This window comes from Paraliobacillus sp. X-1268, assembly GCF_003426095.1.
GTDB classification, from domain to species: domain Bacteria; phylum Bacillota; class Bacilli; order Bacillales; family Amphibacillaceae; genus Paraliobacillus_A; species Paraliobacillus_A zengyii.
Genome location: NZ_QJSK01000001.1, coordinates 749,730 through 865,072, shown reverse-complemented (window position 1 = coordinate 865,072; position 115,343 = coordinate 749,730). Strand labels below are relative to the sequence as shown.

The 115,343-nt window shown below is 35.6% G+C and carries 109 protein-coding genes and 2 riboswitches (1 of these 111 only partly in view); of the genes, 78 read left to right on the top strand and 31 right to left on the bottom strand.

The features are described 5' to 3' along the window. Nucleotides 1–416, top strand: partial view of a hypothetical protein gene (locus D2K62_RS04345; protein ID WP_117160958.1) — the 3' portion only. It extends 106 nt beyond the left edge of the window; only the last 416 of its 522 coding nucleotides appear in the window; its start codon lies beyond the left edge, outside the window; it ends in the stop codon at nucleotides 414–416. Between the two features lie 27 nt (nucleotides 417–443). Here D2K62_RS04345 and D2K62_RS04340 read toward each other — a convergent pair whose 3' ends face one another. Next, complete coding sequence (locus tag D2K62_RS04340; RefSeq protein WP_117160957.1) at nucleotides 444–1,145, bottom strand: class I SAM-dependent methyltransferase; 702 nt, start codon at nucleotides 1,143–1,145, stop codon at nucleotides 444–446. 294 nt (nucleotides 1,146–1,439) lie between these two features. Here D2K62_RS04340 and D2K62_RS04335 point away from each other — a divergent pair, with 294 nt between their 5' ends. Then, nucleotides 1,440–2,396: a tRNA dihydrouridine synthase gene (locus D2K62_RS04335; protein WP_117160956.1), complete on the top strand. Its 957-nt coding sequence runs from the start codon at nucleotides 1,440–1,442 to the stop codon at nucleotides 2,394–2,396. A 224-nt stretch (nucleotides 2,397–2,620) separates the two neighbouring features. After that, nucleotides 2,621–2,722: a putative holin-like toxin gene (locus tag D2K62_RS19035; RefSeq protein WP_369974623.1), complete on the top strand. Its 102-nt coding sequence runs from the start codon at nucleotides 2,621–2,623 to the stop codon at nucleotides 2,720–2,722. Between the two features lie 296 nt (nucleotides 2,723–3,018). On the opposite strand, the gene D2K62_RS04330 is transcribed toward D2K62_RS19035, so the two are convergent. The 3 genes from D2K62_RS04330 to D2K62_RS04320 all read right to left on the bottom strand — a co-directional run bounded on the left by D2K62_RS04330 (nucleotide 3,019) and on the right by D2K62_RS04320 (nucleotide 6,159). Beyond that, nucleotides 3,019–3,789 (bottom strand): class I SAM-dependent methyltransferase, encoded by a 771-nt coding sequence (locus D2K62_RS04330; RefSeq protein ID WP_117160955.1) that lies wholly within the window; start codon nucleotides 3,787–3,789, stop codon nucleotides 3,019–3,021. Nucleotides 3,790–3,861: 72 nt separating this feature from the next. Continuing rightward, nucleotides 3,862–4,362 (bottom strand): hypothetical protein, encoded by a 501-nt coding sequence (locus tag D2K62_RS04325; protein ID WP_117160954.1) that lies wholly within the window; start codon nucleotides 4,360–4,362, stop codon nucleotides 3,862–3,864. A 60-nt stretch (nucleotides 4,363–4,422) separates the two neighbouring features. Then, on the bottom strand, nucleotides 4,423–6,159 hold the full coding sequence (locus tag D2K62_RS04320) for an ABC transporter ATP-binding protein (protein WP_117160953.1): 1,737 nt from the start codon (nucleotides 6,157–6,159) through the stop codon (nucleotides 4,423–4,425). A gap of 272 nt (nucleotides 6,160–6,431) precedes the next feature. Between D2K62_RS04320 and D2K62_RS04315 the strand changes: the two genes are divergently transcribed. The 17 genes from D2K62_RS04315 to D2K62_RS04235 all read left to right on the top strand — a co-directional run bounded on the left by D2K62_RS04315 (nucleotide 6,432) and on the right by D2K62_RS04235 (nucleotide 26,422). Then, nucleotides 6,432–7,136 carry a response regulator transcription factor gene (locus D2K62_RS04315; protein ID WP_112180503.1) on the top strand — a complete coding sequence of 235 codons (705 nt, stop codon included), beginning with the start codon at nucleotides 6,432–6,434 and terminating at the stop codon, nucleotides 7,134–7,136. After that, nucleotides 7,133–8,134 (top strand): sensor histidine kinase, encoded by a 1,002-nt coding sequence (locus D2K62_RS04310; RefSeq protein WP_112180504.1) that lies wholly within the window; start codon nucleotides 7,133–7,135, stop codon nucleotides 8,132–8,134. Before D2K62_RS04315 ends, D2K62_RS04310 begins: the two co-directional genes overlap by 4 nt. Before the next feature lie 82 nt (nucleotides 8,135–8,216). Further along, nucleotides 8,217–8,981 carry an ABC transporter ATP-binding protein gene (locus D2K62_RS04305; protein WP_117149197.1) on the top strand — a complete coding sequence of 255 codons (765 nt, stop codon included), beginning with the start codon at nucleotides 8,217–8,219 and terminating at the stop codon, nucleotides 8,979–8,981. Next, on the top strand, nucleotides 8,956–10,860 hold the full coding sequence (locus D2K62_RS04300; protein WP_117149198.1) for an ABC transporter permease: 1,905 nt from the start codon (nucleotides 8,956–8,958) through the stop codon (nucleotides 10,858–10,860). Before D2K62_RS04305 ends, D2K62_RS04300 begins: the two co-directional genes overlap by 26 nt. Nucleotides 10,861–10,910: 50 nt before the next feature. Beyond that, the gene (locus D2K62_RS04295) at nucleotides 10,911–11,258 is read left to right on the top strand and encodes a YxeA family protein (RefSeq protein WP_117149199.1); all 348 of its coding nucleotides are present in this window, start codon (nucleotides 10,911–10,913) and stop codon (nucleotides 11,256–11,258) included. Between the two features lie 174 nt (nucleotides 11,259–11,432). Next, entirely contained in the window at nucleotides 11,433–12,641 is a 1,209-nt protein-coding gene (locus D2K62_RS04290) for an MFS transporter (protein ID WP_117149200.1), read from the top strand. 150 nt (nucleotides 12,642–12,791) lie between these two features. Then, nucleotides 12,792–14,738 carry a LysM peptidoglycan-binding domain-containing protein gene (locus D2K62_RS04285; protein ID WP_198671269.1) on the top strand — a complete coding sequence of 649 codons (1,947 nt, stop codon included), beginning with the start codon at nucleotides 12,792–12,794 and terminating at the stop codon, nucleotides 14,736–14,738. A 145-nt stretch (nucleotides 14,739–14,883) separates the two neighbouring features. After that, nucleotides 14,884–16,917 (top strand): BglG family transcription antiterminator, encoded by a 2,034-nt coding sequence (locus D2K62_RS04280; RefSeq protein ID WP_112180510.1) that lies wholly within the window; start codon nucleotides 14,884–14,886, stop codon nucleotides 16,915–16,917. Between the two features lie 299 nt (nucleotides 16,918–17,216). Next, complete coding sequence (locus tag D2K62_RS04275; protein WP_112180511.1) at nucleotides 17,217–17,678, top strand: PTS sugar transporter subunit IIA; 462 nt, start codon at nucleotides 17,217–17,219, stop codon at nucleotides 17,676–17,678. Then, nucleotides 17,675–18,739, top strand: coding sequence for a PTS fructose transporter subunit EIIC (locus D2K62_RS04270; protein ID WP_117160951.1), 1,065 nt, complete (start codon nucleotides 17,675–17,677; stop codon nucleotides 18,737–18,739). The genes D2K62_RS04275 and D2K62_RS04270 overlap by 4 nt, the downstream gene beginning before the upstream one ends. Nucleotides 18,740–18,759: 20 nt before the next feature. Then, on the top strand, nucleotides 18,760–19,068 hold the full coding sequence (locus D2K62_RS04265; protein ID WP_112180513.1) for a PTS fructose-like transporter subunit IIB: 309 nt from the start codon (nucleotides 18,760–18,762) through the stop codon (nucleotides 19,066–19,068). A gap of 33 nt (nucleotides 19,069–19,101) precedes the next feature. Beyond that, nucleotides 19,102–20,370, top strand: a complete 1,269-nt coding sequence (locus D2K62_RS04260; protein WP_112180514.1) for a class II D-tagatose-bisphosphate aldolase non-catalytic subunit — start codon at nucleotides 19,102–19,104, stop codon at nucleotides 20,368–20,370. A 111-nt stretch (nucleotides 20,371–20,481) separates the two neighbouring features. Beyond that, nucleotides 20,482–22,476, top strand: coding sequence for a transketolase (tkt, locus tag D2K62_RS04255; protein WP_112180515.1), 1,995 nt, complete (start codon nucleotides 20,482–20,484; stop codon nucleotides 22,474–22,476). A 78-nt stretch (nucleotides 22,477–22,554) separates the two neighbouring features. Then, entirely contained in the window at nucleotides 22,555–23,268 is a 714-nt protein-coding gene (locus D2K62_RS04250) for an HAD family hydrolase (RefSeq protein ID WP_232824195.1), read from the top strand. Nucleotides 23,269–23,302: 34 nt separating this feature from the next. Then, entirely contained in the window at nucleotides 23,303–23,833 is a 531-nt protein-coding gene (locus D2K62_RS04245; protein WP_112180516.1) for a 5' nucleotidase, NT5C type, read from the top strand. A 219-nt stretch (nucleotides 23,834–24,052) separates the two neighbouring features. Next, the gene (locus D2K62_RS04240; protein ID WP_112180517.1) at nucleotides 24,053–24,904 is read left to right on the top strand and encodes a DegV family protein; all 852 of its coding nucleotides are present in this window, start codon (nucleotides 24,053–24,055) and stop codon (nucleotides 24,902–24,904) included. Nucleotides 24,905–25,240: 336 nt separating this feature from the next. After that, entirely contained in the window at nucleotides 25,241–26,422 is a 1,182-nt protein-coding gene (locus D2K62_RS04235) for a DUF4317 domain-containing protein (protein WP_112180518.1), read from the top strand. Between the two features lie 48 nt (nucleotides 26,423–26,470). Here D2K62_RS04235 and D2K62_RS04230 read toward each other — a convergent pair whose 3' ends face one another. Beyond that, nucleotides 26,471–27,787 carry a methyl-accepting chemotaxis protein gene (locus D2K62_RS04230; RefSeq protein WP_112180519.1) on the bottom strand — a complete coding sequence of 439 codons (1,317 nt, stop codon included), beginning with the start codon at nucleotides 27,785–27,787 and terminating at the stop codon, nucleotides 26,471–26,473. Between the two features lie 55 nt (nucleotides 27,788–27,842). Next, nucleotides 27,843–28,805, bottom strand: a complete 963-nt coding sequence (locus D2K62_RS04225; protein WP_117160950.1) for an HD-GYP domain-containing protein — start codon at nucleotides 28,803–28,805, stop codon at nucleotides 27,843–27,845. A 335-nt stretch (nucleotides 28,806–29,140) separates the two neighbouring features. After that, nucleotides 29,141–29,245, top strand: a riboswitch (purine riboswitch). Between the two features lie 138 nt (nucleotides 29,246–29,383). Then, nucleotides 29,384–29,462, top strand: a riboswitch (ZMP/ZTP riboswitch). A gap of 107 nt (nucleotides 29,463–29,569) precedes the next feature. Between D2K62_RS04225 and D2K62_RS04220 the strand changes: the two genes are divergently transcribed. Together D2K62_RS04220 and D2K62_RS04215 are read left to right on the top strand one after the other, a co-directional pair. Beyond that, nucleotides 29,570–30,766: a phosphoglycerate dehydrogenase gene (locus D2K62_RS04220; protein ID WP_112180521.1), complete on the top strand. Its 1,197-nt coding sequence runs from the start codon at nucleotides 29,570–29,572 to the stop codon at nucleotides 30,764–30,766. 263 nt (nucleotides 30,767–31,029) lie between these two features. Continuing rightward, nucleotides 31,030–31,701 (top strand): serine/threonine protein kinase, encoded by a 672-nt coding sequence (locus D2K62_RS04215; protein ID WP_112180522.1) that lies wholly within the window; start codon nucleotides 31,030–31,032, stop codon nucleotides 31,699–31,701. A gap of 222 nt (nucleotides 31,702–31,923) precedes the next feature. On the opposite strand, the gene D2K62_RS04210 is transcribed toward D2K62_RS04215, so the two are convergent. Continuing rightward, nucleotides 31,924–32,202: a hypothetical protein gene (locus D2K62_RS04210; protein ID WP_112180523.1), complete on the bottom strand. Its 279-nt coding sequence runs from the start codon at nucleotides 32,200–32,202 to the stop codon at nucleotides 31,924–31,926. A gap of 194 nt (nucleotides 32,203–32,396) precedes the next feature. Between D2K62_RS04210 and D2K62_RS04205 the strand changes: the two genes are divergently transcribed. The 3 genes from D2K62_RS04205 (at nucleotide 32,397) to D2K62_RS04195 (ending at nucleotide 34,285) form a co-directional block, all read left to right on the top strand. Beyond that, nucleotides 32,397–32,948, top strand: coding sequence for a DNA-3-methyladenine glycosylase I (locus D2K62_RS04205; RefSeq protein WP_198663156.1), 552 nt, complete (start codon nucleotides 32,397–32,399; stop codon nucleotides 32,946–32,948). A 137-nt stretch (nucleotides 32,949–33,085) separates the two neighbouring features. Next, on the top strand, nucleotides 33,086–33,865 hold the full coding sequence (locus tag D2K62_RS04200; RefSeq protein WP_232824213.1) for a polysaccharide deacetylase family protein: 780 nt from the start codon (nucleotides 33,086–33,088) through the stop codon (nucleotides 33,863–33,865). A gap of 216 nt (nucleotides 33,866–34,081) precedes the next feature. Next, nucleotides 34,082–34,285, top strand: coding sequence for a hypothetical protein (locus tag D2K62_RS04195; RefSeq protein ID WP_112180526.1), 204 nt, complete (start codon nucleotides 34,082–34,084; stop codon nucleotides 34,283–34,285). A gap of 71 nt (nucleotides 34,286–34,356) precedes the next feature. On the opposite strand, the gene D2K62_RS04190 is transcribed toward D2K62_RS04195, so the two are convergent. Continuing rightward, a complete protein-coding gene (locus D2K62_RS04190; protein WP_112180527.1) occupies nucleotides 34,357–34,740 on the bottom strand; it encodes a hypothetical protein in 384 nt (127 codons plus the stop codon). Between the two features lie 210 nt (nucleotides 34,741–34,950). On the opposite strand from D2K62_RS04190, the gene D2K62_RS04185 reads away from it, so the two are divergent. Next, a complete protein-coding gene (locus D2K62_RS04185) occupies nucleotides 34,951–35,223 on the top strand; it encodes a DUF1292 domain-containing protein (RefSeq protein WP_112180528.1) in 273 nt (90 codons plus the stop codon). 94 nt (nucleotides 35,224–35,317) lie between these two features. Here the strand turns inward: D2K62_RS04185 and D2K62_RS04180 are convergent, their stop codons facing one another. Both D2K62_RS04180 and D2K62_RS04175 read right to left on the bottom strand, forming a co-directional pair. Continuing rightward, nucleotides 35,318–36,361, bottom strand: a complete 1,044-nt coding sequence (locus D2K62_RS04180) for a collagen-like domain-containing protein (protein ID WP_117160999.1) — start codon at nucleotides 36,359–36,361, stop codon at nucleotides 35,318–35,320. Nucleotides 36,362–36,770: 409 nt separating this feature from the next. Further along, nucleotides 36,771–37,607: a YheC/YheD family protein gene (locus D2K62_RS04175; RefSeq protein WP_112180529.1), complete on the bottom strand. Its 837-nt coding sequence runs from the start codon at nucleotides 37,605–37,607 to the stop codon at nucleotides 36,771–36,773. A gap of 231 nt (nucleotides 37,608–37,838) precedes the next feature. Here D2K62_RS04175 and D2K62_RS04170 point away from each other — a divergent pair, with 231 nt between their 5' ends. Genes D2K62_RS04170 through D2K62_RS04145 form a run of 6 tightly spaced genes read left to right on the top strand, consistent with a single transcriptional unit; the run spans nucleotide 37,839 to nucleotide 48,366 of the window. Continuing rightward, a complete protein-coding gene (locus D2K62_RS04170) occupies nucleotides 37,839–39,461 on the top strand; it encodes a diguanylate cyclase (protein WP_112180530.1) in 1,623 nt (540 codons plus the stop codon). Between the two features lie 2 nt (nucleotides 39,462–39,463). Next, complete coding sequence (locus tag D2K62_RS04165) at nucleotides 39,464–40,510, top strand: HEAT repeat domain-containing protein (protein ID WP_117160949.1); 1,047 nt, start codon at nucleotides 39,464–39,466, stop codon at nucleotides 40,508–40,510. Beyond that, nucleotides 40,511–41,914: a glycosyltransferase family 2 protein gene (locus D2K62_RS04160; protein WP_112180532.1), complete on the top strand. Its 1,404-nt coding sequence runs from the start codon at nucleotides 40,511–40,513 to the stop codon at nucleotides 41,912–41,914. Then, a complete protein-coding gene (locus D2K62_RS04155) occupies nucleotides 41,911–45,129 on the top strand; it encodes a hypothetical protein (protein WP_112180533.1) in 3,219 nt (1,072 codons plus the stop codon). The genes D2K62_RS04160 and D2K62_RS04155 overlap by 4 nt, the downstream gene beginning before the upstream one ends. Nucleotides 45,130–45,131: 2 nt before the next feature. After that, nucleotides 45,132–45,500 carry a response regulator transcription factor gene (locus tag D2K62_RS04150; protein ID WP_112180534.1) on the top strand — a complete coding sequence of 123 codons (369 nt, stop codon included), beginning with the start codon at nucleotides 45,132–45,134 and terminating at the stop codon, nucleotides 45,498–45,500. Next, nucleotides 45,490–48,366, top strand: a complete 2,877-nt coding sequence (locus D2K62_RS04145) for an ATP-binding protein (protein ID WP_117160948.1) — start codon at nucleotides 45,490–45,492, stop codon at nucleotides 48,364–48,366. Before D2K62_RS04150 ends, D2K62_RS04145 begins: the two co-directional genes overlap by 11 nt. A 129-nt stretch (nucleotides 48,367–48,495) precedes the next feature. On the opposite strand, the gene D2K62_RS04140 is transcribed toward D2K62_RS04145, so the two are convergent. Continuing rightward, on the bottom strand, nucleotides 48,496–49,203 hold the full coding sequence (locus D2K62_RS04140) for a lysophospholipid acyltransferase family protein (protein ID WP_112180536.1): 708 nt from the start codon (nucleotides 49,201–49,203) through the stop codon (nucleotides 48,496–48,498). Nucleotides 49,204–49,526: 323 nt separating this feature from the next. Here D2K62_RS04140 and D2K62_RS04135 point away from each other — a divergent pair, with 323 nt between their 5' ends. The 4 genes from D2K62_RS04135 to D2K62_RS04120 all read left to right on the top strand — a co-directional run bounded on the left by D2K62_RS04135 (nucleotide 49,527) and on the right by D2K62_RS04120 (nucleotide 54,405). Beyond that, entirely contained in the window at nucleotides 49,527–50,780 is a 1,254-nt protein-coding gene (locus tag D2K62_RS04135) for an ATP-binding protein (protein WP_112180537.1), read from the top strand. Between the two features lie 205 nt (nucleotides 50,781–50,985). Then, nucleotides 50,986–51,186, top strand: coding sequence for a cold-shock protein (locus D2K62_RS04130; RefSeq protein ID WP_112180538.1), 201 nt, complete (start codon nucleotides 50,986–50,988; stop codon nucleotides 51,184–51,186). 429 nt (nucleotides 51,187–51,615) lie between these two features. Further along, nucleotides 51,616–52,335 carry a TetR/AcrR family transcriptional regulator gene (locus D2K62_RS04125; protein ID WP_232824289.1) on the top strand — a complete coding sequence of 240 codons (720 nt, stop codon included), beginning with the start codon at nucleotides 51,616–51,618 and terminating at the stop codon, nucleotides 52,333–52,335. Between the two features lie 18 nt (nucleotides 52,336–52,353). Next, nucleotides 52,354–54,405, top strand: coding sequence for a CocE/NonD family hydrolase (locus tag D2K62_RS04120; protein WP_117149500.1), 2,052 nt, complete (start codon nucleotides 52,354–52,356; stop codon nucleotides 54,403–54,405). A gap of 58 nt (nucleotides 54,406–54,463) precedes the next feature. Here the strand turns inward: D2K62_RS04120 and D2K62_RS04115 are convergent, their stop codons facing one another. Continuing rightward, on the bottom strand, nucleotides 54,464–55,003 hold the full coding sequence (locus D2K62_RS04115) for a GbsR/MarR family transcriptional regulator (RefSeq protein WP_112180541.1): 540 nt from the start codon (nucleotides 55,001–55,003) through the stop codon (nucleotides 54,464–54,466). Between the two features lie 262 nt (nucleotides 55,004–55,265). On the opposite strand from D2K62_RS04115, the gene D2K62_RS04110 reads away from it, so the two are divergent. From D2K62_RS04110 to D2K62_RS04090, 5 genes are read left to right on the top strand one after another with little or no spacing between them, the layout of a single operon-like run. Further along, nucleotides 55,266–56,387 carry a betaine/proline/choline family ABC transporter ATP-binding protein gene (locus D2K62_RS04110; protein WP_117149499.1) on the top strand — a complete coding sequence of 374 codons (1,122 nt, stop codon included), beginning with the start codon at nucleotides 55,266–55,268 and terminating at the stop codon, nucleotides 56,385–56,387. Continuing rightward, nucleotides 56,388–57,029: an ABC transporter permease gene (locus tag D2K62_RS04105; protein WP_117160947.1), complete on the top strand. Its 642-nt coding sequence runs from the start codon at nucleotides 56,388–56,390 to the stop codon at nucleotides 57,027–57,029. 33 nt (nucleotides 57,030–57,062) lie between these two features. Then, the gene (locus D2K62_RS04100; RefSeq protein ID WP_117149497.1) at nucleotides 57,063–57,974 is read left to right on the top strand and encodes an ABC transporter substrate-binding protein; all 912 of its coding nucleotides are present in this window, start codon (nucleotides 57,063–57,065) and stop codon (nucleotides 57,972–57,974) included. A gap of 48 nt (nucleotides 57,975–58,022) precedes the next feature. Next, nucleotides 58,023–58,664 carry an ABC transporter permease gene (locus D2K62_RS04095; RefSeq protein WP_117149496.1) on the top strand — a complete coding sequence of 214 codons (642 nt, stop codon included), beginning with the start codon at nucleotides 58,023–58,025 and terminating at the stop codon, nucleotides 58,662–58,664. Nucleotides 58,665–58,683: 19 nt separating this feature from the next. Continuing rightward, nucleotides 58,684–59,865: a M20 family metallopeptidase gene (locus D2K62_RS04090; protein WP_112180546.1), complete on the top strand. Its 1,182-nt coding sequence runs from the start codon at nucleotides 58,684–58,686 to the stop codon at nucleotides 59,863–59,865. Nucleotides 59,866–60,160: 295 nt separating this feature from the next. Here the strand turns inward: D2K62_RS04090 and D2K62_RS04085 are convergent, their stop codons facing one another. After that, on the bottom strand, nucleotides 60,161–60,808 hold the full coding sequence (locus D2K62_RS04085; protein ID WP_117149495.1) for a glycoside hydrolase domain-containing protein: 648 nt from the start codon (nucleotides 60,806–60,808) through the stop codon (nucleotides 60,161–60,163). 435 nt (nucleotides 60,809–61,243) lie between these two features. On the opposite strand from D2K62_RS04085, the gene D2K62_RS04080 reads away from it, so the two are divergent. Together D2K62_RS04080 and D2K62_RS04075 are read left to right on the top strand one after the other, a co-directional pair. Next, nucleotides 61,244–61,930 (top strand): alpha/beta fold hydrolase, encoded by a 687-nt coding sequence (locus D2K62_RS04080; RefSeq protein WP_255421352.1) that lies wholly within the window; start codon nucleotides 61,244–61,246, stop codon nucleotides 61,928–61,930. A gap of 143 nt (nucleotides 61,931–62,073) precedes the next feature. After that, nucleotides 62,074–62,898 carry a metallophosphoesterase gene (locus D2K62_RS04075; RefSeq protein ID WP_117160946.1) on the top strand — a complete coding sequence of 275 codons (825 nt, stop codon included), beginning with the start codon at nucleotides 62,074–62,076 and terminating at the stop codon, nucleotides 62,896–62,898. Between the two features lie 32 nt (nucleotides 62,899–62,930). On the opposite strand, the gene D2K62_RS04070 is transcribed toward D2K62_RS04075, so the two are convergent. From D2K62_RS04070 to D2K62_RS18685, 3 genes are all read right to left on the bottom strand, one after another. Beyond that, nucleotides 62,931–63,446: a nucleotidyltransferase family protein gene (locus D2K62_RS04070; RefSeq protein WP_112180549.1), complete on the bottom strand. Its 516-nt coding sequence runs from the start codon at nucleotides 63,444–63,446 to the stop codon at nucleotides 62,931–62,933. 80 nt (nucleotides 63,447–63,526) lie between these two features. Beyond that, the gene (locus D2K62_RS04065) at nucleotides 63,527–63,823 is read right to left on the bottom strand and encodes an antibiotic biosynthesis monooxygenase family protein (protein WP_117149494.1); all 297 of its coding nucleotides are present in this window, start codon (nucleotides 63,821–63,823) and stop codon (nucleotides 63,527–63,529) included. Nucleotides 63,824–64,277: 454 nt separating this feature from the next. After that, nucleotides 64,278–64,442 (bottom strand): hypothetical protein, encoded by a 165-nt coding sequence (locus tag D2K62_RS18685; protein WP_157967393.1) that lies wholly within the window; start codon nucleotides 64,440–64,442, stop codon nucleotides 64,278–64,280. Between the two features lie 209 nt (nucleotides 64,443–64,651). Between D2K62_RS18685 and D2K62_RS04055 the strand changes: the two genes are divergently transcribed. From D2K62_RS04055 to D2K62_RS04010, 10 genes are all read left to right on the top strand, one after another. Continuing rightward, the gene (locus D2K62_RS04055) at nucleotides 64,652–65,518 is read left to right on the top strand and encodes a hypothetical protein (RefSeq protein ID WP_117160945.1); all 867 of its coding nucleotides are present in this window, start codon (nucleotides 64,652–64,654) and stop codon (nucleotides 65,516–65,518) included. A 112-nt stretch (nucleotides 65,519–65,630) separates the two neighbouring features. Continuing rightward, nucleotides 65,631–66,446, top strand: a complete 816-nt coding sequence (locus D2K62_RS04050) for a metallophosphoesterase (protein WP_112180553.1) — start codon at nucleotides 65,631–65,633, stop codon at nucleotides 66,444–66,446. A 155-nt stretch (nucleotides 66,447–66,601) separates the two neighbouring features. Continuing rightward, on the top strand, nucleotides 66,602–67,141 hold the full coding sequence (locus tag D2K62_RS04045; protein ID WP_112180554.1) for a CueP family metal-binding protein: 540 nt from the start codon (nucleotides 66,602–66,604) through the stop codon (nucleotides 67,139–67,141). Nucleotides 67,142–67,543: 402 nt separating this feature from the next. After that, complete coding sequence (locus tag D2K62_RS04040; protein ID WP_112180555.1) at nucleotides 67,544–67,870, top strand: PadR family transcriptional regulator; 327 nt, start codon at nucleotides 67,544–67,546, stop codon at nucleotides 67,868–67,870. 4 nt (nucleotides 67,871–67,874) lie between these two features. After that, the gene (locus D2K62_RS04035) at nucleotides 67,875–68,627 is read left to right on the top strand and encodes an HAAS domain-containing protein (RefSeq protein ID WP_112180556.1); all 753 of its coding nucleotides are present in this window, start codon (nucleotides 67,875–67,877) and stop codon (nucleotides 68,625–68,627) included. Nucleotides 68,628–69,094: 467 nt separating this feature from the next. Then, nucleotides 69,095–69,472: a hypothetical protein gene (locus D2K62_RS04030; RefSeq protein ID WP_112180557.1), complete on the top strand. Its 378-nt coding sequence runs from the start codon at nucleotides 69,095–69,097 to the stop codon at nucleotides 69,470–69,472. 78 nt (nucleotides 69,473–69,550) lie between these two features. Next, a complete protein-coding gene (gene fosM, locus D2K62_RS04025; RefSeq protein ID WP_112180558.1) occupies nucleotides 69,551–69,973 on the top strand; it encodes a FosM family fosfomycin resistance protein in 423 nt (140 codons plus the stop codon). A gap of 49 nt (nucleotides 69,974–70,022) precedes the next feature. Next, on the top strand, nucleotides 70,023–70,487 hold the full coding sequence (locus D2K62_RS04020; protein WP_112180559.1) for a hypothetical protein: 465 nt from the start codon (nucleotides 70,023–70,025) through the stop codon (nucleotides 70,485–70,487). Between the two features lie 105 nt (nucleotides 70,488–70,592). Beyond that, nucleotides 70,593–70,838 (top strand): alpha/beta-type small acid-soluble spore protein, encoded by a 246-nt coding sequence (locus tag D2K62_RS04015; protein WP_112180560.1) that lies wholly within the window; start codon nucleotides 70,593–70,595, stop codon nucleotides 70,836–70,838. A gap of 102 nt (nucleotides 70,839–70,940) precedes the next feature. Continuing rightward, the gene (locus tag D2K62_RS04010; RefSeq protein WP_117160944.1) at nucleotides 70,941–71,549 is read left to right on the top strand and encodes a flavin reductase family protein; all 609 of its coding nucleotides are present in this window, start codon (nucleotides 70,941–70,943) and stop codon (nucleotides 71,547–71,549) included. A gap of 91 nt (nucleotides 71,550–71,640) precedes the next feature. Here D2K62_RS04010 and D2K62_RS04005 read toward each other — a convergent pair whose 3' ends face one another. The 7 genes from D2K62_RS04005 to glgB form a co-directional block, all read right to left on the bottom strand. Next, a complete protein-coding gene (locus D2K62_RS04005; protein WP_112180562.1) occupies nucleotides 71,641–72,087 on the bottom strand; it encodes a hypothetical protein in 447 nt (148 codons plus the stop codon). A gap of 301 nt (nucleotides 72,088–72,388) precedes the next feature. Then, nucleotides 72,389–73,372 carry a GMP reductase gene (gene guaC, locus D2K62_RS04000; protein ID WP_117160943.1) on the bottom strand — a complete coding sequence of 328 codons (984 nt, stop codon included), beginning with the start codon at nucleotides 73,370–73,372 and terminating at the stop codon, nucleotides 72,389–72,391. Between the two features lie 151 nt (nucleotides 73,373–73,523). Then, nucleotides 73,524–75,953: a glycogen/starch/alpha-glucan phosphorylase gene (locus D2K62_RS03995; protein ID WP_117160942.1), complete on the bottom strand. Its 2,430-nt coding sequence runs from the start codon at nucleotides 75,951–75,953 to the stop codon at nucleotides 73,524–73,526. A 34-nt stretch (nucleotides 75,954–75,987) separates the two neighbouring features. Beyond that, nucleotides 75,988–77,412 carry a glycogen synthase gene (locus D2K62_RS03990; protein WP_117149487.1) on the bottom strand — a complete coding sequence of 475 codons (1,425 nt, stop codon included), beginning with the start codon at nucleotides 77,410–77,412 and terminating at the stop codon, nucleotides 75,988–75,990. A gap of 23 nt (nucleotides 77,413–77,435) precedes the next feature. Then, nucleotides 77,436–78,542: a glucose-1-phosphate adenylyltransferase subunit GlgD gene (gene glgD / locus D2K62_RS03985; protein WP_112180566.1), complete on the bottom strand. Its 1,107-nt coding sequence runs from the start codon at nucleotides 78,540–78,542 to the stop codon at nucleotides 77,436–77,438. A gap of 13 nt (nucleotides 78,543–78,555) precedes the next feature. Next, complete coding sequence (locus tag D2K62_RS03980; RefSeq protein WP_112180567.1) at nucleotides 78,556–79,689, bottom strand: glucose-1-phosphate adenylyltransferase; 1,134 nt, start codon at nucleotides 79,687–79,689, stop codon at nucleotides 78,556–78,558. 2 nt (nucleotides 79,690–79,691) lie between these two features. Then, nucleotides 79,692–81,605, bottom strand: a complete 1,914-nt coding sequence (gene glgB, locus D2K62_RS03975; RefSeq protein ID WP_117160941.1) for a 1,4-alpha-glucan branching protein GlgB — start codon at nucleotides 81,603–81,605, stop codon at nucleotides 79,692–79,694. 306 nt (nucleotides 81,606–81,911) lie between these two features. On the opposite strand from glgB, the gene pulA reads away from it, so the two are divergent. The 3 genes from pulA (at nucleotide 81,912) to D2K62_RS03955 (ending at nucleotide 87,924) form a co-directional block, all read left to right on the top strand. After that, the gene (pulA, locus tag D2K62_RS03970; protein WP_117160940.1) at nucleotides 81,912–84,017 is read left to right on the top strand and encodes a type I pullulanase; all 2,106 of its coding nucleotides are present in this window, start codon (nucleotides 81,912–81,914) and stop codon (nucleotides 84,015–84,017) included. Between the two features lie 1,124 nt (nucleotides 84,018–85,141). After that, entirely contained in the window at nucleotides 85,142–86,356 is a 1,215-nt protein-coding gene (locus D2K62_RS03960; protein ID WP_117160939.1) for an EAL domain-containing protein, read from the top strand. A gap of 77 nt (nucleotides 86,357–86,433) precedes the next feature. After that, nucleotides 86,434–87,924 carry an HD domain-containing phosphohydrolase gene (locus D2K62_RS03955; RefSeq protein WP_117160938.1) on the top strand — a complete coding sequence of 497 codons (1,491 nt, stop codon included), beginning with the start codon at nucleotides 86,434–86,436 and terminating at the stop codon, nucleotides 87,922–87,924. Between the two features lie 140 nt (nucleotides 87,925–88,064). On the opposite strand, the gene D2K62_RS03950 is transcribed toward D2K62_RS03955, so the two are convergent. The 5 genes from D2K62_RS03950 to D2K62_RS03930 all read right to left on the bottom strand — a co-directional run bounded on the left by D2K62_RS03950 (nucleotide 88,065) and on the right by D2K62_RS03930 (nucleotide 92,793). After that, nucleotides 88,065–89,528, bottom strand: a complete 1,464-nt coding sequence (locus D2K62_RS03950) for a PH domain-containing protein (RefSeq protein ID WP_232827955.1) — start codon at nucleotides 89,526–89,528, stop codon at nucleotides 88,065–88,067. Next, the gene (locus D2K62_RS03945; RefSeq protein WP_117160936.1) at nucleotides 89,521–90,000 is read right to left on the bottom strand and encodes a PH domain-containing protein; all 480 of its coding nucleotides are present in this window, start codon (nucleotides 89,998–90,000) and stop codon (nucleotides 89,521–89,523) included. The genes D2K62_RS03950 and D2K62_RS03945 overlap by 8 nt, the downstream gene beginning before the upstream one ends. A 79-nt stretch (nucleotides 90,001–90,079) precedes the next feature. Continuing rightward, a complete protein-coding gene (locus tag D2K62_RS03940) occupies nucleotides 90,080–90,751 on the bottom strand; it encodes a DUF1129 family protein (protein ID WP_117160935.1) in 672 nt (223 codons plus the stop codon). Continuing rightward, entirely contained in the window at nucleotides 90,751–91,080 is a 330-nt protein-coding gene (locus D2K62_RS03935) for a PadR family transcriptional regulator (protein ID WP_117160934.1), read from the bottom strand. The genes D2K62_RS03940 and D2K62_RS03935 overlap by 1 nt, the downstream gene beginning before the upstream one ends. Before the next feature lie 930 nt (nucleotides 91,081–92,010). Then, nucleotides 92,011–92,793: a formate/nitrite transporter family protein gene (locus tag D2K62_RS03930; RefSeq protein WP_112180578.1), complete on the bottom strand. Its 783-nt coding sequence runs from the start codon at nucleotides 92,791–92,793 to the stop codon at nucleotides 92,011–92,013. Between the two features lie 199 nt (nucleotides 92,794–92,992). Between D2K62_RS03930 and D2K62_RS03925 the strand changes: the two genes are divergently transcribed. Then, complete coding sequence (locus D2K62_RS03925; protein ID WP_112180579.1) at nucleotides 92,993–93,691, top strand: CBS domain-containing protein; 699 nt, start codon at nucleotides 92,993–92,995, stop codon at nucleotides 93,689–93,691. 52 nt (nucleotides 93,692–93,743) lie between these two features. Here D2K62_RS03925 and D2K62_RS03920 read toward each other — a convergent pair whose 3' ends face one another. Next, nucleotides 93,744–94,292 (bottom strand): CotY/CotZ family spore coat protein, encoded by a 549-nt coding sequence (locus D2K62_RS03920; RefSeq protein ID WP_232827954.1) that lies wholly within the window; start codon nucleotides 94,290–94,292, stop codon nucleotides 93,744–93,746. A 118-nt stretch (nucleotides 94,293–94,410) separates the two neighbouring features. Next, nucleotides 94,411–94,746, bottom strand: a complete 336-nt coding sequence (locus D2K62_RS03915; RefSeq protein ID WP_112180581.1) for a thioredoxin family protein — start codon at nucleotides 94,744–94,746, stop codon at nucleotides 94,411–94,413. Between the two features lie 228 nt (nucleotides 94,747–94,974). Here D2K62_RS03915 and D2K62_RS03910 point away from each other — a divergent pair, with 228 nt between their 5' ends. The 17 genes from D2K62_RS03910 to D2K62_RS03830 all read left to right on the top strand — a co-directional run bounded on the left by D2K62_RS03910 (nucleotide 94,975) and on the right by D2K62_RS03830 (nucleotide 111,444). Continuing rightward, on the top strand, nucleotides 94,975–96,672 hold the full coding sequence (locus tag D2K62_RS03910; RefSeq protein WP_112180582.1) for a methyl-accepting chemotaxis protein: 1,698 nt from the start codon (nucleotides 94,975–94,977) through the stop codon (nucleotides 96,670–96,672). Nucleotides 96,673–96,960: 288 nt separating this feature from the next. Further along, nucleotides 96,961–99,378, top strand: coding sequence for a Na+/H+ antiporter subunit A (locus D2K62_RS03905; RefSeq protein ID WP_112180583.1), 2,418 nt, complete (start codon nucleotides 96,961–96,963; stop codon nucleotides 99,376–99,378). Between the two features lies 1 nt (nucleotide 99,379). Then, nucleotides 99,380–99,802, top strand: coding sequence for a Na(+)/H(+) antiporter subunit B (locus D2K62_RS03900; protein WP_112180584.1), 423 nt, complete (start codon nucleotides 99,380–99,382; stop codon nucleotides 99,800–99,802). Further along, a complete protein-coding gene (locus tag D2K62_RS03895) occupies nucleotides 99,802–100,140 on the top strand; it encodes a Na(+)/H(+) antiporter subunit C (protein ID WP_112180585.1) in 339 nt (112 codons plus the stop codon). Before D2K62_RS03900 ends, D2K62_RS03895 begins: the two co-directional genes overlap by 1 nt. Next, nucleotides 100,133–101,626 carry a Na+/H+ antiporter subunit D gene (locus D2K62_RS03890; protein WP_112180586.1) on the top strand — a complete coding sequence of 498 codons (1,494 nt, stop codon included), beginning with the start codon at nucleotides 100,133–100,135 and terminating at the stop codon, nucleotides 101,624–101,626. The genes D2K62_RS03895 and D2K62_RS03890 overlap by 8 nt, the downstream gene beginning before the upstream one ends. A gap of 24 nt (nucleotides 101,627–101,650) precedes the next feature. After that, nucleotides 101,651–102,127: a Na+/H+ antiporter subunit E gene (locus D2K62_RS03885; protein WP_117160932.1), complete on the top strand. Its 477-nt coding sequence runs from the start codon at nucleotides 101,651–101,653 to the stop codon at nucleotides 102,125–102,127. After that, on the top strand, nucleotides 102,127–102,408 hold the full coding sequence (locus D2K62_RS03880; protein WP_112180588.1) for a Na(+)/H(+) antiporter subunit F1: 282 nt from the start codon (nucleotides 102,127–102,129) through the stop codon (nucleotides 102,406–102,408). The genes D2K62_RS03885 and D2K62_RS03880 overlap by 1 nt, the downstream gene beginning before the upstream one ends. Further along, nucleotides 102,389–102,730, top strand: coding sequence for a monovalent cation/H(+) antiporter subunit G (mnhG, locus tag D2K62_RS03875; RefSeq protein ID WP_112180589.1), 342 nt, complete (start codon nucleotides 102,389–102,391; stop codon nucleotides 102,728–102,730). Before D2K62_RS03880 ends, mnhG begins: the two co-directional genes overlap by 20 nt. A gap of 164 nt (nucleotides 102,731–102,894) precedes the next feature. Continuing rightward, nucleotides 102,895–105,675 (top strand): EAL domain-containing protein, encoded by a 2,781-nt coding sequence (locus tag D2K62_RS03870; protein ID WP_117160931.1) that lies wholly within the window; start codon nucleotides 102,895–102,897, stop codon nucleotides 105,673–105,675. A 292-nt stretch (nucleotides 105,676–105,967) separates the two neighbouring features. Next, a complete protein-coding gene (locus D2K62_RS03865) occupies nucleotides 105,968–106,273 on the top strand; it encodes a rhodanese-like domain-containing protein (RefSeq protein WP_117160998.1) in 306 nt (101 codons plus the stop codon). A gap of 12 nt (nucleotides 106,274–106,285) precedes the next feature. Continuing rightward, complete coding sequence (locus D2K62_RS03860; protein ID WP_112180591.1) at nucleotides 106,286–107,413, top strand: MBL fold metallo-hydrolase; 1,128 nt, start codon at nucleotides 106,286–106,288, stop codon at nucleotides 107,411–107,413. Nucleotides 107,414–107,451: 38 nt separating this feature from the next. Then, a complete protein-coding gene (locus D2K62_RS03855) occupies nucleotides 107,452–108,234 on the top strand; it encodes a sulfite exporter TauE/SafE family protein (RefSeq protein ID WP_112182687.1) in 783 nt (260 codons plus the stop codon). Between the two features lie 76 nt (nucleotides 108,235–108,310). Next, on the top strand, nucleotides 108,311–108,790 hold the full coding sequence (locus D2K62_RS03850; RefSeq protein WP_112180592.1) for a DsrE/DsrF/DrsH-like family protein: 480 nt from the start codon (nucleotides 108,311–108,313) through the stop codon (nucleotides 108,788–108,790). Between the two features lie 25 nt (nucleotides 108,791–108,815). Continuing rightward, nucleotides 108,816–109,112 carry a rhodanese-like domain-containing protein gene (locus D2K62_RS03845; RefSeq protein WP_112180593.1) on the top strand — a complete coding sequence of 99 codons (297 nt, stop codon included), beginning with the start codon at nucleotides 108,816–108,818 and terminating at the stop codon, nucleotides 109,110–109,112. Between the two features lie 39 nt (nucleotides 109,113–109,151). Then, on the top strand, nucleotides 109,152–109,382 hold the full coding sequence (locus D2K62_RS03840; protein WP_112180594.1) for a sulfurtransferase TusA family protein: 231 nt from the start codon (nucleotides 109,152–109,154) through the stop codon (nucleotides 109,380–109,382). A gap of 30 nt (nucleotides 109,383–109,412) precedes the next feature. Continuing rightward, nucleotides 109,413–109,796 carry a DUF302 domain-containing protein gene (locus tag D2K62_RS03835; protein WP_112180595.1) on the top strand — a complete coding sequence of 128 codons (384 nt, stop codon included), beginning with the start codon at nucleotides 109,413–109,415 and terminating at the stop codon, nucleotides 109,794–109,796. A gap of 250 nt (nucleotides 109,797–110,046) precedes the next feature. Continuing rightward, on the top strand, nucleotides 110,047–111,444 hold the full coding sequence (locus tag D2K62_RS03830) for a YfcC family protein (protein ID WP_232824252.1): 1,398 nt from the start codon (nucleotides 110,047–110,049) through the stop codon (nucleotides 111,442–111,444). A gap of 202 nt (nucleotides 111,445–111,646) precedes the next feature. Here D2K62_RS03830 and D2K62_RS03825 read toward each other — a convergent pair whose 3' ends face one another. Further along, on the bottom strand, nucleotides 111,647–111,826 hold the full coding sequence (locus D2K62_RS03825) for a hypothetical protein (protein WP_112180596.1): 180 nt from the start codon (nucleotides 111,824–111,826) through the stop codon (nucleotides 111,647–111,649). Between the two features lie 113 nt (nucleotides 111,827–111,939). On the opposite strand from D2K62_RS03825, the gene D2K62_RS03820 reads away from it, so the two are divergent. The 4 genes from D2K62_RS03820 to D2K62_RS03805 all read left to right on the top strand — a co-directional run bounded on the left by D2K62_RS03820 (nucleotide 111,940) and on the right by D2K62_RS03805 (nucleotide 115,340). Continuing rightward, a complete protein-coding gene (locus tag D2K62_RS03820; protein WP_112180597.1) occupies nucleotides 111,940–112,557 on the top strand; it encodes a class I SAM-dependent methyltransferase in 618 nt (205 codons plus the stop codon). A gap of 782 nt (nucleotides 112,558–113,339) precedes the next feature. Continuing rightward, on the top strand, nucleotides 113,340–114,083 hold the full coding sequence (locus D2K62_RS03815) for a cytochrome c biogenesis CcdA family protein (protein ID WP_112180598.1): 744 nt from the start codon (nucleotides 113,340–113,342) through the stop codon (nucleotides 114,081–114,083). Between the two features lie 11 nt (nucleotides 114,084–114,094). Then, the gene (locus D2K62_RS03810) at nucleotides 114,095–114,655 is read left to right on the top strand and encodes a peroxiredoxin family protein (RefSeq protein ID WP_232824253.1); all 561 of its coding nucleotides are present in this window, start codon (nucleotides 114,095–114,097) and stop codon (nucleotides 114,653–114,655) included. Between the two features lie 229 nt (nucleotides 114,656–114,884). Beyond that, entirely contained in the window at nucleotides 114,885–115,340 is a 456-nt protein-coding gene (locus tag D2K62_RS03805) for a Dps family protein (RefSeq protein WP_112180599.1), read from the top strand. Nucleotides 115,341–115,343: the final 3 nt, after the last annotated feature.

Below are 115,343 nucleotides of genomic sequence, written 5' to 3'. Positions count from 1 at the left end.
AAATAGAAGAAGTAATGAATCAACATGATTATCCACCGCAAACTATTGTCAATTATGAAATTAAAAATGATTTTATTTATGTATTCACAGATACGAACAATTCATTAAATGTTGCTGTTCTAGAATACTCGACTGATTCAATAGAGTGGATCATGGACACCACTTCAATCGAGACGATCTCTATATTTAATCCTGATTACGAAAACATGCCAGTCCTAACTGTAGTGGAAACAAAAGACGCTAATATAGTGCAGGTCAAAGTAATGGAAGAACCTGCGAAAGGACTTCAATATTCTAAAGAAGTTACCGATGACTACGCAATAGATACTAAATATTGGATACACTTCACAGAAATGAAGGAAGAGTATGCAGATTTTGAAGACCTTCCTGTTACTCATGTCGAATTGATTGAGTGAAAACTTAATAATGTACCGTCCCCTACTTCATTTTACGCCGCCAAAGACAGCAAGTTCAAACCACTTAAAATAACAATTTGGATGTTTAAAACCTATTTCTCTGAGCCAGTTAACCTGAATATCTACTCTTTCCAATTTGTTATCTTCTATATCAGGACGGTTGTAATAGTCAATTGCAACGTCGTGCTTTTCCCTATTATTATGAATAGCAAGATGATCTATAAACAGCCCATCATATAATTTTTCTACCTCTGGAGTGGCTGAAGCTGTATGCTCAATATTTATGAATATCCCGCCATCTGTTAAAAGATTATATATCTCCCTATAAAGTTCCTTTTTCTTTTCGTGCGGAAGGTGATGAATTGCAAAACCGGAAACAATACAATCAATTGAATTAGGTGTTGCAAATTTTTCAATAGAATTACTAAGGTCAGCGTGGATAATGTCACAACGATTACTGTATGCATGCATATGCTCAGTAGCGGCCTGGATCATGGGCTCTGAATGATCTAGTAATAGTGCGTGAGCATCTGGATACGTTTTAAGTAAAATTTCAGCTAAAAAGCCATTTCCGCATCCTAAATCGATCACTTTTTTCGGGTTAGGAGAGAAATGATTAATTACTTGTAGCATAATTTTCGCTTGATCAGCGCCATAAGGAACTGCACCTCTAATTTGTTCTAGATAATGTTCTGTCACATCTTGTCTTTGCCAATTAGTAGTTGCCATTGCCTCGCCTCCAGTATAAAATTTCTACTAGTTTATAATGAAAAGAGTAACGAGTCAACCATATTTTGTTAATTATAATTTATTAACCTGGGTACTGCTCGTTTTACTTTTAAATTTAGTCTATTGTTTGGTATTATTAAGGGATGTAATTATCGAAATTTTCTTTCGGTTGATAAAAAGTACTGAATCATGGTATAAGTGTTATTGAAGCAGAGATTCCTTTGCTTTTTATTTTTGTGGATTACATCAAGATTTATCATGATGAGTTAATAATGAGGGGATTTGAATTTAGATATGAAAGATAATTTTTGGCTTGATTTACCACGGCCATTTTTTATATTGGCACCAATGGAAGATGTGACAGATGTTGTTTTTCGCCATGTAGTGAGTAAAGCAGCTAGACCGGATGTGTTTTTTACAGAGTTTGCAAATACGGTAAGTTATTGTCATCCAAAGGGACACCAAAGTGTGCGTGGACGTTTAGCTTTTACAGAAGATGAACAACCAATGGTGGCTCATATATGGGGAGATGAACCCGAGTATTTTCGGCAAATGAGTATTGGAATGGCAGAAGAAGGTTTTCGCGGTGTGGATATTAATATGGGTTGTCCAGTTCAAAATGTAGCAGCAAATGGAAAGGGATGCGGTCTTATCCGTCGTCCAGAAGTTGCCGCAGAGATAATCCAAGCAGCAAAAGCAGGTGGATTGCCTGTTAGTGTGAAAACAAGACTTGGTTACACCGAAGTAGAGGAATGGCGCGAATGGCTTAAACACTTATTGGAACAAGATATCGTTAATCTATCGATCCATCTTCGTACAAAAAAAGAGATGAGTAAGGTGGATGCGCATTGGGAACTGATTCCCGAGATTAAAAAACTTCGTGATGAGGTGGCACCAAATACACTTTTGACAATCAATGGGGATATTCCAGATCGTCAAACGGGCTTGGAACTTGTTGATAAGTATGGTGTTGATGGGGTTATGATTGGACGTGGTATTTTCACAAATCCATTCGCCTTTGATGAGCATACGAAAGAGCCTACTAGTGAGGAATTACTAGATCTATTAAGGTTGCATCTTGATCTCCATGATCACTATTCGAACGAACTTGAACCGCGTCTATTTAAACCGCTTCGTCGCTTTTTTAAGATCTATGTTCGAGGATTTAGAGGTGCAGGTGAATTAAGAAATGAATTAATGGAAACAAAGACAACGGATGAAGTTCGTGCATTGCTCGATAACTTTGAGTGAAAAGGAAGCAGGGGAGAAAGGTTCTCTGCTTCCTTGTTTATATCCTTCATCAAATCTTTAGTAGTTTCAAGAGTAAAAACGGAGATATTTACTAAATGTTCTAACTTTAAGCAATTATATTTGAATAAAGAACAGACGTTCCTTCTCTTGGTTCATTATGGTACAATCTAGTAGGATAATGTTCTTTTAGGGAGCGGTCGGCTAACCCCACTTAAAAGGGGGTGATGCTTATGGGTATGTATGAGAGTTTCGTGGTGCTGATTAGCTTTGGCACTTTCTTGATTGCATTACTCGCATTGACCAATTCTATGATCAATAAAAAATAGACCTCCCTATTTACCCGTAAAGTGATTAGGTGAGGTCTGCTCCTAACAAGGATAGCCGATCCCTCTGGGGGAACTGATTATCTAGGGCCACAGTTGGTAGCTGTGGTCTTTTTATAGTTTTCTGCTAATCTTAATTAAATTATACCATATTGATATTGAAATATAAATTATGTAATGCTTCATGTTCTAAAGATTTACAGGCGATAGTTTTTCTCTCATTTATAATATATTTATTGCAACTGTTATTTCATTCTATTTCGATTAAAAAAAAAATAAAAAGCAACAAACTTAAGAGTCTAATCCTTCATTCCGACAACTCGAATCCTTTTATAATCCGCTAACCATCTACCATTCTTATATAAGACTTCTTTTAAGTTGTTTTCTGCCTTGGTGATTATAAATTGCTTTGTCTCGTTCGTCTCACTTCCAAACATATTACCTGCGAACATCTCAATCCAATTTCTTAATCCATTTTTCCCATCTAAAGGTGTTGGCCGCTCAAAATGTTGAGCAAATACCACTCTAAAACCTGCTTCTTCCATTAAAATTGAATATTCAGATATACTGGGAAAGTACCATGGGAAATTTTTACGCTCATATTCCATTCCTATTACGTTAAACTGATTGATAATCTCATTAGTTATTAACTGTACATTTCCTTTACCACCAAACTCCGCAACAAATCTCCCACCTGCCCTCAGACTATTGTAAATGCAACGCAAGGCGTGCTCGGGCGGTTTAACCCAATGAAGCGTAGCGTTGGAGAACACAGCATCAAATTGATCGTTGTATTTTAAGTTTGTTGCATCGTCAACTCTAAAGGTTAGATGAGGATATTTTGCCCTCGCTTGATTGATCATGTTAGCTGATTTATCTATTCCTACAACATTAACCTGATTATTAGCTAATTTATTTGCCAGGTCTCCAGTTCCACAACCAATGTCAAGGATGTGTTCATTTTTAACTGGTGCCAATAACTCTACTAACCCACTTCCAAATTGAGATACAAATACATGCTTCTCATCATATAAATTAGCATTCCAATTATCTGAATTACTTTTCATCATAATTGCTCTCTCCTTTTACTAAATTTAACAACTGAAAAGTAGTAGGACCCCTGCTTCTGTCTATAGAAAACTTTAGTGATTTTGTTCTAAGTAGTTGGAAATAGATTTTATATTGGATAAACTGTGTCCATAATCAACCAATGTAGTTGGTACGACAGGTGCACTTTTAACAATTACTTTAGAAACATCTTCATTAACTTCTTGAACACGATAGACTATTTTTTCTCCCCACGTCATAACATTGATCCTAGTCTTTGCATGGATAATTCCCTTTTCATAATCTTCATATTTGATTTTTGCACCTTTGAGATTATCAACAGATTTTTTACACAGTTCGAAGGAATCTTTGTAAGTTAAGTGTAAATCCATTTCATTTTCTTGCCTTACACCACTTTCCGTATCTGCTCCAATAGATTTAACTGAAAAGTAGTTGATAGCCCCTAAAATGATAGCCATAAAGAAACCAAAAAATAATCCTGATAGGATACCAATTGTAAAATCACGAAAGACAATAAACAAAAAAGATCCAAAAGCAATGGAAGAAGCAAGAAAGATTGTTAGCATTTTTTTCATAGTCTGATCACCTCTTTTAAAAGATTTGAGCAAGCAGAGAACCGTCCCCTGCATCCATTATTAAGTCAATTGCTGTTCGGAAAACTCTCTATAGAGCTGATGTGATTGAACGAGTTCTTGGTGCGTGCCAATTCCGGTTATTTGTCCTTTTTCAATAAAAATAATTTTATCAGCATTTACGATGGTTGATAACCGGTGAGCGATAACAAAGGTTGTTCTGCCCTCCATTAAACGAGCTAAAGCTTGTTGAACGATTCCTTCCGACTGGCTATCGAGACTTGCAGTTGCTTCATCCATCATTAAAATTTTTGGATCTCTCAGAAATGCACGAGCGATTGCAATTCGTTGTCTTTGACCGCCGGAAACTTTCACGCCACGTTCGCCAACCTCTGTGTCAAGATCTTTTGGAAACTCTTTGATAAAATCTGCAGCATAGGCCATTTTCGCAACTTCCCACAGGCGCTCGTCGGTAATATCTGTTCGATCTTCTAATCCATAACAAAGATTTTCACGGATCGTACCTGCTATCATAGGACTATCTTGAGAAACATACCCGATTTGACTTCTCCAGGAACGCATAGACAGCTCTTTAATAGGTGTGTTTCCAATTGTAATCTCACCTGATGTTGGGACGTAAAAGCGCTCAAGCAGTCCGAACATTGTTGTTTTCCCGCCACCGCTTGGACCTGCAAAAGCAACCATCATTCCTGGCTGCACGTTAAAGGAAATATCTTTTATGACAGTTTCCTCTTCACTGTATGAGAAAGATACGTTACTAACATTGATGGCTTGATTGGCGATATCTAGGTCTTTTCCTTTTTGACCTTCCTCTTCGTCAATTTTTAATATATCAATAATGCGTTCCGTGGCACCCATTGCTTTTTGTAATTGAGTAAAAAACATGGCGAAAGATGTAATCGGAAAGATGATTTGGAAAAGATAGAGTAAAAAGGCAACAAGCGAGCCAGTGGTCATCGTTCCATCTGCTACTCGAATTCCACCGTAACCAATAATAACGACTATAACGACCATGACGACAAGATACATCAGTGGAGCAATCAGTGAAAAAACGAGTCCTTCTCTTAATCCAAAGGAGAAAAGCTTATTAATTCTAGATAGACCTTTCTTTTCCTCTGTGTTTTCTGCATTGGAAGCTTTCATTAATCGGATTTCACTAAGTGTTTGCTGGACACTTCCTGTAAAACTTGCGGTTTCATCTTGCAAACCACGCGATATTTTCGACATTTTCCTTCCAAGTGGCACCATAAAAAGAACAGTGATTGGAACAGCAATTAACATTAATAACGTCATTTTCCAATCCATAAATAGCAAAATCGTAACAGCACCAATTATGGTAATAATGCCGCCAATAAATTGTGGAAAGTGTTGGGAAATTAAGTCTTTGACAATTCCAGTGTCATTAACAACACGACTAACCGTTTCCCCGCTTTTATTTTTGTCATAATAATTTACTGGTAAGCGTAAAAGCTTGAACCACATTTTTTCTCTAAGATTGGCGACTATTTTTTGCCCGACATATGCCAGGGCATACATGGATAATCCATCGGTGACTGCCTGTAAAATAAAAACGAGTATGATGATCCCAATTAGAAAAACATTTAATGATTCCATTGAAAAGCCATCGACCATTTCTCTTGTCAGGAGTGGAATGGAAAGCCCTACTAGTGTGGTAACGAGACTTCCAACTAATCCTAGAGTTAGTGCGATTTTTGGTATTTTAGTAGATAGTATAAGAGAGAGAAAAGGTTTTAAAGTATTTGTTTGTTTCTTTGTCATGCTAATAAGCACCTTCTTTTTATGTAATTTTTAAATCATGTATAAAATAATGTAGGTGAACGAAAACGTAAGGATAGTCAGTGTGATAGGTACTAATTATTATATGGTATTTGAGGAAAAAATTATGGTACAGTAAACGTAAGCGAAAATATGGAGAAACGTTAAAGTTAAACTTAAACTTACAATAACAGAAAGAATAGCGATAAACAATATAAAAGATGGGTAATTAAGGTAAACATATTAAATAACTTTTGAGCTAGGAGAAACCAAACATGGAGAAAATTATGATTGTGGAAGATGACATGAAAATTGCAGAATTCTTATCTTCCTATATGAAAAAATATGGATATCAAGTCACAGTTGCTAAAGACTTTGAACGGATATTGGACACATTTCGTGATGTGCAGCCTAAGCTTTTATTACTAGACATAAACCTACCAAGTTATGATGGGTATTATTGGTGTAGGCAAATTAGGAAAGAATCGATTTGTCCGGTCATTTTCATTTCGGCTCGAACAGGTGAGATGGATCAGGTCATGGCATTGGAAAATGGCGGGGATGATTTTATTACGAAGCCTTTTCATCCCGATATTGTCATGGCGAAAATCAGAAGTCAGATGCGCCGAGCATATGGTGAATATGCAACGAAGTATGAAGAAAGAGTGGTTACTCAAGGAGACTTGCACTTTTATCCTGAGCGGTTGGAACTTCGATTTAAAAATGAAGTGACTGCCTTAACAAAAAAAGAAACTGACATCATCGAAACGTTGCTGGAGCGTTATCCTCGGGTTGCTGGTAGGCAGGATTTATTGGAGAAACTTTGGGATGACCAAGCCTATGTAGATGAAAATACGTTGAATGTTAACATTACGCGCGTTCGAAATAAGTTTCAAGCGTTAGGGATAGAAAATGCAGTAGAGACGGTTAGAGGCGCAGGATATCGTTTAAACGTGACTTGGATTGATGAGGAATTATGAGACTATTTCTTCGTGAACATCTGATTCTCATTGTGTTTCAACTCATTCAATGCTTGATGATTCCTACACTATATTGGCTTGATGGCTATCGTGGGACAGGTGTAATCATCTACGCTATTTTTCTATCCCTCGTGTTTTTAACAGCATTTCTCATCTTTCGGTACGTGAGTCGAAAAAAATTCTATCAAAGGTTACAAAATCCACTGGAAACAATGGTCGAATCACTCGAGACTACGGAACAAACACCAATATCCGAAGCACTCGATCGGTTGCTTCTGACACAGTATTGTTTGTACCAGGAAGAACTTCAACAAGCAGAAGATAGACAGGATGAGCATTTGTTGTTTATGGATCGCTGGGTTCACCAAATGAAAACACCACTTTCTGTTATTGAATTAACTGCACAAACGTTGGATGAACCTGAATCATCTAGCATTCGTGAGGAAACAGATCGGATGCGCAGTGGCTTAAATACTGTGCTTTATATGGCGAGACTTCGAACAATTGCAGAAGACTTTCAGATTAAGCCAGTCCTCCTATCCAAGCTAATCCATGAAGTGAATCAAGAAAATAAGCGTTTTTACATCCGACATCAAGTGTATCCGCAATTAAAGGAACAAAGGTCAGGTATAACAGTCGAGACGGATGAGAAGTGGCTTTTTTTCCTATTAACACAACTTGTACATAACGCTGTCAAATATTCTACTGGAAAAGCGAAGCATCTTCTCCTGACCGTTTATGAGAGAGATGAAGAGGCGATTCTTGAAATAAAGGATTTTGGAGTTGGTATTCCAGTTGTTGATAAGAAACGGGTTTTCAAGAAATTTTATACCGGGGAAAACGGCCGGAATTACCGGGAATCAACAGGTATGGGGCTTTACTTGGTAAAAGAAGTGGCTGAAAAGCTAGAGCATGGAATTGAACTAGAAACAGAGGTGGGAGAGGGAACGACGATTCGAATCATTTTTTCAACTACACAAAACCTTACAACGATGTAAGGTTAGTGAAAGCATAATCGATAGTTTAAGGCTGCGTGCTTCGGCTATACTTGTTGTAGAAACTTAGCAGAGGAGAATGATTATGCTCACACTTACAAATGTAAGTAAGATTTACGAAGGAAAAGTGGCCTACCGTGCCCTTACAGATATTAGTTTAGAAATAGAAACAGGTGAATTTGTTGCGATTATGGGTCCATCTGGTAGTGGAAAAACGACATTACTAAATATTATTTCCACCAACGATGCACCTACTACTGGACAAGTTGAAGTAGAAGGGAAAAATCCACATGAGCTGAAGAAAGATGCGTTAGCTAAATTCCGTAGAACCGAACTTGGATTTATTTTTCAAGACTTTAATCTGCTGCATACACTAACTGTCGAAGAAAATATCGTCTTACCACTTACGCTAGATGGTGCGCGTGTAAAAGAGATGAAAGAAAAGGCACATAAAATCGCGGAGAGTCTTGGTATTACTTCAATTATGAGTAAACGCACCTACGAAATATCAGGAGGTCAAGCACAGCGGGTAGCCATTGCTAGGGCGATGATTCATCATCCAAAGCTACTGTTAGCCGATGAACCAACTGGTAACTTAGATTCAAAAGCATCAAAGGATGTCATGAATATGCTTGAAGACATTAATAAGCAGGAACAAACGAGCTTATTGATGGTCACACATGATCCCCAAGCAGCAAGCTATTCTGACCGAGTTGTCTTTATCCAAGACGGAAAGTTGCATTCCGAAATTCATCGTGGGGAGAGTAGACAAGCATTCTTTCAGAAAATAATTGACATGCTTTCCTTGATGGGAGGCGATGGAAATGACTTTTCGTCAGTTCGCGTTTAATAATGTATTGCGTAATAAACGGCTGTATATAGCCTACTTACTTAGTAGTATGTTCACAGTAATGGTATTTTTTACTTTTGCTATTTTTGCATTCCATCCAGCATTTTCAGATACTTCAATCAATAAAAATATACTACTGGGAATGGGTGTTGCGGGAGCAATCATTTATGTGTTTTCTTTCTTCTTTGTCCTATACTCGATGAGTTCCTTTTTACAATCGAGAAAGAAAGAGTTTGGCTTGTTAATCATGCTTGGAGCCTCGAATAAACAAATTCGTCTGATGGTGTTTTTGGAAAATATCTTAATCGGCTTTTTCGCAACAGTCGGTGGGATTCTAATCGGCTTGGTATTTGCAAAAGGCATTCTTTTGATTGCTGAAAACGTATTAATTATTAGTGAGACACTGGATTTTTATTTTCCTACACTAGCAATTGTTGTGACGTTTGTTAGCTTTATCTTTCTATTTTTCTGTATATCGATATTTGTTTCGTTTGTTCTACGTACGAAAAGATTAGTTAATTTAATGAAAGGGGATAAACAGTCTAAAGGCGAACCAAAAGCATCTGTTATGCTATCGGTGCTCGCAGCATTCCTACTTATCACGGGATATATTACTGCAACATTGGTTGAGGGTATTTATGTTGTCTATGCGATGATTCCGGTTATTTTAGTAGTATCGCTTGGAACTTATCTCTTATTTACCCAATTAAGTGTATATATTATCCGCCTATTAAAAAATAATAAATCAATCTTTTGGCGTAAGACAAATATGCTCTTATTTTCTGACCTGTCCTTTCGATTGAAGGATAACGCAAGGACATTTTTTATGGTGGCTATTATTTCTACAGTTGCTTTTAGTGCTATTGGTTCTTTATTTGGATTCCAATCGATAATTAATGGAACAAAGGAAAATAATCCTTATTCCATTACGTATAGCCCGTTTCTTAATGACGGTCAAACGTTAATTGAGGAAGATACGAAGACAATTAATGCTATCTTGCAGGAGGAAAACATCGATGCAAAGATGGAAACGCTTGAGCTGAACTTTTTTGAGATAGCTGATGGGAATGTATTAATCTTAAGCGCTTCTGACTACAATCGCTTTGCAACACTTAATGGTGACAAGGAACTACACCCGGAGGAAGATGAGGCCATTGTAGTGGAACAAAGTGGTGAGGGTCAGATCGCGGAGGAGGGCCCAAAAGCTAGTCAAGTGTTAATGGAAGCAAGTATTCAACTAGAAGACGAACAAGAAATTCAACCTATAAAAGTAGTAGAATCAGATGTATTACCATCATCAACAAATGGGTATTATGTGGTGAATAACTCGGTTTTTGAGCAACTTGGATCACCTGTAAGCAAGGATCATCGTGTCGCATGGAAAGCGGAAGAAGGGCAAAAGGATCAAATAATTGAGGCAGGCAGAAAGATAAATAACTTGGATGGCGATTTACAATATAAAACGTTCATCAATGAATATACAATTTATGAAATTAACAAAGCATACGGACCGATTCTTTTTATTGGCTTGTTTATTGGAATTGTCTTCTTTGTTTCCGCTGGTAGCTTTCTATATTTTCGTTTATTTACAGATCTGGATGAAGAAAAGCGCAAGTTCCAGGGTATTGCAAAAATTGGATTAACACAATCCGAGCTTCAAAAGGTAGTCAACAGACAAATCGCGATTCTATTCTTCTCACCAATTGTTGTAGCGTTACTTCATGGTGCTGTAGCACTTACTGCTTTATCCCGTTTGTTCAATTACAATTTAACAGTAGAATCTTCACTAGTATTAGGAAGTTTTGCTTTGATACAAGTGGTCTACTTCTTGATTGTCCGATTTTTTTATGTCAAGCAAGTAAAGAGAATGGTCTTTTAAAGAAGTATAGATCAATTGTTTCTGAATTGTAAAAAAAGGAGAGGGAGAAATTGAATAAAAAAGTAAGAAACAGTGTTATTGCTGTTGTAGTTATCTTCGTTAGCTTTTTGGTTATTTTTCCGAAAGAAGAAATGGCTCGTATCAATCCCTTCCTTAATGTTGGAAATGTTTATGTCCAAATCAATGAAGAGCCTGTTGTAGATGAAGGAAGATATTACTATGATTTAACTGGCTATCATGAAGACGGAGACAAAACAGAATTAGCTTTCAGTGCAGGCAAAGATTTAAAGGAAAATGCATTTTTAAAGATAGCCGCAAAAGGTGCCTTTGTGAAAGGTTGGGAAGAAGTGCAGGCAGAAGAATTGCCTGAGGATGTAAAAAATAAGTTTGATAATTAATTTCATAGCTAAGACTTCAATCAATTTTGATTGAAGTCTTTTTTGTTTGAAGTTTATATACAGCTTTTTATTATGTGAAACGACATATTATAAACTAATCTGTGGTTTCATCACATTTTTTGTTATAGTGAAAAGAACCAGAGAACCGTCCCCTGCATCTTTGGAGGAGATACGATGACATTATTACTTTTACTTATTATTTATTTGGCTTTTATTAGCTTAGGGTTACCTGATTCGTTATTAGGAGCCGCATGGCCTGTAATGCAACAGGATCTGGGTGTTCCGCTTGAGACAGCTGGGTTGATATTTATGACAATTGCAAGTGGTACGATTGTTTCCAGTTTAGCTAGTGGAAAAGTTCTTAAACGATTTGGAACGGGAAAGGTCACGTTTTTTAGTGGCTTAATGACAGCAAGTGCTTTGCTGGGCTTTTATTTTTCTCCATCGATCAGTTGGTTAGTTGTATGTGCAGTTCCGCTTGGCTTAGGTGCAGGAGCTGTGGATACCGCATTAAATAATTATGTTGCTGTAAATTATAAGGCGCACCATATGAGTTGGTTACATAGTTTTTGGGGTGTAGGAGCTACCTTTGGTCCGATCATCATGGCGCAATTTATAGCGGGACAAAATACGTGGAGAACTGGTTATCTTGCCATTTCAGGGATTCAATTTGGGTTAGCTATTATTATTCTGTGTTCGATACCATTGTGGGTTATTGTTTCGAAAAAAAGCGATATAACGTTGAATGATCATTCGGAAGATATCACTGATATACCAGTTGATGAGAATGCGAAACATGTAAAGCCTCTGAAGATTAATGGAGTGAAATTTGCAATGTTGACCTTCTTATTTTATTGCGGAGTTGAATCTACGATGGGACTTTGGGGAAGTAGCTTTCTCGTAAATGTTAAGAATTTGCCAGCATCGGTTGCAGCACAGTGGGTTTCTTTTTATTGGGGAGGATTAACAATTGGTAGATTTATAACCGGGTTTGTTACGTTTAAGATGAGTAGTCGCATGCTTATTCGAACAGGTCAAATTATCGCATTATTTGGTGCCACGTTACTTTTACTGCCTTTACCTTCTATTTTATCGCTTACAGGCTTTATTTTGGTTGGGTTTGGTTTAGCACCTATATTTCCATGTATGTTACACGAAACACCAGCACGTTTTGGAAAGACACATTCTCAGTCAATCATGGGCTATCAAATGGCCTTAGCTTATACAGGTAGCACATTTATTCCACCTATTCTTGGTTTTCTTTCATCCTATACAACAATAGGAATCTTCCCGTTTTTCATAGTTATTTGTATTGTAATGATGCTTTTTAACTCAGAACAATTAAATTCGCTATTAAGAAAAAAGGTTCACGCATCCAATTAAACAATAACTTCTACCAGCATACTTTTAGTGGTTTACATAAAGCATTATCAAGTAATGGCTCTCCACCTTTTTGTGAGTAATTTTAATGAATTCCTCTATATTGTGCAAACTAGGTCTAAACATTTTTGCCATGGAGGAGAGCAGCCAATAGTGGATAATATTAATCGATATGAACTTACAAGAACAGATCAAACAACTGATAATTACACATTAGTTATTTATCTCAATGATGATCAAACTGAATTTGCAAAAGAATTAGGTCACATACCAGATTCAAAAATGAATTTAGTTACACAAGCTAAACAAATAGCAAAAAATCGTTATCCAAATCTAAAAATAAGTATTGTTAAGGTTATGATTGGTGGAATGGTAATCACCGCTTTCCCTTTGATGAATGATGCATCACCCGTAGAAGCCACTGAATTACAGCCAACTAATGATGTTGAAAAATCTGAGCTAATTTACTACGAGGTGAGAGCTGGAGATTCGTTGTGGACGATTTCAAGAGAATTTAACACTTCAATTGATGATATTAAACGTGCAAACAAGCTCCCATCAAATACGTTACAACTCAATCACCAGTTATTCATTCCAAAGGCATTTCATACGATTGGAACAGGTGATTACTTAACGGTACTGGCCAAAAACTATCAAACTTCAGTCCAAGCCATTAAAGAAGCTAATGGTCTAACAAATGATGCAACAAAATTAGGACAAACACTGCTTATACCTAGATTAATTAATGATCAATCAACAACCCCAAACCCTGTTGCAAACACATCAATTCTGTACACGGTGGCATCAGGTGACAGTTTATCTGTAATTGCAAAGAACAACGGAACAACAGTTGAAGCACTAAAAAGTGTGAACAATTTATCAACGGATATTTTGAGTATAGGTCAAGTGATAGCAATACTAAGTGTAACAACCACACCAGATCCGGTAGAAGAGACAAAGCAAGAGGCTAAAACGTACACGGTCGTATCAGGAGATAGTTTATCTGTAATCGCAAAGAATAACGGAACGACAGTTGAAGCGCTAAAAAGTACTAATAATTTATCAACGGATATTTTGAGTATAGGTCAAGTGATAGCAATACCAAGTGTAACAACCACACCAGATCCGGTAGAAGAGACAAAGCAAGAAGCTAAAACGTACACGGTCGTATCAGGAGATAGTTTATCTGTAATCGCAAAGAACAACGGAACGACAGTTGAAGCGCTAAAAAGTACTAATAATTTATCAACGGATATTTTGAGTATAGGTCAAGTATTAACTATTCCAAGTCCAACAATAGAAGCTCCAATAGCAGAACCTGTAGAAGAAGTGCGGTCTACCTTTTCTTATTCTGTGCGATCGGGTGACAACCTGTCTCTTATCGCAAATAGGTTTGGTGTAACAGTCCAAAATATCCTTATTGAAAATCAATTGAGAAGTGATGTACTACAAGTAGGACAGAATTTGTCGATACCAAATGGCATTAGCACACCTGACCAAGTAAATAATAATTCCATTACCTATACGACACATACGGTTCAATCTGGTGATAATATCTGGAACTTAAGCATCCGTTACGGTATTCCGCAAAGTGAATTGCTTCGAGTCAATAACTTAACAACAACTAGTATGTTAGTAATTGGTCAACAATTAACCGTTCCTGTACACAACATTGCTGTAAAATCAGTCGTTAGTGAAAACCATGGGGAATATCTCGATTGGTGGACAGAAGCTCAATATGTGTTTGGAATAGGCAAGACAGCAACAGTTATTGACTTTGTAACAGGTGAAACCTTTGCGATTACACGTACGATTGGTGCCAATCATGCCGATTCCGAAACAGTCACGAGTAATGATTCAGCAATTGCAAAGTCAGTTTGGGGTGGTTATTCCTGGACGCCACGAGCAGTACTTTTGGAGATTGATGGAAGAACAATTGCTGCTAGCATGAGTTTTATGCCACATGAGCGGGAATACATTCAGAATAACGGAATAAATGGTCATTTCGATGTTTACTTCGGAAACAGCACTCGCCATGTAGATGGTAAACCTGACCTATCACACCAGACACAAGTTGAAAAAGCAGCAGGCATTCGCTAAAATCCTGCTGCTTTTCGTTATGGATAAGAGTAAATAGGTATAGTATTAATCGTTTAACAACAACTTGTAATAAAACCCATGTTAGGAAGTTCCATTTACTTTTCACTTGATCATGATAGTCTATAAATATAGTGAGGTGTCCTACATGATTAGTGGAAGAATGATTCATATAATAAAGTATCTTGAAGGAAAAGAAGAATCTAGTTTTCGTGAATTAGGTCAAGAGTTAGGTATAAGTGAACGTAAGATTCGTTACGATATTGATAATATCAATGAACATTTAAAGTCGATTAAGTCAGATCTAATAATTAAAAAAAGTAAAGGTAAGTTAGTCATTCCTAGCACATTAACCTATATTGATCTTCAGGAAGAAGAAAATTATTTTTTTAACCAAGCAGAAAGAACAAATATCATATCTTTCTTAATTTTTTTTAATATTGATAGTTTGAATTTGAATAAGCTGTCTGATCAGTTTATGGTCTCACGTACGACATTAAAAAATGATTTATTCTTGATCGAGTCAGATATAAAGCAAAAAGGATTTATTTTAGAATACGATCGTGGCTTTCATCTTATAGGTAATGAAACAAGCATATTGAATGAGCAGGTAAGACTATTTCGAGAGTATATCGAATATTTTGAGTCAGAAGATAAATTTTCATATAGTTACCAGCATTCTATACTAATAGAACTAGAAAAAGCATTTAAACAAGTTAATGTTTTTAAAATTAACGACTGGACGAAGAGTTTATTAAAGCAAATAGGTTGGGTATTAAATGATGATTCTTATTATTGGTATTTGGCCAATATATTTGTTTTTATCTGGTATGTTAAAAATAAAGTTGAAAACCCATTGAATGGTACTAATCTGAAGTTTGCACCTTTTTTTAATAAAAAAATTATTTCAGATCTAGAAGAAATAATAAATTACAAACTGAATGATGATGAATTAGATATTTTGGTGAGCTTTGTGTTTTTTACTAGTAAATATACTAGTTTAAATGAAGAATTGGACTTAATAACTACAGAAAAAACGGTGAACGAGCTTGTAGCACAAATGTCTGTCCGCTTAAATAACAGTTTTGAGCAAGATTCTATATTATACAAAGGTCTCTTAAATCATGTAGCACCGTTACTTCACAGGATTCGCAGTAGCGTTCAAATTTATGATGAAGTTTTTGATGTTATTCCTCTAGAACATGCGTACATCAAAGAAGCGGTTAAAGAGTCAATCGTAGGTGTGGAGCTATTGAATGAAATTCACAATGAAAATGAAATTACACTTATAGCAATTCACTTTTTAGCGAGTATGCAGCGGACAACAACCTCACAATATAAGAATGTTTTACTTGTATGTGGATTGGGTTATGGTGTTATCGCTATGGTTAAGGACAAATTAAATAGTACGTATCAAATTAATTACGTAGAAACTATCCCGTTATATATGTTGAAGGATTTTAATGATTGGGATAACGTTGATTTAGTTATCACCACTTCTAAATTAGCATTGGACAACGATAAACCTATGGTGAAAATTAATGCTGTTATGAATGAATCTGACTTTACTAATTTGGAGATGGCAGGTTTGTCTAAAAAGAATATCCTTACCAATTACTTCTCTATTAATAGAAGATTAGACTTTTTAGATAATAATACGAAGACAAAGGTAATGGATATAATTAAAGACGAACTCGGTTATTCTCATGTGAGAATTCCGGAAAAGAAGTTGACCTTAAGTGACTTAATAGGTATTGATGCGATTCAAATTATCAGGAAAGAAATAGAATGGCGTGAAGCTGTCAAACTAGGTGGAGAAGTCTTGTTTGAGAGTGGCTTTATTGATAATGAATATATGGAGAATATAATAAAAATTCAAGAACAATTAGGTTTTTATTCAGTAAAGGATAAAGAATTTGCACTACTTCATGGCAATAACAATAAATTAGTGAAGGTTAGCAGTGTCAGTCTCCTAATATGTAAGGAATCTATTTCATTTGGAGATAAACAGGCAAAAATTATATTTTTATTGGCTAGTAAAGACAAAAAAGAGCAGATACCAGCAGTTATTGGACTTACAAAGATGACGTATCAAACAGATTTTATTGCACAATTAGAAAGTGCAGAAAGCCCCATTGAAGCAGTTAAAATTATTAGAGCGTATGAAAAGAAGGTTGAATAACAAGATAGGAGGCCAGGAATAAATTTGTTCCTGGTCTTTTTGATGGGCTTTTTTTTCACTTGCCAACAAAATCTTCAGTTACTAAAAACCGAATAGAATTCTATTCATGTGCTTTTTGGATGTAGGATAAGTTTTTGTAAAAAGTTCTTTCGAATTCTTTAAATTGTGAGAACGGTTACATCAAGTTATTCTTGATACATAGACACAGAGGGAACAATAATGAATGCGCAGTCATTACTCGGTCTTTACTTACTCAATTGAACTGATAGTAGTTTATGTTATTCCCGAGGAGGAGAGAAATGGAACAGATAAACACAGTAGATTTTTTGGTTGTATCGAATATTGATGTGGCAACCAAAGAAGAGGTGATTAGCGAATTAATAACCAATTTAGATGTTAAAAACTATTTGTCTAGTAAAGAAGTTTTTTTGAAAGATGTTATTGATAGAGAAAATGAAATTCCAACATATATAGGACACGAAATTGGCCTGCCTCATAGCCAAAGTGATGGAGTGAAGTCATCGACGGTTACAGTAGGTAGACTCGTTAATCCTATCAAGTGGACGGATGATGGTGAGTTAGTAACTACCGTGTTCCTAATAAGTGTACCGAAACAAAATGAGGATAATTTACATTTGAAGATTCTTTCAAAACTTGCAAGATTGTTAATGCATGAAGACTTCAGAGCTGAAGTTGAAAATGCGGATGAAAATGTTCTTATTGAACTTCTCAATCAAAAAGTGAAGGAGGAAATAAAATGAAACATCTTAAATATTTTCAGAAACATCTGATGACAGCTACTTCTTATATGATTCCTTTCGTTGTTGCTGGTGGTATCCTCTTTGCCCTATCTGTCATGTTAAGTGGGGAAGCAGCAGTTCCAGATGGTGGATGGTTATCTAAATTAAACCAAATTGGCTCAGCGGGTTTGACATTATTCATTCCAATATTGGGTGGTTTTATCGCATTCAGTATAGCGGATAAACCTGGTTTAGCTCCAGGTATGATAGGTGCTTTTCTTGCTAATGAGATTGGTGCTGGATTCATTGGTGGTATTATCGCAGGTTTCTTAGCAGGGTATGTTGTCCAACAATTGAAGAAAATTAAATTGTCTTCTTCATTTAGAACGTTGGGTACAATTTTTATTTATCCATTAGGTGGTACGATTATTGTCGGATTTATCATGGTTTTCTTAATAGGTGAACCAATTGCATTATTTATGGAATGGATGACGGCATCGCTAAATGGAATGTCAGGATCTGCAAAGGTTCCATTAGGTGGCGTACTAGGAGCTATGATTGCATCTGATATGGGTGGACCTATCAATAAGGTAGCTGCAACTTTCGCGCAAACACAAGTAGATACACTACCATTCTTAATGGGTGGAGTTGGTGTAGCCATATGTATTCCACCAATTGGTTTAGGGTTAGCAACACTAATTTTCCCGAAGAAATTCAATAGTTTGGAAAGAGATTCAGGTATTGCGGCACTCTTTATGGGTGGAGTAGGAATTACAGAAGGAGCAATTCCATTTGCGACTGCTGATCCACTAAAAGTAATTCCATCTATCATTATGGGATCTGTAGTTGGAAACATTTCAGCATTCTTATTTGGAGTATTAAATCATGCCCCATGGGGAGGATTGATTGTCTTACCAGTTGTAGAAGGCCGATTTGGCTATGTGATTTCCGTTTTATTAGGTGCACTGGTAACAGCGATTGCATTAAGAATACTGAAGAAGGATGCGGTAGAAGACAAACAATCAACTGAAAGTAACGATGATGATTTCGAAGACTTAGATATTTCAATTGATCAACTATAAAGAGAAGGGAGTTTTAGATTATGAAATTTGTTGCTGTAACATCTTGTCCGAGTGGGGTCGCACATACGTATATGAGTGCAGAATCTTTAGAACTATCGGCTAAAAAATTAGGGATTGATATAAAGGTAGAAACACAAGGTTCTTCAGGTATAGAAAACCGTTTGAATGAAGCTGAAATAAAAGAAGCAGCATGCGTGATTCTAACAAACGATGTGGAAATTAGAGAAATGGATAGGTTTAAAGGGAAAAAGGTTGTTCAAATGGGAGTTTCAGATATTATCAAAAAATCTGATCCTTTATTAAGAAAATTAAAAGCAACTTTTGAATAAAAAATATAAATATAATTATTGGAGGACAATCAAATGAAATTATCGATAAAAAAAACAGTAGAAGGATTACTAGAATTACAAAAAAGTGGAAATAGTGCAACTATTCTTGGTATTGGACCAATGTCTAAAAACTGTTTGCAAGCTAGTTTAGAGCTTTCTAATGATGATGATTATCCAGTAATGTTCATAGCAAGTCGTAATCAGGTTGATATGGATGAGCTTGGTGGTGGATATGTAAATGGATGGAACCAGTTCACTTTTGTAGAAGCAGTAAAAGAAGTTGCAGAGAAAATAAATTACAAAGGTCTATATTATATTTGTCGAGATCATGGTGGACCGTGGCAACGTGATAAAGAAAGAAATGATCATCTTCCAGTTGAGAAAGCAATGGAAATGGGTAAGAAATCGTATATTGCGGACATTGAATCAGGATTCGATCTATTAATGATTGACCCAACGAAAGACCCTTTTGAAATTGGCAAGGTTATTCCTTTAGAAGTTGTATTGGAGAGAACGGTAGATTTAATTGAATTCTGTGAAAAGGAAAGAAAAGCGCGTAACCTTCCTGAAATTGGCTATGAAGTCGGAACCGAAGAAACAAATGGTGGCCTAACAACAACTGAAACTTATGAAACGTTTATTAAACGCTTAAAAGTAGAATTAGAGAAACGTGACTTACCAATGCCAACATTTATTGTAGGGCAAACTGGTACACTTGTAAGAAAAACCGAGCAAGCTGGAAAATTTAACTTTAGCAACGCTTATGATTTAGCACAAATGGCCAAACGCTATGGTGTCGGTCTAAAAGAGCACAACGGAGATTATTTAGATGATGTGTCATTACTAGAACACATCCCATCAGACATAGCAGCTACAAATGTTGCACCACAGTATGGAACAGAAGAAACAAGAGCTTATTTAAAATTAGCGGCACTTGAAGAGAAATTAGCTGAGAATGAATTAGTAGTGAACAAGTCAAATACAAGAGCTGTTTTGTTAGAACACGCAATTAATAGTGAACGTTGGAGAAAATGGATGATTGGTGATCAAAGGAATCTGACTACTAAAGAGATAATAGAAGATCCTAAACTATCAGGTGAGATATTAGATATAGCTGGTCACTATACATTCAATGATGATGAAGTAAAAGTCGAAATTGAAAAAATGTATATCAATTTAAGCAAAGTAAATGTAGATGGACAGCGTTATGTTATTGATCATATTAAACGCCCAATTAGAGATTATGCAGAGTGTTACAATTTAAAAGGAGCTACGACAAGAATTAAAAATAGTGTGAAGTAACGTGAAACGTTTGAAATAAATCCTTTAAATTGTTAATTATCTAGTAAACTTATAAATCTAAATGGAAAGCCAGTCAATGATTTGATTGGCTTTCTAAAGGGGGACATTCAATTGTTCGATCATATTGATCAAAAAGCAGTAAATACCATTCGTACGTTAAGTATAGATTCTATTAACAAGGCAAAGTCTGGACATCCAGGACTGCCGATGGGTGCTGCACCTATGGCATATGTTTTATGGACCAATTATTTAAAAATAAATCCATCAACTTCAACAAATTGGGTTGATAGAGATAGATTTATCCTTTCTGCAGGACACGGATCGGCTATGTTATATAGTTTACTACATTTGTCTGGATATAAAGTTAGTATTGCTGATTTAAAGCAATTTAGACAATGGAATAGTAATACGCCAGGTCATCCTGAAGTGCATCATGTCGACGGGGTAGAAGCAACAACTGGTCCATTAGGGCAAGGGATCTCAATGGCAGTTGGAATGGCAATGGCTGAGGCACACTTAGCAGCAACGTATAATAAGCCAGATCACAAGATTGTTGATCACCATACGTATGTACTTTGTGGAGATGGCGATTTAATGGAGGGCGTTTCACAAGAAACTAGTTCCATGGCGGGACATATGAAACTTGGGAAACTCATTGTTTTATATGATTCGAATGATATATCTTTAGACGGACCCACTTCCAAATCTTTTACAGAGGATGTAGGTAAAAGATATGAAGCGAATGGTTGGCAATATATTTTAGTCGAGGATGGAAATGATATGGATGCCATTTCAGAGGCTATCGAGACCGCGAAAAATGAGGAAGGAAAACCGACATTAATTGAAGTCAAAACCATTATTGGATATGGAGCAAGTAAGCAAGGAACAGCGGCCGTACATGGTGCTCCGCTTGGGGAAGAAGAAGCAATGAAAGTAAAAGAGTTCTATGGTTTTGATAAAGAGAAATCATTTTATGTACCTGAAGATGTAAAAAAAATATTCAAAGAAAGAATTACTTTAAAGGGACAAGCAGAAGAAGATAAATGGCATGCACTATTCGCTAATTATAAAGAAGAGTTTCCATTATTAGCTTCACAGTTTGAAGCGGCATGTAATGACACATTACCACATGACTGGGATGCTGGACTACCAGTTTATGATATAGGTCAAGGTTCTGCTAGTCGTGTTTCTAGTAAAGAAACAATTCATGCGCTTTCAAAGGTATTACCTAACTTTTGGGGTGGGTCAGCTGATTTATCATCTTCCAATAATACAATGGTTGCTGGTGAAAAAGATTTTCGACCAGGTCAATATGAAGGGAGAAATATTTGGTTTGGTGTAAGAGAGTTTGGTATGACCTGTGCACTAAATGGGATTGCCTTGCATGGTGGAACGAAAGTATATGGTGGAACATTCTTCGTATTTGTTGACTATTTACGTGCTGCCTTACGCTTAGCTGCTATCCAGAAAACACCAATCACATTAGTTTTGACACATGACTCAATTGCTGTGGGAGAAGATGGACCGACACACGAACCTGTTGAACAGCTATCTAGTGTGCGATCTATACCTAATGTACAGCTATTCAGACCAGCTGATGGAAATGAAGTAGTGGCTGCTTGGAAAATTGCAATTACTTCTAAAGAAACACCAACAGTTTTAGCATTAACGCGTCAAAACTTACCTGTTATAGAAGGGACAAAAGAAAAAGCACATCTTGTTGCAAAAGGTGCTTACCTACTTTCACCTGCTAAGAAGGAAGTACCAGATGGCATTATCATTGCCACTGGATCAGAAGTGAATTTAGCTATTGAGGCTCAAAAACGCTTGGGCTTAAAAGGGGAAGATGTAGCGGTCGTCTCTATGCCAAGTATGGAAGTGTTTGAACAACAGGATGAAAGTTATAAAGAACAAGTCCTGCCAAGTGATGTTCCAAAGCGGTTAGTAGTAGAAATGGGATCCAGCTTTGGATGGGATAAATATCTTGGACTAAAAGGAAAAGCCGTGACTATTGATCGCTTTGGCGCAAGTGCCCCTGCAGACAAAATTTTAAGCGAATACGGGTTTACCGTTGAGAATGTTGTGCGCGTCTATAAATCAATATAAAGAAGTAGAAGGTTTAAGGCATATGTCTTAAACCTTCTACTTATTGTACTAACACGAACCTTTAAGGAGGATGAGTAAGTGATAAATTTATTATTTGATGTTGATGACACATTGTATGATCAATTAAAACCATTTGAAGATGCGTATCAAGAGGTTTTTGGGGAATTTAATTTTGACTTAGCGATTGATATCTTATTTGTAAAGAGTAGATACTATAGTGATGAAGTATTTGATCTGGTTACTAACGGTGAAATGGACAAAAAGTTTATGCATGTGTATAGAATTAGTAAAGCATTTGCCAGTATGGGAATAGATATTTCCAAAAAAGATGCTTTATTATTTCAATCCACTTATCAACGAAATCAAGCGGAAATAGTAATTGATCCGGAAATGAAAAAACTACTTGACCATGCAGTTGCTAAAGGAATAACGCTTGGGATAATTACGAATGGACCTGCTGTACACCAAGCGAATAAGGTGAAGCAATTACAATTAACTAACTGGATTAATGAAAACAATATCTTTATCTCTGGAGAATTAGGTATTTCAAAGCCTGATAAAGCGATATTTACCTATGTAGAGAATAAGATGGGGATTTCACCAGAAGTAACCTTTTATATTGGAGATTCTTATAGAAATGATGTTGTCGGTGCTAAAGAGGCTGGATGGAATTCTATTTGGGTTAATAGAAGAAAATACGAAATACCCAGTGGAAGCAAGCATTTGGCGGATTATATAATAGATGAACAGTCTACCCCTAGTGCAATAATAAATTCTATTATAGGGAATTAAGGAAGTAGAATCTAATATGATGGAGGGACAATCCATGAAAAGAATAGCAATCGATATGGATGAAGTTATAGCTGATGCTTTATCTAAACATGTATCACTTTACAATCAAAAGTATAATGAACATATTACAAGTAAAGATTTAAATGGAACAAATTTAACTGATTTACGTCCTGAATTAAAGGAAGAAATAGATAGATTAATAGCAGATCCTTTATTCTTTCGTGACTTAGGTATCATTAAAGATAGTGTTAAGGTAATAAGAGAATTAATGGAGCATTATCAAGTTTTTATTGTCACAGCCGCTATGGAGTTCCCGCCATCTTTTAACGCTAAATATGAATGGTTAAAAGAGCATTTTGGCTTCTTAAATGATTTGAATTTCGTGTTTTGTGGTGATAAAAGCATTATAAATGCAGATTATCTTATTGATGATAATGTTCGCCATTTTAAACATTTTATTGGGCAAGGAATCGTGTTTACATCTCCACATAATATCAATGAAACAGGCTATGTTAGGGTAAGTAATTGGAAAGAAGTAAGGGAGTATTTTTTAGAGAATAAATAAATTAAGCTGCAACACAATTATAATGCGCTATTGGATGCAGTTATGCTTTAAAGTGTTACAATGTAAAAAACATATGACTGACTTTATTTCGGCTTCTAGAGGGTATAATAGAAATCTAATTGATAAAGTAAAAAAAAGTAGCCGGTAATCTTATTAAAATACAAGAAATTCAGGCATAATAGTTAACAGAATGAAAGTTGAAAGGGGACCTAGATAGATATGCAAAAAATTATTTTAACGACAGAAAGCGGTGCTGATGTACCAGAAGAATTAGCTGCCAAATACGACATAAAGGTTGTTCCAATGCACGTGATCATGGATGGACAGGATTATTTAGATGGATCATTACCTGTACAGGAGATTTATGATCATTATGACCGCACGAAAAAAATCCCTTCAACAACATCCACAAATGCACATGAATACACTGCTTTTTTTACTGAGATTAGAAAAGACCATCCTGATTGTACAATTATACATATTGGTTATACATCAAAAGCCTCATCATCTTTTCAAAATGCGATAATTGCATCAGAAGATTTTGATAATCTTTTTCTAATTGATGCGTTAAATGTTACCGGAGGATTAGCTGCAATTGTACTTTATGCGGCTGACTTGTTAGCTAAAGATCCTATGATCAAACCCGAAGAATTAATAGAAAAAATTGAGTCGATCGTTCCTAAAGCAAGGCTGGCATTTGTGCCAGGTAGATTAGACTTTTTGAGAGCTGGTGGGCGTGTTAGTAATGTCGCTTATATCGGTGGTGCCTTGCTAAAGATAAAACCACGAATTGAATTAGTAGAGGGTAAACTTGTATCAACAAAAAAATATCGTGGGAAGATTAATATAGTCGCAGAAAAACTTGTCGAAGATTTTTTAAATGATTATAACATTGACAGAAAACAGCTTTATTTCCAATACTCGATCGGACTTGATGAGACAATTAAAGAACGGATGAATAAAGTTGCAAAAGATGCAGGTTTCAAGGATATTATTTGGGTACAAGCAGGTGCTATGATTTCTACTCATGCTGGACCTGGTGGCTTCGGTATAGCTGGATTAGAGATGTAAAAATAATTAATGTGCATCATAAATAAAAAGTAGATCTCATTTTAATAGAAGATCTACTTTTTGTTTTTCTGTAGATTAGAAACTAGAGTAAAATAACTATGGTTTACGGGTAAGGATGTGTTCCTCTTTTAAATGTGAAATTCATTAAATAACTCCTCTAAGTTGTATAGTTTAAGCAAAACATTCGTTCCTATAATAGTTTTGCTTGTGCTATAATCTAGTAAGATAATGATATCTAGTAAGTTATCCAAGTGATCGAATAGCCATAAAGCGCGTGGATATACAATTAAAAAAATAGAAAAAATGGTAGAAACGGTAAAAGGAGCGGGACAAACGATGAACAAAAAAGATATCGCAAATATTCGAAGACAATTTAAAGTAGGGAATGACTTACTTAAAATAACCGATATTTATAATGTTTACATTATGAAGGAATCAAGTGAAATATATCATGAGCAAAGCCAGCCTTTTGAATTATTAGATGAAGATCAGCAAGAATTATTTTTAAATAATTTCAAAAAAGTACTGACAGGTCAATTAGACGAAAAGTTATTTGAATTAAAATTTCAACGAGAAGTGGAGAATAGTAGTCAACTTATTCTTCATCAAGGGTTATTGAGCAGTGAGGTAGAGGACTGGAAAGCACAGATGCTTCTTCTAGTGGAAAAAATGCTCCAAGATAAACAATATGAAAATGATGTTGTCGTTACATTCATTCGGGCTGAATATTTAAAGCCAATGAAACGAAGTAGTGAAGAGTCGGAGCAAAGTGATCGTGATACTGTCTATTCACATGCGTTTATCTTATGCAGTATTAATAATACTCAAGAGCCAAAAAAGGAATTGCAATTTGATTATGTCGAGAAAGAATTTAGATATAATGTAAAAGTTGATCCAGTTATCAACCTTAATACGCCAGTTGCCGGATTTTTATTCCCTTGTTTTTCCGATAATGCAGCTGACGTCAATCACATTTTATATTTATCAGGTAAAGCACATGAACCAGATCCAGAGTTCATTGAAGAAGTGTTAAATGCTGAGGAGACGATGACTGCACAAGAAGATAAAATCGTTTTTGAGGAAATTGTTAAAGATGTAACTGGAAATCAATTAAATACAGCAACACTCGCAAATGTTTATGAAGAAATTAATCGCGTAATCCAGGATAACGAAGAGGATGAGCCACCAAAGTTAGACCGTCAAGATGTTGAACGCGTTTTAAAAATGAGTGGGGTAGAAGAGGTGAATACGGAAAAGGTAGAAGCAGCTTTTAATAAGGTTATTGATGACAATAATTATGAGCTTAAAGCAAGTAGCATCTTACCAAAATATAATTCCAAATCTATCAAAATTAGTACGAAGATTGCTAACATTTCACTAAGCCCGCAGGATCTAAAATACGTTAGGCAGGTTAACTTTAATGGTAAACTGTGCATTATGATTGAAGTAGAAGAAGACACAATAATCGAAGGATTCACGATGATTCCAGAAGCGTTTGGGAATAATCAAGAGTCGTAACAAAAAAGGAAACCTCATCTTGTTTAAGATCAGGTTTCCTTTTTATTTTTAGACTTTAAATTTATTAATCTCTATATTTAACTCTCCAGCTAATTGGTGTAAATCATTTGTCGCTTGTGAGATTATCTCTGTTGCATTTAATTGTTCTTGTCCTGAAGCTGAAATTTCTTCTGTACTTGCAGCAAATTCTTCTGCCGTTTTGGTCATGTCTTGCATCTGGATAGAGATTTGTTTCGACTTTTGATTAACTGTTTCAGCTGATGTTGCAGTATGTTTAAAACTTTTAACAATGCTATCATAAGCCGTTTTGATTTTTTCAAAAGTAGATGTTGTAATCTTAAGGTCATCTTTTTGTTCTTGAATTAGTGCAGTTGATTTACTAATATTTGTAACCGAAGCAGCTGATTTTTCTGTTGTTTTTGTAATCAAACTCGCTATTTCTTTCGCTGCTGTGGCTGATTTATCAGCGAGGTCTCTAACTTCCCCTGCGACGACGTTAAATCCTCTACCGGCATCTCCTGCTCTGCTTGCTTCTATTGAGGCATTTAACGCTAATAGTTTTGTTTGTTCTGCAATAGAATCAATAACTGTAACAATTCCGCCTACTTGTTTAATCATTTCACTAAGCTCATTAATTGAGTTATTTGCAAGCATGGACACTTCTATATTTTCATCCATTTTTGCAGTCTGTAAATCAATAGACTTTTGTCCCTCTGAAACAGCATCTATAGAAGAAACGGCATAATCTGATCCACGAGAAGCTTCATTCGTCATTTCTTCTATTAGGTTAACAACCTCCAACAAGGTTGCATTACTATCATTAATTGTTTGTGCGTGCACGGTGTTTTCTACGGCAATACCATTAATCGTAGTTACAACCTGTGTAATGGATTGGACATTTTCTTCTGTATTCTTACTAAGACTACTAGAATGAGAGGAAACCGTAGATGAAAAATCCTGTAATCGGATCGCCATCTCTCTTAATACTTTTCGAGTTTGTCCTAGTGCTGCTGCCATTTTACCAATTTCGCCTTCCTTTTTTTGAATTGCTTCAAGGAATGCTTCATCATCTTGTAAATCTAAGCTTGCTGTTTTCTCGGCAACTTCTGTCATTTGCAAAATAGGTTTTGAAATAATTCTTCCTAATATATACGAAAGTATTACACCAATAATAAGCGAAACAGCAAGTCCAATTATAATAGTATTTGGAATCATAAAACCTGGAGTTGCAGCCATATCTCCTGTAGCCTCTGTAGTAGCATCATTAGTTGAAGTCATAAAAAGCGAACTTCCAACATTAATTGCTGCAACAATAATCGAGTTAATTAAGGATAGTATAATAATTTTCGTTGATATTTTTTTCATATAAATTCCTCCGTTGTATGTAAAGTATGTTGTTTTATCAATTGGATTTATAAAACTAAATAATTGCTTGGTTGTGAGTAAGTATATCTTTCTCTCTATGATTTTGATCCTTATTGTAAGTAGTTTGAAATTTTTCTGCTTTTAATACTGTTACAAAAGCATTTACTACAATTGGATCAAACTGTGTTTCTTTATTTTTAGTAAGTTCCTTTAAAACTTCTTCCCAATCAGCTTGTCTTCTATAGACTCTTTTTGAAGTCATCGCATCGAATGAATCAGCTACAGCCATTATCCTTGCTTCCAGTGGGATGTTATTTCCCTTTAATCCATGTGGATATCCTTTACCATCATAGCGTTCGTGATGATGTAAGATCATGTTTAGAATACCGCTAGATTCAAATCTATTAATATGTTTAACAAGGTTAAAGCCAATAAGCGGGTGTTGTTTTATCTGATTATATTCTTGCTCAGTTAATTTAGCTGGTTTATTTAATGTGTGTTCTGAAACTCCAATTTTCCCGATATCATGGAGTAGACCTCCGAAGTAAATATTGTCACAGGCACTATTACTAAGGTTCATTTCTTTTGCGATTTTTCTGGAATAAGTGGCGACATTATGTGAATGCAATGCCGTATATTCATCTCTTGAATCTAAAGATTTAGCTAAGCTATTAATCAAATCTATTGTATTCCTTTTTTCATTAAGATACTTTTCGATTAAGGTCATTATCAAAGCAGATACTACGAAAGATGAGAACCAATGAAACAAAAACATATGTGGGTTCCATTCTGAAACGGTAAAATTACTTATGTACGAGATAAGGCCACTTGAAATTACTTGGATCCAAATTTTACGAAAAGACAAAGCGGAAAGAACAAGTATTGATAAATTTATTGCAAAAATAACATCTCTCTGTGTAATAAACTGATCTGTAAAATAGTAAAATGGTAAAGCGATGATAATTAGCCATCTATAGACTAACGTATTCTCTAAAAAAAATGATGTTTTCGATTTCAATCTGTTGCAACTCCTCTATATTGTTTTTACTCTCTGTAGATAACTTATTGAATGAAACTTAAAATAACCTTTAAAAAATAGTTCTTTCTGCACGTGTTAATATATCTATTAGATAAAATGAGTATAAACAAGTCCCATAATTCATTAGGTTTAAAGGTTTTTTAACGAAAAATATAGTGCGATAATATTATATTTTAAAACAATAAAATGCATTTTTATGAGTTAAATGAATTAGGTTTGGAGAAAAAATATTATAAATAAACATGTTATTTCCCTTTTAGAAATATTCAGATTTTTATTGATTATCTAGTGTGGGTTTGTTATATTATCCTTGTACCTAACAAAGCAATAATCCTCGTATATTCTCGGTAATATGGTCTGAGCGTTTCTAACTGGTTCCCAAGTTAAAGAACTAGACTACGAGTTAAAGTAAGGTTGTTGATTTCTGTAACCGCCTTTCCATGTTCAGCATTAGTTGATGCTTGGCAGGGTTCTTTAACTTCCGTATGTCTAGATGTGGAAAATATTCTGCATATTCTAGGCTTTTTTTATTGAAATACGAGTAAAAAATAAAAGACAAGTCTATGTGTGACTGGCGAAACGCGGATAACCGTGAGGGAGCACATAGTGTTTTAGCCGTTCGCCTGGGCAGAGGTAAGGGAATTATTTCCCTTACCTCTTTCTGTTTTTTAAAAGGGGGATAGTTGGCTATTACGCAGTAAGTCTTGTTGAAATGGAAGATAAGATCATGAGGAGGAATAAATATGAACACAATTACATTAGAAAAAATGAATACAATAAAAACATTAAATCCTATATCTGAAAATGGGCTCAAAGTATTTAGAGATAATTATAAATTAGATGATGAAAATGACAATCCTGATGCGATCGTCGTTCGTAGTTTTAACATGCATGATGGAACGTTTGGTGATAACTTAAAGGCGATTGCTCGAGCAGGTGCGGGTGTTAATAATATCCCAGTCGACAGTTTTACAAATAAGGGTGTTGTTGTATTTAATACACCTGGTGCTAATGCGAATGCTGTAAAAGAACTTGTATTGACTACCTTAATGGCTTCATCTCGTAATCTTTTTGCTGGAATTGATTGGACCCGAACATTAGATGGAAAAGGTGAAGACATTCCGAAGCTTGTTGAAGCAGGGAAAAAACAGTTTGTTGGTGAAGAAATTAAAGGGAAAACACTAGGTGTGATTGGTCTGGGAGCAGTTGGTGCACTTGTCGCAAATGATGCACTTCAATTAGATATGGATGTTATTGGTTTTGATCCATTTATTTCTGTTGATACAGCATGGAATTTATCACGGAATGTAAAACGGGCAATGACGATTGAAGAATTGTTTGCTAGTTGCGATTTTATTACGGTCCACGTTCCATTCACTGACGGAACGGGTGGTATGTTTAATGAAGACACATTTAAATTAATGAAATCAGGTGTCCAAATTCTTAACTTTTCACGCGGTGAGCTTGTTAATGAAAAAGATATGGCAGTTGCTCTTGAAAGTGGTAGAGTAGGTAAATACATTTCCGATTTCCCAAATGAAAATATACTTAAGATGAAGAATGTTGTTCCAATTCCACATCTTGGTGCATCTACGAAAGAGTCAGAGGAAAATTGTGCAATTATGGCTGCACGTCAGATAAAAGATTTTCTCGAAACAGGGAATATTAAAAACTCTGTTAATTTTCCGAAAACATACCTTCCTTACACAGGGAGAAAGCGAATAACAGTATTTCACAAAAACGTTCCAAATATGGTTGGACAAATTACTTCCGTACTATCTACCTTCCATTTAAATATTGCTGATATGGTTAATAGAAGCCGAGGAGAGTATGCATATACAATGGTTGATATTGAGGACAATGTGGATGGTGATATTATTCCAAGCTTAACAGAAAAAATCAATCAAATTATGGGTATTGTTACGACTCGTATTATTTGAGTTTGTCGTTAATACAATATAATTATTTCCCGGGATATAATTGGAAAGAAATCACTTGCATATCATAATGTCATACATAGACAGTGTTGTTATGCAAGTTTTTTAATGTTTTCTAAATAGAGGGTTTTTACCGTTCTTTTGCCACATTCTTATAGTAGGATATTTTTATAAACAATGCGTATGGACATAAACAGTACTTTTATTACGTCACTGTTTCTTGTTTCTATCTATTGTTTAATGAAAAGTGAATGAGGGTGTGTTTTATGGAAAAAGACTTCACATCTGTAGATAAATTATTTTCAACTATTAAAGTTACGTCGAATGCTAATAACAGACCTGTTACTATACACGGAAGTGCAAAAGAATTAAGGTGCATTGGGGTTGGAACGGATGCCGCCGTTTTTCAATTACTTTCTGTTCCAACCCATGCGTTTAAGTTATATGCGGATGATAAAAGAATGAAAATAGAAACCGAAGAAAGTGTTTATCAACGATTAGAAGGCTCGCGTTTTTTTTCGAAATGCTATGGTAGTACGGATAGATATTTAGTAGTGGATTTTGAATCAGGCATTACTTTGTATGACTGTCTTTTACAAGGCATTCCTATACCTAAGCAAGTAATGGATGATGTTGAAGAAGCACGGAAATTTGCGCGTGAAGCTGATCTTAATCCGAGGGATATTCATTTTAAAAATGTGATTTTACAGAATGGAAGAGCGAAAATAATTGATGTTTCTGAATATCTGGAGCAGGGTGATGACTCGCGTTGGGAGCATTTAAACCTAGCATATAACGAACACTATCATCTCATCAAGGGTAAGGCAATTCCTTCTTGGATATTGGAGACTATTCCAAAATGGTATAACCAACGCTACTATAATTCATTTGATGATTTTATGAAAGGTATCCTTAAGTTAAAGATGTTTTGTAAATAGAATCAGGTGAACAAGTAACCTGCACATCATAGTCGAAGTTACTTGTTTGTTTCTATTGGTCTTGATTTCCATTTCCTGATACAATTGTGAATGATTCTTCCTCGCCATTTTCAAAAATTTGAATAACTTCATAGTCTTTATCGAATTTTACACTATATAGAAGGTTATATTTTAAGGTCTCATCAGTATAATCATCGGTTTTTACTTCCTTATAGTTAAGTTTTAGAACTTCTCCATCTCCTTCAACACTAAGTCGGTAAAATGAATCGCTTCTTCGCCTTGGGTAACGTTTTTTCCGTTAATCATTACAAATATATTATCTTCCCCAGCAGTATAAAGATAGTTGCCATATGTACCTGTATTACTTTCAAAAAAATCACGTGCATCAGCCTCTAGATTTGATATTTCCACTTCTGAATAAGACAATTCTGATTCAGATTCTGAGTTGCAACCAACTAAAAACAAAAATAATAAGCTATAAACGAACCAAAGTTTTTTCATGATTCTTCTTCTCCTTTAGAATACACGCAAGTATGCGGATTTAGTTAAATTAAAAAAGGCAGAAAATTATTTGTACTTAGTTTACCATATTAACTGTAAGATTAGACCAATTTATTGGAAAAGTTAGTAGCGATTGTGGTTAATATGTTCAGTTGATTTCATTTGATACAATAGATATAGATGGGGTGATGTTAATGAAACGTTGTGATTGGGTGAATGATGATCCATTATATATCGATTATCATGATAATGAATGGGGCGTTCCTGAATACAATGACCAGAAGTTATTTGAATTAATTATACTAGAAGGGGCGCAAGCAGGTCTGAGTTGGTATACAGTACTGAAAAAAAGAGAACATTATCGCGCTGTGTTTGATCATTTTGATCCAGATAAAATCGCGAAATATAATGAGAATAAGAAAGCGGAATTGTTACAAGATCCAGGAATTATCCGAAATAAATTAAAGGTTCAGGCAGCTATAACGAATGCTAAGATTTATTTGGAGATAATTGAAGAAGAGGGAAGCTTTTCTGACTACATATGGTCATTTGTCGATGGTAAACCAATTATAAACAGTTGGGAAAATATTAGTGATGTGCCTGCAACAACAGAGATAAGTGACAAAATGAGTAAAGCATTAAAGAAGAGAGGCTTTAAATTTGTTGGACCAACGATCTGTTATGCTTTTATGCAAGCTAGTGGAATGGTAAACGACCATATTACATCATGTATTTGTTATAAATGAAGTTTCTTGTAGTCTTTTGTTATAATCCTCCCACAAATAGATGAATAAAGATTCTTTTTTATAGAAGGATAAAGATATTACTATATGTGGAGGATGGACAAATGAATAAGAAGAGCTGTAGCTGGTTAGTTTTTATAATGGGCTTACTCGTAATTTGGACTACAACTGGTGTAATAAGCTATGCGCAGCCAAGTCAAGAAAACTTACCAGAACCAGAAGGTGGGTCGGAATTATCGGAGCGCGTTCGTTATCCAGTTTCCAATATTATTTTACAAGAGCGATATCCTGAAACGATTGTCTTAAGTGGCGATCAATCCGAGAATAGAATTGCGCTAACGTTTGATGATGGGCCAGATCCACGTTTTACGCCACAGATTTTAGATGTATTGCAAGGGTATAATGTTAAAGCGACGTTTTTTCTGATGGGTGCAAGGGCAAAAGCGTACCCCGAGCTTGTACAGCGGATAATTGCTGAAGGTCACATTATTGGTAATCATACATATTGGCATCCGAACCTTGTAGAAGAAGGGGATATTCCCACACTTGAGAATGAAGTTAACCGAACCGAAGCTACTTTAACGGAGCAAATCGGTTATCGAACGAAATTATTTCGTGCGCCATATGGTTTTTTAAATAATGAATTAGTTGAGAAACTGGAGGATATGAATTACTCGGTGATTGGTTGGTCAGTTGATTCATTAGACTGGCAAGAGGCTGCGCCAGAAGTGATCACTTATAATGTGTTAAGTAATATTCATCCAGGTGCAATTGTCCTTATGCACGATGGCGCTGATTCGGAGGGTGACCGAACCAACACGATTGAAGCGCTTCGCCAACTAATACCAACACTGAAAGATGAAGGTATGGAATTTGTTACAGTTCCAGTGTTAGTAGATGTTTCTTATAAACAAGATTAAATTAGTAGATAAACAAACAGCCCCTTCGCAGCTATTTGGAGGGGCTTATCTTGGAGATTCAATTATAAAGAGGTTATGCTGCATTTATTTTCTGCTATAATCTAGTGAAAGGTACCATTACTTTGAGCTACAGAAGTTTAATCGCTTTAAGACGCGAGTAGTTAAATCAGACGAAAAGTAACGTATCGTTAGTCGCACAACAAAGGAGCAAATCTCATGAAGTTTGGTATACGAAAACCGAGTCTAAAAAAGAGGATTTCAGCTAGAACAAGTGTAAAGAGGCAATTAGTTCATCGCGCAGGTTTAAAGATGCCAAAAGGAACTAGTTGGGCAAGGAATCCAAAAAAATATGCATACAATAAAGTCCATCAAAAAACATCTTTTGATATTTTTAAACTAATTAAGAAACTATTTAAGTAAGGTTGATATACTCACTGTGGTGAAGTACGCGTTAGTGCTGATGGTTCAGTTTGAAATGCTGAATCCCTACTTTATGTTTTTTGCAATTTTTTAATTCCTCTATAGGCTTTTGAACTTTTTGTTTTTATAAAGTCCCAGGTCGATTGGACAAAATTCATTACTTCATTATGCTTATACTTGTACAACATGATGGCTACTAAAGAAACTTCGCTTGTAATGTATAGCCAAATCCCTAATTTAAGTCCGTTTATAAATTGCGCTTCGCTTCTTAGGAATGCGTACAGAAACCAGTTAAATATTGCTAAAGAATAGAGTGTTAGATTAAGTACACTAGCTACAATTAAATTTGTGTGAAGGTTGATATGTGTTACTTTCATCGTATAAGTTACATATTTATAACTCGCAAAAAAAGCAGCTCCTAAACTAATAATATATATACTGTATGCTAAAATCATAAGTGAATTCCTCCTTGTTTTTACTAGTATGGTAGCTTAGTAGTTTTTTTATACCCAGTTTATAAAATTATTAGTCATTATCTATCTTATGTACGTTTTAAATATGTATTCTATACTTTTTGTAATTTTTTCATGTTTAGTTTGCATTTTTTGAAAATTTTAAGTTATGCTATATATGACAGTACATAATAGTACATGGGAGGGTTTATGATGGATAAAATTGAAGTTGGTGAAGTATTTACCATTATTGATGAGCAAGAATTGGAACAAACAGTAGAAGTATTGGCGAATGTTACGTTAGAGGGAACGGATTATCTTGCTGTAAGTTTTCTAGCAGATCTAGAAGAGGAAGAGGAAGGCGATATTGATATCTTTTTCCTTAAAACAGATGAAGACGGTGACTTAACTGCTATTGAAGATGACGCGGAATTTGATAAAGTTTCTGAAGCATTTGATGAAATTTTAGATGATGAAGACGAGTAGGTAAGAATAGGCATAAAAAAGGCGCTCAGACAAAATGTCTGAGCGTCTTTTTTTATCTTATCATCTTGAATTAAGTGCTTTATATCCATTATAACTAATCTAATTTTTTAATAACAATCGAAGCATTTACATTTGTTTGTGTGCCTCCTGCTAAAGTTTGAAGTGTAACAGCTGCAGTAGAACTATGATTTCGAAGTGTGAGGACATCTCCAGATGCTATGGCAATTATAGCTTGACCATCGTTTTGCTGGGTACCTGCCCCAGATCCATAGACAGTTCCATCAACATTTGCTCCATTTAAAAATAATGCGAATTGGCTAGGTTCAACACCAGAAGTGGAGAAGGTAACCTCATAATCTCCTGGAGTGGTTACTAAGATTTCAGAGGTCCCAGGAGCATGGGTAATTCCAGGTGTGATTAATCCATTTGAGTCAAAAACAACATCTGCCTCTATAGGAACAACTTGAGCCCCAAGGTTATAAATATATCCGTATTCTGATAATCCAATCGCCGGTCCGGTAGCACCAGTATCGCCAGTAGGTCCAATTGGTCCAGTAGCGCCGGCAGGCCCAATTGGTCCAGTAGCACCAGTAGCGCCAGTAGGCCCGATTGGTCCGGTAGCACCAGTGTCGCCAGTAGGTCCAATTGGTCCAGTAGCACCAGTAGCGCCAGTAGGCCCGATTGGTCCGGTAGCACCAGTGTCGCCAGTAGGTCCAATTGGTCCGGTAGCACCAGTGTCGCCAGTAGGTCCAATTGGTCCGGTAGCACCAGTAGCGCCAGTAGGTCCAATTGGTCCGGTAGCACCAGTGTCGCCAGTAGGTCCAATTGGTCCGGTAGCACCAGTAGCGCCAGTAGGCCCGATTGGTCCGGTAGCACCAGTGTCGCCAGTAGGTCCAATTGGTCCGGTAGCACCAGTAGCGCCAGTAGGCCCGATTGGTCCGGTAGCACCAGTGTCGCCAGTAGGCCCGATTGGTCCGGTAGCACCAGTGTCGCCAGTAGGCCCGATTGGTCCGGTAGCACCAGTGTCGCCAGTAGGTCCAATTGGTCCGGTAGCGCCGGTAGGCCCTGTGGGTCCTCCTGGAGGTCCGGTGGGTCCAGTAGGTCCAATAGGTCCTGGAGGTCCGCTAATTATATTAATTACACTATGCTTTACCTTACATCTGTGTGCTTTATAGACAAGTTCTGGACATTCTCTCTTTTTGCATCTGCAAATTCTATGTCCACATGCTTTACATCCATTGTTTTGGTAACTGTAATTTCTACGCAATAATTTTGAGTGCTTGTTTTGTTCATTCAATTTTTTTAACCTCCTTTCATCATACTTCTTTATTCTATGAAAGAAGTAATGATTATGAGAGGGTAAATCTCTTGTAAAAGTGCTTGTTTTTAAAAAATGTGTTGCCCGTTTGTTCTGCTAACGATTATACTATATCAAATATAGTTAATTAGTTTATGAGTAGTTAAAAAATGATTTCAATCCTCTTAGCTATCTTTATATTAATTCCTGTTAGATCCCCTAATCCGCGTTTTAATAATGATAAAACCCATTAAAAATACATGTTGCTTTTCTTCCATATTTTATACCGTCTTTTATCCATTGCAATCATTTGTTTATAAACATTTTTATCGGGTAGTTTTTTAAAAAGATCATAAGCTGGTCGTCCTTTAGCATCATTTGTATTGACTTCAAATAACCAGAGATTTCCGTTTCGATCGAGACCAAAGTCAGCACCAATGTCGACAAATGGATATTGACTATCAAGAACTTCAGAAATGGCGAATGTGGCATTTGCTAGCGTTCTTAACACTTTATTTCCTTTTGAGTATCGAAATAAATGTTGCAGTACGAATTCCGTTTCTACTACGCCACCACCATTTGTGAAATGATTAGAAACAATGGATTTCTCCCCACCAATGCGGGTTAAATCTCCTGCGTAAAGCCATTGACCATGTTCATCTCGTTGTAGATGGACACGAATGTCAAACGCCCGTGAATTAAAAGCGATAGTAGGTGCCTGTTGTTGAATGATGGCAAGCGTATTTTGATAGTATTGGGCCAATTTTTGCCACAAGGCTTGCTTCGTAGGGAGTGTTTCTTCTGATCCGTTCTGTTGTTTTACGTGATAGCCGTTATAAAAAGGCGTAATCCGTGTGATATGCAAACCTGCCCATGTATGGACTGGTTTTACATAAAAGGGAATAGACCTAGAGGTGAATTGATCAAACGATTGGATGGAAAAAATAGCAGTATAAGGCATTTGAAAAGGTAAATCATATTGGGCTAATAACTTATACATTTCCCACTTATTGAAAAACAGGCGTTGCTTATCAAAGGTCACTTCTGTACTAGGCGCAATCCTATTTTCAAAATTGTTACCGTTCATTTTGCTCACGCCCTTTCAATTCAAGATAATACTATATAGATATGGAATAACTAAATAAATGGTTCCTCTATTTTATGCTTAAGAGTATATCGGTATTCAGAACTACATGTTAATATAGAAGGTAATAGTACGAACAAAAAATAATAGAGAAAAGTGATCAGGTTATACAGCGTGTATCTCTTTTAGATCTAACATACTTGTTCCCATTCTAGCTTTAAAGGAGTAACCACAATGGACCTAAAGAAATATAAACATTTACTGTTAAATAATATAAAAAAACAAATAATTGCTTGGTTTGAGAGTGATAATGAAGCGAATATACCGAATGAGGAAGTGTATCGTTTTCTTCATTCGATAAAGGGAACTTCTGGTACGTTAGAATTAGAAGGGTTGTACCAACTTTCATCTGAATTAATTATCGAAGTAAAAGAAGAAGAAGATAGGCACTGGCTCGTAACTGAATTAAGGGAATATTTGTATCCTTTAATCCAATTGAGTTATCACTATGAACATTTTGAAGAGGAAGCGGATATCGAGCCAACGAATGCCTGGTTAGAAAGAGCGCCGCTCATTCATATTATTGGTGACGATGTTTCGATGCTAATTATTCTAAAGGACGCATTAGAAAAACAAGGTTGGATGGTTCTAACCAATACAGATCCTGAAAAAGCAACGAATCAATATTTCGACCTTTTACCAGATTGTTTAGTAATTGATCTCGATATGTCGATGAAGAATGGATTTGAATTATTAGAAGATATTCATGAACATAATAAGAGACAATTTGTACCAAAGGTAATCCTTAGTGTGAATAGTAATAGAGAAGAAAGAATCGCAGCATTTAAAACAGGTGCAGATGATTTTATGAAAAAGCAAATCGATATAGAAGAATTTATTGTGAGAATTAACCGGCATTTACAGAGGAAACAATTATTTGATCAGTCTGTTTCAATTGATGAATTAACGCAAGTATATAATAGAAAGCAATTACAGGATGTTTACCAAAGACAAGCAGATCAGTTTGTTGTGAAACAGCAACCATTTAGCATAGTAATGCTTGATATTGACCATTTTAAACAAGTTAATGATACCTATGGACATTCAGTAGGCGATAAAGTACTGTACGATTTTGCACAGTTTTTGGTGAAAAACGTAAAAAAAGCAGATACAGTTTTTCGCTATGGTGGAGAAGAATTTATCATTTTATTCGCTGGCATTTCTTATCAAGAGGTACAAGAGAAAATACAAGGAATGATAGATGATTATGCTACAGTAAAACATCGTGCGAACGAATCTTATTTTTCGCTTACTTTTTCAGGAGGTGTATATACTGTGCAAGACCAAGCAACAGATTTATCAGTTGCGCTAGAACAAGCAGATCAAGCGTTATACAAGGCAAAGGAAAATGGCAGAGCACGGGTTGAAATAGGGAATGATACGCTACAAGAAGTTTCAAAGAAAAAGATATATGTATCTGTCATTGATGATGATGGCATAATCAGGACGATTCTAACAAAAATACTTAACAATATTAAGCTTGTACGTGTTGAATTAGATATTGAAGTTTTTGAGAATGGTGCAGCATTCTTTGAGAAGAAGCGACCTGAAGTTAAAGGGAAACATTTCATTATATTAGATGGTGTCATGCCTGTCATGGATGGAATAGAGGTTCTTCAAAAATTAAAAAGTCAAAAACATGCTGCAAATTTCAATATTATGATGTTAACCAGTCGAAAAAGTGAAAATGATATTGTTCGTGCATTAGCTTTGGGTGCAGATGATTATTTAACAAAGCCGTTTAGTATTAACGAATTGCAAGCGAGAATTCAACGCTTACTTCAAAGGATTGAGTAACTATGCTAAGTGGAGAACTTTTTGCTTTATCGGTATTAACCGTTTTTATTTTCGTGTTATTGACTTTTCTTTTAGGTTATTTACTAATTAGAAAAGCACGAGAAAATAGAAGTCGTAAGCGAATTAAACAGTATAAAGAAAATTATAAAGCCTCGGTCTATGACTATTTAGTTACGGGTGATTCCTCCCGATTACTTCGTCCAAGTGGGAAAGAAAGAAAATTGGCGATAGAGGAACTGTTAAGTGATTTCTCAAATGTATTAGAAGGGGAAGATGAAAAGAAAAATCTCTCCAACTATGCAACACTTTACTTAACCGAGACATATCGTAGTTATCTAAAAAGCAGACAGTGGAGTAAACGGATGAATACATTGTTTCTTATCGAAGACTTATATATGGATGGATTAGCCGAAGATGTCAAGAAAAACATAGTGGATCATCCGAGAGTGACGAAGGAAGAAGTTGTCCAAGCTTTATCTATATTAGCACGTTTTAAAAATCCAGAACTTTATTATTATATCGATTTAAAAAGCGAACAACTTTTAGAATTTGATCTTCGTACTATTCTTCGCAGGGTAGAAGATGATGAATTTAACGTTTTTTTAGATAATTTTAAAAAAGAAGCACCTGCGCTTCAATATGCAGTAGTAGAAAAAATAGGGAACTCGAAAGATATAGAATCTATTTCCTTTTTAGAGTCGATCTATCAAGAATATAAAGGTGAAATAAAAATACGTGCATTAAAAGCTATTGTAAAGATTGGATATGTAAATGATATAACGGACTATTTACCTTTATGTGAATCTAGCTCATGGCAAGAAAGAATGCTTGTTGCCAGGTTGTTGAAAATAGAACAAGATCAACGTTCACAAAACTGCTTAAAAAAGTTACTTCATGATGAATCCTGGTGGGTAAGGTCACAAGCAGGGGAGAGTTTAGCTAGTTTTCAAGATGGTTTCGAAATTTTAACAACTATTACACAGGAAAGTCAGGATGCGTATGCACGTGATATGGCGAATGAATGGTTGAATAAAGGAGTTATCACTTAAATGGATTTGCAAACAATTATCCAACTCTATGCGTGGGGAATTGCAATTTATATGATTATTGTAATTACCTTTTATACGGTTATTCTTTTTTTCTCAACGCTTCAAGTGAGAAAACAATATCGCCTAAATCGAACGGAGCCATATGAAAACTATCTAGATGAGAGTTTTACAAGACCTATTTCTGTTATAGTGCCTGCATATAATGAAGAAGCTGGTGTTGTCCAAAGTGTCCGATCATTGTTGACGATAAATTATCCCGAATTTGAAATTATTGTTGTAAATGATGGTTCAAAAGATCAGACATTAACGATTATGCTTGAGAAATATGAAATGGTTAAAATCGATAAAGTAGTTAGAAAACAACTTCAAACAGAAGAGGTACAGGCTATTTATCAATCTAAAATCCTTCCAAATTTATATATGATAGATAAGAAAAATGGAGGAAAAGCAGATGCATTAAATGCAGGGTTAAATGTATCGCATTATCCTTATTTTTGTTCGATAGATGGTGATTCAGTCTTAGAAAGTGATGCTTTTTTGAAAGTAATGAAGCCCATTATAGATTCAGGAGAGGATGTAATTGCATCTGGCGGTAGTGTACGAATTGCAAATGGGTGTGATATCCGAAATGGTAGTTTAGTTAAAATCGGTCTTTCCAATGCGCCAATTGTTGTCATGCAAGTAATTGAGTATTTGCGTGCTTTTTTAATGGGAAGAATTGGTTTAAGTCGCCATAATTTGTTGTTAATTATCTCTGGAGCATTTGGTGTTTTCTCAAAGCACTGGGTTTTAGAGGCGGGTGGTTATAAGCGCAATACGGTTGGAGAAGATATGGAGTTAGTAGTACGCCTGCATTGTTTGATTAAAGAAAAAGGTTTAAAAAAGAAAATAGTTTATGTTCCTGATCCAGTTTGTTGGACAGAAGTGCCAGAAAGTTTTGGTGTATTACGAAGTCAAAGAAGACGCTGGCATAAAGGACTTTTTGAAAGTTTATGGAGTCATCGCAAAGTTACTTTCAATCCTAAGTATGGGGCAATTGGGTTTGTCTCGTTTCCATATTTTTGGATCGTAGAGTTTTTTGGGCCAATTGTCGAACTCTCGGGTTATCTGTTCATTCTATTCACTCTCTTTAGTGGTGGCGTGTATATTGAATTCGCTATTTTATTATTTTTATTATCTGCACTTTATGGTTCTGTTTTTTCAATGGCATCTGTTTTATTAGAAGAATGGAGTCTGCGTAAATATCCAAAAGTATCAGATATCGTTAAGTTATTTTTATTTGCTCTAACAGAAACGCTTTGGTATCGCCCACTTACGGTTCTTTGGAGATGTGAAGGGATATGGCAAATTATCCGCCGTGACCATAGTTGGGGCGAAATGAAAAGAAAAGGTGTATCGAAATGAAAAAGCTATCAATTAAAGGTCCACGTCTATTTATTCTCTATATTGTATTGTTACTTATTGTACTTACTAGTCCATTTTGGCTTTGGCAGCTAAAGCCCGCAGAAGAGCTTGATATATTAATTGTCGATAAAACCGTTCCGAATTTATCCTATCAGGAGCATCAAGGTCTTACTTGGATTTTAAATAACAATAAATATCAGAAAACAGATGGAACTGACTATGTAATGGGACAAGATTATGTAGGGTTTCACCCAACAAGTAATCAAGAATATACGATTAGTAATTTACCTGAAGAACTTGATGGATATCCATTGATTTATTTAACTGATCTGTATGGGGTTTATGAAGATGAATTCTATGGTGCAAATGAAACTGGTGATCAATCAGAATTAATCTATGGTGGCTTACAAGATGAGGAAGTAGACAGATTAGAAGAGACGTTGTATGACAATGGCAATACACTTATTGCAGAATTTAATACATTTGCAAGCCCGACAGAACCTGCTATTCAAGATAGAATGTATAATCTATTAAATATTAAATGGAGTGGCTGGATGGGGCGGTATTTCTCTGATCTAACGAATACGGAAGTGCCAAACTGGGTAAAAGAAAACTTAGCGAATCAAGGACAAGAGTGGGACTATCAAGGTTCTGGGTTTGTCTTTATTAATAGCGAGGATTTTGTCCATGTGGTCTCAGAAGATGGGCTCACGGCAGAAGGTATCCAACTTGAATCAACAGAAAACGGTGAAGCCTTTTTTGGCAAGGAAATTCGTACAAGTTATGGCTATTGGTTTGACGTGATCGCTGCAAATGATGAGGAGGAAGTTTTAGCTACCTATTCACTTCCTGTAAAGGAGAACGAACAGGCTACGCTTGAATCTTTTGGTATTCCAACGCAGTTTCCAGCAATTGTGCAGCAACAAAATGCTAGCTTTACGACGTATTATTTTGCAGGAGATTATGCAGATCAAGCAGAAGTCCCTGGAATATATCAAACTGAAGGATTAGGCTTTCTACGTAAGCTCCAAGGTAATCAAGACTTTTATTGGGATGCTTATGTACCATTAATGAAATCGGTTCTGAATCAGGTAGACGAAAAAACAGTCGAACAAGAACCAGTTAGTATTGTCGAGAATAATGGTATACAAACAAATGCGCAAACAGGTTCTTCCTATATTCAACTATACAAGGATGGCGAATGGGAAGATTTTTTAATTAAAGGTGTAAATATGGGCATCACAAAAGCGGGGTCTTTTCCTGGTGAAACAGCTATTACGAAAGAGGAATACTTTAGCTGGTTTCAACAAATAGGCGATATGAATGCCAATTCCATTCGAGTTTATACAATTCATCCACCAGGATTTTATGAAGCGTTATATGCGTATAACCAACGTGCAGAGAACCCATTATACGTATTTCACGGTCTGTGGGTGAATGAAGAAGATATGTTGAGCGCCCAGGATGCTTTTTCACCTGAAATAGTCGAAGATGTGGAAGCAGAAATAGAGCGAGTAGTTGATGTCATTCATGGTAATGCGGACTTACCAGAACGCCCAGGACATGCCTCTGGTAGCTATACAAAGGATGTTTCTCCCTATATATTAGGGATTATTTTTGGAACAGAGTGGGACCCATATGTTGTGCAAAGTACAAATGATAAATGGGAAGGGATGTCGCAGTTAGCTGGCGAATTTGTGGAAACAACAGTTGCTTCTCCATTTGAGATCTGGCTTGCTCAAATGATGGAATATACGGCTGCATATGAAACAGAGCAATATGATTGGCAACATGCGCTTAGTTTTACCAATTGGGTTACAACTGATTTACTGGATCATCCAGTTGAACCATTAGAACAAGAAGATCTCGTTTCGATTAATCCGAATCATATAAGTACAACGGATCAGTTCACAAGTGGTATGTTTGCTTCTTATCACGTTTATCCGTACTATCCTGATTTTTTAAACCTAGATCCTGACTACACCAATTACTTGGATCAGACGGGTGAAAAGAATAACTATGCGGGCTACTTAAATGAGTTAAGACAAGCACATCAAATGCCTGTTCTTGTAGCAGAGTTTGGTGTACCTGCTTCACGTGGTCTAACCCATCGAAATGTGCACGGTATGGATCAAGGATTTCTATCAGAAGTAGAGCAGGGCAATAGTAATCAAAAACTATTTGAGTCAATTGTACAGGAAGATTATGCAGGGGGTCTGGTATTTTCTTGGCAGGATGAGTGGTTCAAGCGAACATGGAACACGATGGATTATGATAATCCAGACAGAAGGCCTTACTGGAATGACGCCCAAACAAATGAACAACATTTTGGTTTGCTGAGCTACGATGCAGGTACGTTAGATACGGCTATTTATGCTGATGGGAATACCGGAGACTGGGAGCGAAAAGGGATAGATCCAGTCTATCAAGCTTCTGATTCAGAATCATTCTTAAATCAATTATACGTAGACGCAGATGAAGAAAATCTCAACATTCGCATCGATTTAGAAAGACCAATTGATTGGGACAAGGATGATCTCTATCTTGCATTTGATACGATTGAAGCGCAAGGACAAACTGATTTAGCTCTAGGTAACGACCAACAAGTCTCGTTTGATTTTGCTACAGATTTTAAATTGGAGTTACCAAATCCAGAAGAAGCGCGGCTAGTTGTCGATAGTTATTATGATGTATTTTACTATCAATATGGCGAAGATTTAGAAATGATTGAAGCAAATGAATATGCCAAGCAAAAAGATAATGGTGTCTTTCATCCGATTCGTTTAGCTTTAAACAAGGAGTTAATCGTTCCTACGAAGGATGTTACATTACCGTTTGAATCTTATGAGACAGGAAAACTTCTTTTCGGAAATGGCAACCCAACTAGTGAAGATTATTATTCTTTAACCGATATAAGCATTAGTGCAGATAAAATGATGCTAGAAATACAGATTCCATGGCTATTATTAAATGTAAAAGATCCAAGTTTAAAAGAGGTAATTGGTGATATATATAACGGTGGTTTAGCAAGTAGCAATTTCATTGATGGAATAACAATTGGAATGGTTGCATTGGAGAATGAAGAAGTAATCCAGCAAGCTGAAGCGTATTATGAATGGGACACTTGGAATCAACCCACCTATCATGAGCGTTTAAAACCGTCCTATTATATCATGCAGGAGCTATATCAAACTATTCAATTGGTGGAGGAATAAATGTGAAAAAGATTTTATTAGCAGAGGATGAAGAAGTCCTTCGTATGTTGATTGTTGATACGATTGAAGATGGTGACTTTGAAATAGATGAAGCGGCCGATGGCAAAGAAGCATTAACGAAAATTGCTGAAAATGATTATGACCTACTTATATTGGATTATATGATGCCACAAGTTACGGGAGTGGAAGTAATAGAAGAAGTACGAAAGAATCCATTAAAAAATAGTGTTAAAATCCTGATGTTATCAGCAAAAAATCAGCAATATGAACAAGAGAAAGTATTAGCAGTTGGAGCTGATTACTTTATGGCTAAACCGTTCAGTCCATTAGCCTTATTAGATAAAGTAGAGGAAATTTTAAATGAAAATTAAAGGTTATTTAGACCAAAGTTTATCCTTGCAATTTGTTGGTTTAATGGCTCGCTTTCTCCTCTTTATCATAATTGGAGCGGTTATTATTACGATTGGTTATATCCAGTTAAATGCATATCACGCAGCCCAAGATGAAACACTCGAGCGAAAAGAAACGATTATCCAACGAATTGATACGAGTTTTAATCAAGCATTTTTCGATTTTAGAGGCTATTTTGCCTATAATAATGAGGTATTAAAAGATAGTGGATATGCACAGGAAGATAAATTACGTTCCTTTATAGCAGATTTTCAAGAAGTAGCGGTAACAAATGAAGACTTTATTTTTATTGAAAATGTTAGAGAGTTTTTGTCGTACTATTATACTGATTTAATCCCTGTTATGATTGCTGATTATGAACAAGGAAATGTCGACGAGATTCAAACTATTGCGAATGATGGCGTGACAAATAAGCTAGAAATTTTTCAGGAAGAAGTACGTAGCTATCGGTTGAAAGTCGATGGTCAAATTGAATCGAATTATAAATTACATGCTGAGCGTAATGGGTATGTGTTGCTGGTGGTCGGACTTTATTTAGCAGGCATTATTTTTCTGTTATTCAGGATGACACGGACAATGTTTATCAATATTGGTAGACCGATAAGTGAATTTGCAGGAGTGGCTAATGAAATTGCTACTGGTAAAGATGCCGATATGAATTTTATGAGTGATCGAAAAGATGAACTGGGTCAATTGTCAGATGCCTTTAAGAAGATGGTTAAAACTTTACAAAGTAAGGAACAGGATCTTCTGGGCCAAAATGAAGAATTGATCGCACAGCAAGATGAATTAGAAGTGCAAAAAGAAGAGTTAGAAAATGTACTTATTCATTTACAACAAAGTGAAAATAACTTGAAGCTTCGAAATGAATTTGTCAAAGGAATTTCAAATTCATTAAATAAACAAACAGTATTACAAGAAATAATCGTGAATATGTGTAAAGTAACAGAAGCAGATCAAGGTATTATTTCATTTTTAGAAGAAAAAGATTTTGCTTCCTATGGCGTATCAAAAGCTGGAGAAGTGCAATTTCTTGCTAATCTAGATAATGGTTTACATGAAAGATTAATGCAGTCCAAAAATAGTTTTACCGTTACACGTGAATTAGAACAAGATGAGAAAGGTCTTCATGAAGGAAAAAGTTATGCTTATGATTTATATTTCCCTGTAATAGATGTGGAAAATGAAGTCGGAGCAGTACTTGTTTTAAGTCGTTATGGAACACCTTTTCCTACGGATAAAATTGAAGAGTACGAAGGGTTTACTAAACAGATTTCAATTTCGTTGGAAAATATACAAATGTACGATAAAACAGAAGGTGATCGCAAACGCAATCAAGCTATTTTAAATACTGTATTAGAAGGCATTCAATTGGTAGACTTAAACGGGCAAACAGTTCAAGTAAACCAAAAATTACGCTCGGTCTTTAGTTGTCAAGATTGGAATGCAGAAATTATCGGTCTGTCAGCTGCTGAATGGACAAATGAAATGGTAGCACACGTAGAAGATAAAGAAGCATTTAAGGCATTTTTCTCAAGAGCGATAGAAGCTGAAGAAATGGATGACTTCTTCCAGTATACGTTACAAAACAAAAACGAAATTTATAAAGTATATGCAACTAGTTTATTTGATGAAGAAGAGAAAATTGGTACTGTTTTTGTGCACCGAGATATTACAAAAGAAGCAGAAATTGATCAAATGAAGTCGGAATTTGTTAGCACGGTGAGTCATGAATTACGAACACCATTAGCTAGCATTTATGGCTATACAGAGTTAATGCTGAATCGTACATTAAAGCCAGAAAAACAGAAGAAATACCTGACAACCATTTATCAAGAAACAACACGTTTAACTTCTTTAATAAATGACTTTCTTGATGTGCAGCGTATGGAAGCAGGAAAACAGAGCTACGCAAAAAAATATGTTGATCTAGTAAAAATAATTGATAAAGTAGTCGATACGCAACAGATAAACGCGTCACTTCATCACTTTAACGTAATAATTGATTCTGACCATACCACGGTGCTTGGTGATCAAGATAAGCTGGAACAAGTATTTACCAATCTTATCAGCAATGCCATCAAGTACAGTCCAGATGGTGGAGAAATAGCTATTCAGTTATATCAAGACGGAAACTATCTTAAAACTGCAATTAAAGATGAAGGCTTAGGAATTCCTAAGGATGCATTGGCTAACCTATTCGCTAAATTTTATCGTGTTGATAATTCTGATCGCAAGACAATAGGTGGAACAGGACTTGGCCTTTCAATTGTGAAGGAGATTAGCCATGCACATGATGGGGATGTAGCTGTTTCTTCTGAGTACGGTAAAGGTAGTACATTCACGCTATCCTTACCATTAGTTGAGTCGATAGCTACTACAGAGACTTCTCCTGAAAATGAAGTAGTAGAAAATGCCTTTACTGTTTTTGTGGTGGAAGATGATTATAGTCTTGCTACTTTGATTGAACAGGAATTGAGGGAAAATAAATTCTCTGTTTACCACTATACTAAGGCACTAGATGCTATCAATCAATTGAGTCATCATATGCCAGATGCAATTGTACTTGATTTAAATCTTGAAAAAGGTGAAATGGATGGTTGGGAGTTTATGGGTGAACTGAAGAAAATGGATGCTAAATATAGTGATATTCCGATTATTATATCTTCTGCCCTTGAAGAAAAGGATAAAAGCTTTGCACTCGGAGCTATTGATTATCTAGTAAAACCTTATAAAGCAAGTGATTTATCTAGAACAATTCTACAAATTTTATTGATGAAAGAAAAACGTGGTCAAATTTTTATCCCAGATGCGGATAAGAAATAGATCCTTTAGTAAAGATGGTTGATGATTTATACAAACATTAATCTTTTAGAAAAAAGTATAAAAAGAACGCAGATACTGCAAATGGACATGATGTCATTTGGTTAGTATCTGCGTTTTTTATTTGATAAGTTATAAATGTTTCTTTATTTGTGTTAAAACTTCTGATGCTAGTTCGCTTGTATCTTTGAAGTCGCGTGAATCAATTGGATCAGAGTAGTGAACAGCAACTTTCGCTGGTGTATTGCCACCTTTTTTACCAATTAATTTATACGAGTCTTTAAAGGTAACGGGGATTACCTTTACGCCTGCCTTAAGTGCAATTCGTAGACTGCCTGATTTAAAATCACCAATCTCTGGCCCTTTGCTTCGCGTTCCTTCTGGAAAAATCGCGAGAGGATGTCCTGATTTTAAACTTGCAATAGCCTGATTAATTGCCTTAAGCGAGTTACGTGCATTACCTCTATCGATAAATACGCACCCTCGTTCTTTCATCCAATAACCCAATAACGGAATTTTCTCCATTTCTTTTTTTGCAACAAAGGCCATTGTTTGTGGTGCTGTCGAATATAAAATTGGAATATCCATATTACCTTGATGATTTGCAACATATAAGACAGGTTCATCTAACGGAATATTTTCCGTACCTGTTACGGTTAAGTCAGCACCTGAAATTTTAATTAATTTTTTAGTGCATTTTAATATTATTTTATCCATAAGCATTAATTTTTCTTTGTTTTTACCAGCTTTATTTAATTTATTTATAGCAAATGATTTATTTGCCTTACTTAAAATATAACCCCACATATAACCTTGAAATACTAGCGTTCGCATAGGCATAGTATTATTCTCCTTTTCATGTTAGCTATTCTACTGCCATCATACAAGAAATATCGACGCGTAATAAGTCACAAATGCTCATGTTTTAGATGACATATGTCATGTATCGTATGGTTTATTTGAATAAAAACCTTGTTCATTTGAAGCAGACAGAAAAATTAATTAAAAGCGGAACTAGTGACTTTGGAGTTTAACATTTTATTTTATTGTAAAAGTAGTGTTAAGTTTATTCGTTTATTTACTTTTATCTGTAATTTTTTCCTAATGTTATTGTAAAAAAAACCACTATGTGGGAAAATACGTATATATAGAGGGGTGATTGAATGATATTTAATTTTGACGAATTATTGATTAATTTTTTGTTTATATTTATACCGTACTTTATATTTCAAACATTCTGGCTTGATAAAGGAAAATCAAATCATAAATATACTGATTTTATAATTGTTATTTTACTCAGTTTAACTATTACATTTTGTATGGCTCACCCAATTAGGTTTTCAGACGGGATTATTTTTGATTTAAGACAAATTCCATTTATAATAGGATTGTTTTATTTTGGTTGGCGTTTCGGTCTAGTGTTATATTTAACAATACTGGTTAATCGGCTTTTTATTGGTGGCGAAGGTTTTTATATCACTTTTTTAGTTACTACATTTATGTTAATTTTCATATCACTATTTAAAAATAAATATGATTGCTTTGGTATCAAAGGGAAGATAACATCACTTACTGCAGCCGCTATTTTTTCATCTATAGCTATTGTTCTATTATCTCATGCAACGATTCAACCCCTATCTTTTGAACAGAACCTTACCTCAATAAATTTCATTATCATTCAAGGTTTAAGTATGCTTATATTCGCATATATCATACAAAATTCAATACAAGTTATAAAAATTCGAGAAGAATTACTAGAAACAGAGAAATTGAAGGTCGTTAGTGAATTGGCTGCAAGCGTATCACATGAAGTCCGTAATCCGATAACTATAACAAAAGGCTTTTTGCAATTGCTTATGACGCCAGATCTTTCAAATCAAAGCAGAATGAGTTATGCTGCTTTGTCATTAAAGGAATTGGAACGAGCAGAAAATATTATAACGGATTATTTATCTATTACAAAAGCAAAACCTGATAGTTACGTTGTTTCTACGATGGAGTCAGATATTGAATATGTTGTCAGTGTATTATCGCCTTACGCAGCCATACATAATGTCGATATAATAACTAAATGTAATAACCAATTAGTTGTGAAGTATAATCAAAATCAGCTGCAACAAAGTTTTATAAACATTGCTAAAAACTGTATAGAGGCCATGCCAGACGGTGGTGTGTTATCGATTGAAACAGGAGTTAATAAAAATAATGTTATTGTTTCTATCAAGGATAGTGGTTGTGGCATGACTAAAAAGCAACTAACAAAACTTGGAACACCTTACTTCACTACAAAAGAAACTGGGACGGGCTTAGGTATGACAGTTAGTTATAATGCGATTCATCAGATGAATGGAACGATTAAGGTATACAGTACAATAGGAACGGGCACGGAATTTAATATTACATTACCGGGTGCGTAAGTAATTATGTAATAATCGCTATAAAAATTCCAATTGATGCAAAAAAATAGAAAAAACTTGCATTTAAAAAAATCCCATGCTATAGTAAAGAAGTTATTTGTGTTTGGTGTGTAAGGAGTAAGTATTTAAACTTTTCGCCTTTGATATCTAATTGAGCATTGATAGTAATAAATTGTGGAATATATCCACATAGGAGGAAACAAACATGCAAGAAGGTACAGTAAAATGGTTTAACGCAGACAAAGGTTTTGGTTTCATCGAAATTGACGGAGGAGAAGACGTATTCGTTCATTTCTCAGCTATCCAAGGCGAAGGATTTAAATCACTTGACGAAGGTCAAAAAGTTACATTCGAAACTGAAGAAGGCCAACGCGGACTTCAAGCTACTAATGTAAACAAAGCGTAATAGCTTTATAATGAAAGGACTCTATTCTGTAGAGTCCTTTTTTATTTGTGAAAAGGGGCCAGGACCTGTTAAGCGACAATTTGTCGCTTAACAGGTCCTGGCCCTTTTTTGCTTTTCTGATAGACGCTTTAATTCGGCGGAGCGCACGATAATCCGGCGGAAGAGGGCCATAATTCAGCGGAGTGCCCGATAATCCGGCGGAAGAGGGCCATAATCCGACGGAGCGCATGATAATTCGGCGGAAGAGGGCCATAATCCGACGGAGCGCATGATAATTCGGCGGAAGGAAGCGATAATCCGACGGAGCACAAGATCATTTTTTACCGATCGACCTTTGACAAAAAAAGTGAGTTTGTTATAATGAACATGTTCATAAGAAAAACACGTTCACAAAATGAATCAATTTTACCAACAATAAGTAGAAGATAAATGCTAGTAGAAAGGGAAGCGAAGATGAACAGTGAAAAGAAGGAAATACAACGAGCAAGGATGTGGCGTTATTTTCTTGATGCAGCAACGGAAATGATTGAGCAGGATGGAATGGACCATGTCACGATTCGCAAAATTGCAGATCGAGCTGGCTTCACAAGCTCTACTGCTTATAATTATTTTAAAGATCTTTCCCATTTAAAATTTTTTGCATCGATGCGTTTTACAACAGACTATATAAATGATTTACCAGATTATTTAAGTAAAGGTGAAAATACGATAGAGAACTGGTTATACTCATGGGAATGTTTTTGTAAGCATTCTTTTGAAAGACCGGAGATTTATGAAATTATTTTTATGGAAGATCTAGGTGGATCTGTGGATGACTTATTAGAAGATTATTACAAGATATACAAAGAAGATTTAATTGGGTTACCCGAAGAAATTAAACCAATTGTATTGGAATTAAATTTTTCTAAAAGAAGTAGCCTCTATTTAAAAGATGCTGTAGAAGAAGGATTTATTTTAGAGGAAGATGTTGATCTATTAGCTGATACAACATTGATGATTTGGAAGGGTATGATGAATACCGTGTTAAATCGACGCAGAAGGTATACCAAGGAAGAAGCTGTCCAAAAGACGCTTTCTTTTGTTTATGATTATGTCCGACGTGTCGTTGTAACAGATAAACAAAAAGAAATTAATTACACCATAAGATAAGACGAGAGGTTGTGCAAAGTGGTTTTTAATATTAAAGATTCAGATAAACGTACAGTGAAAACAGATTATCCAAGAAAAATTAAAAAAATAGAACATGTATGGATTCCAATGTCTGACGGTGCTAAGTTAGCTGCGACAATCTGGCTTCCAACAGACGCAAAAGAGAAACCGGTACCAGCTATTTTGGAATACATTCCATATCGAAAAAATGACTTTACCGCTATCCGAGACTCAGCAAGACATCCTTATTTTGCCGGCCATGGTTATGCAAGTATACGTGTTGATATTCGTGGTTCAGGTGACTCTGATGGCATTTTACTTGATGAGTACATCAAACAAGAACAAGATGATGCATTGGAGATCTTCGATTGGGTTGTTAAACAAGACTGGTCAACAGGTTCAATTGGAATGATCGGTAAATCGTGGGGTGGATTTAATGGTTTGCAAGTCGCAGCAAGACAACATCCTGCATTAAAAACAATTATTACACTAGATTCCACAGATGACAGATATGCAGATGATGTGCATTATCGTGGTGGTAACGTGTTAGCTTCTGACATGCTTTGGTGGTCATCCACTATGTTTGTTTATAATGCAAGACCACAAGATCCACAAGTAGTAGGTGAAAGCTGGAGAGAAAACTGGTTGGATCGACTTGAAAACACGCCGCCATTAGTTGAAGAATGGATGAGACACCAACGGAGAGATGCTTATTGGAAGCATGGATCGATATGTGAAGATTATTCAGCTATTCAAATCCCTGTATTTGCGATTAGTGGTTGGCAAGATGCTTATACGAATACCGTTTTCCGTCTGCTCGAAAACTTGCCAAAAGAGAGTAAAGGATTAATTGGCCCATGGGCACATGAATATCCAGAAGTTGCGACACCAGATCCAGCTATTGGCTTTTTACAAGAGTGTTTGCGTTGGTGGGATCAGTGGTTAAAGGGAATTGATACTGGAATAATGGATGAACCAAAATTAACTTCGTGGATCCAAGATAGCGCATTACCACAAGTAACCTATACAGAACGCCCAGGTAAATGGGTAGGTGATACATCATGGCCATCTACAAATGTAAAAGATAAATCATTGTGGCTAAAAGATGGAAAGCTAATGAATGAAGCTAGGGAAGGCGAGAAAGTTCTGATACCAAGTGTGCAAGAACATGGTTTTTATACAGGTGTATTCTGTCCGTTCGGTCAACCTGGTGATTTGCCTGGCGATCAGCGTCTTGAAAACGGGAAATCAGTTGTTTATACTTCCGATCCACTTGAAGAAACAACCGAACTATTAGGACATCCTATATTTCATGCAGAGATTTCATCAGATCAAGAAAATGCACTGTTAAATGTTCGGCTCTGTGATAAAGCACCAACTGGAGAATCAACGTTAATTAGCTGGGGGATGTTAAATCTGACACATCTTTCGTCACATGAGCATCCAGAAAAACTGGTACCCGGCAAGAAGTATAAGGTTGAAATTAAATTGGATGCTCTAGGACAAAACTTACCTAAAGGACATCAACTTGAAGTAGCAATTTCACCAACCTCTTGGCCACAAGCTTGGCCGTCAGCAAAACCGGTTACGCTCACACTTTATAGTGGGAAAGAGACAAGGTTAACGATACCTGTACGAACACCGCAAGCTGAAGATGTTAACGCTGGAAACTTTGAAGCACCAGAAACAGCAGAAATAATGGAAAAAGAAGTACTTCGTGAAGAAAAGCGTACGCGTGAAGTAAGACATGATCTGATTAACGGTGTATGGAAATTAGAAGACTTTTCTGATGAAGGGGAACGAAGACTGCCACATAACGGTATAGAATATGGTAGTACAAATGCAAATACATTTACAATTGAAGAAAATAGGCCATTGTCTGCACATGTAAAATGTGATTGGGAATTGAAATTAGGTAGAGCCGAATGGCAAACGAAACTAGTTAGTAGTAGTGAAATGACTAGTGATGAAAAGACTTTCTATCTGACTAATACATTGACAGCTTATGAAAATGAAGAAGAGGTATTTCATAAACAATGGAAAACAGAAATTCCAAGGGATTTTGTTTAAAAGAATTTCCGAGGAAATAAAAAATAGTAAGCATCTAATCGATGCTTACTATTAAATCTTACTTTTCATCTTTTTTAGGAACATGATTGAAGATGTCGTGTGATTCAAATAAATCGACTAAACGTTCAATCCACTCAAAATATTCTTGGGACTTTTCGGATTCATCGATAAGTATTTGTGCTTGTTGTTTTGCTTCAGCATCTAGCGTTTGATCTTGAAGTGCTTTCTTTAAGTCTAGCTTATTCTTTTGTTCAGAATGTTTGTTGCGTTGCACAACTTTCTTCCAGTTAGATGTGAATAGAGAAATGAAATTCTGATAATAATCTGGATCGACCGTATAAAAGTCTTTGCGAGAACCTTTAATGAAAACTTTCTCAGCAAGATTCAGATCGACCATTTCTCTTAATACTTGACTCATTCTGGTTTTGCTCATACCAGTTTTGTCCGCTAGTGTACCCAAGTCAAGTGGCTCGCCTGCAAAATAAATGAAGGCATAAACACGACCAATCGTACCAGGGAAACCATAAGATTTCATATTTTCAGCTACTTGCTCTATCGTGCGATTATAAACTGTTTCTAAATAGTGATTATTTTCCATCAATACCAACTCTTCTAAATTTAGTTAGTAACAGATTAGCATAGTTGGAACAAAATAGGAAGTGTCTGATCGTGTCGGAAAACAGAGAAAAATGAAGTAAATGTATAAACGTAAATGTTGTACACATTATAAACTTAATATTTTATAAAGTTTGTGCAATTATAAGTTTATACGGGGTTTTATTCTTTTACAGATCAACTATATAATTGTATGAGTGAAAGCACGTGAAAAATTACTTTTTGAAAGATGAGGGGGAGAACTCTTGATTCAATTAAAACAGATAAACAAAGTTTATGATGATGGTTTTCAAGCATTAAAAAATATTGATCTTACATTTGAAGAAGGCAAAATTAATGTATTAATCGGTCCAAGTGGTTGTGGTAAAACAACAACAATGAAATTACTTAACAAGTTAACAGAACACACGGATGGCCAAATTTTGATTGATGATAAAGATATCAATGATATAAATCCGATACAGCTTCGCCGACAAATGGGATATGTAATTCAAAGCATTGGTTTATTTCCACACATGACGATCTACGATAATGTAGCAACAGTTCCAAAGCTACTAAAGTGGGATAAATCACGTACTAGAAAACGGGTAGAAGAGTTACTAAATATGGTGGATTTGGCACCAGAAACTTACATGAAACGTTATCCTTCCGAATTAAGTGGAGGACAGCAACAACGAATAGGTGTTATTCGAGCGCTTGCTGCAGAACCTTCTACAATTCTTATGGACGAGCCCTTTAGTGCATTAGATCCAATCAGTAGAGAACAACTACAGGATGAACTCGTTCGCCTTCAAAAAGAAATCAAAAAAACAATTGTATTTGTAACCCATGATATGGATGAAGCAATCAAGATTGCAGATCAAATCATTCTAATGAAGGGTGGCGAAATTGTACAAAAAGGATCCCCAGAGGAGATTCTAACTAACCCAGTTAATGACTTCGTTAAAGAATTCATTGGATCAGATAGACTTGGTAAAGCTAAAAAACTACCATCTGCAGCTGATCTTCTCGTAACAGAGACTATTACACTTTCTCCCGATTTAACTATGGAAAAAGCAATAGAAGAAATGGTTGCCAACAATGTTGCAGAACTGCCAGTTGTCGATGGTCAAGAGAATTATTTAGGTGTACTAAGTCTTTATAAGGCTTTAGCAAATAAAGAGGCACGCCTATCAGAAATAGTTGATAATTCAGTCATTACTATCTATGAAACAACTGATCTTAATTTAGCGATGGGTGACTTAAGCAAATCAAAATCTATTATTCCTGTTCTTTCGGAAGATAAGAAATTTGTTGGAATTATTGAAAACAGTACATTGTTCAAAACTCTTCATCAAATATATGAGAGTAAGAGTGGTGTGGCTTAAATGGAAATAATTTTAGATTACATTGATTTTTGGCAGAGAAAATATGATTCTATACTTGGTTATACCTATGAACATATTTTGATTTCCTTTACGGCTATTCTAATTGCTATTGTTATATCTGTTCCATTAGCCATTTATATGACAAAAATGAAAAATGAAAAGCTGAAAAACGTGATATTTAATATCGCTAATATTTTTCAAACAATACCTACGATTGCCTTATTAGCAATCATGATACCTATTTTAGGTATTGGATTTAAACCAGCTGTCGTAGCGCTTTTCTTATATGCGCTCCTACCTTTGTTACGGAATACATATGCTGGGGTCCAGTCGATAGATCCAGGTATTGTCGAGGCTGCTAAAGGAATGGGTTTTAATACGTTTCAACGTTTGTTTAAGGTAGAGTTACCTGTTGCAATACCTTATATTATGTCAGGTATTCGCGTTACAACAGTTTATGTAATCAGTTGGACAACTTTAGCTGCTGTAATTGGTGCTGGTGGTTTAGGTGGACTAGTACTTGCTGGTATTGGGTTTAATGATAAAGAAATGATTTTTACCGGAACGATACTAGCAATTGGTATCGCGCTATTACTAGATTTTGTTTTTGCAAAAATTGAAAAAGGCCTTTCTAAAGCCTAAAATAAATAAAAATGAAAAAGGGGACAATACATTATGAGAAAGATGTTATTTGCAAGTTTATTCGCAGTATTAATGTTAGCACTAGCAGGATGTGGAGATAGTGAATCAGCTGATGGCGGAACAACACTTGAATACGGTGCACAATCCTATACAGATCCGAAAATCATGAGCCAAATTGTTAAATTATTAGTAGAAAACCAAACAGATCACGAAGTAAATATTACAGAAGATATTCAAGCAAGCCCACAAATTATGGCTGCTTTAGATCGTGAAGAGTTTGACATCGCAACACTTTATTCTGGTGAAGTATACAATAACCACTTTGATGAAGATGAAGTAGAATATTCAACAGATCCACAACAAACGATTGAACAGGCACAAGAATTATTTGGTGCAGAGTATGACATGAAATGGTATGACTCAATTGGATTTAGTAACCAATACGGTATTGCAGTCCAAGGTGATTTTGCAGAAGAAAATAATATTACAACAATGACTGATCTTGGTGAATATGCTGACGAATTAATCGTAGGTACTGATAGTTCATGGATTGAAAGAGAAAATGACGGCTATACAGGCTATCAAGAAGCATATGGATATAGCTTTGAAGATGTAAGAGGTATGGAAGTTTCGCTTATGTATGAAGGTATTAATAATGATGAATTAGATGTTGTTACGGCTTATACAGTTGACCCACAAATTTTAGAGTATGATTTAAAATTATTAGAGGATGACGAAAACTTCTTCCCTCCATATGATGCATCACTAGTTGCAAGAAATGAAATTATTGAAGAATATCCAGAAGTTAGCGACATTCTTGATTCCATTGTTGGTTTAATTAGTACGGAAGAAATGACACAATTAATTCACGAAGTAGATATTAATCGACGCACTCCTGAAGAAGTTGCAGCAGAATTCTTAGAAGAAAAAGGTATGCTTGAATAAGTGTTGCACTATTTTGTAAAATAAAATCTTTAAAAAAGGTGATTTGACATGAACTTTATCACTGAACTTGGTCAATATATGCTAGAAAATTATGCAGAACTATTAGCGTTAACAGTAGAACATATATTAATGGTTGCCTACGGGATTGCTCTTGCACTCCTTGTAGGTATTCCCTTAGGTATTCTTGCTGCAAAATTTGAAAAAGTAGCACCATATATTCTTTCTTTAACAAACATTTTGCAATTAGTACCTAGTTTAGCTATGTTAGCAATCTTAATGATTTATTTTGGTTTAGGATTTGAAACAATGGTTATTGGATTGTTCTTCTATTCTTTATTACCAATTGTAAGAAATACGTATGTAGGCATACGAGAAGTAGAAGATGGCATCACAGAGGCTGGTATCGGCGTTGGTATGACATCGTTACAACTGTTAGCAAAAATTCAGATACCACTGTCGATTCCATTCTTAATGGCAGGGTTACGTGTTGCTTCTGTTATAGCAGTATCAGTTGCTTGTATTGGGCCGTATATCGGAGCAGGCGGTTTAGGAAAAGAAATAATCTCTGGTATTAGTCTTCAATCAGATGTGAAAATCTACGCTGGTGCTATTCCTGCAGTATTATTAGCAGTTATTGCGGATTTCATTTTAGGTAAAGTTGAGAATAAGACAAAAGAACGAACAACGTAAGATAGGAGTGACGATTCATTTGAAAAAACAAATTTTTTCGAAACTAGACGAATTGTATGACGAAATGGTTGATATACGTCGACACTTACACATGAATCCAGAGTTGTCTTTTCAAGAACATGAAACAGCTAAATTTATTGCGGACTATCAGAAAAAATTAGGATTAGATGTACAGACTAATGTTGGTGGTTTAGGTGTTATTGCGACATTAAAAGGCGCTAAACCTGGTAAAACCGTAGCAATTCGTGCGGATTTTGATGCTTTACCAATAGAAGAAGAAAATGATGTACCATATAAATCTCAAAATCCTGGTGTGATGCATGCTTGTGGCCATGATGCCCATACGGCGATTGCGCTTGGAATGGCTAAAGCTTTAGTCAGTGTAAAAGATGAGCTAGAAGGTACCGTTGTCTTTATTCATCAACATGCGGAAGAAGAAGATCCAGGTGGGGCGAAATCGATGATCGAAGCCGGTGCATTAGAAGGTGTCGATGCTATTTTTGCCACACATATGGAAAACTATATTCCGGTTAATCATATTTCTCATAGTGATGACTATATTTTTGGATCATCTGATGACTTTGTGATCGAAATAAAGGGTGTTGGTGGACATGCAGCATTTCCACATGATACAACCGATGTAATTGCGATTGGAAGTCAACTTGTTAGTAACTTACAACAAGTAGTGAGCCGGAAAGTAGATCCATTAAAGGCGGCTGTCTTGACGATTGGTTCGTTCCAAGCTGGCAGTAAAGCTAATGTTATTTCTGGTACTGGCATAATGGAAGGGACAGTAAGGACATTTGATAAAACTGTTCGTCAAGAAATGCATGACTGGATCCAGCAGATTACCGAACATACATGCAAAGCATTTGGTGCAGATTATCATATTGATTATCAATTTGGTTACCCAGCCACTAAAAACGATAAAACGATGAATCAATTGCTTGTTAATGCAGCAAAAGATGTATTACCAGCAGAAAATATTAAAGCAGAACCACCAACAATGGGTGCTGAGGATTTCTCTTACTTTCTTGAAAAAAAACAAGGAACCTATTTCTTCACAGGATCCGCGAATGAGGAGAAAGGATTTATTTATCCTTACCATCATCCAAAATTTGATATCGATGAAAAAGCACTTGAAAATGGTGCGAAAGTATTAACAGCAGCGATTTTTGATTTTTGGAAAACATACAATTGATTAGTGAAAAACACTTATGTATATTATGCATAAGTGCTTTTTTTATGAAATGCGTGCTGGTGATTTAATCAGTGAGAATGATAAATTTAACATTGTCCTTTTTGTTTAAGCGTGATATAGTATTATAGCGATGAGCTATTTTGTGTAAGTCGAAGGATTTGCTCTAGGGCTAAACGTTGAATGTGGTCAACGGTTCTTCGCCTCAAAACGTACATGACACGTGATTTTAATTGCGTGTATAAAAAAAGTCGGTACCAGCAATGGTACCGACTTTTTTGTATATAAATTTTATTATTCACCACAAAATATTGTGTAAGCGCCGATTGATCAGGTTCGTGTTAATCGCATATGTTGGAGCATCTCTCCCATATTGCCATGCCCAAATGTTAGCAGTGCAATTTGGTGTTGATGGTTCGAACTTCGGTGCTTTTCTCTGTTTTGAAATACCTGTATCAGGTTCCGCGCTCCAAAGTACAGCTTGGACTGCTATTTGATCGTTTTCTGATACTGCTTGGCAGTATGCAGAACTGAAATCACCCTGATTCGGATCATTATAAAATCCTGGTTTATACCCAGTTGGATACATTGCTTCTACATAACCAACGACCCAATCCTTATCTACCTCTAATAGGTTCTCAATATTTGCAAAAATAATCGTGCCTTCTGGAATACCAAGTCGTCTAGCATGGAAAACGGCATTTTGCGCCATCGTTCGTCCTTCTCTACTACCTATAGCAGTTGCGAATTTACTGTAAATTGGTAAAATTTTTGTCCCACTATTATGTAAAAGTTCTACCTCTGTTTGGGTTAACCCTTCAGTAACACCTTCCACCGATGTTATATATCTTCCCCAGTATTCCGGTTTTCCATATTTTTTTAAAACAGAGTTATATAAATCTTTTGTTACATTAGTTGTTGAATCTACTCCCCACAAATAGCTCAATTACAAAACCCTCTCCATACAAAGTGTCGTTTGTACATGTATATGTCCACAGAATCCTTCTATGAATAGATACTAGATTTTCTTAAGTTTCTGTTGACCTAGATGGGAAATAGTAATTCGACGGAAGGAGCGGATAATTCAGCGGAAGAAGCAGATAATTCGGCGAAGCGAGCGGTAATCCGACGGAAGGAGTGGATAATTCGGCGGAGCGAGCAAATAAGGTAATCAAAAAAAGGAGGACACGCAACTAGTTTGTTGTGTTGCATAGATTAGAGAATGGGCTAAAGGAAGGTGGTTATAATCGTGCATCACGAATATAAAGTACAGGTAGGCAATTATCAAATGAACACACGTTTTTACAATGAAAATAACTGTAGTGAGGTTGTCGTATTAATTCATGGGATTCCGACTAACTCTCATCTATAGGATCTTGTTATTCCTTACTTACAGGAAAGGTATGCGGTTCTTGCAGTTGATCTAATCGGCTATGTGGAATCAGATCGTGGACCGGCAAATGATTTGACATTACCAAAACAGGCTACGTATATTATTGAGGCTTTAGACCAGTATAATATACCCGCGGCACATGTTATCGGACATGATCTTGGTGGAGGCATTGCACAGATTCTAGCGGTTACACAACCAGAAAGAGTAAAAAGTCTCGTCGTAATTGATGGCGTTTGTTTTGCGAATTGGCCACTTCCAAAAGTTGTGTCGATTCGTTACCCTGTCGCTGAAGAATTTGTGCCGTCCCCTTTATTTATTGAAAGAATGTTACTTGAAGGACTCTATTATCCTTCGATGCTAACACCTGAGTTACTGCGCGCTTTTACGGAACCATTCGCAACACCAACAGGACCTGAAGAGCTTCAGCAAGCATCCTTTGCACTTAATCATCATCAAACAGAAGACCTCGTACCATACTTGCCAAACTTAACATGTCCGGCAACGTTTTTATGGGGGCAGCATGATCGCTATCTTGTTCCTTATTGGGGCTACCTTTTACATCAAACAGTACCACACTCAACTTTTAAACTAATTCCAAATGCTAATCATTATTCGATGATTGATCAACCAAGTATTGTTGCGGAGGAATTTTTAGCACATTTATCCCGATCTTAACAAAACGAGTCAACTACACGTCTTAGTAGTTGACTCATTGATTATTTAGAAAAAAATGCTAATGATTAAAGACAATCAAGCATCCGAATGGTAAAATAATGACACTAAGTAAGTTGATCACAGATAGAGATGGAGATGTAGAGATGAAAAAGGGAAAACAATTCATTATTATATCCAGCATTTTAGCGGTAGTTTCTACGGTAATTAAAATATATCATGATACTAATTTCTTTAAAGTACAACCTGTTCATATCCAAACTAAAAAAATACCCAAAGGATCTTCCTTTTCGATTTTACAGTTAAGCGATATACATAATAAAGTTTTTATAAATAATAATGAAATGTTCATTAATAAAGTTAGCAAAATTAATGCAGATGTAATTGTACTGACGGGCGATCTAATTGATAGGAAGACAAAAGAGTTAGTCCATGTATTTCATTTAGTCGAAAAGTTAATTGCAATCAATCCACGTGTTTATTTTGTATCTGGAAATCATGAATGGGATAATCCGAAACGAGAAGAACTATTTAATGGATTACGTAATCGAGGTGTGATCTTACTTGATAATAAAAGTCGCACGATCACCCTTGCAAATACAAGGCTCACGTTGATTGGTGTGGCGGATTTCACTACACAGCATGCGGATCTAGATCTGGCAATGCAGAGTCGTGAACAAGCGGATTACACTTTGTTATTATCACATGCGCCAGATATATCATGGATGCTAGCAGATACACCAATAGATGTAACACTTAGTGGCCATACACATGGTGGACAAATACGCTTTCCTTTCATTGGCGGTATCGTTGCGCCTGGACAGGGTTATTTTCCTAAATTGGATAAAGGGCTTTATCCTATGAAAAATGGAAAATATGTCTATGTTGATAGTGGAGTTGGGACAACATGGTTTCCAATCCGATTTCTTAATCAAAGCCAAATGAGCTTGATAAAGATAACGGGTGAATAACTTAGCTTTTCACAAGTTAATCGAAAGCCATGTTACATGTGGTGGATTTTTAGTTTTGGCCAAATAGATTGCCAATTCTTCTGTTTTATTCTCTCTTCATAAAGTAGCGCACGTTTTTCTGATGCTTTAAAATAAGTAGTTGGTCTTACTTCTAACTGAAGAACATCCTCAATGCCACATGGGGCAGTTAGAATGACATATCCCTGCGCATCTAATTTAACTCCAAGTGCAGTGGCTGTTTCTGGGAATTTTGAGATTGCATCTTCAGATGATTTATAGGGTGTTATGTCATTTGGAAGGTGCATTCTTGCTTCATTCTTAACGGACCAAGGTACATTAGGCAGCAGTTTTTTTAACGCAGCTTCTAAGTTCTTTTCTGTAACTTCATTTGTATTTTCTTTATCAAAATAAATCACGTCGATATCAGTCGGATTGGTCTTAACTGTAAATTCGTGAAGGGTATCCCAAATTTTCGCCCGTATAAAGCCAGCACAGATCCACCAATCAGGCAAATTCAATGTCTTTGCTGTCTGTAAAATAGTCATCATTTCACTGTCATCCTGAATACATTTGATAATATCATTTTTGTTTTTCAATATAGCCACATCTTTTCATGATTTATATATAACTAACGAAAATTGACGTTTTCAAAATGTTCTACCACTGGAAATGGATCATAGAAATGGTGTAATTGTTTTTTCCATTCTTGATAGCCGTTTGATTGTCTAAATCCGATTGTATGATCGTCAAGTGTCTCCCATTTAACTAACAATAAATATTTTCCTTTCACCTCTAAACAAGCCTGTAATTCGTGCGATATGTATCCTTTCATTGAAGAAATGATGGATGAAGCAGTACGAAATGCTTCTTCATATTCAAATTCTTTTCCTTGCTTAACCTGAAGGGCAACAGCCTCTAATATCATAAAATCTCTCCTTATTATATTTTTTTATTTTTTTTTGAAATAATTAAACGTACAAGCGCATTTAGAAAACCTATCAAGCAAATAAACAATACTGTATAATCTAGAAGATCAACATTATTCTTAGTATTCATGAAAATCAATTGCATTGTGAAAATAATAACAAGGACAAAACAACCAACTATGTGTATGATGTTTTCAATTTTTTGTTTTATAGTATTCCCCTCCATTTAAATCAAATAAAAGTAATAACTAATTATAACTCTCCTTCCCTTTATTTGGGATTATAACAGAAATCTAGTAGACTATTAATTATAAAATTGTTTTAAGGAACTAAATATGAAGGGATTTCATTGAATTTGGAGGATGCAAAAAAAGAGGCCTCCTTGGCGCGATAGAGAGTTTCATCGATGACCTCGAAATTAGGTAACAAAAGGAGATTTTTAACGCTTTTGTTCTAATCGTTGTATTTTTTTTGAAAATATTCTAGTGCTTCTTTTAGTTTATCATTCTCTTTTTTTAATTCTAAATTTTTTTCTTTATAGACTCTCAACATAAAACTGATGCCAATGAACATTACTAAAGCTGCAATTCCCCATGGATCAAATGATACGGAGTACAAACTTGATCACCTACCTTAATATCAGGGTGTATAACGTTAAACATTATTTCAAAAGATCTCCAATTAATTATAGCAGATTAAGCGAAAGAAGTAGTTAATCTTATTTGATAAAAAGTAATAAATTTCCTTTTATTTGAGACATCACTGTGATTAAATGATAGAATGACAGGTAATAAAAGCGCGTTCACCTACTGAGAGGAGAGTCCATCTTGAAAAAACTAGTAATTATCTTTTTATTAATCAGTTTTATAACAGCATGTTCGAATGACACAGAACAGACAGTTGAATCAGATCGGGACTGGTCACAGATCGGTTTAGAAGACTGGGAGGAAAAGGAGATTCGTCTAACTAAAGATGAATTCAAGCAATATTTAGAATGGTTTGAAGCGAAAGAAAGTGCTGGTGTTTTAACGCTTGAACTACTAGATAATGAGACAATCGAAGCAAGCTATATTGTTTTACAAGAAATTGGTTCAGAAGAGGAGATTAGTGAAGGTGAAGCAGATTTCTTGGATCAAAATCTTCGTCAAGCATATAAGGCTTCTACCTATTACCGAAATCAAACTGAACCAACGATTCGTTTTGTTGATTCTGAAGGAGAAGAAATTATTACTTTTGAAAAATCAGTTGAACAACGGAAGGTGGAAAGTGAAGAAGAACTGGAAGCAAATCGAACGGATTTAGGGACATTTGCGATGCGTGAAGAGGTGGAGATTGGTGGGGCTAATATCACTTTCACTGGTGGGACTACCGTTACCAGAAGGTTAGAGGATGAAATCTATTCCCCAAAATATGTCGTGCGAATGGAACTTTCGTTTGAGAATGTTTCAACTTTAAGTAAATATGCTTCTGCAAGAGCGTTTATCGTTGAGGATTTTTCTAGACAAGAACTAGATATATATGGATTGGATGATCTTGTACATGAAAGAAAAGTTGAGCCAGGTAATACAATAAATGGACCACTATATTTCACTGCATCTGGAAAAGGTCCATATCGGATAACTTATCAAACGGATAACTATAGTGCAACGTGGTTAATTGAAGATGCAGAAGTTGGGATACCACAATATGAATAAGTAAAATGGTGTAGCTACTCTGCTTTTTAGCGGTAGCTATTTTTTGTTTTACATTAGAGACAATAAGGTGATGACATGGTAAAATATTGCTAATTAAGATGGAGGTAGTTCGATGAAAAAGAAACGGATTTTTATTTATATTAGTCTAGTATTTGTTTTACTTATAGTATTTAAAGTCTACTATGATACGAACTTTTTTAAAGTAAATCAGGTTGAATTTGAGTCGAACAAGATTCTGGATCGTTCATCCTTTACTATTCTGCAGATAAGTGACCTACATAATAAAGTTTTTGGTGATGAAAATGAAAAATTATTAGATAAGATAATGGATTTAAATGCGGATATTATTGTGATTACTGGTGATCTTATTGATCGGAAAACAAGTGATTTTACGGATGTATTTGCTCTAGTCGACGAACTTATGGCAGTAAATGAGAATACTTATTTTATATCAGGAAATCATGAGTGGGATAACCCAGAAACAGAAGCTTTTTTTGCAGGACTAGAAGAACGAAATGTCAACATGCTAGACAATACGCATACGACAATTACCATAGAAAATGCAACAATCAACCTTGTTGGCGTTGGAGATAGCTCAACAGAACATGACAACCTTGGAAAAGCCTTAGAAGGCCTAGACGAAGTCAACTACACAGTGTTGCTGTCACATACACCTGATACATCAAATCGTTTCATAGAAAGCCCGGCAGACTTGGCATTGAGTGGACACACGCATGGTGGGCAGGTGCGATTACCGTTCATTGGTGGTGTTATTGCACCAGATCAAGGCTTCTTTCCAGCATTTGATAAAGGAATATTTAAACGTGGAAATGACAAGTATCTTTATATTGATAGTGGATTAGGAACAAGCATCCTGGCGATCCGTTTTTTAAATCAGAGTCAAATGAGTCTAATTACAGTGAAATAGCTCTAAACGATTAATGTAGAAGACAGTCAAATCTGATTGTCTTCCTGATTAATTAATTTAAATATATAGACACTTCTTTTTACTTTTTATGTTAAGATAGTTTATGTGAATAAGTGAACTTGATTTACAGAATGGGAGATAGGAGATGAATAGAGATGAAAAAAAGTGTTTTTGGAGTAATTGGGATTTCTATAATAGCAGTTATGGCATATTTCATTATAGTAAGTTCTGACGGAGATGATTCTAAGGGAAATAAAACACTAAATATAAGAGAATTAGTGAACGATTACAGTATCGGTGCCAAAACAGCCGAAGCTGCCTCAATTACGTCAGAACAACTTGTCGTAACGAACAGCGATGGAGAATCAACATATGCCTTACCAGAAGATGATTTCTTTGTTTCTATTGCTCCTTATATTGAAGAAACACATCCTTGTGCTATACACAGTTTAACAGGCTGTCGTGGCGAATTGGCTAACCAAAATTTTGATGTACACATTGAAGATACAGAGGGTAATATTTATCTAGATGAAGTCATGACGTCCCAGGCAAATGGTTTTATTGATTTATGGCTTCCTCGTGATAAAACGTATCACGTTACAATTGAACAAGATGGTAAGAAGGTAGAGTCTGAAATAGCTACATTTGTAAGTGATGATACTTGTATCACAACGATGCAATTGATGGACAAGTAGAATGCTTAAGGTTTCTTCAGTTAATGGAGAAGCTTTTTTTGTTCGAATTAGTAAGTGATTTAATAAGAGCCTCTGTAGTTTGTTAGAATAGTCAAATTGTAGTTGAATAACGGCTCATATAAGAGGGATTCGAGTAAATATGAGCCAGAACGGAAATATATACGCCCTTCCGCTAGATATATAAGTCGTTACGAATTTATATGCACCCTTCCAGAAGATATATGAGCTGTTAGCAAAATATATAAATCATTAATAAATGATTCAAAAAAGTTTGACCTAAATTATGGTATGTGATAAATTATAACTAACTTGTAATGCAAAGTAGTTGCGATCACCTCTTTTTTTGCGTAACTATATTGTTTAACAAGTTAGTTGATGAATTATTTAAGAGGTGGAATGTTAATGTCTTCAAGCCAAATGTTAAAGGGGATTTTAGAAGGATGCCTTTTATCAATTATAGCAAAGGATGAAACTTACGGATATGAAATGATTGAAAAGCTAGATGCCTATGGCTTTGCAATGGTCAGTGAAGGAAGTATATATCCATTATTGCTTCGTATGAAAAAAGAGGGGCTTGTGATAACCAATCAAAAGGAACTTCCATCTGGAGGACCAAAACGAAAATATTATTCTTTAACATCGAAGGGAATGGAAGAATTAGAAATGTTTAAGGAGCGGTGGTCTGTTATCTCAAGTAGTGTACATCAATTATTGGGAGAGGAAGGATAGTTGTATGGACGTATCAAAATCAAGCAGAGATTTCTTAGATGATCTAAGGCTATATTTATTTTCAAGTGGAAAAAAAGAAAATGAAATTGATGAGATTGTTGGTGAATTAGAAGACCATTTACATGAAGCAGAAACAAATGGGAAGAATGTTGAAGATATTATCGGGAAGACACCAAGCGCTTATATGAAACAAATAGCAAAAGAAATGCCGTTTGATCTTAAAGGCTGGTTGAAGTATCTTCCAATTTTAGTTGTAGCTATATATGCTTATGATATATTAGGATATGCTTTTGAAGGCGATGTAGAATATTCTTTATTGAGATTAGTCGGAAATTTTCTGGTAATGGTATTATTTATAGTACTGATAGCAATTACATTTAAATACGTAGCTAGTACAAAATCTAAAATAAAAGAATATGGCGCATTTGCGTTTCTTGGCTTTTTCCCGCTTAGTTTATTTATTGGTTTAATCTATTTAGATAGATTTATTGAAACACCAGCTATTCAATTTGGTATTACTGCTAAAATTGTTATGATAGCAGTTTCTGTATTGGTGCTTGTTGGAGTTTCAATATGGAGTAAAACATGGATTTCTATTATTATTCCAATCATTATGTATTTACCAGATTATTTGTTAAGTAAAAGTAGCCTGTCTGATGATGCACAGCTATTATGGGGCGCGTGGTCAATACCGATCTTCTTTGGTATCTACTTGCTGATTACAATTAAAATAGAAAAAAGGAAAGCGAAAATTTAATGCTACATTCATGTACTGCATCTTTTATAAATAGAGATGTAGTATTTTTAATTAAATTGTAAACTTTTTTACTGGTGAATACGTCTTATAGATATAGAGGGAGGGAAAATGGGAGACAAGGGTAAAAATGATGAACTGAATATAGAACTTAATATTGTTTTTCGTTATTTAGTGAAAAAAGATAAGTGGTACCCCCGAGGAATTAATAAGGTTTCAAGATTTAGAAATAATTAGAGCCTCTATTATTGGCGTAACGTTAGATAAATATTAATCAGTTAATGTGTCAGGTACGCAATAGAATTGGTGATTAACAACGGTCATAAGTTCGTGATCAAGTATATATGTGCCGTTGAATGCAATTTAAAAATTTATTTAATTAGTAAATTCATGTTAAAATATTTATGTAAATTGTAAAATAATGTGTTTAAACTATCTTAGACTTTCACTTGAATGAAGGGGGTAAATTAATGAAGAAACGTGTAACTTATTTATTAATCTTCATTGTAGGGTTATTTCTTTTTACATTTTCAATTAATATGCCTTCATTAGGCTATAAAAATATTGTTTATGTTGAAGAGACATCTGATTATCAAGTTACTGATTATAGTTGGTATGGAAAACCAACAAATAGTGGAATCTTTATAGGGAATTCCGAGGAAATGTTAGAAATATTACAAAAACAAATAAAAATTCAAAACTTGCAAGCTTCAATAATATTATTCACTTTAATCTCTATCGTTTCATGGTTCATTCGGGAAAAACAATTTTTTATATACAGCAACATTTTTATAACGATTGTAATTATTTTAGTTGACATAGCAATTGTAAATGATTTGATTCAATAAATGGTATTATATATCTTATTTCATTCTATATTAATGAAGAATGTGTATAATAGTAGTATTCTGAAAGTGGTGTTTTAATTGGCGATCGAAGGTCTTAATCATTTTTTATTTTCTGTTTCCGACTTAGATAAATCTATCCATTTTTACGAAAAAGTATTTGATGCTAAATTATTAGTGAGGGGTAGAAGTACAGCTTATTTTGAAGTGGCTGGTATTTGGCTTGCTCTCAATGTTGAAAAGGATATTCCGCGTAATGAAATACATGACTCCTATACACATATTGCTTTCTCAATTAAAGAAGAGGAATTTGATCTTATATATGAAAAATTAAAAGCATGTAATGTAACTATTTTACCTGGACGGCCAAGGGATAAGAGAGATAAAAAATCAATTTATTTTACTGATCCAGATGGTCATAAATTCGAGTTTCATACTGGAACGCTTCAAGACAGGCTAGCGTATTATAAACAAGAAAAGGATCATATGACGTTTTTTGATTGATATTTTCACCATTATTAGAATGAGATAAGGATATTCTCGGGAGGTAGAAATGAAGCTATTAAAAGTGTGTATCTTACTTATTGCTTTTGTTGGTATCGGTATTTATACAGCTAGTCATTTGATTAAAGAAGATCGTGAGACCACAAATTATGCCTATACTTTTGTAGGTGAAAGTGAAAATTGGCGAGCTGCATACACGGTTAATGGTAAAGAAGTCTGGGATAAAGAGAACGGGGTAGTAACTTACGCACATGATGATAGTGATCAATTCGTTTTAAGTTTTATTGGGGATAAAAGTATATATGCATCAATCAAGCAGCTGAATTATTCATATGAAACTTCCAATGGTGGTGGAGGGGGAACTACGTATAGTAATGAATTAGGCAGTCCGAAAAAGGCAGCAACTAATAGAGGCAGTTCGAGGGGTGGAGCAAAAATTCAAGAAGATGAAGTGATACAAGTAACCGTTAAATGGGACGATTTTGAAGAGTCATTTGATTTGTATAATGAGTAAAAAAACACTTTGATTTTTTGACGAAAGACTTGTTAAAACTGGCATCTATAATTAGCTGATCTTTAGGGATACTATGTTCATAAAGATTAGAGGAGATGAAGGCACGTGTCCAGAAGAAATAAGATACTTGTCCCAGAAGCAAGAATAGGTTTAGATGAATTAAAAGCAAAACTATCTAATGTAAATAAGGAACAAGAAGCAAAATATGAAATCGCTAAAGAACAGGGAATTGAATTAACGAGAGGTTACAATGGTGAAATGAAAGCAAAGGATGCTGGCAAAGTTGGCGGCTCCATCGGTGGGAATATGGTTAAGGAAATGGTCAAAATGGCGAAGGAAAATATGAAATAGATGAAAGTAAGAGACTAAGCACTGAGTCATTCAGCGCTTAGTCTCTTATCATATACATGTTATACTAATTTTAAATCGATTAAATGAAAAAGGGGTATCACTATGCTTTCTATTGAGCCATCAGAAAATAGCGAAAGAGATAATTATAAGTTTTTGATTGGGAGTGTCATTCCACGTCCAATTGCCTTTGTAACAACGAAGGCAAAGGATGGTACATTAAATGGTGCGCCATTTAGTTACTTTAACGCGGTAACAGCTAATCCACCATTAGTTTCAATATCCTTACAACGAGGGGCAAAAGGCGTGCGGAAGGATACAGCACGAAATATTAGTGAGTTAGGTGAGTTTGTTGTACATATTGTTGATCAGGAAAATGTTGACCAAATCAATCAAACGGCAGCAAGTCTACCGCCTAATCAAAGTGAAATTGAATTAGCAAATTTAACTGAGATAGAAAGTACGAAGATTTCAGTGCCAGGTGTGAAGGAAGCAAAAATTCGTATGGAATGTGTGCTTGAACAGGTAATTGAATTGGGCGATAAAGAATCCACATGTGATTTAGTGATTGGAAGAGTAGTCCAATTTCACATAGATGAAGCGATTTATCAAGATGGTAGAATTGATCCACACGGTTTAGGTGCTGTTAGTCGTTTAGCAGGAAATGATTATGCGAAAATCGGAGAGATCTTTACTATCGAGAGACCTAAATAAGCTTTTGTTTAGGGTATGAAGTTAATATGTAGCATGAAATTCACCAGATTAGGCGTACCTAATCTGGTACGTTTTGTTATGGGAGTTTGAACTAAAAGTTGTTGTGAGGGAAAACGTGGGTTTTCATTTTGGCAATATCGCGCTCGTTGTTGACAGCTTTTCCCCAGATTAAGGTGTGATCCGCTTCCATCGTTGAAAACATTTTTAAAACTTCTACGTGTCTATCTTCGTTCTCTGCTTTCATAGAAGTTTGTTCATCTTTGATATGAGCAATATCTGCTTTCATAAGAGTTTGTTCTTCTTTGATAGCAGTAATATCAGCTTTCATAGAAGTTTGTTCATCTTTGATATGAGCAATATCTGCTTTCATAGAAGCTTGTTCTTCTTTGATATCAGCAATATCCGCTTTCATAAGAATTTGTTCTTCTTTGATAGCAGTAATATCAGCTTTCATTTCCTTTTGTTCTTTACTCATCGCTCCAACCATGGTAATTAGCTGGCCAAGCATGTTCTCCATGCGATCAAATCGTTCTTCCATTTCTTATTCACCTCCTCATTTCCTTTCAATTATATATCATTTCTCTACAATAATCGATTAAAAAAGTATAACTTAATATAATTTTTATAGCACTCTTTTTGGTGGAAAATGCTTATCTAAGTAAAGTCAAAGCTCTATTCTAAGCATCGTATTTGAGAGATAATCCGGCGGAAGCAGGCGGTAATCCGACGGAAGCAGGTGGTAATCCGGCGGAAGCAGGTGATAATCCGACGGAAGCATGCTAATAAGGAAGCTAAAAAACGGGAAAGAACTAACAAACTAGTTCTTTCCCGTTTACGATTTAATAAACTTTATCTCCGTTGAAGATTGAGTTTTTCACAACGACATAGTCGACATTGCGAATTGCTTCTAATTTTCGCCCACCTGAGTAGGAGATGGAGGATTGGAGGTCTTGCTCCATTTCATTTAATGTATCTTGAAGCGGTCCTTTGTATTCAACGTGCATTTTTTTACCTTCAACATTTTTCTTCTCGCCTTTTTGAAATTCAGAAGCGGAGCCAAAGTATTCTTTAAAAAGTTTCCCGTCTTGTTCAACAATTTCTCCTGGTGATTCTTCGTGTCCAGCAAATAAAGAGCCAATCATGACCATAGATGCGCCGAATCGAACGGATTTTGCAATGTCACCGTGGGTTCTGATTCCACCATCTGCAATAATTGGTTTGCTTGCAGCTTTCGAACACCAACGTAGTGCAGCTAACTGCCAACCACCAGTACCAAAGCCTGTTTTAATCTTAGTAATACATACTTTTCCTGGTCCGATGCCAACTTTTGTTGCATCAGCACCTGCGTGTTCTAATTCTCTTACCGCTTCGGGAGTTCCGACATTGCCTGCAATGAGAAACGTTGTTGGCAAGTGCTTTTTAATGTGCTGAATCATTTCAATTACAGCATTCGAATGACCGTGTGCAATATCAATTGTAATAAATTCAGGGATCAGTTTTGCTTGCGCTAATTGCTCGACAAAGTGATATTCTTCTTCTTTTACGCCGACACTAATCGAAGCGATTAATTTGCGTGTTTGCATATCCTTAATAAAAGCCGTGCGTTTGTCTGTTTCAAAACGATGCATAATATAGAAATAACCATTTTCGGCTAAATATAAAGCAATTTTTTCATCAATAATTGTCTGCATGTTTGCAGGAACTACTGGTAATTTAAAGCGATAGCCACCTAATGTAACAGATGTATCACATTCAGATCTACTATTCACGACACATTTTGCTGGAACTAATTGAATATCTTCGTAATCAAATACATTTTCCATTTTAAACACCTCTAAATACGAATATTAAATATAAGGTTAACAATAATCGTTCGCCCATTTGGTAATATACCTTATTTTTAACGTCATGTCAAAAGGAATTATTTAAAAATTAAATGATTTGATCACGAATCACTATTTAAGCTGTCAAACGTTATTGTTTTTGTATCTTCCAAATTCCCGTAGCGTATTCTTGAATGGTTCGGTCGCTTGAGAATTTGCCAGAATGCGCGATGTTGATCAGTGTTTTTGAAAACCATTTACTTGGATCGCGATAGTTGCGGTCAACGAGTTGTTGCGTTTCTACATAGCTATCGAAATCTTTTAAGATGAAATATGGATCATTGGTGGAAAGGAGGTGGTAATAAATATCGGTAAATTCGACGTTCCGCCCGAATGCTCCACTTCTCAGTTGATCCATGATTTGCGTTATACGTTCATCATTTTGATAGATTTCATTTGGATTGTAAGAACCATCTCGATAATAGCTAAAAACTTCCTCAGCCTGTAAGCCGAAAATGAATATATTAGAATCGCCAACTTGGTTCTTAATCTCAATATTTGCACCGTCTAATGTTCCGATAGTTAGGGCACCATTCATCATCATCTTCATGTTTCCAGTTCCAGATGCTTCTTTCCCGGCTGTTGAAATTTGTTCACTCACGTCTGCTGCAGGAATGATCTTTTCGGCTAAACTGGTGTTGTAATTTTCCAGAAAAACTACTTTAAGTCTATCTTTCACTTGAGGATCATGGTTAACAACAGATGCAACGGTGTTGATTAGTTTAATTACTTCTTTTGCGAAATAATAACTTGGTGCTGCTTTTGCACCAAAAATAAATGTTCGTGGTGTGATATCTAAGGCAGGGTTTTCTTTTATTTCATTATACAAATACATGACGTGAAAAATACTGAGTAATTGACGTTTGTATTCATGTAGTCGTTTGATTTGGACGTCAAAAATAGATTGATCATCTACTAAAATGCCGGTTGTTTGGTGGATATATGTTGCTAAGTCTTGTTTATTCTTTTTCTTCACGTTTTCCAGTTTCGCTAGTAATGGTTGGTCTTTTGCATAACGAAGTAGGTGGGTCAATTCACGTGGCCTGCGTTCCCAACGCCTTCCAATTGTTTCTGAAATGAGATCTGATAAACGTGGATTTGCCATTAGTAGCCAGCGTCGATGCGTAATGCCGTTTGTTTTATTATTAAAGCGTTCCGGAAAAAGACTATAAAAGTTTTTCATTTCTTGTGTTTTTAAAATATCTGTATGCAATTTGGCAACACCATTCACACTAAAGCTGCCGATAATGGCAAGGTGTGCCATATGGATTTGATCATTTGCGATAATTGCCATACCGGGTATCTCGTCGCGTAATGCAGGGTGATCGAACCATATTCCTTGGCAAAAGCGTTCATTAATTTCAACAATAATCATATAGAGGCGAGGTAGTAAATTTTGCATCATTGTGGTGGGCCATTTCTCCAATGCTTCGTGCATAATCGTGTGGTTCGTGTAGGCAAAAACAGCTGTTGTAATATGCCAAGCTTTATCCCAACTTAATCCTTCTTCATCCATTAGTATCCGCATTAGTTCGGGTATTGCCAGACTTGGGTGGGTATCATTTATTTGTATCACCACTTTTTGAGGGAGGTGGGTCAGTGGTAGTCGGTTGTTTGTTTTATAGTCCGTTATGATTTTTTTAAGACTTGAGGCGACAAGAAAATATTGTTGTTTAATTCGTAATCTTTTGCCACTGTCGTTCGAATCATCGGGATATAACATACCAGATATTTGCTCGATTGCGTGATTATGTTCTAATTCCTTATAATAGGAAGGTTGATCCTTATCCGTAATTGACTGATTTGCTGTGAGTATTGGTTCCGCGTTCCATAAGCGTAATGTATTGACGACCTTATTTTCATAACCAACTATTGGCACATCATAAGGAACAGCTAATACTTTATCGGTATTATCATATTTAAATTCAAGAGTTCCGTCGCTTTGTTCCAACATATGAACGGTTCCGCCAAACTGTATTTCAAACGCTTCTTCGGCTTTTCTCATTTCCCATGGATACGGATCTTTTAGCCAATAGTCTGGCAGTTCTGTTTGGTAGCCGTTAATAAAACGCTGCTCAAACATCCCATAGCGATAGCGAATGCCAAAGCCGTGACCTGGATAGTGTAGGGTTGCCATCGAATCCAAAAAGCATGCAGCTAATCGTCCGAGTCCACCATTTCCTAAACCAGGATCTTGTTCTTCCTTGTAAATAGTTTCAGGAGTAAAATCAAGAGCGATTAAAGCATTATCACATATAGTTAACATACCTGTATTTAATAAATTACTTTTAAGTAAGCGTCCAATTAAAAATTCCATTGATAAATAATAAACTTGTTTTGGTTTCCTATGTGAATAGACTGCTTCCGTATGATGCCAATCTTTTGTTATTTCGTCGTTAACAATTGCACATATTACTGCATATATCTCATCCGGTGATGCTTCTTTGACTTTTTTCTTGTAAAGCTTTTTCAACTTATTTTTGATTAGCACAATAAATTGATCGACGGTAGGTTTTGGCAATGGCTAAACGCCTCCTTTTTTAAAAACGAAATTGTTACGTATCCTCAACTAACGTTTGATATAGATCAGCATATGCATGACTGGAATCTGTCCAGCCAAATTGACTTTTGTTACTGTTTTTTAGTAAGGAAGCCCATTGATCTGGATCATGATAGATCTCTAAGGAATAGCGCAAGACGTCTAACAATTCGTGTGCATTATAATTGGAGAAACTAAATCCGTTTCCAGCTCTTGTTATTTCATTATAAGCCGTTACGGTATCTTTTAAGCCTCCCGTTTCTCTTACAATGGGAATGGATTTATATTGCAAGGCGATCAGTTGGGACAATCCACATGGTTCGAACAAGGAAGGCATGACAAAGAAATCACTTGCAGCGTAGAGTTGTCGTGCTAATCCTTCATCAAAGCTTAGATAGGACACTAATTTATCTTTATTTCTTTCTGCAGCATGGTAGAAATAGTTTTCGAATGAATAATCGCCAGTGCCTAATAAGACAAATTGCACATTTTCTTGTAAAAATGTATCAATGATCGCCTCGACTAAATGAAGTCCCTTTTGTTCAACTAATCTGGTGACCATGACATATAAAGGTATTTCCTCATCAATCGGGAGGCCTAATTTTTCCTGGATGTATTTTTTATTCTTTTTTTTCTTTAGTCGTGAATACGCATAATTGTAGGGAAGGTGCGGGTCGGTCATTGGATCATATTCATTTAAGTCAATGCCATTAATAATACCAACTAAATCGTTATGACGATCATTCAAAAGTGGATAGAGTCCTTCTCCGTAATATGGTGTTTTAATTTCGTCGGCATAGCTCGGGCTTACGGTCGTAATTTTATCAGCATGAAAAAGGCCAGCTTTCATGCAATTTATTAGACCATTCCATTCCAATCCACTAATATGATCAGCTGGTAAATTGAATAGATCGTTGTAGGCATCGATTTGCATGATACCTTGATACTTAATATTGTGGATCGTGAAGACAGTCTTTATGTCCTTAATGGGTTGCTGGATTTTTGCGAATGCTAGTGCTAAACCTGCTTGCCAGTCATGGGCGTGAAGAATGGTGGGCTGGAATTCTAGTTTTGGAATCGCGTCGATTACAGCTTGACAGAAAAAAACAAAGCGTTCCCCATCGTCATAATATCCATAGACACCTTTACGGGTAAAGTAGTAGTCGTTTCCAATGAAATAATAGACGATATCTTGGTGGGTTAATTTATAGAGACTTGCCTCCTGATCACGCCAACCAACTGGTACAAAAACAGAGGCAACTTCTTCTAATTCATCCTGCCACTTATCGATAACTTCTTGATAAAGTGGCAGGATAACGCACACGTTTATGTTTTTATTTTGATTGAGCGCCTGTGGCAAGGAGCCAACCACATCTGCTAAACCGCCTGTTTTCACAAAAGGGGTACACTCAGAAGCAACAAATAAAATATCATGAACCATTCGTTCGTGCTCCTTTCCAAATTTTAAACTTTTCTTCTCTTTGCGATCACGAAAGGTTGTTCTTTGGCGCCGTGAAGTGCTTGATCATTTGTTATCGTTACATCTTTATCTAAAATCACATTTTCCAAGTGGGCACCATCTTCAATGATGCAACGTTGCATAATGATAGAATTCTTAATCACCGCTCGTGCGTTAACTTTGACACCGCGAAATAAAATACTGTTAGCTACTTCTCCATTAATCTCACAACCGGTTGCAATTAAAGAATTTGTGACGTCTGCTTGATCATGGTACGTTGTTGGTGCCTGATTCCCAACCTTAGTCAATACATGTTCCCCAGTAAAAAATAATTTTTTATAGGCTTTATCATCAAGTAAAGCCATATTATTTCGATAATAACTCGATACAGAGTTAACAATTGCACTGTAACCATCATATTGATAAGACTGTATGTGTAGTCGATCTAAATTTGCTTTTATCCCATCCAAAAAGAAATGACCTTTGTAATGGGCAATACACTCATCAACGAGTTGGAGTAAGAGGTCCCTGTGTAGGACATAAACCCCAGTGAAAACACAAGGGTTCTTGCTATCATTTGAAAGACCTGTTACCCATGCATCCGCATCTTTGTCTACCTTCATGCAAGCTCCATGTTCTGGGAGCAAATTTTCGTAAGTTGTTGTTAAAAGTGTTACATCTGCTTTTCTTTCAAGGTGGAACTGGAAAAGATCATGATAAACTGTATTTGAAATGAATTGACTTCCACTTATTAAGACATAGTCTGATTTCCCACGTTTAAAATAATCGATGTTGTTGTGGAAATGTTTTAAATCTCCTTTAGAAATATCGGTCGGATCGTTCCAATCTGGTGGGAGTATAAATAGACCGCCATGTCGTCTATCTAAGTCCCAATCTGCTCCAGACCCAAGATGGTCCATAAGGGAGCGGTATTTACTTCTAGCAAAAACGGCAACTTCTTGAATGTTGGAGCGGACCATATTAGATAAAGTGAAATCAATTAAGCGGTAACGTCCAGCGAACGGTACAGAAGCCCCACTGCGAAAATAGGTTAATTCATCTAAGAAATCTTGTTCATGCTCTAAATTAATTAAACCCATCATTGTGTCCATTCTATGCACCTCCTCACATTGCTTTTATCTTTTCATTTGATAGCACAATTGGTTCTTCGTCTGGATTTGAAATGATTTTCGTTCCAGCAGGGATGGAGACGTTTTCTTGAACTATCACACGTTCTAGTTGGACATTTTCCCCAATACGAACACCTGGAAGAATGATTGCTTGGCGAATAACCGCTCCCGCATCGATGACAACATTCTCAAACAAAACGGATTCTTCAACAGTTCCAGCCACTATGCAGCCATTATTTACGAGGGAGCGTCGAATAAGTGCATGCTCGTGAATAAGTTGTGGTGGAAATTGCGAATCATGGGAATAGATTGACCAGTCTTTATTACTTAATAACTGTGCTAAATCCTTATCAAACAAGTCCATATGTGCTTCCCAATAACTTTGAATGGTACCAACATCTTTCCAATAGCCTTCAAAACGGTAGGCACAAAGATAGCGATCATCGGCGAGCATTGTTGGTAAGATATTCTTGCCGAAGTCATGTTCAGAATCTTCTATTTTTGCATCTTGCAGAAGGTATTCTTTTAAGACTTTCCAATTAAAAATATAGATTCCCATTGATGCCAGATTACTAGTCGCATGGACTGGTTTTTCGTCAAACTGATAGATTCGTAAATCATCTGTTGTATTCAGTATGCCAAATCGATAGGTTTCTTTCCATGGCACTTCAAGAACGGAAATGGTCACATCTGCCTCGTTCTCTTTGTGGTGCTGTAATAATTTATCATAATCCATATGGTAAATGTGGTCACCAGAGATGACGAGTAGATACTCAGGATCATAGCCTTCAATATAATTAATGTTTTTGGTGATTGCATCGGCAGTGCCAAGGTACCAGTTCCCACCATTGTTCTCGATAAAAGGGGAAAGGGTTGTTAATCCATCATGCATCCGGTCTAAATCCCACGGTTTTCCCACACCGATATGCTTATGAAGTTCAAGTGGAGAATACTGGGTAAGTACCCCAACTGTATGCATATGGGAGTTTAAGCAATTGCTTAAAGCAAAGTCGATAATGCGATATCTTCCACCAAAAGGAACAGCGGGTTTTGCAAGATTCTTCGTTAATAATCCTAATCGCTTTCCAACACCACCCGCTAGTAGCATCGTCACACATTCTTTTTTCATGGTCAATCTACCTCCAAAGATAAGACCTGATAGTTTTTAAAAACAGATATGGCTAAAGGTGGAACTTTTACTTTAATATGGTTTGCACAGCCATGCCATTCTGTTGGAAAACTGTCGTGTAAGTCTGTATTACATTGATTTGAACCACCATAAATAGAGGAGTCAGAATTAAATATTTCTTGGTATTTTCCTGGTTCTGTAACGCCAATTTTGTAATCGTAGTAAACGTGTGGTGTGAAATTGCATAGGATATAAACAGCTTCGGAATGCTTATCACTTTTTCGCTTAAACGCAATGATACTTTGATCAACGTTATCTGCATCAATCCATTCAAATCCTTTTGGGTCATGGTCTAGTTTAAAAAGCGCAGGTGTCTTACGATAGAAATGATTGAGTGCTTTAACATAGTCAAGTAATTGGGCATGAAGCGGGTATTCCAACAGTAACCAATCGAGCTCATGTTGATCTCGCCATTCGATATACTGACCAAATTCGCCCCCCATAAAGAGTAACTTTTTACCTGGATGTACCATCATAAAGCCGTAAAGTAATCGTAGGTTAGCAAATTGTTGCCACCTATCACCTGGCATTTTATTTAACAAGGAACGCTTTCCGTGGACAACTTCATCATGTGAAAGTGGTAGGACAAAGTTTTCACTGTACATATACATAAATGAAAATGTTAGAAGATTATGGTGCCATTTCCGATAAACAGGATCATATTCCATATAGGTAAGGAAATCGTTCATCCATCCCATATCCCATTTGAAATTAAAACCAAGACCACCAAGATAGGTAGGTTTGCTAATACCAGGAAGGTCTGAGCTATCTTCCGCCATCATTAATACATTTGGGGAAAACTTAAAGACAACTTCATTCAATTTCTTTAGGAACGCAAGCGCTTCTAAATTTTCATCGCCTCCAAAACTATTCTTCAGCTTTTCTTCCTCATCTTGCCGATCAAAATTTAAAAAAACCATACTAGCAACCGCATCAATTCTAAGTCCATCGATGTGATACGTGTCTAACCAAAAAATTGCATTTGAGATAAGAAAACTTTGTACTTCTGGTCGACCAAAATCAAAGGTAAGCGTACCCCATGATTTTTTTTCTGCCTTACTTGTATCACTGTATTCGTATAAAGCCTCTCCATCAAATTGCCTTAGTCCATGGGCATCTTTACAAAAATGGCCAGGTACCCAGTCCATGATCACACCAATATTGTTTTGATGGCACTGATCAACGAAATATTTGAAATCATTTGGGCTGCCGAAACGACTTGTCACCGCATAGTAGCCAGTAATTTGATAGCCCCATGATAAATCAAATGGATGTTCTGCAAGAGGTAGTAATTCAATATGTGTATAACCAAGATCTTTTATATACGGAATCAATTGTTCGGCTATTTCTTGATAAGAATAAAGGCTACCATCTTCTTTTGTTCGCCACGAGCCGAGGTGCATCTCATAAATAAGAATTGGTTCACGATAGGAATAATACGTTTGTTTTTTCTGTTGCCACGCTGCATCATTCCACATATACAGCTCAGAATTAGGTGTGATTGAAGCAGTGCGTGGTCGAACTTCAGCTTGTTGTGCATATGGATCTGCTTTTAATAAAATCGAACCATCTGACGTTGTGATCTGGTATTTATAGCATACATTTGGCATGATTGTAGTGAAAAAGCCTATCCAAAGTCCTGCTGAATTAATCCGTTCTAACGGATAGTCATTACCAGTCCAGTCGTTAAAATCGCCAACAACACTTAATGAAACGGCATGGGGTGCCCAGACAACGAAACGTAGTCCTTTTATATTGTTTTGTATTTTCTGGTGGCAACCGAGTAATTGATGACTATAATAGTTAGTGCCTTGATGAAATAAAAACACGTCTGAGTCAGATGTAAAAGTTGACATGGAACCCCCCTGGACACTCTTTTTTAGTGAAATGGTATAAGAGAATGTTCAAAAAGGCCTCAAATGGTAAGCGGCACATCGCTTAGTTGGCTCATTCTTCCGTTCATCAGAAACTTTACCGCCTCGACCTGCTAGCTTCTAATTTAAGGACTTTATGAACACACATTATAAAACAGAAATAATTTAGCTTGTGCTCGCATAATCATTTGCAGTGGAACAGTTCTCTTATTGTTAGATATACGTTTTTGATCGATGTTTTATAACCTAATTTGAGATTATCTAGTAAGTAGAAATGAGGACAAACAAATGAAAAAAAGCTGCGCTTGGTTAGATGATACAAATAAAATACGTGTCGAATTTAAAGAGATTCCAGAACAAACGACAATAAACCCAGTTATAAAAAACAAGCAGCGAAACTTTGAGATCGAATCAACGGAATGGAATGAAAAGGTAGCAACAATCATACTGAAGCAAAGCGTAGATTGTGAAGAGGATATGATGTTATATTGGCAAGACATGGAGCTTCAAATCCATCCAAGAGGGATTGTACGTGCGGTCGCTTTTGAGAAAAAATATGATGCAAGTGATACGAAACTTGGCGCGCAGTATGGTCGTAGAAAAACGTCCTTTTCGATTTGGGCACCGACAGCGACAAATATGGTGCTAGTCTTAAATGAGAAAGCACACATCATGTATAAAGAAACAAGAGGTGTTTGGACAGTTACCGTGCGTGGCAACTATCATTTAGCACGTTATTATTTTTTAGCTACAGTAAATGGTGAAAAACAACAGATCAACGATCCCTATGCAAAAGGTATGACGGCAAACAGTGAAGAAGGCGTTGTTTTAGATCTTCGCAGAACAGATCCAGAAGGTTTTCGAACCCATACCTATGCGCCTGTGTCAAAAGCAGATGCAATTATTTACGAGCTTCACGTTCGTGATGCGACAAGCTCGGTAGAAAGTGGGATCAGTAAAAGCCATCGAGGCAAATTTCTTGGACTAACAGAATTGAACACGACAAATCCTGCGGGTTATTCAACAGGTTTGTCTTATATAAGTGAATTAGGCTGTACACATGTTCAATTCCTGCCACTGCAGGATTTTGCGCGAGTAGATGAATTAAATCCTAGTGAAAGCTACAATTGGGGCTATGATCCACTCCAATACTTTGTGCCGGAAGGAAGTTTCGCAACAGATGCAACAGACCCAGTGTTACGTGTGAAAGAATGCAAAGAAATGATTCATTCCTTTCACAAAGAGGGATTGTCCGTCATTTTAGATGTCGTCTTTAATCACGTCTATGATTTCGGAAATTCTAATTTTGAAAAAGTGTTACCAGGCTACTTTTTTCGATACCAAACGGATGATACAGTTAGCGACGCGACAGGCACAGGAAACGATCTTGCAACAGAGAGAAGAATGGTTCGCAAGTTTATTCTGGAATGTGTCGATTATTGGTTAAAGGAATACCGTGTCGACGGTTTTCGTTTTGATTTAATGGGGGTAATTGACATACAAACGATGCAGGCGATTCAGAATCGATGCAACCAAGAAGACCGTCCAATTCTATTGCTAGGTGAAGGATGGGAATTAGATACACCACTTTTACCTGAACAGAAATCTTCCATGGCTCAAAGTGATCACTTGCAAGGTATTAGTTTTTTTAATGACAGATTTCGTGACGCAATAAAAGGAACGTTATTTGATCAATTAAATACAGGTTATGTGAATGGTTATGGCACATATATCGAGAAATTACCTCAGCTCGTTGCCGGTTCCAGTGACGAACGATTTGGCGATCGATTGTTTTCCAATCCGTTTCAATCGGTTAATTATGTCGAGTGTCATGATAATCATACGTTGTGGGATCGATTCGTTCTGTCCAATCCGACAACTTCAGATAAAGATAAACAATACATGCATCAATTAGCAACAGGATTAACCCTTCTAAGCCAAGGTATCCCATTTATTCATGCAGGTCAAGAATTTTTTCGCACAAAGAATGGTGACGAAAATAGCTATCTCTCAGGTGATAAGATTAATCAATTGGATTGGTCGCAGCGCGGGAGAGAGGAGCACAATGTGCAATGGGTAAGACGCTTAATTCAATTTAGAAAAGCATCTCATTTATTTCAAATTGGAAATGTAGTAGAAATGGAACATCGTTTGCATATCATTCACTCTCCAAACCCAGTGTTTGGATTTCTATTAGCGGGAGCGGATGAAGATTTGGTTGTTTTTATAAACCCAACCAATGATAAAATTCAAATAGAAATGCCTGCCCTTGGTAGATGGGAAAAGTCACTTAGTAATCACTCACAAGTAGTAACGGAAATAAGTTGCCTGTTAGATTCATGTGTAGTTATTCAAGGTTATGAGTTAGCTGTTTTAAAAAAAGAAAGACGCTGATAAAAGCATATGATAAAAAATCTAGCCAACAGGTATAATTACTCAACTTTCTCGCTTAAAAAATAAGCTGATCGTTGGCTGTGTTCACAATATAACAGAACTTATGCCCCGCTCCTCAAGCGAAATGGGCTCCCTTTCCGCAGGCACGGCTTCAGCTAACTCGGATAAGCAAAGAACGCTTTCCGAGTGGATCTTCAGCTCGCTCTGTTCCTGCAGGAGTGTCACCCATTTCGCTTGATACGCTAGGTTTAGGTTTAGTCCGTTAATTGAAATTGCGTAAAAGACGCTATTATTCGTAATTAATGGGTAACTAAAGCAAGCGTAAGAAAAAATGAATAGTGATTTTATCACCTCTATAAAAAAAGATGCACTTATCCCGCGAAGGTAGCAAGTGGTTGACACTCCTGTGGGAACAGCAAATGTTTTAGGGGGGGATGAGTAATCGCAATCCCACAAACCGAAGATTCTCTATAGAAGCGTTCTTTGGGCCTGCGATTACTCGACCCACCTAAAACATTTGCTTCTATAGATAGCTAAGGTTGTGTCCACGGAAAGGGAGACCATTTGCTACCGTAGCGTGTCTAAAATTTATAAGACTCTCACCACAGAGTTTCTCTCAAGTTCGTAAGATGATTTTAAAAGAAGTGTGAAGTCAACTACTAGTAATACCAATACTTAAATGACTGATTCACTCTGCGAAAGTTGATCAATTATGCTAATATAGTAAAAGAAGTTATTACTATTAGTTGGGGGCTTTTAAAATTGAAAGATTTTTTCAAATATAAGATTTTTTTAGTAATGGGTGGCTTTCAGTTACTCGTATGTTTAGGATTTGGTTATTTGCTAGTTACAAGGTTCGAAAATAATCCACTATTAATTGTTGTGGAAGTTCTCTTGGTTATAGGTGTTTTATTAAATTACGTGTTTTATCGCTATTTTAAAAAAATATATACTAAAATAGATAAGTAAATATGTAGGGAGCAATGATGATAGCGATCATTGCTCCCTTTCCCATTTTTATCTGTTGTTTAAATTTTCTGATAATTATCAAAATGAAAAGCTGTGAATGAAATTTTTGTTGCTAATTATGATACAATAGTAGTGTTGTAAAGGAGGGGAAAGACATGGATCCACTAGATATTGTCGGTAATTTAGATCATGTAAAACCAGCGTACCAGCCCATTTTTAGTGCGATTACCCATTCGATAACGGGTTATGAAGTATTAGGCCGTTTTTATAATGGCGAAGAATGGGTAAGTTTAGGCGATTTTTTTCACGATATAGAAGTACCAGATGAATTTAAAGTTGAAGTTGATCAACATCTCTTACATATTGCAATTAGAGAAATGTTGGCATCAGATCAAACGTCTTTTTTATGTATTAATCGTAATGCAAAGCAATTACTACTGAATGATGGAGAAGATTTATTGCAAGCATTACAAAAGTTTGAAAAAGAAGGCTTTGCAATGAATCGAATTGTGATTGAAGTGACAGAAGAAGACATAGATGAAGATTTTGAAAATATAAATCACTTATTACTTTATTATAAAACATATGGCATTCAGATTGCGATTGATCATGTCGGTGCTAAAAGTGCTAATATCGATCGGATTCGCCAACTGGAGCCGCATATGTTAAAAATAGATACACGCATAATTGGTAGCTATAAAGAAAAAGGATTTCAAGATATTATGTATTCACTTGCAATGCTAGCGCATCGGATTGGTGCAGCATTATTGTTCGAGAATATTGAAGATGATTTCTTGCAATACTTTGCATGGAAAAATGGTGGCCGTTATTATCAAGGCTTCTATTTAGCTAAACCGGCTTTTGAACTTGGTTCGACCGAGACAGTAAACGTAAGTATTAGTAAAAAAGTTTCGGAATATATCCAACGGGAGAAATCATTGATTGAAGAGCGTTTAGGTTATATTTTGTCTTGGGAAGAAAAACTGAAACAGTTACTACCACAGTGGAAAGACCCGGAAAATGTTGATGGCTTTATAGAGGTGGTAACGAGTAACTTTAATCAAGAAAGCTTCCGGATGTACGTTTGTGATAGTAATGGGCAACAAGTGTCCGCTAACTTTAGAAAACAATCTACAAGTTGGGAAATTGAATCTGATCGTAAAGGATCAAACTGGGCATTTCGCCCGTACTTTTTAGAAAACATGATGCAAATGAAAATATGGAAAAAAGGCATATTATCTGATATATACTCCGATATTGAGACAAGAGAATTAATCCGAACATTTAGTTATCCACTATCTAGCTCATACTATTTATTTATCGATATACAATATACATTTATTTATGAGAATGAATGTTTATTAATTTGATCATTAACACATAAAGAAGATTCCGCTAAACCATGCGGAACTTTCGCCATTTATAAACAGAAGAAGTAGGTGTATTGATGCACGTTTATCACCAGTTTGTCCGGCGTATTATTATAAATTATTTACTTGGTTCCTTTGTTGCTGTCTTACTTGTCGGAGGGACGTTTATCTTTACAACGTTAGAAATACCTGAAGTTGAGCTATCTGTTATGCTCGCTACGATTCTTCTTTCGCTTGTTATCATGATGGGGGCGGAATTATATGTGCTACATAAAGATTTACACTTGATTAAGTTTGCGACGTCTGATAGGGAACTTTCGATGGAAGAAATTACTGCAGCGTATAAACAAACACATCGCTTTCCATTTTTAACTGTGCGTAGAATTTTGTTACCTCATTTCCTTGGGTTTTCGATTCCAGCTGGAGCTATCTCTATTCTATTTATTCAAATGGGGATCTTACACGTTTCTTATCAATATGTGGTATATGCGTATATTGGATCTGCCTTAGTTGCCGTTATGCATGGACTTGTTGAATATTACTTGAGCATTGAGGCGATTAAACCAGTTTTAGCTGATATAAGAAAAAAGGCAAGGACGATGCACCAAGTTGAACTATCTACACATGGGTATATATTTGTAACAATTAGAAAAACGTTAATAGCTAGTGCTTTAGTAATTGGTGTATCACCAATCTTATTATTTACGGTAGCTGCTCAAATTCGCTTAGAAGAGGTGGCACCTGAAATAGCCGCTGATTATTGGAATTGGGCTGGAGCAATTATTGTCATGAGTATGTTGTTCGCCTCTTTGAGTGCATGGTTATTTGCTAAATCAATTCAAGATCCAATAACAGAATTACAAGTTTCGATGAAAAAAGTACAGGAAGGTAACTTAGCAGTAGGTGCACAAGATAATTATTCCAATGATTTTTCAAAACTAATCGATGGATTTAATCACATGGTCATCTCTTTAAAGGATAAAGACACGATTAATCAAGAACTTTTAGAAAGTTTTATTACCACTTTGGCTGCAGCATTGGATGCACGCGATCCATATACAGCTGGTCATTCGATACGGGTTTCACAAAATGCAGTGAAAATAGGAAAAGAAATGGGTCTAGATGAAACGGAATTAATTCTTTTACGCAAAACGGGTCTTCTTCATGACATTGGTAAAATAGGTGTAGAAGATAGTGTTTTGCTGAAAGATGGTAAATTAACAGACGAAGAGTTTACTAAAATACAAGCACATCCAGTTTTGGGTGAAAATATTCTTAAACAAGTTAAACCACAAGAAGCAATGGAGCAAATGTTGCCTGGTGTTAGATCACATCATGAACGGTTTGATGGGAAGGGGTATCCTGATCAGTTAAAAGGAGAAGCCATTCCATTGTTCGGTCGGATTATTGCAGTGGCAGATGCATTTGATGCGATGACCTCAAACAGGCCATACCGAAATGCAATGCCAAAAGAGCGTGCATATGACATTATAAGAGGTGGAGCAGGAACACAATGGGACGCTGAGTGTGTATCAATCTTTTTAACACAACACGGACAAGATAAATAAAAAACAGGGTAACGACAAAGTAGTAGTCGGCACCCTGTTTTTTTATAAGTAGATGGGGAAAAATCACCAAATCATGCAAACCTCTTCGTTGGCTCTTTCTTGCAGTCTTCAGAAATGTCATCTTCTCGACTTGCTTACTTCTAATTTGTTGGCTTTTTGAGATCATTATTATAAGAATACCAATCTGCAATTCGATCGACATCCTCTTCTTCAAGCTCAGCTAATATATAGTCTCTCCCAAAAAAATTATTAAGGATAGAGCCTTTTAAAGTGGCCAGCCCTTGTTTGCGATGAAGTATGTGCTGTTTCTTTTCAAAAGCTTGAATACGCTTTTGCTTTAGCATAATTGTTTCTTTTGATAACTGACGCATCTGCAGTGTTAACATGGATTCGGTAAGCTTGAAACCAGTTGTGCGGTGAGTCAGGATACCTAACAGAATAGATAAAGCTAATACGATAAGTGGAATCCATATCCAATCGATAAAGAAGATCCCTACAGCAATTGATGCAAGTAAGGGAATCCAAATTGAACGTAAAAGATAGTATGGTAATGCCCTTTTTGGTAAGGGCGTATAGTTCTCAGGCAGATTACTATACTCCGGAATTATTTCATCTAAAAAGTCGTGTATCTTATTTTTTCCTAATAGAGGAAACAGTATCGTATTTGTTCCTTCTTGTTTATCTGTTTCCCCACCAGCTATCTCTACAAAAATAGTTGCTAACCCTAGCGGTTGGCGAATAATAGATTGTGTGATACCGACAGCTTGAATACGTTTCAACGGAATAGTTGTCTGTTTCTTTTCTAACAATCCGCGCGTAATATATAACTCCTCTTCATATCTCGTAATTGTGAAATTTCCATATTTTATCATCGTACCTAATATACCAACTAGCCAAACGCCAATAAAGAATAGGATCGATAATAGCACAATTGTTTCAATCGCTTGTGATATAAGCCAAGTGGTTGTTTCTTGGTAGAATTTATCTGGAATAAGTGTTTCAACTTGAGATGAAAGAAAAGCTAGTAAAGCTAAAATAATTCCAAAACTTCCTGATGTTGATCCTGCAATAAATAATTTGCGAAATGAAATTGTTCGAGATGGATAATCGCCCTCAGGCTTTGTGTCTTCTTCAACGAGTTTCTCTTCACTGTTAGTTGCAGTAGGTCGCTTTGCTTTTAATTGATCATGCAACCATTGACCTTCCGTAAATGTAACCGCACTTAGTGCCGCATCAACATCTTGATCACTACCAGCCGTTTCAATTTGTACTTTAGTTAATCCGAAAATACGGTGGATGATATTCTGTGATAGATCTATCGATTGAATTCTATTTTTAGAAATCGTCCGTTTTTTACGAATGAAAATACCTTGTTCAATCCGTAATTGATCTTCGTCAAGCTGATAAGTGAATTTCATCCAACCTATGACGTTCAAAACGATGAAAACAATAGTTAAAACGATAACGCCTAGTATGACATACTTGAAGAATCCATCATTAGAAGCTATTAAAATAATCGGAAGTAAGCCAAAGATAGATTGTCTTATCGTGTTGATTGCACGAAAAATAATTGCCGCTGGATGCAGTCTTTTTGCTTCAGACATCATCTTGCTCCACCCTCGCTAATTCAGAAATTTGATCGCGTAATGCGGATGCTTCTTCTTCAAGTAATGCGGGTATCTCATGTGTTGTTGCTGCAGTTGAAATCGTTAGACTTGATAAACCGTACCTTTTTAAAATTGGTCCTTGCTTAGTATCGACGTGTTGGACGCGAATCATCGGTACAAGTGTACGCGTGACAATAATAATACCATGTTGAATATAAATCTCTTGATCATAGATTTGATATCGCCACCTGTTCCAACGTATCTTCGGAATAAGGAAAATAGTGATGATGCTTTCTACTATTGTTACTACCAATAAACCAATTGCGTACCAATAAGAAAAAGAAAAAATGTTAGCTAAAACAAATAAAGTAATTGTAACAATAAGTGGGATGAGTGCCATTAATGTAGCATTTAATTGCCAAGCTTTAATCGCATCTTCTGCAATCCGCTCTTTTGGTGATTGTCTCAAAAAATATCTTCCTCTCTAGAAAAAGTAGTCTACTATATATACGGAAGGAAAAGGTAAATCGTTTCATTAATCGATACTTTTATTTTTTTAGCAAACGCCAATTAATAAGAAATAAACCTAGACTTGCGATAAGAAGAACCCAATAAGGTATGTTAATTGGGATACCAAAATCAGGAATAAGAAAAAAGACAGCAAACAAAGTACTTATCGAAATTGTACCAACTAGCCAGAGAATAAAAAACTCTTTCACCTTGTGAATCTTTTTAAATGCACTCCAACGTAGATATTGAACACATAGCCAAATGAATAATAAAGCCAGCAAGACGGAAAGGATACCTTGTATCAGAATGGATGGAAGATAGGTAGTTCTAAGTGCTTCACCAATCCCAAAGATATAAAATAAAACAACTCTAATAATACTAGATGCAAAAATAAGTGCAGCTAAAAACGATAAAATTCCAGTACTAACAAAAGTAATTCGTTCTTTCGTAACCATTTTTGGTAATTCACCTACTATCTCATCTGCATATTGTTTCGGATTATCACCGAAGATATCTTCTACTGAACGTCCATGTTCCTGTGCTGTTAGTAAATGATCTAATAGCTCGGTTAATATTTCTTCTGTTGCTTGTTCGGATTTATCAAAGGAGAGACGAATATATACAAGCATTTCTTCATAATAATATAAGTTTTCTTTATTTAACTGTTTACGTTTTTGATTGTTTTCTTCAATTAATTCTTTTACGTGCATCAAAATTCACCATCTTCCTTTAATAGTTGATCAACGGGTGATTTAATCATCTCCCAATTCTGTTTAAATAGTTTAAGTGCAACATTTCCTGATTCTGTTAAGGTGTAATATTTTCGATTAGGACCACTAACTGATTTACGCATTTCACCGGCAATTAATTTGTCTTTTTGTAAACGTAATAAAATTGGATAAATTGACCCCTCACTGACTTCTAGGCCTTGTTCTTCCAATTTAATCGATAATTCGTAACCATAGACTGTTTGTCGTGAAATAATTGCTAAAATGCATCCTTCTAAAATTCCTTTATATAACTGACTTCGAATTGCCAAAAAAATCATCTGCCTTTATCAGTAACTTGTTATACATAATAGCATAACATGTCTTTCGCTAACTTGCAATGCATAGTAGTGGAATATGCTCTTTTTATTTTTAGAAGTAACATTGAATAAGTAGAACTCTGTGGTAAGAGGCATAAAGTTCTTACCCGCTCCTCAAATGAAATTGACTCACTTTCCGCAGGCACGGCTTCAGCTAACTCGGATAAGCACAGTACGCTTTCCGAGTGGATCCTCAGCTCACGCTGTTCCTTCCTGCAGGAGTGTCGCCAATTTCACTTGATCCGCTAGTTTTGTCTTTACACATTTTATGAACTACAAATAAACACATTAGTCATTAGTCTCTTGAAAATATTTCGATTGATTCTGTGTCTTACGCTTAAAAATAGTTCCACTAATTAGCGAAGGAAGCAAATGCTTGACACTCCTACGGGAACAGCGAATGTTTTTGATGGGATGAGTAATCGCAATCCCACGAGCCGAAGATCCACTTAATAAAGCGTTCTTTGGACCTGCGATTACTCGGGGCCCACCGAAAACATTTGCTTTATTAAGTTAGCTGAGGCCGTGCCCGTGGAAAGGGAAAGCATTTGTTTGCGTAGCGAGTAAGACCAAAATGTTACGTCACAGTTGATATATACTCTGGTAAAAGGTAATTGCTATGTTAATTCTTTCATTGACAACAACCTTTTAGAAATCAGACCTTTTTAAAGAATGTACGTAATAGAATAAATATAATCCAAACACAATACAGCAAACGATTAGCGTTTAATTTTTAACTGAGTAAGTTGAGTTAGTTATATTAAATCTAAGCAATATGATAGAAAAGAGCTAAAAAAAAGAGGTCACACAATTTGTGTGACCTCTTTACTATTAGTCGGTTGTATCCTATTTTGATAGTGAACGTAACGAGATTTTTTACTGCTATTTCACGTCCATATAGGGCTTATTAATATAATGATATACCCAACCCATTAAGAAATGTCCACCAATAATGTTACCAATTGTGACAGGTATTAAGTTAAAAATAGCACCACTAATAGAAATAGTATCAGGATGGTCTAATACTAATGCAATCGCAAATGTACACATATTTGCAATACTATGTTCATACCCAGAAATGAAAAATCCGAATACGAAAAGCATCATTGTAAATAATTTTGCGCCATCTCCTTTCATTTTCATCGGAATGAAAAAGGCGAGACAGATAAGCCAATTACACAATATTCCCCGAAAAAAGAGTTCCCAAAAAGGAATGTGCATTTTCTTGGCTGCCGCATCCAGTAAATATGTATTAACAGAGCTATCTGCAAAAAGACCAGTTGCATAAATAAAGATCGCAAAGCCAATTGCACCAATAATATTACCTGCATATGTTGCTCCCCACATACGGAAGACAGTTATCCAGTGCATTTTTTTGTTTAAAGCTGTTATCGTAAAATAAAACGTATTACCTGTAAATAAATCTCCACCGCCATAAACAATTAAAATAATCGCAGCACCAAATGTAATAGCGGCCAAAGGATAAGCAAAAGGAGAACCTTCAAGATAAAAATAATTTCCTGTTTTAAAGGCAACAATAACACCAAAACCAATAAACATGCTTGCCAATGCAGCCCGAATGAGATAGATCAAACGACTATGTTGAAACGTTTTTTGCTTCTTTAATGCTAGTTCTTCAACTTGTTTTAATGCTTCCATTTCCATTTTATCACCTGAAAACCTATAGAATTTTATGTCATTTATTCTTTTCCAAAGTCTGTGAAGTATTATACAATTTTATCATACAACTATTTGTACATATGTTCAACCATCAACCTGAGATTTTACACACAGTATTTGTTTTCTTTGTTTCTGACGTGTAAAGTGTAAGCAAATAAAGTTCTACTGAGAGGAGTACAAGTTAATGAAAAACTCGGAACGATTTATTATTGCTTTTAATAAAATTGAAGCTTTTTTTGATAAAGCAATTAATGAAAAAAGACACCTTTCTTTTTATCGATCTGTTCAATTGTTAAAAAGGTCAAATGCGATAGTAGATCGGTATCAAGACGATTTATTAGAATATGCAGAGCTACGGAATGCTATTATTCATGAACGAACCGATACCAATTATGCGATTGCGGAGCCACACGATGATGTAGTCGAAAGAATGGAAAAAATAAAAGAGAAGCTGACTGCACCAGAATTAGTAATACCTAGGTTCTTTAAGGAAATGCGTCAAATTCAAGCAGAGGCTACTTTAAATGATGTTTTACAGGTTATCCGCGAAACAGACTATTCCCAATTTCCTGTTTATCGTGACAAGGAATTCATTGGCTTGTTAACAGATAAAGGTATCACGCATTGGTTAGCGAGACATGCAAAAGGAAATGCAGATCATTTATTTCAAACCGCAGCATATGAGGTCATAAAAGATGATGATAGAGCACACAATTATAAGTTCATTAGTAAATCAATGAGTATATATCAAGCCGAGCACTATTTCCTAGAGCAAATAAAAGAAACAAAACAACTTGACGCATTGCTGATCACGGAAAATGGTAAGCTAGAAGAAACGTTAATAGGTATGATTACATCAAAAGATTTAATTGAGATCCCTTAAATAGTTTATTTTTAATAGGGTGCTCAAGTAGAGCGCCCTATTAAAAATAAACTTAGTCTTTTTCGTGCATAGTAAATGAAGAAACAGGAAGAGGAGTAATTGGATCAAGACAAGTGATACTACAAAAACAATTTAAATCTACTGTTATGCAGATACCGGTAGATTGGAAATCTTTAATACTATTACCAGGGAAATAATCACATACATCACGACCACCCGGACATGGAGTAGATCCACCAGCTGTAACTGGAAGTAATAGTTCTAGTTTGACACAGCATTCACTACCTTCGACAAATTTCTTCGCGCGGAAGATAGGTGTTTCGACACACCCAAAATAAGTGTTGCCTGACTTTCCTAGCTCATCTTGAAAGACACCATTACCAATAAAAGGTTTACAATCTTGACAATAAAGAATGAAAGGTATCGTTGTATTAGTACCATTTACCGTTTGTGTTTGTGGTGAAAGTAATTGTTGTATAGACTGTTCACAACTCGTTACGCAATGATTATTATTATTCGCAACTTCATCTTGTGCATGGACAATTTGTTGGACAATGTCACATACACATTGATCAAATTCTGTATTTAGATTAGTACTCAAGTTAATTCCTCCCTTCTATTGAAGATACTTTACTATACGCAATAGAATAGGAAAGGATTGAGATAGATATCTAGTAAATATAAAAATAGGATAATGACTGCGTCTAAATATAATAAAACTATTCGGTTACCCCCTGATAGATTTTCTGTAATCGTTCTTCAAACAATTCAAGTTGGACGATCCTTGCTTCTCGTAAATATTCTTTTCCATCTACAAATAACAGTAGAACAGGGACAGTGAAAATAGAAAACTTGCCAGCAACTTCAGGCAATTGATCCACCGCTACATGTCCAAGTGCGATTTCTGGATACCTTCTCATAATAGCTTCTACTTGCGGTAATAAACTATGACAAACACTGCAATTCTGCTTTGAAATATAGAGAAAAGCTAGGTTATTTTGGTTAATAAAGTGATCTAGTTTGTTGATAGATTTAATTATCTGAAATGTAGTCATGATCTATTCCTTTCCTATTCTGTATTTTAGGTATGCTAAATTTGTCTTAAAAAAGATGGGGATAGTTTATCATAATTTCTATAAAAGTACATAAAAATAGTTATTTGTCGATTATATGTCGAAAAAGAAAGAAAAACATTTAAAAAACTATACATTTTTATAAATCGCGACCGATAATAGTAAAGTCAAAACAAAACAAATTAATATAAAAATAAAGGGGAGTATAAAATGAAGAAATTAACACAATTTAAATCGATTCGAACTAAAATTTTACTTGGTTTTTCAATTATTATCGTATTAATCTTTGGTTATAGTGCTTATAATATTATTTCTTCAAATATTATGCAGACAGATACAGAGGATATTACAGATCATCAATTGCCATTATTAATTGCAGATGAGCAATTAAAATTTAATATAGTTCAACGAACAGGATTTGCACGTGCATATTTTTTATATGGGGATCCACTATATAAAGATTTGTTTAATCAACTTACTGAAGAAAGTGTTGCATTACAAGAAGAGGCCTTAAATTATAGCGATTCAGATGAATTAAAACAGTTGATTGCTGCTAGCAAGGAATGGCGAGCTTTAATTGAAGAGAATGTATTTACATTATATGATCAAGGAAATGAAGTAGAAGCACAGGCGTATTTTAAAAGTACTGTAGAGCCAATGGGACAAGAAATTGTAATGGGTTTTATTTCTTTAGTAGAAACAAGAGAAAACCTCATTAGAGAAGCTGGTAATGAGCTTTTAGTTCAAAATAAAGCAAACAGTACAGTAGGTATTGTTATTGGTATAACACTTTTCATAATTGCTGTAATCATTGCATTATTTATAGCTAAAATTATTACGAAGCCAATTAAGCGTGTTAATGAACAAATGAATGAAATTGCGAGTGGTAATTTATCAATAGAACCGTTAGAAGTTACTTCACAGGATGAAGTTGGCCAGTTGATTGAGGCTATGAATCAAATGCAAGTGAATTTAACAGAAATTGTTGCTGAAATTCAAGAAGTTTCTGGAGCTGTCGCAAGTCAAAGTGAAGAGCTGACACAATCTTCTAATGAGGTGCGAGAAGCAAGTGATCAAGTTGCTACGACAATGGAAGAATTATCATCTGGTGCTGAATCACAAGCTGATACAACAACAGACCTTGCGAGTTCAATGGCAGATTTCTCAACTAAAATTCAAGATGCTAATAAGAAAGGTGAAGATGTATATCAAGCTTCACAACAAGTCATTACGTTAACAACAGAAGGTAGTCAATCAATGAATAGCTCGATTGAGCAAATGCGTTCGATATTTGATGTTGTGACAGAAGCAGTTAATCAGGTTAAAGGATTGGATACGCAATCAAAAGAAATTTCAAAACTAGTAAGTGTTATCAAAGACATTGCAGAGCAAACAAATTTATTAGCTTTAAATGCAGCAATTGAAGCTGCTCGTGCAGGTGAACATGGAAAAGGGTTCGCAGTTGTTGCGGATGAAGTTCGTAAGTTAGCAGAGCAAGTTGGCGTTTCTGTAACGGATATTACAGGCATAGTAGGGAATATTCAAAAAGAAACTAAATTAGTAACGTCTTCGCTTGAAGGTGGGCATAAAGAAGTTGAAAAAGGTATGAGCCAAGTTACTTCAACTGGAGAAACATTTAAACAGATGCACAGTGAATTAAATGGTATGGCTACAGGTATTCGTGATATTTCGAATAATTTAGAATTAATAAACCAAAATAGTGATACAATGAATAATGCAATTGAAGAAATTGCTTCCGTTTCGGAAGAATCAGCAGCAGGAATTCAAGAAACAGCAGCTTCGATCGAACAAACAAGTACATCGATGGAAGAAGTTGCAAATAGTTCAGGTAAATTAGCAAAACTAGCGGATAGTTTAAATAAAGTTACTGCTCGTTTTAAATTGTAAGTTTCAAAAATCCGATCAGCTTGCTGATCGGGTTTATTTATGTAATGCATAACGCTTACATTGTTGCGTAATGAAAAAACATAAAAAAAAATAAAAGATTTTTATGCTGTGTTTCTTCATATTTAATAATGAAGTCTAAAATGCAATGCATATGCATGTTAACTAATTGCTAGTGAAAAATAAATCATGTATACTTTTTTATATTGTTTGATATAAAGAGGATTCATAAAATAATCGATTACTACTTTATGAAAAATAAACGTTTTTAATTTGAGGAGGTCTAGACACTTGTCTGCATTACATATTGCAATTATCGTACCGTTTTTATTTGCATTAATTGTGCCGTTGTTGTACAACAAAATACCAAAAATTCACACGGGTTGGTTTGTTTTAATTTTACCAACTATTTTATTTGCCTATCTAATAAGTTTTATTCCGACACTTTCAGCAGGTGAAGTTGTTGTTAGGAAATTAACTTGGGTACCGTCACTCGGTATAAACTTTGATATACGTTTAGATGGTTTGTCCTTACTGTTTGGGTTATTGATTACGGGAATAGGTGCACTTGTTGTTTTATATTCCATTTTCTATTTAACCAAAAAAGGGGAAGCACTCCATAATTTTTATTTCTATTTATTAATGTTCATGGGTGCGATGCTCGGTGTTGTATTATCTGGAAATCTAATGGTTATGTATGTATTTTGGGAACTGACAAGTTTGTCATCATCTTTATTAATTGGTTATTGGCATCACAGAGAGAAATCCCGTTATGGTGCACAGAAGTCAATGCTCATAACCGTGACCGGTGGTTTTGCAATGCTCGCTGGTTTCGCCTTGTTATATGTTATGACAGGAACATTTACAATAACTGAAATTATTGCACAAGCAGACGTTGTAGCAGCTAGTAATTTGTTTATCCCTGCTATGTTACTTATCCTTCTAGGTGCATTTACCAAGTCGGCACAGTTTCCATTTCATATTTGGTTACCGGATGCGATGGAAGCACCAACACCAGTTAGTGCATATTTGCACTCTGCAACAATGGTTAAAATGGGCATCTATCTTGTTGCTCGATTAAGTCCTGTTTTCTCAGGTGCCCCTGAATGGTTCTGGATCGTTTCAGGTGTTGGTCTATTAACCTTACTGTGGGGTTCATTTAACGCAGTTCGACAAACAGATTTGAAATCGATTTTAGCATACTCAACGATCAGTCAATTAGGAATGCTTATGAGTATGTTAGGGGTTGGCTCTGCTGCTGCATACTACGGTTATGAAGCTGGTTATACCGCTGCAACAGTTGCTGCGATCTTCCACTTGATTAACCACTCGACCTTTAAAGGTAGTTTATTTATGGTTGCTGGTATTGTTGACCATGAAACAGGCACAAGGGATATTCGGAAATTGGGTGGTTTAATGACCTTTATGCCAATTACCTTCACCCTTTCGATTATTGGTGCTTTTTCAATGGCAGGAATTTATCCGTTTAATGGTTTCTTAAGTAAAGAAATGTTCTTAGCTACAATGTTAAACGCTACCGAAATTGCTGACTTTAATATGCAAACATTTGGTATATTATTCCCGGTAATTGCTTGGGTAGCAAGTGTGTTTACCTTTATCTACTGTATGGTTCTTGTGTTTAAAACATTCACAGGTAAATATCAGCCTGAAAAATTAGAAAAAAAGCCACACGAAGCACCAATTGGTATGTTAATCCCACCAATTATTTTAGCTAGTCTTGTTGTCTTGTTTGGTCTATTTCCAAACATATTGTCACACAGTATCATTGAACCAGCAGTTCAAGCGATTTATCCAGCTTCCTTAACTGGAGTGGAACATTTTGATATTCATATTTCAGCATGGCATGGAATCGATTATGCACCATTGCATATGACAATTGGTATCATTGTAGTTGGTTTATTGCTTTATTTAACACTGCCAAAATGGCAAAAAATATACCAGTATTTACGCTTGCATCAAAAAGATCCAGTCAACTATGCCTATGACTACTTATTAGAGAAGTTGGTTGTTGTTGCAGCTAAAATTACAAATATCCAAATAACAGGATTGTTACGTGATTATTTTGTATACATGTATGTCTTCTTACTTGGGTTAACCTTCTATACGATGTATCGATTTAATGCTTTTGCAATTGATACAATAAATGTTGCACCAATTCCTCTTTATGTATGGTTTGTGGTTGCTGTCGTCACAGCAGCTGTCATAGTAGTACCATTCATAAATAACAAGGTGGTTGCAATTATATCTGTTGGTTTTGTCGGGTTTTTAGTTTCTCTATTTTATGTTTTATTCCGTGCTCCAGACTTAGCGTTAACTCAACTATTAGTTGAGACGGTAACAACTGCATTGTTCTTGCTTTGTTTCTATCATTTACCGGAATTACGAAAAGAAAAGTCTAAACCAACATTTAAATGGGTTAATGTTATTATCTCAGTTGGTGTTGGTGCGTTGGTAACGGTCATGGCTTTAAGTGCTTTGTCATTTGGAAATAAAAAACCATTTGAGTCTATCTCCCAATATTATATCGATAATGCGCATGATCTTGGCGGTGGAGATAATATTGTTAACGTCATTTTAGTTGACTTTCGTGGTCTTGATACGATGCTAGAAATTCTAGTATTGGGGATTGCTGCGTTAGGTGTTGTAACATTAATTAAATTACGTATGAGTGGAAAGGAAGATGTTTAAAATGAAAAATAATTTATCTTTGCATACAATTACGCAAATTGCAGTTTTCATTGTACTCTCCTTTTCCTTTTATCTTTTATTCGCTGGACATAGTAATCCTGGCGGCGGTTTTATTGGTGCGTTGATGACAGCATCAGCGATTGTACTGTTGTACATTAGTTTTGATCTAAAAACAATCAAGAAAGTGTTACCATTTTATTATCCGTATTTTATAAGTACAGGATTACTCATTGCAATGGGGACAGGAGTAAGCAGTACGTTGTTTGGTTATCCCTTCTTAACCCAATTCTTTGAATACGTAAATCTACCTATTCTTGGTGAAACAGAGTTAACGACTGCATTAGTGTTTGATATTGGTGTATTTCTCGTCGTGATTGGTGTAGCTCTATTAATTATTACAACGATTGCGGAGGATGAGGACTAATGGAAATTTTAATTGTCGTATTAATTGGTATATTGTTTTCAGTTGCAACTTATTTAATTTTAACAAAAAGTTTATTCCGTGTTGTCTTAGGTACCGTACTGATCTCACATGGTGCGCATCTTCTCATTTTAACGATGGGTGGACTTGGTGTCGGATCAGCTCCGCTATTAGGTGAAGAGGCTTCTAGTTACACAGATCCGTTACCACAAGCATTAATTTTAACAGCAATTGTTATTAGCTTTGGTATGACAGCATTATTATTAGTAATGACATATCGTACCTATAAAGTACATCAAACCGATGATTTAGATAAATTAAGGGGAAGATCAGATGAGTAATTTTTTAATGCTGCCAATATTGCTGCCAATGTTTATTGGCACGCTATTAATCTTTTTTGCAAAAAAACATAAATTACAACGTGTGATCGCTGGAACTGCAGCTATAGCACAATTAGGCGTAGCGATATACTTAGGCTATATCGTATATGTCGATGCAAGCCAAATCATCACGCTAGAAGTTGGGGATTGGAGTGCACCATTTGGTATTGTGCTAGTAGCAGATATGTTAGCGACAATGATGGTTTTACTTTCCAGCATAGTTGGTGTGGTTTGTTTATTCTTCGCATTTAAAACGATTCATAGCGAACGAGAGAAATTTTACTTTTATCCATTCTACTTTTTCTTACTTACAGGTGTGAATGGCGCATTTCTAACTGGTGATTTATTCAATTTATTTGTTTTCTTTGAAGTAATGTTAATCGCTTCTTATGTATTAATTGTTCACGGTGGAACCGGGTATCAATTACGTGAATCCTTTAAATATGTTGTGATGAATATGGTTGCATCTGCGTTTTTCCTTGTGGGACTCGCATTGTTATATGCAACAACCGGAACATTAAATATGGCTGATTTAGCTGAACGCGTTCAAGTAATGGGACAGGAAGGCATTCTAAATGTTATTGCGATCGTCTTTTTGTTTGTTTTTGGGGCAAAAGGCGCCTTGTTTCCACTATATTTTTGGTTACCTAAGTCATATTACGGACCTCCAGCAGCAATCTCTGCGTTATTTGGTGGTTTACTAACGAAGGTTGGTATTTATGCGATCATTAGAATGTTTACATTAATATTCATTCATAATACAGGGTTTACACATACTATTATTTTGGCACTTGCTGGCGCTACGATGTTTTTTGGTGTCCTTGGTGCTGTATCGCAATTTGATTTCAAACGAATCCTCTCTTACCATATCATTAGTCAAGTTGGTTACATGGTAATGGGATTAGGCATCTACACGCAATTAGCTTTAGCAGGTGCTATTTACTATATTGCACATCACATTATTGTGAAATCTGCATTGTTTCTATTTGCCGGAGCAACAGAAAAAATTACTGGAACGACAGATTTGAAGAAAATGGGTGGTTTATTAAAAACTCATCCATGGGTAGGATGGCTTTTCTTTATATCAGCTATGTCTCTTGCTGGTATTCCGCCACTTAGTGGGTTCTTCAGTAAATTCGCATTGATTTTGTCAGCTATACAAGAACAGAGTTATGTGATTGTTACTGTGGCATTAGTTGTTGGTATTTTAACCTTGTTCTCTATGATGAAAATTTTCATGTATGCATTTTGGGGAGAACCAACTATACCAGTTGAAAAAGTAAATAGGAAAGAAATGTTTTCCTTATTACGTCCTATTATTCCATTAGTAGCTTTAACAGTTTGCTTAGGATTTTTCGCGGAACCAGTATTTCAATACTCACTAGGTGTTGCTGATCAAATTCTAGATCCAGCTAATTATGTAAATGCGGTCTTAGGTTCAAAATAGATCATGAATTAAAGGGGTAGTGCAATGGCTTTACAAATCTTATTAAACCTTAGTATAGCGTTAATATGGATGTTATTAACAAGTCAATTTACTTTTTCATCCTTTCTTATTGGATATGTGATAGGTGTTTTATTATTATACTTATTCCGACGCTTTCTTCAATTTGATATATATTTCTCTAAAATTATCGCTTTTGCTAAACTAGTTATACTTTTTCTAAAAGAAATGGTAATAGCAAATATTGATGTTGCAAGAATTATTATAACACCAAGATTAAAAATGAATCCTGGGATCATCGCTTATCCAACAGAATTAAAATCGGGATTAGAAGTAACGCTGTTAGCAAGCCTGATAACATTGACACCAGGTACACTTGTAATGGCTTTCTCAGATGATCAAAAAACGCTCTATATTCATACCTTAGATATTGACAGTAAAGAAGCTGTCGTTGCAGGTATAAAATCCACCTTTGAAAAAGGGATTCTGGAGGTGACAGAATAATGCTAGAAACGGTTGCTTGGATCGTATTAATGTTGTTATCTGTTGCCATCGTATTATGTTTCATTCGAATGATTATCGGACCGTCTATTTTTGATCGTATTGTTGCTTTAGATTTATTAGGTGTAACTATGATAGGTTTTGTTGGTATGTTAATGATCATTCAACATACGTTAGTATACGTAGATGTAGTATTAGTATTGGGTATCTTATCTTTTGTAGGAACAATAGCCTTATCGAAGTATATGGAAGGGGGTGTTGTAATTGACAGAGATAATAATTAGTTTTTTTGTACTACTTGGTGCGTTGTTTATGCTGTTAGGTGCAATTGCTATTGTACGTTTACCTGATGCATATACACGTATTAATGCAGCAACTAAAGCTGCAACACTAGGTGTTATTGGCATTATGATCGGTGTATTCTTATTCTTTGTATTTGCAGAGAATAGTATAAGCGGGAAGATTTTATTAACAATTATTTTTGTGTTTCTTACAGCCCCCATTTCCGGTTTTATGATGGCACGTTCCGCTTATCATACAAAAGTACCAATATGGAAACATAATACGAGAGATGATTTGAAGGATGCATTGAAAGAAAAAAATTAACTAAAAGGCTTGCTAAAAGGTAACTAGTTCCTTTAGCAGGCCTTTTTATTGTTTAAAAGTGTTAATGTTCAACTTAAAGGGAATAAATAAGGAGGTAAAACGAATTTACTACTATTCAAATCATTAGAAATTATGCGTGTTTGTCAAAGGAGTGTGTATGCACGATGAAACCTGCTTTAAGAATAAGTGCTATATATCTAATTAGTGGAACACTATGGATTGTTTTTTCTGATTATTTATTGCAATCGATTTCACAGGAAACAATTATTCAAACGTACAAAGGTTTCATATATGTTTTAGCTACTGCCATTTTATTGTTCTTCATGGTTCGTCAATTAGTCAAAAAGCTTCAAGATGAAATAGATCATCGACTGTTGAAAGAACAAGTGCTTTTTCAGGTAATTAGCGAAAATGAACGATTTCGTCATTTGTTTGAACAAGCTCCTTCAGGTATGATGATTACCGATCCTTCAAAGAATGACAATCCACTTGTCTATGTAAATGATGGTTTTGAAAAAGTCACCGGATATAAAAGTAACGAGGTGATTGGTAAAAACCCTCGTTTTTTACAAGGGAAAGCTACCTCAGAGGAATCAAAAGATAAAATCAAACAGGCTTTAATCAAAAAAGAGTCGATTCAATTAGAAATACAAAACTACAAAAAAGATGGATCGATTTTTTGGAATGAATTAAAAATTACACCGATATTTAATGACAATAACCAATTGAACTACCTTACTGGTATTCAAAACGATATTACAGAGAAAAAGAATCAAACAATCTTAATTAAAAATCAATTAGATTTTGTAAAGACAATGCTCTCGACTACAAACCATTCCGAGATATTTTCGCAATTTACGCAAACGATTGAAAGACATTTAAACGTGCCATGTACTATTCTTCGAATGAATGAGGATAACGAAACATATCAATTATTCGCTTCCACATTAGTAACTGAATCGTTTAAAAAAGTTGTATATGACTTCTTTGGCGATAAGCTAGGCGATAAAGAAAAGATAGAAACATTTACTAAAAAAACACTTGTAGTTGAGGATATTTTAGGAGATGAGAGATTTAAAGCATTTTGGCCAATAGCAAAAAATAATGGTTACCGATCGTTTTGGTCCACACCAATAAAAACAAAAGAAGGAGAAACAATAGGTATCTTTAAGGTGTATAAGCAGGTTGATTTACCCTTTACTGAATTGGATTTACGTGTACTCGAGAGTTATTCATCGATTTTCGCAATGGCAATGCAAAATGTGCAATATAATGAAAAACTACAAAAAAGTGAGCGAAGATATCGTCTCATTGGTGAAAATTCTTCCGATATGATTTGTCTCTTAGATGAACAATTAAAAGTAGAATACTTTTCCCCATCGAATGTTCGTCTACTTGGAGCTGTTGATAAATTTGTCGATGTACAGAAAGCATTAACGGAAGAATCATTGAGTCGCTTAACTTCTTTTATTGAAATATTAAGGGAATATGGCCGACCAGATACGATTGAAGTTGAGCTTAAAGCAATTAATGATACTTGGCATTCATTAGATATTAGTGGAAGTCAATTTTATGATAGTGAAGAACAACAAACTAAAATATTGCTAGTAGCGCGTGATATTACCGAGAGAAAGGAATATGAAAATAGATTAAATCGTCTATTATATTATGATCCGCTAACACAATTACCAAATAACTATTATTTTAAAAAGACGCTCAAAACAACAATAAACAACAGAAAGCCTTTTAACTTATTGTTGTTGGATTTTGATCAAATGAAAGAAATTCGTAGTCTATATGGTGGTGGCGCGGAAGAAATAGTGTTAACTAAGTTAGCAGATGTCATGAAAAGGTCGTTAGCTGTAACCATGATCGCTCGTACTGGTGAATCCGAATTCTCTGTGTTATTAGAAGCGTATCCTGATCTAGATGAATTAAAACGACAAGTGAAGGGGCTTTTACGAGTTTTGGAAGGTCCATGGCATTATCATGTCCAAGAATTTGTCGCGACCGTTAGTATTGGAATTGTCTATTATAACGATCAATCAGCAGATACGATGCGATTTCAAGCTGAATGGGCATTACAAACTGCACGTAAAAAAGGAAAACATCGTTATCACATCTATCTTGATGAAGTATCACAAGGAACACATACGTCGATATCGATACAAAATGATCTTTATCACGCATTGGATCGAAATGAATTTAAGTTGCTGTACCAACCACAAGTGAACGTCAAAAATAATAATGTAGACGGTGTCGAAGCATTAATTCGCTGGGAACACCGAACATTAGGAATGATTTCACCAGGTGAATTTATTCCGATTGCTGAAGATACCGGTTTGATAATCCCGATAAGCGAATGGATTATTAAGGAAGTTTGTCTCGGAATGGTTCAATGGATCAAGCAAGGTAAGGAGCGTAATGCTTCTATTAATATTTCTTATCGACAAATGGAAGAAGAGGGTTTTGTGGATAAAGTCAAAGCAATCTTAGCCGAGACAAAATGTCCTGCTAACCGTTTAACATTTGAAATTACTGAAAATATGTTAATGAATGATTTATCACTATCTTTGCGGGTTTTAAAACAATTAAAAGCAGTAGGCATTCAACTATCTGTAGATGATTTTGGTATTGGATACTCCTCCTTATCCTATCTTAAAAAATTTCCAATTGATTGTTTGAAGATCGACCGTGCTTTTGTTAGAAGTATTCATGAAGATCCAAATGATTTTGCAATCGTACAAGCAATTATGGAGATGAGTCGAGCACTTGGATTAAAAGTTGTTGCAGAGGGCACAGAAACAGAGGCTAACATTCGGATACTACAAAAGCTCGGTTGTGACAATTTTCAAGGATATTGGTTTAGTCGACCAGTTGATTGTAATGAATTAGAAAAAAATGTGATGAAGATCTATCAAGAAAAACTACCTGTTTTTTCTTAATTAGCAGAGAACATTCAATAATTAAATAAAAAGTCTAATGGATGAAGCCTAATTACTAGCTTCTATAGGAGGTAGTAATTAGGTTGAAAAATAAAATTAAATTTAACACTTGAATTTATACCTTGTAGGGTATATGATATAAAAAGTAAGTCGATGTCATGTTGACGAACTTTTTATTTCTCTAATTTTATACCCGTATAGGTATATAGAGTTAATTTTGAAAGGAGTGGAAAATGTGGAAATTGTCTTTGTTAGTCTCGTTATCTTACTTACTTTTCTAGTAATAAAACGAATGTTTCCTGCGAAAGGAATTCGAATGATTACGACAACAGAATTGAAAAAAGAATTAAAGGACAAAAAGAAACAATTGATAGATGTTCGTACGGTTAACGAATTTAATGGCAATAAGATTAAGGGCTTTAAAAACATTCCGCTACATGAATTGAAACAAAAAGCTTTGACTGAACTAAGTAAAGGTAAAGAATTAGTTATTATTTGTCAAAGTGGAATGAGAAGCCAGCAAGCATGCAAACAATTAAAGAAATTAGGATATAACCAGGTGACGAATGTCAGAGGTGGCATGAATGCTTGGCAATAGGAGGTTTTATAAATGAAATTAACTGAAACAACAGCAAAAGAAATAGCACATAAAGTGATTAATAAAAAAGAATTATTCATTTTAGATGTACGAACAGAGGAAGCATTTAAGGATTGGAAGATCGAAGGAGAAAATTTCACTTATTTAAATATCCCTTATTTTGATTTAATTGATGGGGTTGAGGGTATCGAAGACCAACTTCCAAAAGATAAAGCTATACTAGTTGTTTGTGCAAAAGAAGGTTCGTCTGTAATGGTAGCAGAAATGTTAGCTAACGCTGGATTAACTGCCTCGTATCTTAAAGGAGGTATGAAAGCTTGGAGTGAACATCTTGAAGCCATTAAAGTTTCAGATCTGAAAGACGGTGGAGAATTGTATCAATTCGTTCGGATTGGAAAAGGTTGTTTGTCTTATATGGTCATTTCAGGCAAAGAAGCAGTGGTGATTGATCCGGTACGAATGACAGATATATTCACGGATTTCGCAACTGAAAAAGGTGTGAAAATAACACAGGTTCTGGATACACACTTACACGCAGACCATATTTCAGGAGGGCGCGCGATTGCTGAACAAACAGGTGCAACGTATTGGTTACCTCCAAAAGATGCAACAGACGTTACGTTTGATTATAAAGGTTTGGTAGATGGTGAAGTTATTACTATTGGTGCAACAAAAATAGCTATTCAGGCACTTTATACACCCGGTCATACGATTGGTTCAACTTCATTTATTATTGATAAGCATTATTTACTAACAGGCGATATCCTCTTTATCGATTCCATAGGCCGTCCTGACTTAGCGGGTATGGCAGAGGATTGGGTAAGAGATTTGCGTGAAAGTCTCTATGAGCGCTACAAAGAGCTGTCTGATGACTTGATCGTATTGCCAGCACACTTTATGATTATTGATGAATTAAATACTGATGGCACAGTAGCTGCTAGACTAGGTGATCTTTTTGCTTCAAATCACGGATTGAATATAGAAAATGAAAATGCGTTTAGAAAAATGGTAACGGAAAATTTACCACCACAGCCTAATGCATATCACGAAATTCGAGAAACAAATATGGGGAAAGTAACACCAGATAATGAAAAACAACGTGAAATGGAAATTGGTCCTAATCGCTGTGCTATCCGATAAAGGGGATTAGGGGGGATTCGTAAATGGTTTTTAGTGATATGAATATAGAATTTGTGCTTGTCATTTTTCTAATTGGATTTATTGGGTCTTATCTTTCTGGAATGTTAGGAATTGGTGGATCGATTATAAAATATCCAATGTTACTCTATATACCTTCACTTTTTGGAATAACAGCATTTTCTGCTCATGAAGTATCGGGTATAAGTGCAGTGCAAGTTCTTTTTGCAACGATTGGTGGCGTATGGGCATACCGTAAAGGTGGTTACTTAAATAAAGATTTAATTATCTATATGGGAGTGAGCATTTTAATAGGTAGTTTAATAGGTGGATATGGATCAAAACTAATGCTAGGTGAAGCAATTAATTTTGTTTACGGTGTCCTCGCTTTAATTGCTGCTGTGATGATGTTTATACCGAAAAAGGGAACGGATGACATTCCTTTTGATCACGTTACATTCAACAAACCGTTGGCAGCATTTCTAGCACTGATTGTCGGAGTTGGAGCTGGTATTGTTGGTGCAGCAGGCGCATTTTTACTTGTACCCATTATGCTCGGTGTCCTAAAAATACCAATAAGAATGACAATCGCTTCATCTTTAGCAATTACCTTTATTTCATCGATCGGTTCGACAATTGGGAAAGTCACAACAGGACAAGTGGAATATATGCCAGCGGTTATTATGATTGTCGCCAGTATACTAGCATCACCACTTGGTGCTAAAACAGGTAAAAAAACAAATGCAAAACTATTACAAATTATTTTAGCGGTATTAATTGCAGGAACCGCAATAAAGATTTGGTTGGATATTTTAGATAATTAAGCTATTTTTTTATAGTCAATTAAATACCTGTACACGTATAAGTATTTATAATAAGTAAGAATAGGAGGATAACTATATGGGAGCAACAAAAAAAACAACAATTGTCTTATTTAGTGGAGATTATGATAAAACAATGGCAGCTTACATTATTGCAAATGGTGCAGCGGCATACGATCATGAAGTAACAATATTCCATACGTTTTGGGGTCTAAATGCACTAAGGAAAGAAAATCACGTTCCTGTTAAAAAAGGTGTCCTTGAAAAAATGTTCGGCAAAATGATGCCTAAAGGTGCTGATAAAATGGGCTTATCAAAAATGAACTACATGGGAATGGGACCAAAAATGATTAAGCAAGTAATGAAAAAGCATAATTCGATGCCATTACCAGACTTAATTGATATGGCTAAAGAGCAAGACGTCAAGCTAATTGCTTGCACGATGACAATGGATTTATTAGGCTTACAGAAAGAAGAGTTACTAGACGAACTAGAATATGGAGGGGTTGCCGCATATATCGGTGATGCCCAAGAGGGTAACGTTAACTTGTTTATCTAATTATAATTAATGGAGGGTGTAAATAATGAAAGAAATTACGGCAGAAGAACTAGCAAATAAAATAGCAGACAAAGAGAAAGTAAACTTAATTGACGTTCGTGAGGAATTTGAAGTGGAAGAAGGGAAAATCCCACAAGCAAAACATATCGCATTAGGCGAAGTTGAAGAACGGATGGATGAATTAGATAAGAATAAACATTACTACTTGATATGTCGTTCTGGTGCTAGAAGTGGTAACGCAGGACAATTTTTAACTGAAAAAGGATATGATGTAACGAATATGACAGGTGGCATGCTTGCTTGGCCTGGTGAAGTAGAGTAATAACTATAAAAGTGTAAAAACAATTAGGAGGAATTAGAAATGGAAAGTACAAAAGTGTTAGATGCAAAAGGTTTGGCTTGTCCAATGCCAATCGTAAAGACTAAGAAGGCAATGGCAGATTTGCAAGCTGGGGATATTTTAGAAGTACATGCAACAGATCAAGGTTCACAGAGTGATTTAACTGCATGGGCTAAATCAGGCGGACATGCATTAGTAAAAGATACAGATGAAGGCGACGTTCTTAAATTTTGGATTAAAAAAGGCGAATAATATTACGCAAGAGAAAGGTGGTAGATTAGATTGTTTCATTATACGGTAGAATCAAATAAAACAATCCAAGAAACGGTACAAGCCTTAGAGGTGAATTTAAAAGAAGAGAAGTTCGGTATCCTTTGGCAATTTGATATTAAAGAAACGTTAAACAATAAAGGAATTGATTTTGAACAACCTTATCTTGTATTAGAAGTATGTAATCCAAAGGAAGCCGCTAATCTTTTAACTAAAAATCAATTGGTTGGTTACTTCTTACCATGTAAAATTGTATTATATCAAGATACAGGTAAGACAAAAATCGGTATGCCAAAACCAACAGCATTAATTGATTTAGTAGAAGAGGAAGCATTAGTGGCATTAGCAAAAGAAATAGAAGATAAGTTGATTCGTGCAATAGACAAGAGTATATAATAAAAGCGGTGGATTCATTCACTGTTTTGCTCAAGTGAAAGTTGAAACGCTTCATGCATTGGCATGGAGCGTTTCTTTTAGCTGAGCAAAAAAAGTAAAAACAACAAAGCAAACTGGTGCAGAAAACGTTTGAATTATAGCGAACGATTTGATCGTAAAGTTAGACTTGAATCATGTAAAAAAAACTGTATAATTGTAAGTCATATAAATTGAATATTCTAATAAATCGGAGAAGGGGAGGATTAATAAAATGGCAAAAACAAAATTTGATGCGCATAATAGATGGCAAATGCCTGATACATATGTCATCCTATTTCTCGTATTATTATTAGGTGTGGTAGCTACATATCTCATCCCATCAGGATCATTCGAAAGAGAAATGATAGATGGCGTAGAGCGTGTTCTACCTGGTACATATAGTGCAGTTGCCGGTTCAAATCTGGGAGTTATGACGTTATTCAATGCTATTCAGATGGGGATGGTACAATCAGCTGATATTATTTTCATGGTATTATTTACTGGTGGTGCTTTTGAAATTATTGAACGATCTGGAGCGTTAAAAGGTGCTATTAATCGAGCAGTACTGTTGACTCGTGGGCGTGAATTCTGGATGATTGCAATTATATCTACATTATTCGCCTTAGGTGGAGCAGTTGGAGCAGTTGCTAACGCAGTAATAGCCTTTGTTGTGATTGGTGTTATTATTGCTCGTACATTAAAATTAGATCCAATTGTTGCAGTAGCCATTACATTTGGTGCAAACTTTGCAGGATTTAATGTCGGTTTTATTAACCCATACACAGTAGGGATTGCGCAGGATATTGCTGGCTTACCTCTTTTCTCAGGTTGGTTGTTACGTCTTGTTGTTTTCATAATTATTCTTTCGATAACGATAGGCTACACATGGCGTTACGCTAAAAAAATTATGGCTGATCCAAGTAAGAGTTTAATGGGTGTCTATGAAGATGAAGACGAAGTAGAAAAACTGGAAGATGAATTTACTATTAGACATAAATTAATGCTTAGTTTTGTTGGGCTTGGTTTGGTCTTTTTTGTTTATGCCTCCACACAATTAGGATGGACAATTAGTAATATGGCTGCTTTCTTTGTGTTAATTGGGATTGTGTCTGGTATTATTGCGGGTATGCACTATAATACCATTGCAATAACCTTTATGGATGGCACAAAGAAACTTGTTTATGGGGCACTTGTTGTTGGTCTTGCCCGTTCAGTTATAATCGTATTAGAGGATGGACAAGTACTTGATACCATTGTTTATGCGTTAAGCGTACCACTTGAAAACTTCCCGCCAATACTATCAGCAATAGGAATGTTTATTTCAAATGGCGTATTAAACTTTTTGGTTAACTCTGGTAGTGGTCAAGCAATGATTTCAATGCCAATGCTTGCACCTTTAGCAGACATGGTTGGTGTGACGCGTCAAGTAGCAGTTCAAGCTTATCAATTTGGGGATGGATTGACTAATAGTATATTCCCTACATCAGGTATATTGATGGCAAGTCTTGCAGTTGCTAATGTACCATGGACAAAATGGATTAAATTTATGTTTCCGTTATTTGTTATTTGGTTTATTATTGCAATTATTACCTTATCAATTGGTGTTCTCATTAATTGGGGACCATTCTAAATAAAAATTCTGCTATGTTAATTACACAAATGTAGATAGTTTAACCATTTTAACGATGATTCCTGCATGAAACAGGATTAAAGTATGTAAAGGAGTATCCTAAAGTGAGACGTTGTTCAAGTGTCTTCTCTATAGGATACTTATCTTTTTTTAAGTAAATTCTATTAATTTTTATCTTATCAAGTTTCACGACTTGCCCCCACTAAACCTTCATATTTAAGTCTTCTAGTTCTAAGTAGTCTAGTTTCACATAAGCATCTTTTATATTTTCTTCATAGTTATCTTTTGTGGATTCAGCAATTTCTAATATCGATATAAGCTTTGGTATATACAGTCGGTCATTCTCTTCAGAAAAATCAGTATGTTGGTATACATCTGACAAGCTTATAGCATTCCTTTTACTTTAATAGTTTGCTTTCTGTGATTGGTCTATTATACTAGAATAGATCAGAAACTTTCATGTCATAAACAAATTTTATTAAAGCGGTGAATAGAATGTTAGAGGATACAGGAGAACGTGTTATTCCTGAAAATATGAGCATAATGAATGATTTATTAATTGAGCACGTTGCAAGATATCACTTTGCGCTTTCATTTATTAGTGGACGTGTATTAGATTTTGCTACTGGAACGGGTTTTGGTACCCATATTATTGCGAAAAAGTTAAAGAAAGAAATAGTTGAAGTAATTGGATTTGATATTAATAACGAGGCTCTGGAGTATGCTAAATATCATTATTATCATCCAAAATCATCTTTTTTTCAAGAAGATGTGACCGATCTGAGTTTACCTGCGCGTTATGGTACATTTGATACGATCGTTAGTTTTGAAACAATTGAACATGTAGAAGCAGAAGAGCAATTTTTATCGAATGTGTATCGTTTATTAAAGCCCGGGGGGAAATTAATTATGTCTACTCCTTTCGGTAATGGAAGAGGTAAACCATGTGGCTCACCGTTTCATATTCATCAATTGACCCCAGAAGAGTTTGAACGTTTATTCACTGATTATTCAACAGTCACCCATTACGTCCAAAATGGTGCACTAATCGAACCAAGAGACCATGCAACATTAGACTATCACCCCATAGGAATTGTAGTTTGTGAAAAATAAAAGCTATCTTCTAGAAAATTATAATTTATGCCTGAATTTCTATAAACTACGACATAGCGTCCTTGCGCTGAAATTATCATTAACTGTGAATTAATAGGATTTCTTGACCCGCTACTCAAGTGAAATTGACTCCCTTTCCGCAGGCACGGCTTCAGCTAAATCGAAAACAAAGTACGTTTTCGATTGGATCTTCAGCCCGTGGGATTGCGATTACTCATCCCATCAAAAACATTCGCTGTTCCTGCAGGAGTGTCGCCAATTTCACTTGATACGCTAATATTCATCTGCCTATCGCTAACAGAGAGTATAAATCTGCACATAAAAATGAATGGATTTAAATCATGTTTTATTAGCTGGAAATTAGCATGTAAATTATTATTTTCATCTAGTTTAATCCATCTTTTCTATCTATACGGATATCGTTTGTAATTAGACATCAGCTAAGGAAGCAAATGGATGACACTCCTGTGGGAACAGCACAAGTTGAAGATCCACTCGGAAAGCGATTTTTGCTTATCCGAGTTAGCTGAGACTGTGCCCACGGAAAGGGAATCCATTTGCTGACGAAGCGGGTAAGAGGGCCTTCTGTTACGTCGCAGTTTCGCTCAACTAGAATCTTAAACAATAATAATTTTTGTGAAGACATATTCCAAAATAAATATTCAGATAAGCTAGACATTAAAATTGTTTGGCTTCTTTTTTGTGTGAATTTTTTTGTTTATTCTAAATAGGAATGAAAAATAATGGACAATCATATTTTAAAGTAGAAAGGTAGGTATGCTATGCAACAAGGAATAGATTTAACTATAGGAATAGTTTTTGGTGCCGGAATGTTATCTTTTTTATCGCCATGTACCTTACCCATTTTTCCTGCTTATTTATCCTACATAACTGGAATGAGTGTAAAAGAATTACAAGAACACAAAGATATAAATGTACAGGCACGTTTATTACTCCATGCTGTTTTTTTTCTATCAGGAGTATCAATGGTTTTTTTAGGCTTAGGTATTGGCGTTACGTTATTCGGACAGTGGCTGCAAGACATATTATCCGGACATTCTGGAATACTTTTGCAACGAATGGCAGGGATATTCATCATAATGATGGGATTATTTGTAGGTGGTTGGTTAAAAATTATGCCACTTATGAAAGATACACGTAAAAGATTTAAAAACAAACCTACAGGCTTAATTGGTAGTTTCTTTATTGGTATTGGCTTTGCTGCTGGATGGACACCTTGTATTGGTCCGATATTCGCTTCTGTATTGGTTATCGCAACTAGTAATCCGACTCAGGGAGCTATTTATACAATTATTTATATTATTGGCTTCGCATTACCATTTTTAATATTCACCTTTTTCTTAAGTTATGCGAAATGGCTTGTGCGTTATACCGGGATTATCACAAGAGTTGGCGGTGCAATGATGTTATTATTTGGTATGTTATTATTCACTGGCCAGTTAGCTAAACTATCAAATTTCTTACTAAAAATTATTCAAGATACATGGTTATCCAATTTAGGTTAGGAGGCGTTTAGTTGAAAAAGAAGATGATGATCCTTATCTTAGCGGGCACGTTTAGTTGGGCTGTATATGACTTTATAAACAATAAGGAAACAGAAGTTGAAATCATACAGCTAACAGAAAATGTGGAAAACCAGATGCAACAAACAAGTGAAGGATTAGATATTGGTGACATGGCACCAAACTTTCGTTTAAAAACAGCAACTGGGGGGAATATAGAACTAACAGCATATCGTGGGGAACGAGTAATGCTAAATTTTTGGGCAACTTGGTGTCCGCCTTGTCGAACGGAGATGCCTGATATGGAAAGATTATATAATGAAAAGGATGTACAAGTTATTGCGGTTAACTTGACACAATCAGAGGCTAAAATAGAAGATGTTACGGATTTTATTACAGAAAATAAATTAACTTTTCCTATTCTTTTAGACGAACAACTAGAAGTAGCGACAACGTATGGTGTTAGACCAATCCCAATTACTTATATGATTGATTCGCAGGGTGTAATTCAAGATAAATCTTTAGGAGCATTGAGTTATGAACAGATGGTGGAAGCAGTAGACAAAATGGAATAATATCTATATAGATTTTATTTTTTTAATATGTGATATAATTAACAAAGTGTAGATTTCATTGTTAAAGCTTTTGCATATTTTAATGAAGAACTAGGAACAGTAAATGTAATTCATTATGCACAATTAGTTAATTTGTGGGATAAATCTTGGAAAAGACTAGACATTTTCAAGTCATTAGATTATAATGATTATAAAATGATAACAATTATAATTAATTGGAGGAATTTATATGACAACTAAAAATCAAACATTACAAGATCAATTAAATCAATTAGTAGCAACACATGGTGTGTTTTTCACGAAGTTACATCAGCATCACTGGTACGTAAAAGGGCATAACTTTTTTGTTCTTCATGAAAAATTTGAAGAATTATATAATGAAGTAAATGAAAAGTTTGATGAATTTGCAGAACGACTTTTAACTATTGGAGGAAATCCTTATTCTACGTTAAGCGAATTTTTAGCTAATGCAACGATCAAGGAAGAGCCTTATACAGAGCATGTTCCAGCTGAATCTATGGTTAAGTCAGTAATTAGTGATTATCAGATAATCCAAAGTGATTTAGCAAAAGGGATCGAACTTGCTGGAGAAGCAGGTGATGATATCACAGAAGATATGTTAATTGGTTACAAAACTAGTGTAGACCAAACATTATGGATGTTATCAGCATATGTAAGCAAATAAGGC

Bases quoted from the DNA above. Each gene is read 5' to 3' on its own strand.
- D2K62_RS04340 (WP_117160957.1), bottom strand. From the start codon at position 1,145: ATGGCAACTACTAATTGGCAAAGACAAGATGTGACAGAACATTATCTA.
- D2K62_RS04335 (WP_117160956.1), top strand. From the start codon at position 1,440: ATGAAAGATAATTTTTGGCTTGATTTACCACGGCCATTTTTTATATTG.
- D2K62_RS19035 (WP_369974623.1), top strand. From the start codon at position 2,621: ATGCTTATGGGTATGTATGAGAGTTTCGTGGTGCTGATTAGCTTTGGC.
- D2K62_RS04330 (WP_117160955.1), bottom strand. From the start codon at position 3,789: ATGATGAAAAGTAATTCAGATAATTGGAATGCTAATTTATATGATGAG.
- D2K62_RS04325 (WP_117160954.1), bottom strand. From the start codon at position 4,362: ATGAAAAAAATGCTAACAATCTTTCTTGCTTCTTCCATTGCTTTTGGA.
- D2K62_RS04320 (WP_117160953.1), bottom strand. From the start codon at position 6,159: ATGACAAAGAAACAAACAAATACTTTAAAACCTTTTCTCTCTCTTATA.
- D2K62_RS04315 (WP_112180503.1), top strand. From the start codon at position 6,432: ATGGAGAAAATTATGATTGTGGAAGATGACATGAAAATTGCAGAATTC.
- D2K62_RS04310 (WP_112180504.1), top strand. From the start codon at position 7,133: ATGAGACTATTTCTTCGTGAACATCTGATTCTCATTGTGTTTCAACTC.
- D2K62_RS04305 (WP_117149197.1), top strand. From the start codon at position 8,217: ATGCTCACACTTACAAATGTAAGTAAGATTTACGAAGGAAAAGTGGCC.
- D2K62_RS04300 (WP_117149198.1), top strand. From the start codon at position 8,956: ATGACTTTTCGTCAGTTCGCGTTTAATAATGTATTGCGTAATAAACGG.
- D2K62_RS04290 (WP_117149200.1), top strand. From the start codon at position 11,433: ATGACATTATTACTTTTACTTATTATTTATTTGGCTTTTATTAGCTTA.
- D2K62_RS04280 (WP_112180510.1), top strand. From the start codon at position 14,884: ATGATTAGTGGAAGAATGATTCATATAATAAAGTATCTTGAAGGAAAA.
- D2K62_RS04275 (WP_112180511.1), top strand. From the start codon at position 17,217: ATGGAACAGATAAACACAGTAGATTTTTTGGTTGTATCGAATATTGAT.
- D2K62_RS04270 (WP_117160951.1), top strand. From the start codon at position 17,675: ATGAAACATCTTAAATATTTTCAGAAACATCTGATGACAGCTACTTCT.
- D2K62_RS04265 (WP_112180513.1), top strand. From the start codon at position 18,760: ATGAAATTTGTTGCTGTAACATCTTGTCCGAGTGGGGTCGCACATACG.
- D2K62_RS04260 (WP_112180514.1), top strand. From the start codon at position 19,102: ATGAAATTATCGATAAAAAAAACAGTAGAAGGATTACTAGAATTACAA.
- D2K62_RS04245 (WP_112180516.1), top strand. From the start codon at position 23,303: ATGAAAAGAATAGCAATCGATATGGATGAAGTTATAGCTGATGCTTTA.
- D2K62_RS04240 (WP_112180517.1), top strand. From the start codon at position 24,053: ATGCAAAAAATTATTTTAACGACAGAAAGCGGTGCTGATGTACCAGAA.
- D2K62_RS04235 (WP_112180518.1), top strand. From the start codon at position 25,241: ATGAACAAAAAAGATATCGCAAATATTCGAAGACAATTTAAAGTAGGG.
- D2K62_RS04230 (WP_112180519.1), bottom strand. From the start codon at position 27,787: ATGAAAAAAATATCAACGAAAATTATTATACTATCCTTAATTAACTCG.
- D2K62_RS04220 (WP_112180521.1), top strand. From the start codon at position 29,570: ATGAACACAATTACATTAGAAAAAATGAATACAATAAAAACATTAAAT.
- D2K62_RS04215 (WP_112180522.1), top strand. From the start codon at position 31,030: ATGGAAAAAGACTTCACATCTGTAGATAAATTATTTTCAACTATTAAA.
- D2K62_RS04210 (WP_112180523.1), bottom strand. From the start codon at position 32,202: ATGAAAAAACTTTGGTTCGTTTATAGCTTATTATTTTTGTTTTTAGTT.
- D2K62_RS04205 (WP_198663156.1), top strand. From the start codon at position 32,397: ATGAAACGTTGTGATTGGGTGAATGATGATCCATTATATATCGATTAT.
- D2K62_RS04200 (WP_232824213.1), top strand. From the start codon at position 33,086: ATGGGCTTACTCGTAATTTGGACTACAACTGGTGTAATAAGCTATGCG.
- D2K62_RS04195 (WP_112180526.1), top strand. From the start codon at position 34,082: ATGAAGTTTGGTATACGAAAACCGAGTCTAAAAAAGAGGATTTCAGCT.
- D2K62_RS04190 (WP_112180527.1), bottom strand. From the start codon at position 34,740: ATGATTTTAGCATACAGTATATATATTATTAGTTTAGGAGCTGCTTTT.
- D2K62_RS04185 (WP_112180528.1), top strand. From the start codon at position 34,951: ATGGATAAAATTGAAGTTGGTGAAGTATTTACCATTATTGATGAGCAA.
- D2K62_RS04175 (WP_112180529.1), bottom strand. From the start codon at position 37,607: ATGAACGGTAACAATTTTGAAAATAGGATTGCGCCTAGTACAGAAGTG.
- D2K62_RS04170 (WP_112180530.1), top strand. From the start codon at position 37,839: ATGGACCTAAAGAAATATAAACATTTACTGTTAAATAATATAAAAAAA.
- D2K62_RS04165 (WP_117160949.1), top strand. From the start codon at position 39,464: ATGCTAAGTGGAGAACTTTTTGCTTTATCGGTATTAACCGTTTTTATT.
- D2K62_RS04160 (WP_112180532.1), top strand. From the start codon at position 40,511: ATGGATTTGCAAACAATTATCCAACTCTATGCGTGGGGAATTGCAATT.
- D2K62_RS04155 (WP_112180533.1), top strand. From the start codon at position 41,911: ATGAAAAAGCTATCAATTAAAGGTCCACGTCTATTTATTCTCTATATT.
- D2K62_RS04145 (WP_117160948.1), top strand. From the start codon at position 45,490: ATGAAAATTAAAGGTTATTTAGACCAAAGTTTATCCTTGCAATTTGTT.
- D2K62_RS04140 (WP_112180536.1), bottom strand. From the start codon at position 49,203: ATGCCTATGCGAACGCTAGTATTTCAAGGTTATATGTGGGGTTATATT.
- D2K62_RS04135 (WP_112180537.1), top strand. From the start codon at position 49,527: ATGATATTTAATTTTGACGAATTATTGATTAATTTTTTGTTTATATTT.
- D2K62_RS04130 (WP_112180538.1), top strand. From the start codon at position 50,986: ATGCAAGAAGGTACAGTAAAATGGTTTAACGCAGACAAAGGTTTTGGT.
- D2K62_RS04125 (WP_232824289.1), top strand. From the start codon at position 51,616: ATGCTAGTAGAAAGGGAAGCGAAGATGAACAGTGAAAAGAAGGAAATA.
- D2K62_RS04115 (WP_112180541.1), bottom strand. From the start codon at position 55,003: ATGGAAAATAATCACTATTTAGAAACAGTTTATAATCGCACGATAGAG.
- D2K62_RS04105 (WP_117160947.1), top strand. From the start codon at position 56,388: ATGGAAATAATTTTAGATTACATTGATTTTTGGCAGAGAAAATATGAT.
- D2K62_RS04100 (WP_117149497.1), top strand. From the start codon at position 57,063: ATGAGAAAGATGTTATTTGCAAGTTTATTCGCAGTATTAATGTTAGCA.
- D2K62_RS04095 (WP_117149496.1), top strand. From the start codon at position 58,023: ATGAACTTTATCACTGAACTTGGTCAATATATGCTAGAAAATTATGCA.
- D2K62_RS04075 (WP_117160946.1), top strand. From the start codon at position 62,074: ATGAAAAAGGGAAAACAATTCATTATTATATCCAGCATTTTAGCGGTA.
- D2K62_RS04070 (WP_112180549.1), bottom strand. From the start codon at position 63,446: ATGATGACTATTTTACAGACAGCAAAGACATTGAATTTGCCTGATTGG.
- D2K62_RS04065 (WP_117149494.1), bottom strand. From the start codon at position 63,823: ATGATATTAGAGGCTGTTGCCCTTCAGGTTAAGCAAGGAAAAGAATTT.
- D2K62_RS04050 (WP_112180553.1), top strand. From the start codon at position 65,631: ATGAAAAAGAAACGGATTTTTATTTATATTAGTCTAGTATTTGTTTTA.
- D2K62_RS04045 (WP_112180554.1), top strand. From the start codon at position 66,602: ATGAAAAAAAGTGTTTTTGGAGTAATTGGGATTTCTATAATAGCAGTT.
- D2K62_RS04040 (WP_112180555.1), top strand. From the start codon at position 67,544: ATGTCTTCAAGCCAAATGTTAAAGGGGATTTTAGAAGGATGCCTTTTA.
- D2K62_RS04035 (WP_112180556.1), top strand. From the start codon at position 67,875: ATGGACGTATCAAAATCAAGCAGAGATTTCTTAGATGATCTAAGGCTA.
- D2K62_RS04030 (WP_112180557.1), top strand. From the start codon at position 69,095: ATGAAGAAACGTGTAACTTATTTATTAATCTTCATTGTAGGGTTATTT.
- D2K62_RS04020 (WP_112180559.1), top strand. From the start codon at position 70,023: ATGAAGCTATTAAAAGTGTGTATCTTACTTATTGCTTTTGTTGGTATC.
- D2K62_RS04010 (WP_117160944.1), top strand. From the start codon at position 70,941: ATGCTTTCTATTGAGCCATCAGAAAATAGCGAAAGAGATAATTATAAG.
- D2K62_RS04005 (WP_112180562.1), bottom strand. From the start codon at position 72,087: ATGGAAGAACGATTTGATCGCATGGAGAACATGCTTGGCCAGCTAATT.
- guaC (WP_117160943.1), bottom strand. From the start codon at position 73,372: ATGGAAAATGTATTTGATTACGAAGATATTCAATTAGTTCCAGCAAAA.
- D2K62_RS03990 (WP_117149487.1), bottom strand. From the start codon at position 77,412: ATGGTTCATGATATTTTATTTGTTGCTTCTGAGTGTACCCCTTTTGTG.
- glgD (WP_112180566.1), bottom strand. From the start codon at position 78,542: ATGGACACAATGATGGGTTTAATTAATTTAGAGCATGAACAAGATTTC.
- D2K62_RS03980 (WP_112180567.1), bottom strand. From the start codon at position 79,689: ATGAAAAAAGAATGTGTGACGATGCTACTAGCGGGTGGTGTTGGAAAG.
- glgB (WP_117160941.1), bottom strand. From the start codon at position 81,605: ATGTCAACTTTTACATCTGACTCAGACGTGTTTTTATTTCATCAAGGC.
- pulA (WP_117160940.1), top strand. From the start codon at position 81,912: ATGAAAAAAAGCTGCGCTTGGTTAGATGATACAAATAAAATACGTGTC.
- D2K62_RS03960 (WP_117160939.1), top strand. From the start codon at position 85,142: ATGGATCCACTAGATATTGTCGGTAATTTAGATCATGTAAAACCAGCG.
- D2K62_RS03955 (WP_117160938.1), top strand. From the start codon at position 86,434: ATGCACGTTTATCACCAGTTTGTCCGGCGTATTATTATAAATTATTTA.
- D2K62_RS03950 (WP_232827955.1), bottom strand. From the start codon at position 89,528: ATGTCTGAAGCAAAAAGACTGCATCCAGCGGCAATTATTTTTCGTGCA.
- D2K62_RS03940 (WP_117160935.1), bottom strand. From the start codon at position 90,751: ATGCACGTAAAAGAATTAATTGAAGAAAACAATCAAAAACGTAAACAG.
- D2K62_RS03930 (WP_112180578.1), bottom strand. From the start codon at position 92,793: ATGGAAATGGAAGCATTAAAACAAGTTGAAGAACTAGCATTAAAGAAG.
- D2K62_RS03925 (WP_112180579.1), top strand. From the start codon at position 92,993: ATGAAAAACTCGGAACGATTTATTATTGCTTTTAATAAAATTGAAGCT.
- D2K62_RS03915 (WP_112180581.1), bottom strand. From the start codon at position 94,746: ATGACTACATTTCAGATAATTAAATCTATCAACAAACTAGATCACTTT.
- D2K62_RS03910 (WP_112180582.1), top strand. From the start codon at position 94,975: ATGAAGAAATTAACACAATTTAAATCGATTCGAACTAAAATTTTACTT.
- D2K62_RS03900 (WP_112180584.1), top strand. From the start codon at position 99,380: ATGAAAAATAATTTATCTTTGCATACAATTACGCAAATTGCAGTTTTC.
- D2K62_RS03895 (WP_112180585.1), top strand. From the start codon at position 99,802: ATGGAAATTTTAATTGTCGTATTAATTGGTATATTGTTTTCAGTTGCA.
- D2K62_RS03890 (WP_112180586.1), top strand. From the start codon at position 100,133: ATGAGTAATTTTTTAATGCTGCCAATATTGCTGCCAATGTTTATTGGC.
- D2K62_RS03885 (WP_117160932.1), top strand. From the start codon at position 101,651: ATGGCTTTACAAATCTTATTAAACCTTAGTATAGCGTTAATATGGATG.
- D2K62_RS03880 (WP_112180588.1), top strand. From the start codon at position 102,127: ATGCTAGAAACGGTTGCTTGGATCGTATTAATGTTGTTATCTGTTGCC.
- D2K62_RS03870 (WP_117160931.1), top strand. From the start codon at position 102,895: ATGAAACCTGCTTTAAGAATAAGTGCTATATATCTAATTAGTGGAACA.
- D2K62_RS03865 (WP_117160998.1), top strand. From the start codon at position 105,968: ATGTTTCCTGCGAAAGGAATTCGAATGATTACGACAACAGAATTGAAA.
- D2K62_RS03860 (WP_112180591.1), top strand. From the start codon at position 106,286: ATGAAATTAACTGAAACAACAGCAAAAGAAATAGCACATAAAGTGATT.
- D2K62_RS03855 (WP_112182687.1), top strand. From the start codon at position 107,452: ATGAATATAGAATTTGTGCTTGTCATTTTTCTAATTGGATTTATTGGG.
- D2K62_RS03850 (WP_112180592.1), top strand. From the start codon at position 108,311: ATGGGAGCAACAAAAAAAACAACAATTGTCTTATTTAGTGGAGATTAT.
- D2K62_RS03845 (WP_112180593.1), top strand. From the start codon at position 108,816: ATGAAAGAAATTACGGCAGAAGAACTAGCAAATAAAATAGCAGACAAA.
- D2K62_RS03840 (WP_112180594.1), top strand. From the start codon at position 109,152: ATGGAAAGTACAAAAGTGTTAGATGCAAAAGGTTTGGCTTGTCCAATG.
- D2K62_RS03830 (WP_232824252.1), top strand. From the start codon at position 110,047: ATGGCAAAAACAAAATTTGATGCGCATAATAGATGGCAAATGCCTGAT.
- D2K62_RS03820 (WP_112180597.1), top strand. From the start codon at position 111,940: ATGTTAGAGGATACAGGAGAACGTGTTATTCCTGAAAATATGAGCATA.
- D2K62_RS03815 (WP_112180598.1), top strand. From the start codon at position 113,340: ATGCAACAAGGAATAGATTTAACTATAGGAATAGTTTTTGGTGCCGGA.
- D2K62_RS03805 (WP_112180599.1), top strand. From the start codon at position 114,885: ATGACAACTAAAAATCAAACATTACAAGATCAATTAAATCAATTAGTA.